Origin of the sequence: Streptomyces sp. NPDC002773 (assembly GCF_040295605.1) — a bacterium.
GTDB lineage: Bacteria > Actinomycetota > Actinomycetes > Streptomycetales > Streptomycetaceae > Streptomyces.
Map to the genome: position 1 here is coordinate 1 of NZ_JBEOVO010000019.1, position 112896 is coordinate 112896.

Annotated in this window: 108 protein-coding genes, 2 pseudogenes and 1 riboswitch (1 of these 111 only partly in view); of the genes and pseudogenes, 60 read left to right on the plus strand and 50 right to left on the minus strand. The window is 73.3% G+C overall.

Translation table 11 applies throughout. The features are described 5' to 3' along the window. Window positions 1-12 precede the first annotated feature (12 nt). Window positions 13-1227: an acyl-CoA dehydrogenase family protein gene (locus tag ABT034_RS22320; protein WP_351217813.1), complete on the minus strand. Its 1215-nt coding sequence runs from the start codon at window positions 1225-1227 to the stop codon at window positions 13-15. 161 nt (window positions 1228-1388) lie between these two features. Between ABT034_RS22320 and ABT034_RS22325 the strand changes: the two genes are divergently transcribed. Further along, window positions 1389-2036, plus strand: coding sequence for a TetR/AcrR family transcriptional regulator (locus ABT034_RS22325; protein ID WP_351217815.1), 648 nt, complete (start codon window positions 1389-1391; stop codon window positions 2034-2036). Here ABT034_RS22325 and def read toward each other — a convergent pair. Beyond that, window positions 2033-2593, minus strand: a complete 561-nt coding sequence (gene def / locus ABT034_RS22330) for a peptide deformylase (protein ID WP_351217817.1) — start codon at window positions 2591-2593, stop codon at window positions 2033-2035. The two genes, ABT034_RS22325 and def, sit on opposite strands and share 4 nt — an antisense overlap. Window positions 2594-2719: 126 nt before the next feature. Between def and ABT034_RS22335 the strand changes: the two genes are divergently transcribed. The 5 genes from ABT034_RS22335 to ABT034_RS22355 all read left to right on the plus strand — a co-directional run bounded on the left by ABT034_RS22335 (window position 2720) and on the right by ABT034_RS22355 (window position 7286). Beyond that, window positions 2720-3967: a Mur ligase family protein gene (locus ABT034_RS22335; protein ID WP_351217819.1), complete on the plus strand. Its 1248-nt coding sequence runs from the start codon at window positions 2720-2722 to the stop codon at window positions 3965-3967. Between the two features lie 19 nt (window positions 3968-3986). Further along, a complete protein-coding gene (locus tag ABT034_RS22340; RefSeq protein ID WP_351217821.1) occupies window positions 3987-4715 on the plus strand; it encodes a type 1 glutamine amidotransferase in 729 nt (242 codons plus the stop codon). Window positions 4716-4876: 161 nt separating this feature from the next. Then, complete coding sequence (locus ABT034_RS22345) at window positions 4877-5902, plus strand: 6-phosphofructokinase (RefSeq protein ID WP_351217823.1); 1026 nt, start codon at window positions 4877-4879, stop codon at window positions 5900-5902. 104 nt (window positions 5903-6006) lie between these two features. Next, window positions 6007-6957, plus strand: coding sequence for a cytochrome c oxidase assembly protein (locus ABT034_RS22350; RefSeq protein ID WP_351217825.1), 951 nt, complete (start codon window positions 6007-6009; stop codon window positions 6955-6957). A gap of 116 nt (window positions 6958-7073) precedes the next feature. Continuing rightward, window positions 7074-7286, plus strand: coding sequence for a hypothetical protein (locus ABT034_RS22355; RefSeq protein ID WP_351218051.1), 213 nt, complete (start codon window positions 7074-7076; stop codon window positions 7284-7286). Between the two features lie 52 nt (window positions 7287-7338). On the opposite strand, the gene ABT034_RS22360 is transcribed toward ABT034_RS22355, so the two are convergent. Next, the gene (locus ABT034_RS22360; RefSeq protein ID WP_351217827.1) at window positions 7339-8361 is read right to left on the minus strand and encodes a DUF3048 domain-containing protein; all 1023 of its coding nucleotides are present in this window, start codon (window positions 8359-8361) and stop codon (window positions 7339-7341) included. A 79-nt stretch (window positions 8362-8440) separates the two neighbouring features. Here ABT034_RS22360 and ABT034_RS22365 point away from each other — a divergent pair, with 79 nt between their 5' ends. Both ABT034_RS22365 and ABT034_RS22370 read left to right on the plus strand, forming a co-directional pair. Further along, window positions 8441-9157, plus strand: a complete 717-nt coding sequence (locus ABT034_RS22365) for a lysophospholipid acyltransferase family protein (RefSeq protein ID WP_351218041.1) — start codon at window positions 8441-8443, stop codon at window positions 9155-9157. A 64-nt stretch (window positions 9158-9221) separates the two neighbouring features. Then, the gene (locus tag ABT034_RS22370; protein WP_351217829.1) at window positions 9222-10256 is read left to right on the plus strand and encodes an NAD-dependent epimerase/dehydratase family protein; all 1035 of its coding nucleotides are present in this window, start codon (window positions 9222-9224) and stop codon (window positions 10254-10256) included. A gap of 55 nt (window positions 10257-10311) precedes the next feature. Here ABT034_RS22370 and ABT034_RS22375 read toward each other — a convergent pair whose 3' ends face one another. The 8 genes from ABT034_RS22375 to ABT034_RS22410 all read right to left on the minus strand — a co-directional run bounded on the left by ABT034_RS22375 (window position 10312) and on the right by ABT034_RS22410 (window position 16968). Further along, a complete protein-coding gene (locus ABT034_RS22375; RefSeq protein WP_351217831.1) occupies window positions 10312-11892 on the minus strand; it encodes an alpha/beta hydrolase in 1581 nt (526 codons plus the stop codon). 142 nt (window positions 11893-12034) lie between these two features. Then, window positions 12035-12778 carry an urease accessory protein UreD gene (locus ABT034_RS22380; RefSeq protein WP_351217833.1) on the minus strand — a complete coding sequence of 248 codons (744 nt, stop codon included), beginning with the start codon at window positions 12776-12778 and terminating at the stop codon, window positions 12035-12037. After that, complete coding sequence (gene ureG, locus ABT034_RS22385) at window positions 12775-13452, minus strand: urease accessory protein UreG (RefSeq protein WP_351217834.1); 678 nt, start codon at window positions 13450-13452, stop codon at window positions 12775-12777. The genes ABT034_RS22380 and ureG overlap by 4 nt, the downstream gene beginning before the upstream one ends. An 18-nt stretch (window positions 13453-13470) precedes the next feature. After that, window positions 13471-14136 (minus strand): urease accessory protein UreF, encoded by a 666-nt coding sequence (locus ABT034_RS22390; RefSeq protein WP_351217836.1) that lies wholly within the window; start codon window positions 14134-14136, stop codon window positions 13471-13473. Then, window positions 14136-15857, minus strand: coding sequence for an urease subunit alpha (locus tag ABT034_RS22395; RefSeq protein WP_351217838.1), 1722 nt, complete (start codon window positions 15855-15857; stop codon window positions 14136-14138). The genes ABT034_RS22390 and ABT034_RS22395 overlap by 1 nt, the downstream gene beginning before the upstream one ends. Continuing rightward, window positions 15850-16203 (minus strand): urease subunit beta, encoded by a 354-nt coding sequence (locus ABT034_RS22400; RefSeq protein WP_351217840.1) that lies wholly within the window; start codon window positions 16201-16203, stop codon window positions 15850-15852. Before ABT034_RS22400 ends, ABT034_RS22395 begins: the two co-directional genes overlap by 8 nt. Window positions 16204-16216: 13 nt before the next feature. Continuing rightward, a complete protein-coding gene (locus tag ABT034_RS22405; protein WP_351217842.1) occupies window positions 16217-16519 on the minus strand; it encodes an urease subunit gamma in 303 nt (100 codons plus the stop codon). A gap of 170 nt (window positions 16520-16689) precedes the next feature. Then, window positions 16690-16968 carry a type II toxin-antitoxin system Phd/YefM family antitoxin gene (locus ABT034_RS22410; RefSeq protein WP_351217844.1) on the minus strand — a complete coding sequence of 93 codons (279 nt, stop codon included), beginning with the start codon at window positions 16966-16968 and terminating at the stop codon, window positions 16690-16692. Between the two features lie 58 nt (window positions 16969-17026). On the opposite strand from ABT034_RS22410, the gene ABT034_RS22415 reads away from it, so the two are divergent. The 3 genes from ABT034_RS22415 (at window position 17027) to ABT034_RS22425 (ending at window position 18964) form a co-directional block, all read left to right on the plus strand. Then, a complete protein-coding gene (locus tag ABT034_RS22415; RefSeq protein WP_351217846.1) occupies window positions 17027-17650 on the plus strand; it encodes an ATP-dependent Clp protease proteolytic subunit in 624 nt (207 codons plus the stop codon). Window positions 17651-17657: 7 nt separating this feature from the next. Continuing rightward, the gene (locus tag ABT034_RS22420; RefSeq protein WP_351217848.1) at window positions 17658-17963 is read left to right on the plus strand and encodes a hypothetical protein; all 306 of its coding nucleotides are present in this window, start codon (window positions 17658-17660) and stop codon (window positions 17961-17963) included. 390 nt (window positions 17964-18353) lie between these two features. Next, window positions 18354-18484, plus strand: a riboswitch (cyclic di-AMP (ydaO/yuaA leader). A 3-nt stretch (window positions 18485-18487) separates the two neighbouring features. Further along, window positions 18488-18964 (plus strand): C40 family peptidase, encoded by a 477-nt coding sequence (locus ABT034_RS22425; protein ID WP_351217850.1) that lies wholly within the window; start codon window positions 18488-18490, stop codon window positions 18962-18964. 15 nt (window positions 18965-18979) lie between these two features. Here ABT034_RS22425 and ABT034_RS22430 read toward each other — a convergent pair whose 3' ends face one another. Together ABT034_RS22430 and ABT034_RS22435 are read right to left on the minus strand one after the other, a co-directional pair. Next, entirely contained in the window at window positions 18980-19417 is a 438-nt protein-coding gene (locus tag ABT034_RS22430) for an ATP-binding protein (protein ID WP_351217852.1), read from the minus strand. A 162-nt stretch (window positions 19418-19579) separates the two neighbouring features. After that, on the minus strand, window positions 19580-20767 hold the full coding sequence (locus tag ABT034_RS22435) for an 8-amino-7-oxononanoate synthase (protein ID WP_351217854.1): 1188 nt from the start codon (window positions 20765-20767) through the stop codon (window positions 19580-19582). A gap of 143 nt (window positions 20768-20910) precedes the next feature. Between ABT034_RS22435 and bioB the strand changes: the two genes are divergently transcribed. From bioB to mug, 11 genes are all read left to right on the plus strand, one after another. Further along, window positions 20911-22173, plus strand: coding sequence for a biotin synthase BioB (bioB, locus tag ABT034_RS22440; RefSeq protein WP_351217856.1), 1263 nt, complete (start codon window positions 20911-20913; stop codon window positions 22171-22173). 65 nt (window positions 22174-22238) lie between these two features. Beyond that, complete coding sequence (locus ABT034_RS22445) at window positions 22239-23459, plus strand: adenosylmethionine--8-amino-7-oxononanoate transaminase (RefSeq protein ID WP_351218043.1); 1221 nt, start codon at window positions 22239-22241, stop codon at window positions 23457-23459. Between the two features lie 38 nt (window positions 23460-23497). After that, on the plus strand, window positions 23498-24259 hold the full coding sequence (bioD, locus tag ABT034_RS22450) for a dethiobiotin synthase (RefSeq protein ID WP_351217858.1): 762 nt from the start codon (window positions 23498-23500) through the stop codon (window positions 24257-24259). 17 nt (window positions 24260-24276) lie between these two features. Next, complete coding sequence (locus ABT034_RS22455; protein ID WP_351217860.1) at window positions 24277-24621, plus strand: VOC family protein; 345 nt, start codon at window positions 24277-24279, stop codon at window positions 24619-24621. Window positions 24622-24683: 62 nt separating this feature from the next. Then, window positions 24684-25355, plus strand: a complete 672-nt coding sequence (locus ABT034_RS22460; protein ID WP_351217862.1) for a class I SAM-dependent methyltransferase — start codon at window positions 24684-24686, stop codon at window positions 25353-25355. A gap of 74 nt (window positions 25356-25429) precedes the next feature. Then, window positions 25430-25927, plus strand: coding sequence for a GNAT family N-acetyltransferase (locus ABT034_RS22465; protein ID WP_351217864.1), 498 nt, complete (start codon window positions 25430-25432; stop codon window positions 25925-25927). 176 nt (window positions 25928-26103) lie between these two features. Further along, a complete protein-coding gene (locus ABT034_RS22470; RefSeq protein WP_351217866.1) occupies window positions 26104-27447 on the plus strand; it encodes a hemolysin family protein in 1344 nt (447 codons plus the stop codon). Next, window positions 27444-28463, plus strand: a complete 1020-nt coding sequence (locus tag ABT034_RS22475) for a hemolysin family protein (RefSeq protein WP_351217867.1) — start codon at window positions 27444-27446, stop codon at window positions 28461-28463. The genes ABT034_RS22470 and ABT034_RS22475 overlap by 4 nt, the downstream gene beginning before the upstream one ends. A 114-nt stretch (window positions 28464-28577) precedes the next feature. Continuing rightward, the gene (locus tag ABT034_RS22480; RefSeq protein ID WP_351217869.1) at window positions 28578-29360 is read left to right on the plus strand and encodes an SGNH/GDSL hydrolase family protein; all 783 of its coding nucleotides are present in this window, start codon (window positions 28578-28580) and stop codon (window positions 29358-29360) included. A gap of 100 nt (window positions 29361-29460) precedes the next feature. Beyond that, a complete protein-coding gene (gene purB / locus ABT034_RS22485) occupies window positions 29461-30903 on the plus strand; it encodes an adenylosuccinate lyase (RefSeq protein WP_351217871.1) in 1443 nt (480 codons plus the stop codon). Between the two features lie 53 nt (window positions 30904-30956). Continuing rightward, a complete protein-coding gene (gene mug, locus ABT034_RS22490) occupies window positions 30957-31448 on the plus strand; it encodes a G/U mismatch-specific DNA glycosylase (RefSeq protein ID WP_351217873.1) in 492 nt (163 codons plus the stop codon). A gap of 34 nt (window positions 31449-31482) precedes the next feature. On the opposite strand, the gene ABT034_RS22495 is transcribed toward mug, so the two are convergent. Then, window positions 31483-31920: a hypothetical protein gene (locus tag ABT034_RS22495; protein ID WP_351217875.1), complete on the minus strand. Its 438-nt coding sequence runs from the start codon at window positions 31918-31920 to the stop codon at window positions 31483-31485. A 152-nt stretch (window positions 31921-32072) separates the two neighbouring features. On the opposite strand from ABT034_RS22495, the gene ABT034_RS22500 reads away from it, so the two are divergent. Continuing rightward, window positions 32073-33230: an ROK family transcriptional regulator gene (locus tag ABT034_RS22500; RefSeq protein WP_351217877.1), complete on the plus strand. Its 1158-nt coding sequence runs from the start codon at window positions 32073-32075 to the stop codon at window positions 33228-33230. Window positions 33231-33418: 188 nt separating this feature from the next. On the opposite strand, the gene ABT034_RS22505 is transcribed toward ABT034_RS22500, so the two are convergent. Together ABT034_RS22505 and ABT034_RS22510 are read right to left on the minus strand one after the other, a co-directional pair. Continuing rightward, on the minus strand, window positions 33419-34159 hold the full coding sequence (locus ABT034_RS22505) for a GntR family transcriptional regulator (RefSeq protein ID WP_351217879.1): 741 nt from the start codon (window positions 34157-34159) through the stop codon (window positions 33419-33421). A gap of 245 nt (window positions 34160-34404) precedes the next feature. Further along, window positions 34405-35298 carry an RNA polymerase sigma-70 factor gene (locus ABT034_RS22510; RefSeq protein WP_351218045.1) on the minus strand — a complete coding sequence of 298 codons (894 nt, stop codon included), beginning with the start codon at window positions 35296-35298 and terminating at the stop codon, window positions 34405-34407. Between the two features lie 147 nt (window positions 35299-35445). Between ABT034_RS22510 and ABT034_RS22515 the strand changes: the two genes are divergently transcribed. Further along, window positions 35446-36276 (plus strand): alpha/beta fold hydrolase, encoded by an 831-nt coding sequence (locus tag ABT034_RS22515; protein WP_351217881.1) that lies wholly within the window; start codon window positions 35446-35448, stop codon window positions 36274-36276. Between the two features lie 39 nt (window positions 36277-36315). On the opposite strand, the pseudogene ABT034_RS22520 reads toward ABT034_RS22515, so the two are convergent. Next, window positions 36316-37359, minus strand: a pseudogene (locus ABT034_RS22520) (DMT family transporter); the annotation flags it as partial. Then, a complete protein-coding gene (locus ABT034_RS22525; RefSeq protein ID WP_351217883.1) occupies window positions 37292-37618 on the minus strand; it encodes an EthD family reductase in 327 nt (108 codons plus the stop codon). The gene ABT034_RS22525 and the pseudogene ABT034_RS22520, both read right to left, overlap by 68 nt. A 197-nt stretch (window positions 37619-37815) precedes the next feature. Between ABT034_RS22525 and ABT034_RS22530 the strand changes: the two genes are divergently transcribed. Continuing rightward, window positions 37816-38112, plus strand: coding sequence for a winged helix-turn-helix transcriptional regulator (locus ABT034_RS22530; RefSeq protein WP_351218047.1), 297 nt, complete (start codon window positions 37816-37818; stop codon window positions 38110-38112). Here ABT034_RS22530 and ABT034_RS22535 read toward each other — a convergent pair. Then, window positions 38112-38396: pseudogene (locus tag ABT034_RS22535) on the minus strand (transcriptional regulator); the annotation flags it as partial. The gene ABT034_RS22530 and the pseudogene ABT034_RS22535 overlap by 1 nt on opposite strands. Window positions 38397-38428: 32 nt before the next feature. On the opposite strand from ABT034_RS22535, the gene pdxR reads away from it, so the two are divergent. From pdxR to ABT034_RS22560, 5 genes are all read left to right on the plus strand, one after another. Continuing rightward, window positions 38429-39838 carry a MocR-like pyridoxine biosynthesis transcription factor PdxR gene (gene pdxR, locus ABT034_RS22540; RefSeq protein WP_351217885.1) on the plus strand — a complete coding sequence of 470 codons (1410 nt, stop codon included), beginning with the start codon at window positions 38429-38431 and terminating at the stop codon, window positions 39836-39838. A 149-nt stretch (window positions 39839-39987) separates the two neighbouring features. Next, window positions 39988-41580, plus strand: coding sequence for an alkaline phosphatase D family protein (locus tag ABT034_RS22545; protein WP_351217887.1), 1593 nt, complete (start codon window positions 39988-39990; stop codon window positions 41578-41580). A gap of 70 nt (window positions 41581-41650) precedes the next feature. Beyond that, window positions 41651-43087, plus strand: a complete 1437-nt coding sequence (locus ABT034_RS22550; protein ID WP_351217889.1) for an SWIM zinc finger family protein — start codon at window positions 41651-41653, stop codon at window positions 43085-43087. Window positions 43088-43122: 35 nt separating this feature from the next. Then, the gene (locus ABT034_RS22555; RefSeq protein ID WP_351217891.1) at window positions 43123-45858 is read left to right on the plus strand and encodes a DUF7824 domain-containing protein; all 2736 of its coding nucleotides are present in this window, start codon (window positions 43123-43125) and stop codon (window positions 45856-45858) included. An 88-nt stretch (window positions 45859-45946) separates the two neighbouring features. Continuing rightward, window positions 45947-47431 carry a GNAT family N-acetyltransferase gene (locus ABT034_RS22560; protein WP_351217893.1) on the plus strand — a complete coding sequence of 495 codons (1485 nt, stop codon included), beginning with the start codon at window positions 45947-45949 and terminating at the stop codon, window positions 47429-47431. On the opposite strand, the gene ABT034_RS22565 is transcribed toward ABT034_RS22560, so the two are convergent. Next, on the minus strand, window positions 47328-48569 hold the full coding sequence (locus ABT034_RS22565; protein ID WP_502973016.1) for a trans-sulfuration enzyme family protein: 1242 nt from the start codon (window positions 48567-48569) through the stop codon (window positions 47328-47330). The two genes, ABT034_RS22560 and ABT034_RS22565, sit on opposite strands and share 104 nt — an antisense overlap. Before the next feature lie 59 nt (window positions 48570-48628). Here ABT034_RS22565 and ABT034_RS22570 point away from each other — a divergent pair, with 59 nt between their 5' ends. From ABT034_RS22570 to ABT034_RS22580, 3 genes are all read left to right on the plus strand, one after another. Continuing rightward, window positions 48629-49126 (plus strand): Lrp/AsnC family transcriptional regulator, encoded by a 498-nt coding sequence (locus ABT034_RS22570; RefSeq protein WP_030209403.1) that lies wholly within the window; start codon window positions 48629-48631, stop codon window positions 49124-49126. A 49-nt stretch (window positions 49127-49175) separates the two neighbouring features. Next, window positions 49176-50879 (plus strand): DUF885 domain-containing protein, encoded by a 1704-nt coding sequence (locus ABT034_RS22575; RefSeq protein ID WP_351217895.1) that lies wholly within the window; start codon window positions 49176-49178, stop codon window positions 50877-50879. A gap of 68 nt (window positions 50880-50947) precedes the next feature. Next, on the plus strand, window positions 50948-51397 hold the full coding sequence (locus ABT034_RS22580) for an Lrp/AsnC family transcriptional regulator (protein WP_351217897.1): 450 nt from the start codon (window positions 50948-50950) through the stop codon (window positions 51395-51397). On the opposite strand, the gene ABT034_RS22585 is transcribed toward ABT034_RS22580, so the two are convergent. The 4 genes from ABT034_RS22585 to ABT034_RS22600 form a co-directional block, all read right to left on the minus strand. Next, complete coding sequence (locus ABT034_RS22585) at window positions 51387-54428, minus strand: AAA family ATPase (RefSeq protein ID WP_351217899.1); 3042 nt, start codon at window positions 54426-54428, stop codon at window positions 51387-51389. The two genes, ABT034_RS22580 and ABT034_RS22585, sit on opposite strands and share 11 nt — an antisense overlap. Next, entirely contained in the window at window positions 54425-55621 is a 1197-nt protein-coding gene (locus ABT034_RS22590; RefSeq protein ID WP_351217901.1) for an exonuclease SbcCD subunit D, read from the minus strand. The genes ABT034_RS22585 and ABT034_RS22590 overlap by 4 nt, the downstream gene beginning before the upstream one ends. A gap of 128 nt (window positions 55622-55749) precedes the next feature. Next, window positions 55750-56376: a YigZ family protein gene (locus ABT034_RS22595; protein WP_351217903.1), complete on the minus strand. Its 627-nt coding sequence runs from the start codon at window positions 56374-56376 to the stop codon at window positions 55750-55752. 55 nt (window positions 56377-56431) lie between these two features. Beyond that, window positions 56432-57829 carry a PucR family transcriptional regulator gene (locus ABT034_RS22600; protein ID WP_351217905.1) on the minus strand — a complete coding sequence of 466 codons (1398 nt, stop codon included), beginning with the start codon at window positions 57827-57829 and terminating at the stop codon, window positions 56432-56434. A gap of 186 nt (window positions 57830-58015) precedes the next feature. On the opposite strand from ABT034_RS22600, the gene ABT034_RS22605 reads away from it, so the two are divergent. The 3 genes from ABT034_RS22605 (at window position 58016) to ABT034_RS22615 (ending at window position 61535) form a co-directional block, all read left to right on the plus strand. Further along, a complete protein-coding gene (locus tag ABT034_RS22605) occupies window positions 58016-59545 on the plus strand; it encodes a long-chain-fatty-acid--CoA ligase (protein ID WP_351217907.1) in 1530 nt (509 codons plus the stop codon). Next, a complete protein-coding gene (locus tag ABT034_RS22610; RefSeq protein WP_351217909.1) occupies window positions 59526-61013 on the plus strand; it encodes a carboxylesterase/lipase family protein in 1488 nt (495 codons plus the stop codon). The genes ABT034_RS22605 and ABT034_RS22610 overlap by 20 nt, the downstream gene beginning before the upstream one ends. An 81-nt stretch (window positions 61014-61094) precedes the next feature. After that, window positions 61095-61535 (plus strand): CoA-binding protein, encoded by a 441-nt coding sequence (locus ABT034_RS22615; protein ID WP_351217911.1) that lies wholly within the window; start codon window positions 61095-61097, stop codon window positions 61533-61535. 6 nt (window positions 61536-61541) lie between these two features. On the opposite strand, the gene ABT034_RS22620 is transcribed toward ABT034_RS22615, so the two are convergent. Beyond that, a complete protein-coding gene (locus ABT034_RS22620; protein WP_351217913.1) occupies window positions 61542-62105 on the minus strand; it encodes a YbaK/EbsC family protein in 564 nt (187 codons plus the stop codon). Window positions 62106-62149: 44 nt separating this feature from the next. Continuing rightward, window positions 62150-62722, minus strand: a complete 573-nt coding sequence (locus ABT034_RS22625; protein ID WP_351217915.1) for a helix-turn-helix domain-containing protein — start codon at window positions 62720-62722, stop codon at window positions 62150-62152. A gap of 104 nt (window positions 62723-62826) precedes the next feature. Here ABT034_RS22625 and ABT034_RS22630 point away from each other — a divergent pair, with 104 nt between their 5' ends. Continuing rightward, complete coding sequence (locus tag ABT034_RS22630) at window positions 62827-63690, plus strand: EamA family transporter (protein ID WP_351217917.1); 864 nt, start codon at window positions 62827-62829, stop codon at window positions 63688-63690. Window positions 63691-63741: 51 nt separating this feature from the next. Here ABT034_RS22630 and ABT034_RS22635 read toward each other — a convergent pair whose 3' ends face one another. Continuing rightward, the gene (locus tag ABT034_RS22635; RefSeq protein ID WP_351217919.1) at window positions 63742-64509 is read right to left on the minus strand and encodes an acyltransferase; all 768 of its coding nucleotides are present in this window, start codon (window positions 64507-64509) and stop codon (window positions 63742-63744) included. Between the two features lie 131 nt (window positions 64510-64640). On the opposite strand from ABT034_RS22635, the gene ABT034_RS22640 reads away from it, so the two are divergent. Beyond that, a complete protein-coding gene (locus ABT034_RS22640; RefSeq protein WP_351217921.1) occupies window positions 64641-65168 on the plus strand; it encodes a gamma carbonic anhydrase family protein in 528 nt (175 codons plus the stop codon). A 104-nt stretch (window positions 65169-65272) separates the two neighbouring features. On the opposite strand, the gene ABT034_RS22645 is transcribed toward ABT034_RS22640, so the two are convergent. Both ABT034_RS22645 and ABT034_RS22650 read right to left on the minus strand, forming a co-directional pair. Continuing rightward, window positions 65273-65938, minus strand: a complete 666-nt coding sequence (locus ABT034_RS22645; protein ID WP_351217923.1) for a DedA family protein — start codon at window positions 65936-65938, stop codon at window positions 65273-65275. Window positions 65939-66131: 193 nt separating this feature from the next. Then, entirely contained in the window at window positions 66132-66584 is a 453-nt protein-coding gene (locus tag ABT034_RS22650) for a DUF4442 domain-containing protein (protein ID WP_351217925.1), read from the minus strand. Window positions 66585-66690: 106 nt separating this feature from the next. Between ABT034_RS22650 and ABT034_RS22655 the strand changes: the two genes are divergently transcribed. Next, the gene (locus ABT034_RS22655) at window positions 66691-67830 is read left to right on the plus strand and encodes a DUF8017 domain-containing protein (protein ID WP_351217927.1); all 1140 of its coding nucleotides are present in this window, start codon (window positions 66691-66693) and stop codon (window positions 67828-67830) included. 223 nt (window positions 67831-68053) lie between these two features. Further along, window positions 68054-69427, plus strand: coding sequence for an MFS transporter (locus ABT034_RS22660; protein ID WP_351217929.1), 1374 nt, complete (start codon window positions 68054-68056; stop codon window positions 69425-69427). Here ABT034_RS22660 and ABT034_RS22665 read toward each other — a convergent pair. Next, a complete protein-coding gene (locus tag ABT034_RS22665; protein ID WP_351217931.1) occupies window positions 69389-70234 on the minus strand; it encodes a spermidine synthase in 846 nt (281 codons plus the stop codon). The genes ABT034_RS22660 and ABT034_RS22665 overlap by 39 nt on opposite strands. Before the next feature lie 49 nt (window positions 70235-70283). After that, a complete protein-coding gene (locus ABT034_RS22670) occupies window positions 70284-71009 on the minus strand; it encodes a DNA alkylation repair protein (RefSeq protein ID WP_351217933.1) in 726 nt (241 codons plus the stop codon). 168 nt (window positions 71010-71177) lie between these two features. Between ABT034_RS22670 and ABT034_RS22675 the strand changes: the two genes are divergently transcribed. Beyond that, entirely contained in the window at window positions 71178-71963 is a 786-nt protein-coding gene (locus ABT034_RS22675; RefSeq protein ID WP_351217934.1) for a TVP38/TMEM64 family protein, read from the plus strand. 49 nt (window positions 71964-72012) lie between these two features. Here the strand turns inward: ABT034_RS22675 and ABT034_RS22680 are convergent, their stop codons facing one another. Further along, window positions 72013-73182, minus strand: a complete 1170-nt coding sequence (locus ABT034_RS22680; RefSeq protein WP_351217936.1) for a thiolase family protein — start codon at window positions 73180-73182, stop codon at window positions 72013-72015. Window positions 73183-73286: 104 nt separating this feature from the next. Here ABT034_RS22680 and ABT034_RS22685 point away from each other — a divergent pair, with 104 nt between their 5' ends. Then, window positions 73287-73757 carry a winged helix-turn-helix transcriptional regulator gene (locus ABT034_RS22685; RefSeq protein ID WP_351217938.1) on the plus strand — a complete coding sequence of 157 codons (471 nt, stop codon included), beginning with the start codon at window positions 73287-73289 and terminating at the stop codon, window positions 73755-73757. An 81-nt stretch (window positions 73758-73838) separates the two neighbouring features. Beyond that, window positions 73839-74714, plus strand: coding sequence for an undecaprenyl-diphosphate phosphatase (locus ABT034_RS22690; protein ID WP_351217940.1), 876 nt, complete (start codon window positions 73839-73841; stop codon window positions 74712-74714). 132 nt (window positions 74715-74846) lie between these two features. On the opposite strand, the gene ABT034_RS22695 is transcribed toward ABT034_RS22690, so the two are convergent. Next, the gene (locus tag ABT034_RS22695; RefSeq protein ID WP_351217942.1) at window positions 74847-75350 is read right to left on the minus strand and encodes a GNAT family N-acetyltransferase; all 504 of its coding nucleotides are present in this window, start codon (window positions 75348-75350) and stop codon (window positions 74847-74849) included. 487 nt (window positions 75351-75837) lie between these two features. Between ABT034_RS22695 and ABT034_RS22700 the strand changes: the two genes are divergently transcribed. From ABT034_RS22700 to lnt, 5 genes are all read left to right on the plus strand, one after another. Beyond that, window positions 75838-77646: an ATP-binding SpoIIE family protein phosphatase gene (locus ABT034_RS22700; protein ID WP_351217944.1), complete on the plus strand. Its 1809-nt coding sequence runs from the start codon at window positions 75838-75840 to the stop codon at window positions 77644-77646. Window positions 77647-77762: 116 nt separating this feature from the next. After that, window positions 77763-78392, plus strand: coding sequence for a hypothetical protein (locus ABT034_RS22705; protein WP_351217946.1), 630 nt, complete (start codon window positions 77763-77765; stop codon window positions 78390-78392). Between the two features lie 239 nt (window positions 78393-78631). Next, complete coding sequence (locus ABT034_RS22710) at window positions 78632-79231, plus strand: hypothetical protein (RefSeq protein ID WP_351217948.1); 600 nt, start codon at window positions 78632-78634, stop codon at window positions 79229-79231. 145 nt (window positions 79232-79376) lie between these two features. After that, entirely contained in the window at window positions 79377-79823 is a 447-nt protein-coding gene (locus ABT034_RS22715) for a nuclear transport factor 2 family protein (protein WP_351217950.1), read from the plus strand. Between the two features lie 624 nt (window positions 79824-80447). Beyond that, window positions 80448-81941, plus strand: coding sequence for an apolipoprotein N-acyltransferase (lnt, locus tag ABT034_RS22720; protein ID WP_502973017.1), 1494 nt, complete (start codon window positions 80448-80450; stop codon window positions 81939-81941). Here the strand turns inward: lnt and ABT034_RS22725 are convergent. Further along, window positions 81886-82791, minus strand: a complete 906-nt coding sequence (locus ABT034_RS22725; RefSeq protein ID WP_351217954.1) for a Gfo/Idh/MocA family protein — start codon at window positions 82789-82791, stop codon at window positions 81886-81888. The two genes, lnt and ABT034_RS22725, sit on opposite strands and share 56 nt — an antisense overlap. A gap of 53 nt (window positions 82792-82844) precedes the next feature. Continuing rightward, the gene (locus ABT034_RS22730) at window positions 82845-84035 is read right to left on the minus strand and encodes an FAD-dependent monooxygenase (protein WP_351217956.1); all 1191 of its coding nucleotides are present in this window, start codon (window positions 84033-84035) and stop codon (window positions 82845-82847) included. 90 nt (window positions 84036-84125) lie between these two features. Here ABT034_RS22730 and ABT034_RS22735 point away from each other — a divergent pair, with 90 nt between their 5' ends. The 3 genes from ABT034_RS22735 (at window position 84126) to ABT034_RS22745 (ending at window position 86036) form a co-directional block, all read left to right on the plus strand. Continuing rightward, entirely contained in the window at window positions 84126-84860 is a 735-nt protein-coding gene (locus ABT034_RS22735; protein WP_351217958.1) for a TetR/AcrR family transcriptional regulator, read from the plus strand. Window positions 84861-84895: 35 nt separating this feature from the next. Next, window positions 84896-85432, plus strand: a complete 537-nt coding sequence (locus tag ABT034_RS22740) for a DinB family protein (RefSeq protein ID WP_502973018.1) — start codon at window positions 84896-84898, stop codon at window positions 85430-85432. A 94-nt stretch (window positions 85433-85526) separates the two neighbouring features. Beyond that, window positions 85527-86036, plus strand: coding sequence for a hypothetical protein (locus ABT034_RS22745; RefSeq protein ID WP_351217962.1), 510 nt, complete (start codon window positions 85527-85529; stop codon window positions 86034-86036). 25 nt (window positions 86037-86061) lie between these two features. Here the strand turns inward: ABT034_RS22745 and ABT034_RS22750 are convergent, their stop codons facing one another. The 9 genes from ABT034_RS22750 to ABT034_RS22790 all read right to left on the minus strand — a co-directional run bounded on the left by ABT034_RS22750 (window position 86062) and on the right by ABT034_RS22790 (window position 95471). Next, a complete protein-coding gene (locus ABT034_RS22750) occupies window positions 86062-86535 on the minus strand; it encodes a hypothetical protein (protein WP_351217964.1) in 474 nt (157 codons plus the stop codon). Window positions 86536-86603: 68 nt separating this feature from the next. Further along, window positions 86604-87287 (minus strand): uracil-DNA glycosylase, encoded by a 684-nt coding sequence (gene ung, locus ABT034_RS22755; protein WP_351217965.1) that lies wholly within the window; start codon window positions 87285-87287, stop codon window positions 86604-86606. 103 nt (window positions 87288-87390) lie between these two features. Beyond that, window positions 87391-88968, minus strand: coding sequence for an ABC transporter substrate-binding protein (locus ABT034_RS22760; protein ID WP_351217967.1), 1578 nt, complete (start codon window positions 88966-88968; stop codon window positions 87391-87393). Window positions 88969-89116: 148 nt separating this feature from the next. Next, window positions 89117-89884 carry an SDR family oxidoreductase gene (locus ABT034_RS22765; RefSeq protein ID WP_351217969.1) on the minus strand — a complete coding sequence of 256 codons (768 nt, stop codon included), beginning with the start codon at window positions 89882-89884 and terminating at the stop codon, window positions 89117-89119. Between the two features lie 29 nt (window positions 89885-89913). Beyond that, window positions 89914-90675, minus strand: coding sequence for a 3-oxoacyl-ACP reductase FabG (gene fabG, locus ABT034_RS22770; protein ID WP_030316526.1), 762 nt, complete (start codon window positions 90673-90675; stop codon window positions 89914-89916). Between the two features lie 193 nt (window positions 90676-90868). Further along, window positions 90869-91252: a DUF3037 domain-containing protein gene (locus ABT034_RS22775; protein ID WP_351217971.1), complete on the minus strand. Its 384-nt coding sequence runs from the start codon at window positions 91250-91252 to the stop codon at window positions 90869-90871. Beyond that, the gene (locus ABT034_RS22780; protein ID WP_351217973.1) at window positions 91249-92094 is read right to left on the minus strand and encodes a HipA family kinase; all 846 of its coding nucleotides are present in this window, start codon (window positions 92092-92094) and stop codon (window positions 91249-91251) included. The genes ABT034_RS22775 and ABT034_RS22780 overlap by 4 nt, the downstream gene beginning before the upstream one ends. Window positions 92095-92228: 134 nt before the next feature. Next, a complete protein-coding gene (locus tag ABT034_RS22785) occupies window positions 92229-94694 on the minus strand; it encodes an MFS transporter (protein WP_351217975.1) in 2466 nt (821 codons plus the stop codon). Window positions 94695-94778: 84 nt separating this feature from the next. Then, window positions 94779-95471 (minus strand): 4'-phosphopantetheinyl transferase family protein, encoded by a 693-nt coding sequence (locus ABT034_RS22790; RefSeq protein WP_351217977.1) that lies wholly within the window; start codon window positions 95469-95471, stop codon window positions 94779-94781. A 562-nt stretch (window positions 95472-96033) separates the two neighbouring features. On the opposite strand from ABT034_RS22790, the gene ABT034_RS22795 reads away from it, so the two are divergent. After that, window positions 96034-96888 (plus strand): streptomycin biosynthesis protein, encoded by an 855-nt coding sequence (locus tag ABT034_RS22795; RefSeq protein ID WP_502973021.1) that lies wholly within the window; start codon window positions 96034-96036, stop codon window positions 96886-96888. A 326-nt stretch (window positions 96889-97214) separates the two neighbouring features. Then, window positions 97215-98690 carry a glycoside hydrolase family 3 protein gene (locus ABT034_RS22800; RefSeq protein ID WP_351217981.1) on the plus strand — a complete coding sequence of 492 codons (1476 nt, stop codon included), beginning with the start codon at window positions 97215-97217 and terminating at the stop codon, window positions 98688-98690. A gap of 285 nt (window positions 98691-98975) precedes the next feature. Here the strand turns inward: ABT034_RS22800 and ABT034_RS22805 are convergent, their stop codons facing one another. After that, entirely contained in the window at window positions 98976-99860 is an 885-nt protein-coding gene (locus tag ABT034_RS22805; RefSeq protein WP_351217983.1) for an arylamine N-acetyltransferase family protein, read from the minus strand. Between the two features lie 133 nt (window positions 99861-99993). Between ABT034_RS22805 and pgl the strand changes: the two genes are divergently transcribed. The 7 genes from pgl to ABT034_RS22840 all read left to right on the plus strand — a co-directional run bounded on the left by pgl (window position 99994) and on the right by ABT034_RS22840 (window position 106744). Next, the gene (pgl, locus tag ABT034_RS22810) at window positions 99994-100692 is read left to right on the plus strand and encodes a 6-phosphogluconolactonase (protein WP_351217985.1); all 699 of its coding nucleotides are present in this window, start codon (window positions 99994-99996) and stop codon (window positions 100690-100692) included. Further along, on the plus strand, window positions 100689-101846 hold the full coding sequence (locus tag ABT034_RS22815) for an ROK family protein (RefSeq protein ID WP_351217987.1): 1158 nt from the start codon (window positions 100689-100691) through the stop codon (window positions 101844-101846). Before pgl ends, ABT034_RS22815 begins: the two co-directional genes overlap by 4 nt. Beyond that, window positions 101843-102985 (plus strand): sedoheptulose 7-phosphate cyclase, encoded by a 1143-nt coding sequence (locus tag ABT034_RS22820; RefSeq protein WP_351217989.1) that lies wholly within the window; start codon window positions 101843-101845, stop codon window positions 102983-102985. Before ABT034_RS22815 ends, ABT034_RS22820 begins: the two co-directional genes overlap by 4 nt. Continuing rightward, window positions 102982-104097 (plus strand): dehydrogenase, encoded by a 1116-nt coding sequence (locus ABT034_RS22825; protein ID WP_351217991.1) that lies wholly within the window; start codon window positions 102982-102984, stop codon window positions 104095-104097. Before ABT034_RS22820 ends, ABT034_RS22825 begins: the two co-directional genes overlap by 4 nt. An 83-nt stretch (window positions 104098-104180) precedes the next feature. Continuing rightward, window positions 104181-105275 carry a DegT/DnrJ/EryC1/StrS family aminotransferase gene (locus tag ABT034_RS22830; RefSeq protein WP_351217993.1) on the plus strand — a complete coding sequence of 365 codons (1095 nt, stop codon included), beginning with the start codon at window positions 104181-104183 and terminating at the stop codon, window positions 105273-105275. A gap of 45 nt (window positions 105276-105320) precedes the next feature. Continuing rightward, window positions 105321-105995 carry a ribulose-phosphate 3-epimerase gene (locus ABT034_RS22835; RefSeq protein WP_351217995.1) on the plus strand — a complete coding sequence of 225 codons (675 nt, stop codon included), beginning with the start codon at window positions 105321-105323 and terminating at the stop codon, window positions 105993-105995. Continuing rightward, entirely contained in the window at window positions 105992-106744 is a 753-nt protein-coding gene (locus ABT034_RS22840; RefSeq protein ID WP_351217997.1) for an HAD-IA family hydrolase, read from the plus strand. The genes ABT034_RS22835 and ABT034_RS22840 overlap by 4 nt, the downstream gene beginning before the upstream one ends. A 196-nt stretch (window positions 106745-106940) precedes the next feature. On the opposite strand, the gene ABT034_RS22845 is transcribed toward ABT034_RS22840, so the two are convergent. The 5 genes from ABT034_RS22845 to ABT034_RS22865 all read right to left on the minus strand — a co-directional run. Next, window positions 106941-108341, minus strand: a complete 1401-nt coding sequence (locus ABT034_RS22845) for a condensation domain-containing protein (protein WP_351217999.1) — start codon at window positions 108339-108341, stop codon at window positions 106941-106943. After that, window positions 108338-108595, minus strand: a complete 258-nt coding sequence (locus ABT034_RS22850; protein WP_351218001.1) for a phosphopantetheine-binding protein — start codon at window positions 108593-108595, stop codon at window positions 108338-108340. The genes ABT034_RS22845 and ABT034_RS22850 overlap by 4 nt, the downstream gene beginning before the upstream one ends. A 73-nt stretch (window positions 108596-108668) precedes the next feature. Next, a complete protein-coding gene (locus ABT034_RS22855; protein ID WP_351218003.1) occupies window positions 108669-111089 on the minus strand; it encodes an acyl-CoA dehydrogenase family protein in 2421 nt (806 codons plus the stop codon). Next, window positions 111086-112588: a class I adenylate-forming enzyme family protein gene (locus ABT034_RS22860; RefSeq protein WP_351218005.1), complete on the minus strand. Its 1503-nt coding sequence runs from the start codon at window positions 112586-112588 to the stop codon at window positions 111086-111088. Before ABT034_RS22860 ends, ABT034_RS22855 begins: the two co-directional genes overlap by 4 nt. Before the next feature lie 208 nt (window positions 112589-112796). Continuing rightward, window positions 112797-112896, minus strand: the final stretch of a protein-coding gene (locus ABT034_RS22865) for an ABC transporter ATP-binding protein (protein WP_351218007.1). The gene runs 1733 nt beyond the window's last position; 100 of the gene's 1833 nt are visible here — the last part of the coding sequence; its start codon lies beyond the right edge, outside the window; its stop codon occupies window positions 112797-112799.

Consider the following 112896-nt stretch of genomic DNA (forward strand, 5'->3'; position numbering starts at 1 on the left):
CGACGGGGCCCGCTACTTCGCGAGCGCGCGGCTGATCACCATGCGCTGGATCTCGCTGGTGCCCTCGAAGATGGTGTAGATCGCGGCGTCGCGGTGCATCCGCTCGACCGGGTACTCGCGGGTGTAGCCGTTGCCGCCGAGGATCTGGATGGCCTGGGCGGTGACCTGCTTGGCGACCTCGCTGGCGTACAGCTTGGACATGGAGCCCTCGGCCGCCGTGAAGGGCTTGCCCGCCGTGGCCATCCAGGAGGCGCGCCAGACGAGGAGGCGGGCCGCGTCGATCTGCGTGGCCATGTCGGCGAGCTGGAAGGCGACACCCTGGTTCTCGATGATCGGCCGGCCGAACTGCACGCGGGTCTTCGCGTAGTCGAGGGCCACCTCGTACGCGGCGCGGGCGGTGCCGACGGCCATGGCGCCGACCGCGGGGCGGGAGGCCTCGAAGGTGGCCATGGCGGCGTTCTTCACACGCTCGCCACCCGTCTTGGCCTTCTCGCGGGCCCGGGCGAGGCGCTCGTCCAGCTTCTCCTTGCCGCCGAGGAGGCAGTGCCCGGGGACGCGGACGTCCTCCAGGACGACCTCGGCGGTGTGGGAGGCGCGGATGCCGTGCTTCTGGAACTTCTGGCCCTGGGACAGGCCGGGGGTGTTCGGCGGGACGATGAAGGAGGCGTGGCCCTTGGAGCCCAGTTCGGCGTCGACGACGGCGACGACGACGTGGACGTTGGCGATGCCGCCGTTGGTCGCCCAGGTCTTGGTGCCGTTGAGCACCCACTCGTCCTTGGCCTCGTCGTACACGGCCCGGGTCCGCATGGAGGCGACGTCCGAGCCGGCGTCGGGCTCGGAGGAGCAGAACGCCGCTACCTTGACGTCGGTGGCGTCGCCGTACATCTGCGGGACCCAGGTGCCGATCTGCTCCTCGGTGCCGTTGGCGAGGACGCCGACGGCGGCGAGGCCCGTACCGACGATGGAGAGGGCGATGCCGGCGTCGCCCCAGAAGAACTCCTCCATCGCCATCGGGATGCCGAGGCCGGTGGGGTCGAAGAACTGCTGGGCGTAGAAGTCGAGCGAGTAGATGCCGAGCTTGGCCGCTTCCTGGATGATCGGCCAGGGAGTCTCCTCACGCTCGTCCCATTCGGCGGCCGCGGGGCGCATCACATCGGCGGCGAAGCCGTGGAGCCAGTCGCGGACCTGCTTCTGGTCCTCGTTGAGTTCGAGCGTGAACTCGCCCATGTTCCCTCCACGGAGTACGTTACTTGCGGTAACAACAGTCTGTTACCGGTGGGTATGGGCTGTCAACCAGCAGCGGAGCCCTCGGCCCGGCCAGCACCGGAGACCGAGCGGGTGTTACGTTGCGACAGCCTCACGGAATCGCACGGGCGGGGAGACACGCTATGGACATCGCACACCGGACCACCGGCCAGCAGACGCCCGCCGAGCAGCGGCGCCGCGAGCTGCTGGAGGCGGCGGACCGGGTGGTGCTCCGGGACGGCCCCAAGGCCTCCATGAACGCGATCGCGGCCGAGGCCGGCATCACCAAGCCGATCCTCTACCGCCACTTCGGCGACAAGGGCGGCCTGTACCGCGCCCTCGCCATCCGGCACACGGACGCCCTCCTCTCCGCCCTGCGGGCCGCGCTCGACGCGCCCGCCGACCGGCGCCGCCGCGTCGAGGCCACCCTCGACACCTATCTCGCGTCGATCGAGGCGATGCCCCAGGTCTACCGCTTCCTCATGCACCCGGCGGAGGAGACGCACCAGACCGAGCAGGGCTTCGACGTCGGCCGCCACTCCGCCCCGCTGCTCCGCCGCATGGGCGAGGAGCTCGGCCAGGTCATCGCCGAGCGCGTCGACCTGGGCCCCGCAGCCGAGGCCCAGGCCCGGATCTGGGGTCACGGCATCGTCGGCATGATGCACGCGGCCGGCGACTGGTGGCTCGGCGAGCGGCCCTGCGACCGCGCCGAACTCGTCCGCAGCCTCGCGGACCTCCTCTGGGGCCGCCTCGCCCAGGCCGACGACCGCCCCGGCGGACCCGGGTTCTAGGACTCCAGGACGCCCGCTCCGGCCCCCCACGGCTCCTTGCGGATCGACCTGAGGAGACGTGACTTGCGCCACCCCGTGACCCGGTCCGCGTAGACCCGGCCCTCCAGGTGGTCCGTCTCGTGCTGGAGGCAGCGGGCGAAGAAACCCGTGCCCTCGACCCGTACCGGCGTCCCGTCCGCCCGTACGCCCTCGACCACCGCGCGGTCGTGACGGGGCGTCGGGGCTTCGAGGCCCGGCAGCGAGAGGCAGCCCTCCGGGCCCCGGATCACGTCGCCGTCCGCCTCCACCAGGCGCGGGTTCACCACATGGCCCAGATGGCGGTTCTCCTCGTCGTCGGGGCAGTCGTAGACGAAGACGCGCAGGCCCACGCCCACCTGGTTCGCCGCGAGGCCCACGCCGTTCGCCGCGTACATCGTGGCGAACAAGTCCTCGACGAGCCGGGCCAGTTCGGGCCCGAACTCGGTGACGGGCGCACAGGGACGGTGCAGCACGGGATCGCCGAGCAGGGTCATCGCGCGGACGCGGCCGGAACTGCCGGGGATGGGGCGGTTTCGCATGGCGGTAAGGGTACGGTCCGCCGTGACCTGGCTGTTTCGCACGGTCGCTCGGCGGTGCCGCTGTTCGGGCTGCTGGCCGGATCTCGATAGGCTGAGCCCGGACCGACGCGAGGAGGAACAAGAACGATGTCAGGACACCCCGGTAATCCAGAGCCGCTGTCGCCGCGCGCCAAGCTGGCCGTGACGGCGGGCAGGGCCGCGGCCGCGGTGTCGCGTGCGGCGGGGCGCGGCAGCGGATCGGTGATCGGCGGCAAGGTCGCGCTGAGGCTCGACCCCGACCTCCTGGGCCGGCTCGCGCAGCATCTGGACGTCGTCCTGGTGTCGGCGACCAACGGCAAGACGACGACGACCCGGCTGATCGCGGAGGCCCTGCGCGCCGCCGGCCCCGTCGTCTCGAACGCCCTCGGCGCCAACATGCCCGCCGGCATCACCTCGGCGCTGGCCGGCGGCTCGGACTCGAAGTACGGCGTGATCGAGGTCGACGAGAAGTACCTCGCCGGAGTCGCCCGCGACACCACGCCGAAGGTCATCGCGCTGCTCAACCTCTCCCGCGACCAGCTCGACCGCGCCGCCGAGACCCGGATGCTCGCCGAGAAGTGGCGCGAGGGTCTCAGCGGCACCAAGGCCGTCGTCGTCGCCAACGCCGACGACCCGCTCATCGTGTGGGCCGCCTCCTCCTCCCCCAACGTGGTGTGGGTGGCCGCGGGCCAGGAGTGGAAGGACGACGCCTGGTCGTGCCCCGCCTGCGGCGGTGTGATGCAGCGCCCGGGCGACGACTGGTTCTGCGGCGAGTGCGGCTTCCGCCGTCCTGCCCCGAGCTGGGCGCTCAGCGGCGACCACGTGCTCGACCCGCACGGTTCGGCCTGGCCGATCCGGCTCCAGCTGCCCGGCCGCGCCAACAAGGCGAACGCCACCAGCTCGGCCGCCGTCGCCGCCGTCTTCGGGGTGCCGCCGCAGGTGGCCCTGGAGCGCATGTACCAGGTGCAGGCCGTCGCCGGACGCTACGACGTGGTCTCCTTCCAGGGCCGCGACCTGCGTCTGCTGCTCGCGAAGAACCCGGCCGGCTGGCTCGAGACGTTCTCCCTCATCGACGGGCCGCCCGCGCCGGTGATCCTCTCCGTCAACGCGCGCGGCGCCGACGGGACGGACACCTCCTGGCTGTGGGACGTGGACTACGGCCGGCTCGCCGGCCACCCGATCATGGTGATCGGCGACCGGAAGCTGGACCTCGCGGTCCGCCTGGAGGTCGCGGGCGTGGACTTCCGCGTCTGCGAGACCCTCGACGAGGCCGTCGCGATGGCCCCGCCCGGGCAGATCGAGCTGATCGCCAACTACACCGCCTTCCAGGACGTCCGCCGCCGCGTCGGCAACTGACCCGTAGAGGACTTGCAGCATGAGTGACAGCAGCCTGCGCCTGGTCTGGGTCTACCCGGACCTGCTCAGCACCTACGGCGACCAGGGCAACGTCCTGGTCGTCCAGCGCCGGGCCGAACAGCGCGGCCTCAGCGTCGAGCGCGTCGACGTCCGCAGCGACCAGCCGGTGCCGACCTCGGGCGACATCTACCTGATCGGCGGCGGCGAGGACCGACCGCAGCGGCTCGCGGCCGAGCGGCTGCGGCGGGACGGCGGCCTGAGCCGGGCCGCCTCCAACGGCGCGATCATCTTCTCGGTCTGCGCCGGCTACCAGATCCTGGGCCACGAGTTCATCAACGACATCGGCGAGCGGGAGGCCGGTCTCGGTCTCATCGACGTGATCTCGACCCGCGGCGAGGGCCAGCGGTGCGTCGGCGACGTCCTCGCGGACATCGACCCGCGCCTCGGCCTCCCCCAGCTGACGGGCTTCGAGAACCACCAGGGCATCACCCATCTCGGCCCGACGGCCCGGCCGTTCGCCCGGACCGTCTTCGGCAACGGCAACGGGACCGGCGACGGCACCGAGGGCGCGTACAACGACACCGTCTTCGGTACGTACATGCACGGCCCCGTCATGGCCCGCAACCCGCAGATCGCGGACCTGCTCCTGAAGCTGGCCCTCGACGTGAACGCGCTGCCGCCGACCGACGACCGCTGGTACGAGGCGCTGCGCGCCGAGCGCATCGCGGCGGCCACGCAGCCCGCCTGAGCCGTCCCGGGCGCCGCCGCCGTCCTTCTCTCGTACGAACGTACGTTGTCCACTGTGCGGACATCCGGTTCGGCCCCGCCACCCTGCGGCGATAGGGTGGCGGGAATCCAGCCGGACGACGTGGTCCGGGAGTCGGCCCACGTTGCAAAGGTTTATGGGCTATGCGCATTGGTGTGCTCACCTCCGGCGGAGACTGCCCCGGTCTGAACGCTGTCATCCGTTCCGTCGTGCACCGCGCCGTCGTCGACCACGGCGACGAGGTCATCGGCTTCCTCGACGGGTGGAAGGGCCTCCTGGAGGCCGACTACCGCAAGCTCGACCTCGAAGCGGTGGGCGGCATCCTGGCCCGCGGCGGCACCATCCTCGGCTCCTCGCGGGTCCAGCCCGCGCACCTGGTCGACGGCGTCGAGCGCGCCCGCGGCCACGTCGCCGACCTGGGGCTCGACGCGATCATCCCGATCGGCGGCGAGGGCACCCTGAAGGCGGCGAACCTGCTGTCCGAGGCGGGCCTCCCGATCGTCGGCGTCCCGAAGACCATCGACAACGACATCGCCTCCACCGACGTCACCTTCGGCTTCGACACGGCCGTGACCGTCGCCACCGAGGCCCTCGACCGGCTGAAGACCACCGCCGAGTCCCACCAGCGGGTCCTCGTCGTCGAGGTCATGGGCCGTCACACCGGCTGGATAGCGCTGCACTCCGGCATGGCCGCCGGCGCGCACGCCGTCGTCGTCCCCGAGCGCCCCTTCGACATGGACGAGCTGACCGCCCGGGTCGGCGCCCGCTTCGCCGACGGCAAGCGCTTCGCGATCGTCGTCGTCGCCGAGGGCGCGAAGCCGCGTGAGGGCTCGATGGAGTTCAAGACCGCCGGCACCGACATCTACGGCCACGAGCGGTTCACCGGCGTCGCCAACCAGCTCTCCGTGGAGCTGGAGCGGCGGCTCGGCAAGGAGGCCCGCCCGGTGATCCTCGGGCACGTCCAGCGCGGCGGCACCCCGACCGCGTACGACCGCGTCCTCGCGACCCGCTTCGGATGGCACGCGGTCGAGGCGGCGCACCGCGGCGAGTTCGGCATGCTGACCGCGCTGCGCGGCACGGAGATCGAGATGGTTCCGCTGGCCCAGGCCGTGGAGACCCTCAAGACGGTCCCGGCCGACCGCTACGCCGAGGCGGAGTGCGTGCTCTGACCGTCACCCTCAGGTGACATCCGCCCCCGGTCGCGGTCGCGGCCGGGGGCGGTTCTAGTCTGGTGCGGACAACAAGCGCGAATCGGGCTCCAGGAGTGCACACGATGGATCACAGCGGGCACGGCATGATGACGGATCTGCCGCCGTTCACGCTGGGACGGGGCCTGGAGTTCTCTCCCGACCCCTTCTTCCTGATCGGCTGCCTCGCGGCGCTCGGTCTGTACGGGTGGGGCGTGGCGCGGCTGCGGCGGCGCGGGGACGCGTGGCCCCTGAGCCGGACGGTGTTCTTCACGGTCGGTGTGCTGAGCGTCGCCCTCGTCATGTGCACCAAGCTCAACGACTACGGCATGGTCATGTTCAGCGTGCACATGGTGCAGCACATGGTGATCTCCATGCTGTCGCCGATCCTGCTGCTCCTCGGCGCGCCGGTGACGCTCGCGCTGCGGGCGCTGCCGGTGGCGGGCCGCGGTTCGACGGGGCCGCGCGAGCTGCTCCTGAAGCTGCTGCACAGCCGGTACATCAAGGTGATCACGCACCCCGGCTTCACGATCCCGATGTTCATCGCGAGCCTGTACGCGCTGTACTTCACGCCGCTCTTCGACTTCCTGATGGGCTCGAAGCCCGGCCACATCGGGATGATGGTCCACTTCCTGATGGTGGGCGTGGTCTTCTTCTGGCCGATCATGGGCGTGGACCCGGGTCCGCACCGGCCGGGTTACGTGATGCGGATGCTGGAGCTGTTCGCGGGCATGCCGTTCCACGCCTTCTTCGGCATCGCGCTGATGATGGCGTCGGAGCCGATGGTCAAGGCGTACGCGAGTCCGCCGGCCTCCCTGGGGATCGACGCGCTCGCCGACCAGAACGCGGCGGGCGGCATCGCCTGGGCGTTCAGCGAGATCCCGTCGGTGCTCGTGCTGATCGCGCTCGTCTACCAGTGGTACCACTCCGAGCAGCGGCAGGCGGTCCGCCAGGACCGGGCGGCCGACCGGGACGGGGACAAGGAGCTGGAGGCGTACAACGCGTACCTGGCCTCGCTCCAGGCGCGCGGGCGCTGACCGGAATCCGCTTTCCGGCGCACGCCGGAGCGTCCGGGGAGTAGCGCGCGCCCCTCTCGGGGGGTCACGATGGTCGGGACGGCCTGCGTGGCCTCGGTCGGGAGGAGGGCGGACTGATGTCCGGTCCCACGAAGACGATGGCGGTGCTCACCTGCGCCGCGTTGGTGCTGACGACGGCGTACACGGTGGCGCTGGGCAGCAGCGGCTGGCTCTGGTTCGGCTGGGTGGTGCTCGGAGTGGCCACGATCGGGATGGCCGCGTCGGACAGCGCGGGCCCGGCCGGCCCCCGCCGCCGCCCGCCGACGGGCCCGGGGCCCGCGGGTCCTTGAGCTTGTCGGCCTGCGGGCCTTGGTCCGGCGGGCCCTTGAGCTTTCCGGCCCTTCAGCCCTTGGGGGCGAGGACCACCCAGACCTGTCCCGGCGCGAAGGCGAGGGGCGCGCCGCCCGGGGTGGTGAAGGTGGTGCCCGCCGACGCCGAGGGCCGGGACCAGCGGGCCTCGTGGGCGCGTCCGTCGCGCAGGACGAGCGCGGTGCCGCTGCCGACGGTCTCGGTGTACGGGGAGACCGCGCCGGACCGGTCGTGGTAGTCGGAGGCGCGGACGGCGACCCGCTGGACGACGACCGTGGACGGGTTCAGCGGTCCGGTGTCGGTGGTACGGGCCGCCCGGCCGTCCATCGCCACCCGCCAGCTCCGGTCGGCGGCGGACCAGGTGAAGGTGTAGCGGGCCGCCGGGAAGCGGACGGTCTCGGAGTCGACCGTGGAGCCGCCCGGGGCGGGCCCGAAGCGGAAGCCGATGTCCTGCGCGTTCGGGGCTCCCGGGTCGGTGGCGAGGGCCCGCTCGGGCCGCAGGTAGAGGTTGTGCGGGGCGGGCCGGTCCGGGGAGCGCCGGAAGGCACCGGGGGCGGTGGACTCGGTGATCGGGTGGAGGGGTGCGGCGGCGATCACCGGATTCAGCGCGGACTGCGCGCCCGAGTAGGCGAGGACCGGCCGGCCGAAGGTCCTGAGCAGCTCGATGTCGGATTCGCGGGCGCTGCGGACGGGTCCCGCGAGGTCGGGGAGGCGGGAGGAGTACACGGCGAGGAGCCGGGTGGCTCCGCCCTCGACCTGTTCGACGTAGACGAGGTCGGCCGCGCCGAGTCCGGTGTGGGGGCGGGCCGCGGCCACGTTGTCGATCTTGACGGCGAGGACCGGCGCGGGCCGCGCGGGCAGTCCGGTGAAGGGCGATCGGCCGGTGGGCGCGGGTGTCGTGGGCGCGGGCGCCGTCGTGGCGGGCGAGGGAGTCGGTACCGGGGTGGGTTTGGATCCGCCCGAGTCGGAGCAGCCGTACAGCCCGGCCGCCGTCAGCGCGCAGAGGAACGCGGTGAGGACGCGGCCGGGGCGTCTGGTTCCACGCTCGCCGGTCATGGTGACGCTCCCCCACCAGTGGACCACGGGGCCGCACGTGTATACAACGGGCTTGACGGACGACGAACGGGGGTTGCGGGTGTTCTACCACCTGTTGAAGTACGTACTGCTCGGGCCGTTTCTGAGGCTGCTGTTCCGGCCGCGGATCGAGGGGCTCGAACACGTCCCGGAGGACGGCGCGGCGATCGTCGCGGGCAACCACCTCTCCTTCTCCGATCACTTCCTGATGCCGGTGGTGCTCGATCGGCGGATCACCTTCCTCGCGAAGCAGGAGTACTTCACGGGGCCGGGGATCAAGGGCCGGCTCACGGCCGCGTTCTTCCGGGCGGCCGGGCAGATCCCGGTCGACCGGTCGGGGAAGGAGGCCGGGAAGGCGGCGATCCGTGAGGGGCTCGGCGTGCTCGACCGCGGCGAGCTGCTCGGTATCTATCCGGAGGGGACGCGTTCGCACGACGGGCGGCTGTACAAGGGGAAGGTGGGCGTGGCGGTGATGGCGCTGACGGCCGGGGTGCCGGTGGTGCCCTGCGCGATGGTGGGGACGTTCGAGATCCAGCCGCCGGGGAAGGTCGTGCCTCGGATCCGCCGGGTCACCATCCGGTTCGGGGAGCCGCTGGACTTCTCGCGGTTCGCCGGGTCCGCGGGTGAGCGGGCGGTGGTCCGCGCGGTGACCGACGAGATCATGTACGAGATTCTCCGTCTGTCCGGCCAGGAGTACGTGGACGACTACGCGGCGGTGGTGAAGGCCGAGGAGGCGGACGGGGAGCCCCCGCGAAAGTTCCCCCGGGAGGAACGCTGAGGGCGGATCCGCGCACGGCGCAATGACCTGGGCCGCGGGGCCTGGCGCCCGTAGCGTCGCCTCCATGATCAAGGGAAACGCGTTCGTGCTGGGTGCGTCGGGACAGGTGGGGCGGGCGGCCGTGCGGGCCCTCGTCGCGGACGGCTGGGAGGTGACGGCCGCCTCGCGGGGCGGCGCCAGGGACGAGAGGTGGCCGGACGAGGTCCGGTCGGTGCGGCTCGACCGTACCGAGGAGGGCGCACTCGCGGCGGGGCTCGGCGACGGCTGTGACGTGCTCGTCGACATCGTCGCGTACGACGGCGGACACGGCAGGCAGCTGGCCGGGCTCGCCGACCGGATCGGTTCGGCGGTGGTGGTGTCGAGCGGCGCCGTCTACGAGGACGAGAGGGGCCGCAGCTTCGACACGCAGGACGAGCCGGACGGCTTCCCGGCCTACCCGGTGCCGGTCGCGGAGGACTGGCGGACGGTCGCGCCGGGCGACACCTCGTACAGCACGCGGAAGGTGGCCCTGGAGCGGGAGCTCCTCGCCATGGGCGACGCGCTGCCGACGACGCTGCTGCGAGCGGGCGCCGTCCACGGGCCGTACTGCCCGGGGCCGCGCGAGCTGTGGTTCGTGAAGCGGGTGCTCGACGGGCGGCCGTGGCGGCCCCTCGCGTACGGCGGCACGTCACGGTTCCACCCGGCCCACGTGGACAACCTGGCAGAGCTGGTCCGGCTCGCGGCGGCGAAGCCGGGCAGCCGGGTGCTCAACGGCGCCGACCCGGAGGCGCCGACGGTGGCGGAGATCGGGGCGGCGATCGACGCGGTCATGGGCGCCACGAGCGAGACGGTGCTGATCGAGGGGGAGCCGGAGGGACCCGTGGGGCTCACGCCGTGGGCCTCACCGCATCCGATCGTCTACGACATGGCGGCGGCCCAGCGGGAGTTGGGATACCGGCCGGTGGTGTCGTACGCGGATTCGCTGCCGGAGACGGTCGAGTGGCTGGCCGGACACCTGGCGGGGCGGGAGTGGCGGGAGGCCTTCCCCGGGCTCGCGAAGTACGGGGTGGACTTCTTCGACTACGCGACGGAGGACGCCTGGCTGGCGGCCCGGCGGTGAACGCGGGTCGGGGGGAGGGACGGCCGCCCCTCCCCCCGACCGGTGGTGCGGGCCGTTACGGCTGCGGGGTGGCGTGCGGAGCGCAGGTCTGGTCCCTGGCGTCCAGCTTCCCGGTCAGCAGGTAGGCCTCGACCTTGGTGTTGAGGCACGGGTTGACCAGGTTGGTGATGCCGTGCGAGCCGGCGTCCTTCTCCGTGATCAGGCGCGAGCCCTTGAAGCGCTTGTGCAGTTCGACGGCGCCGCCGTACGGGGTGGCGGCGTCGCGCTCGGCCTGGGTGATGAGCACCGGCGGCAGGCCCTTGCCGGTCTTCACCTCGGTCGGCCGCTGGCGCGGGGTGGACCAGGTGGCGCAGGGCAGGTTCATCCACGCGTTGGCCCAGGTCATGAAGGGGTACTCCTTGTGGAGCCGGCTGTTGTCCCGGTCCCACTTCTTCCAGCTGGTGGGCCAGGGCGCGTCGGCGCACTCGACGGCGGTGTAGACGGCGTTGCCGTTCTCCGCCGCGGCGTTGCCCGCGGTGTCGGTGAGGTCGGCCGCGGCCGACTCGATGAGCGGCTGGGGGTCACCGGCGGCGTACGCGCTCCAGGCCTCGGCCACCGGGGCCCACATGGAGTCGTAGTAGGGCGCGTTCTGGAAGAAGGCGATGAGTTCGGCGGGGCCGACCTTGCCGCCGAGGGGCGCCTTCTTGGCGGCGGCGCGCAGGGTGTCCCACTGCTGCCGGACCTCCGCGTGGGTGTCGCCGAGGTGGTAGGTGGCGTCGTGCTGGGCGACCCAGGTCATCCAGTCCTTGAGGCGGCCCTCGAAGGCGATGTCCTGGTCGAGGTTGGCCTCGTACCAGATCTTGCGCGTCGACGGGTTGACGACGCTGTCGAGGACCATGCGGCGGACGTGGGTCGGGAAGAGCGTGCCGTAGACCGCGCCGAGGTAGGTGCCGTAGGAGACGCCGACGAAGTTGAGCTTCTTCTCGCCGAGGGCGGCGCGGACGACGTCGAGGTCGCGGGCGGTGTTGAGGGTGTTGATGTGCGGCAGGAGGTCGCCGTTCTTCTCCGCGCACCCCTCGGCGTACCCGGCGGCGAGCTTGCGCTGCGCGCGCTTGTCGGCCTCGCTGTCGGGGACCGGGTCGAGCTTGGGGCCCTTGACGAACTCGGTCGGGTCGACGCAGGAGATGGGGGCCGACTTGCCGACGCCGCGCGGGTCGAAGCCGACGAAGTCGTAGGCCTTGGCGGTGTTCGCCCAGATCGCGTTCTTGGTGGTGACCCGGCGCGGGAAGCGCAGGCCTGAGCCGCCGGGGCCGCCGGGGTTGTAGAGGAGCGCGCCCTGGCGCTCGGCGGGCGTGCCGGTGGCGCCGATCCGGTCGACCGCGATCTTGATCTTCTTGCCGTTCGGCTTCGCGTAGTCGACGGGGACGGTGACCCAGCCGCACTGGATCGGCTTCTCCAGGCCCCAGTCGGCCGGGCAGTCCTGCCAGTCGATGCCCGCCTGGGCGGCCCGCGCCGCGGCGACGGCGACACCGATCGCCTCGGCGTCCCGCAGATGGCGGTTGCTTTCGGCGTTGGCCGCCGGGGCCGTGAGCGCGCCCACGACGAGCGTGCCCGCTATCAGAGTGCCGGCCGAACCGAGTGCTGCCGTACGTCGCACAAGTACTCCCCCTGTAGGTGTCGTTCTGTCCGGGTGATCCTTTCGTCCGTGGGCAGCACGACGTAAGCCCGTACGGGTGTTTCTTTGCCGAACCCATAACCGGTGACGGTGTTCCGCTGAGCGGTGAGCCGCCTTGTCCGGCTCAGGCGGGCGCGAGCAGCTCCAGGGCCTCGTCGAGGAGGCGGCGCAGGGCCAGGGCGTCGGGGGCGACGGCGGTGGCGAGGGCGGCGGGTCCCGCGAGCGGGGTGATCGCGGCGTGCTCGCCGAGGAGCCGGGGCGCGACCGGCTTCTCCGCGAAGTCGGGCTCGACGACGAGGAGTTGTCCGGTGGCCCGGTGGCCGCCGAGGACGGCGCCGCCGTCCCAGCCGCCGGGGGCACCGGGGCCGTACGCCAGCTCCTGGTCGAGGAGGGGGCGTCCGGCGCGGCGGACGGTGAGGCGGCTGACGAGGGTGCCGGGCGGTTCTCCGTGGCGGCCGAGGATCTGCTCCTCCCGCAGGACGAGCCGTGCCGTGGCGGCGAGTTCGACGACGGTACGCAGCCGCAGGTCCGAGCCGTCGACGGAGACCAGCTGTTCGGGCAGCCAGCGCAGGACGCCCTCCTCGCCGACGGTGAGCCGGACGTCGTACGCGGCGGGCTCGGCGGTCCGGCCCGGCAGGGCGAGGGTCGCGGCGGCCGCGTCGACCAGGAGCCGGGCCCCGTCCCGTACCTCGGTCTCGACGGCCAGCCGGTCACCGCCGAGCGGGGCGCTCATCGCCCCGACGACGGTGACCCGGTTGTACGGTCCGGCCGCTCTGGTACGGCGCAGGGCGAGCGGCCCGTCGCTCACGAGGAGCGGCAGCCCGCCGTCGGCGTCGGCGGCGATCCGGGCCGTGGCGCGCAGGCTCACGCGGTCCAGGCCACGAGCTGGGCGCGGACCCAGTCGGCGACGGGGGCGACGCCGTTCTCGGCGCGCAGCGAGGTGAAGGCGACGGGCAGTTCGCCGCGCTGTTCCTTGGCGTCGCGGGCCATCCGCTCCAGGTCGGAGCCGACGTGGGGGGCGAGGTCGGTCTTGTTGACGACGAGGAGGTCGGCGGTGGTGACGCCGGGGCCGCCCTTGCGGGGAATGTCGTCGCCGCCGGCCACGTCGATGACGAAGATCTGGGCGTCGACGAGGCCCTTGGAGAAGGTGGCGGTGAGGTTGTCGCCGCCGGACTCGACGAGGATGAGGTCGAGCGGGCCCACGGCCTCCTCCAGTTCCTCGACGGCTTCGAGGTTGGCGGAGATGTCGTCGCGGATGGCGGTGTGCGGGCAGGCGCCGGTCTCCACTGCCTGGATCCGCTCGGGCGGCAGGACGGCGTTGCGGAGGAGGAAGTCGGCGTCCTCGCGGGTGTAGATGTCGTTGGTGACGACGGCGAGGGAGAGGGTGTCGCGCAGTTCCCGGCAGAGGGCGGCGACGGTGGCGGTCTTGCCGGAGCCGACGGGGCCGCCGAGTCCGATGCGCAGGGCGCGGCGGGTGCCGTCGGGGCGGTGGGCGTCGGCGGAGACGGCGCCGTGGTGGGTGTGTCCGTGGTCGAGGTGCATGGTTCTCCTGTCGGAGCGTTACGAGGCGAACAGGCGGACGGGCCAGGCCGCGTGCTGATCGGCGGTGAGGTCGAGGAGGGGGGCGGAGGCGGCGGGCAGCGCGTCGACGCCCTCGCGGGCGGCGGCGGTGGCGCGCTCGGCGACCTCGTCCATCTCGGGGGCGAGGCGGGCCAGGACGGCGGTGGCCTGGTAGGGGTCGAGGCTGAGGAGGCGTACGGCGGCGGTGGTGGGGCCGCCGACCGTCTCGTACACGGCGCAGTACGCGGCGTCCTCGGGTCCGAGCCCGGCGGCCAGGGCGGTGGTGCCGAGGACGACGGGCTGGTGGGCGCCGCGGGGGAACGCAGCCGCGAGCGCGTCGAGTCCGGGGCTGGGCCAGGTGGCGCGGGCGGCCCGCATCAGCTGGCGGCCGAGCCTGCGGGCGGTGGCGCGTAGGGCGGGTGAGGGGGTGCGGGCGTCGGCCGCCGCGTCGAGTGCGAGCGGGTCGAGTCCGTGCGCGGCTCCGGCGGCGAGGGCGGCCGTGGTGAGGCCTGTGGTGTGGAGCCGGCCCCTGCAGAAGGACTCCAGGTCGCCCGCGTCCTTGATGCGGCCGGCCTTGACGGCGGCCTCGGCGCCGCCGGAGTGGGCGTGCCCGCCGGCGGGGAACCGTCCGTCGGCGAGCACGAGGAGCGCTGATCGAGACCCCATCAGAAGAGGAAGTAACGCTGGGCCATGGGCAGTTCGGCGGCGGGCGCGGGTTCGACCGCTTCGCCGTCGATGGTCACCGTGAAGGTGTCGGCGTCGACCTCGACCCGGGGCAGGGCGTCGTTCTCGCGCATGTCGGCCTTCGTGACCCGCCGGGTGGAGCCGATGGCGGCGAACTCCTTGTGGAGCCCGAGCCTGCGCGGCAGGTCGTCCTCGATGGCCGCCTGGGCGACGAAGTTGACCGAGCCGGCCGCCGCGGCTTTGCCGAGCGCGCCGAACATGGGGCGGGGCAGGACCGGCTGGGGTGTGGGGATGGAGGCGTTGGCGTCGCCCATCTGCGCGTACGCGATCTGGCCGCCCTTGACGACGACGAGCGGTTTGACGCCGAAGAAGGCGGGCTCCCAGAGGACCAGGTCGGCGAGCTTGCCGGGCTCGACCGAGCCGATGAGGTGGTCCATGCCCTGGGCGACGGCCGGGTTGATCGTGTATTTGGCGACGTAACGGCGGACCCGGTGGTTGTCGGCGCGGCCGTCCCCCGGCAGGGATCCGCGCCGCTTCTTCATGACGTGGGCGGTCTGCCAGGTCCGCATGACCACCTCGCCGATCCGGCCCATGGCCTGGGAGTCGGAGGAGATGATCGAGATCGCGCCCAGGTCGTGGAGGACGTCCTCGGCGGCGATGGTGGAGGGCCGGATCCGGGACTCCGCGAAGGCGAGGTCCTCGGGGACGGCCGGGTTGAGGTGGTGGCAGACCATCAGCATGTCGAGGTGTTCCTCGATGGTGTTGACGGTGTGCGGCCGGGTCGGGTTGGTGGAGCTGGGCAGGACGTACGGCTCGGAGACGACCGTGATGATGTCGGGGGCGTGCCCGCCGCCGGCGCCCTCGGTGTGGTACGCGTGGACGGTGCGTCCGGCGATGGCGGCGAGGGTGTCGCCGACGAAGCCCCCCTCGTTCAGGGTGTCGGTGTGGATGGCGAGCTGGGCGCCGGTCTCCTCGCAGACGGACAGGCAGGCGTCGATGACGGCCGGGGTGGCGCCCCAGTCCTCGTGGATCTTGAACCCCAGGGCTCCGCCGCGCAGTTGGGAGTGCATGGCCTCCCGGGACATGGTGTTGCCCTTGCCGAGCAGTCCGATGTTCACGGGGAAGGTGTCGAGGGCCTCGAACATCCGGGCCGTGTGCCAGGGGCCGGGGGTGACCGTGGTCGCCTTGGTGCCCTCGGCCGGCCCTGTGCCGCCGCCGACGAGGGTGGTGACGCCGGTGGCGAGGGCCTGCTCGACGACGGTGGGCGAGATGAAGTGGACGTGGGCGTCGACGGCGCCGGCGGTGACGATCCTGCCGTTGCCGACGATGATCTCGGTCTCGGGGCCGATGACGAGGTCGGGGTGGACGCCGTCCATGGTGTCGGGGTTGCCGGCCTTGCCGAGGGCGGTGATCCGGCCGTCCCTGATGCCGATGTCGGCCTTGACGATCCCCCAGTGGTCGATGATCAGGGCGCCGGTGATCACGGTGTCGGGGGCGCCTTCGGCGCGGGTGGTGCGGGCCTGGCCCATGGACTCGCGGATGACCTTGCCGCCGCCGAAGACGGCCTCGTCGCCGGCGCGGCCGGGGCCGCCGCTGCGGTCCTCCTCGATCTCGACGAGGAGGTCGGTGTCGGCGAGCCGGACGCGGTCGCCGGTGGTGGGGCCGAACAGGTCGGCGTACACGGCGCGGTGGAGGTCAGGCATGGTCGCCGCCGTCCCGCTGCCGGTCGGCGGCCTTGGGCGGGGCTAGGGGGCCCGCCGTCTCGCCGCGCAGGCCGGGCACGATCCGGCGGCCTGCCAGGGGGACGAGTTCGACCTCGACGGGGATGCCGGGTTCGAAGCGGACGGCGGTGCCGGCGGCGATGTGCAGCCGCTGCCCGTGCGCGGCGGCCCGGTCGAACTCCAGGCCGGGGTTGACCTCGGCGAAGTGGTAGTGGGAGCCGACCTGGACGGGCCGGTCGGCGGCGTTCAGCACGGTCAGGCGGGTGACGGGGCGCCCCTCGTTGAGGGCGACGGGGCCGTCCGCGTACAGGATCTCTCCGGGGATCATCGGCGGCGCCCGTTCAGACGATGGGGTCGTGGACGGTGACGAGCTTGGTGCCGTCGGGGAAGGTGGCCTCGACCTGGACGTCGTGGATCATCTCGGGGATGCCGTCCATGACCTCCGCGCGGGAGAGCACCTTGCGCCCGGAGGCCATCAGCTCGGCGACGGTCCGGCCGTCGCGGGCGCCCTCCAGGATGTGGGAGGTGAGGAGCGCGACGGCCTCGGGGTGGTTGAGCCGCACTCCCCTGGCCCGGCGCTTCTCGGCCACGTCCGCCGCCACATGGATGAGCAGGCGTTCCTGCTCGTGCGGGCTCAGTTGCACTCTTCCACCTCACAGTCGTCGACCGGGAACACCCGGACAGCTGCGGACCCTACCGACCGTCAACACGCTGTTGAGCTGCCGAGACGCGGCAGGTGGTCAGACATTGCACGTTAGGGCGGAAGTTTTTCCGGCTCGTTAACTGCGGCTTTGCGTTTTCATGATCGTCGGAGCTACGGGGCGCCGGGCTCGCGGTGGTGTGCGGCGATACCGAAGCGGCCCTGTTCGCCGGCAGCGGAGTCCAGCGGGTGGAAGCGGGAGACCGCGCTGACCACCTGCTCGTCGGCGGGCTTCTCGGCCGCTTCGAGTTCCTCCAGGTCAGCGGCGGAGACCAGGGCGACGAGCGGCTTCCCGTGGCGGGTCACGACGACCCGCTCGCCGCCGTATACGACGCGGTTGATGAGGTCGGCGAGCTCGGCTCGCGCTTGCGTCACCGGGATCTCGTAGGTCATGCTCCCCATCTTACGGCCTGTACGTCCTGTACATTTTTTACAGATGGAGGTGCCCGTCATGCACGCTCGCCACGTCCTGCCCGAGTTCACGGAGCGGACCAGCTACGGAACCCGGACCCTCGACCCCTACTCCCGGCTCCTCGAGTCCCGGATCGTCTTCCTCGGGGCACCCATCGACGAGACCTCGGCCAACGACGTCATCGCCCAGCTCCTGTATCTGGACCACGCGGCGCCGGGCCAGGACGTCTCGCTCTACATCAACTCCCCCGGCGGCTCCATCACCGCGACGACCGCGGTCTACGACACGATGCGCTCGCTCCACTGCGACGTGGAGACCACCTGCCTGGGCCAGGCCGCCTCCACCGCCGCGCTCCTGCTCGCCGCGGGCACCCCGGGCAAGCGGCTGATGCTCCCCGGCGCCCGGGTCACGCTCCGTCAGCCCGCCCTGGACGAGCCGATGCAGGGGCAGCCGAGCGACCTCGACCTCCACGCGCGCGAACTGCTCAGGCAGCGCGCCCTGGTGGCCGGGGCGTTCGCCGAGCACACGGGACAGCCCCGGGAGCGGATCGACGCCGACCTGGACCGTCTGACCGTCCTGGACGCGCCCGCTGCGGTCGCGTACGGCCTGGTGGATCATGTGATCACCAGCCGGCGCGCGACCGGCGGCGGCGCGGCGCGGTGAGCCGGCCGTGGTCCCCGAGCTGCCGCCGCTGCCGGCCCTGACCCGGGCCGAGGGTGAACTCGTCGACGCGTACCTCGAAGTCGTCGACCTCCTGGGGAAGATCAATCCATCCAGAGGTACGCATACCTATGGAGCGCTACGGGCGGCACAGGCCCTGGTGGGGCGGGCCGAGGCGCTGCGCGAAGCGCTGACGCTGATGCACGCACGGGGTGAGAGCGAGGTGCACGCGGACACATTGGCGCGTGCTCTGCGGGTGTTGGACGGGGATCGCAGGACCGGTCGGGTCACCGTCCCGGGACCACGCGCGAGTTGACATTTCGTCGTGTCGTGTCGAGGTCCGTACGGCCGACATGTGCCGCAGAAACACTCCCTCGTTCGGCGTAGTCGATGAGTCGACAAATAGCTTGGGTGACTTGCGCACCACGTGTACACATCTGGCGGAATGGGGCGTTCCACCCCTGGTGCGGGGCTCGTTGGCCAAACCTCCGAAGATTACGAATGCGTCCTGTCCACCCGAACGGATCAGTCGTGAGGAGCCTCACATATCGCCGTTTCAGCTCGGATTTCACCCTGGGTGTGGGTCAAGATCCCTGTCGACGACAAGCCCCCGCCGCCGCGGCGGGGCGGTCCGGGCGGACGCCGAGTCCTGCCGCTGTCCCGGACGTCTGGTCGACAGGAGTGGATCGGCAGGAGTGGAGGACCCGATTTTTACGGGGCGTACGCGCTGTTTCGGCAGCGGGGCCGTCCCTTGGGGTGAAGCCGCGACCGCGGCCGGGCATCTTCGCCAGCCCGAACCCGACAGGTCATCCTTCGCAGGCGGCTGACGAAGGGTTGCGCATGACTGCGCAGATGCACGTCCCGTCCCTGCTGTCCCGGGCCGGAGCCGTCTCGGCTCTCACCCTCGCCGCCGTCGGCGGCACGCTGCTCGCACCAGGTGCGGCATCGGAGGCCCAGGCAGCCACCACGCACGCGAACAAGGCACTGAGCGTCGCCGCGTCCAAGAAGGGAGCCCCGTACGGCTACGGGAGCGCCGGACCCTCCAGGTTCGACTGCTCCGGTCTGACGCTCTACGCGTACAAGAAGGCGGGCAAGTCGCTGCCCCGTACCGCGCAGCAGCAGTACAACAAGACCCAGCACATCTCCGCCTCCACCAGGCAGAAGGGGGACCTGGTCTTCTTCCACTCCGGCGGGAGGGTGTACCACGTGGGGATCTACGCCGGCAGCGGCAAGATCTGGCACTCGCCCAAGTCGGGATCCTGGGTGAAGCTCGACAAGATCTGGTCGTCGAAGGTCTACTACGGCCGCGTCCGATGACCCGGAGGACAGGCGCTAGCAGCTCGCCAGGGGGGCCGCGGTCCACGGGATCGTGATCCAGACCGTCTTGCCGCCGTCCTCGGTCGGAGTGACCGAGAGACGGCCGCCCGCCTCCGCCGCCAGGACACGGATGATGACCATGCCCCGGCCGTTGTCCTGCTGGACCGCCGCCGGGAGGCGGCGGGGCCGGCGGGGGTGGCTGTCGGTGACGCCGATGTGAAGCCGCTCCTCCCGCTCGAGGCGGACCTCCACCGTGAAGGTGGGCGACTGGCCGAGGGTGTGGAGGACGGCGTTGGTGGCCAGTTCGGAGACGATCAGACGGATCGAGTCCGCGACGTCCGCGGCGCCGTCGAGGCCCCAGCCGGCGAGGACGTCCGCGACGTACCGCCGGGCCGTGGGGACCGAGGCGGGGTCGCTCGGCAGCGTGAGAGATGCTTCCTGGTGATCTGCCATGGCGACGCTGTCCCTTTCCCGCCGGGGCCGCTGCCCCGGATCGCGCTTCGCGTCAGAGTGCCACCGATCGTGCCGCGCCGGGCGGCGTTCCACCAAGATATGTCCCCATCTGTCGCCCGAAGCGGTGAACTATGGTGCCCGGGAACGCCCTTGGGCCGACGTTCACCCCTGCCGGGCGGCGGGCGCGGTCCTCAGGATCGTCTCCACCGCGCGCCCGATCTGCGCGTCCGTCAGATCGGCGCGTGCCGTGAGGCGCAGCCGCGAGATGCCGTCGGGTACGGACGGGGGCCGGAAGCAGCCGACCGCGAGGCCCTGCTCGCGGCAGTCCGCCGCCCAACGCAGGGCAGCCTCGGGGGAGGGGGCGCGCACCGACACCACGGCCGCGTCGGGCCGGGCCGCCGTGAGGCCCGCCTCGGTGAGCAGCCCGTACAGCGTGGTGGCGACGGTACGGGCCCGCCCGGCGAGGCCCGGCTCGGCCGCCAGCAGCCGGAGGCTCGCCAGCGCGCCGCCCGCGGCGGCCGGGGCGAGCCCGGTGTCGAAGATGAAGGTGCGGGCCGCGTTCACCAGGTGCTCGATCACCCGGGCCGGGCCGAGGACGGCGCCGCCCTGGCTGCCGAGGGACTTGGAGAGGGTCAGCGTGGCCACGACGTCCTCGTCGCCCGCGAGCCCGGCTTCGTGGAGGGCGCCCCGGCCCCCAACGCCGAGGACGCCGAGGCCGTGGGCGTCGTCCACCACGAGCCCGGCGCCGTGCGCGCGGCAGGCCGAGGCGAGCTCCGGCAGCGGGGCCTTGTCGCCGTCGACGGAGAAGACGGAGTCGCTGACGACCAGGGCCCGCCGCCCCGGATGCGCGTCGAGGGTCTTGGCCACGGCCTCGGGGTCGGTGTGCGGGACGACGGCCGTCTCGGCGCGCGCGAGGCGGCAGCCGTCGACGATCGAGGCGTGGTTGGACGCGTCGGAGATGATCAGCGAGTCCCGGCCGCCGAGCGCCGTCAGGGCGGCGAGGTTGGCGGTGTAGCCGGAGGAGAAGACGAGGGCCGCCTCGAAACCGCAGAAATCGGCGAGTTCGCGCTCCAGGCGGGTGTGCAGCCGGGTGGTGCCGGTGACGAGCCGGGAGCCGGTGGAGCCCGCGCCCCAGCGCCTCGCGGCCTCGGCCGCCGCCTCAGTGACCTCCGCGCGGCGGGTGAGCCCGAGGTAGTCGTTGCTCGCCAGGTCCAGCAGCTCCGACTCGGCCGGCCGGGGCCGCAGCACCCGGACGAGACCGGCCTCCGCCCGGCGGCGCGCCTCGCCGTCGGTCCAGTCGAACGCGGTACGGCGCGGGCCCGCGGCCCGTGCGTCGTCGGCCTGTGACATGCGGCGATCCTTTTGTAGGCAGCGCACAGACCCTAACCGGAGGGTGCCGAGGTCGGGATGTGGTCATCCACACACCTCTATCGGGGGCGTTTGTTCGGTTCCTCCTTGGCCCCGGGGTGGGCGGTAGGCAAGGATCAGCGGTTATGGACCTCCTGAACACGCTGGTGGAGAAGGGGCTGCGGCGCGAGCTGCCGACCCGTGAAGAAGCGCTCGCCGTCCTGGCGACCTCCGACGACGAACTGCTCGATGTGGTGGCGGCGGCCGGCAAGGTGCGCCGCCAGTGGTTCGGGCGCCGGGTGAAGCTCAACTACCTGGTGAACCTGAAGTCCGGGCTGTGCCCCGAGGACTGCTCGTACTGCTCCCAGCGGCTCGGCTCCAAGGCCGAGATCCTCAAGTACACCTGGCTGAAGCCCGACGAGGCCTCCCAGGCCGCCGCGGCGGGTGTCGCGGGCGGCGCCAAGCGGGTGTGTCTGGTGGCGAGCGGCCGCGGTCCGACGGACCGGGACGTGGAGCGGGTGGGCCGGACCATCGAGGCCATCAAGGAGCAGAACGAGGGCGTCGAGGTGTGCGCCTGCCTCGGTCTCCTCTCGGACGGGCAGGCGGAGCGGCTGAAGGACGCCGGCGCCGACGCGTACAACCACAACCTGAACACCTCCGAGGCGACGTACGGGGGAATCACCAAGACGCACACCTACGCGGACCGCGTGGACACCGTGCAGAAGGCGCACGCCGCCGGTCTGTCGGCCTGCTCGGGTCTGATCGCGGGCATGGGCGAGAGCGACGAGGACCTCGTCGACGTCGTGTACGCGCTGCGCGAGCTGGACTCGGACTCGGTGCCGGTCAACTTCCTCATCCCCTTCGAGGGCACCCCGCTCGCCAAGGAGTGGAACCTCACCCCGCAGCGCTGTCTGCGGATCCTCGCGATGGTGCGGTTCGTCTGCCCCGACGTCGAGGTCCGGATCGCGGGCGGCCGCGAGGTGCACCTGCGCTCGATGCAGCCGCTGGCCCTGAACATCGCGAACTCGATCTTCCTCGGCGACTACCTGACGAGCGAGGGCCAGGCCGGCCAGGCCGACCTGGACATGATCGCGGACGCGGGCTTCGAGGTGGAGGGCGCGGGCACGACCACGCTGCCCCGGCACCGTGCGGACGCGCTCGCCGCCGCCGGTGCGGCGGGCGGCGGCTGCGGCTCCGCCGCGTCGGCGGGTTGCGGTTCGTCCGCGTCGGCCGAGGGCGCGGGTGCGGGTTGCGGTTCGCACGCGGAGGCGGGCGGTGGCTGCGGTCCCTGCGGCGGTCACGCGGTGCCCGCTCCCGCGGAGGCGGAGACCGTCACGGGCAACGCCCGGACCGACCTGGTGGCGGTACGGCGCCGGGGCGCCGGCACGGACCTCGCGCCGAACGCGTGACGGCCGTGCGCAACGACGAACTCCTCACCCTGGACCGGGCGCACGTCTGGCATCCGTACGGCCCCATGCCGGGACGTACGGACCCGCTGGTCGTCGAGTCCGCCTCCGGTGTACGGCTCCGGCTCGCCGAACCCGCCGAGGGCCAGGCCGAGTTGGTCGACGGCATGTCGTCCTGGTGGTCGGCGGTCCACGGCTACAACCACCCCGTGCTCAACGAGGCGGTACGCGGCCAGCTGGAGCGGATGAGCCACGTCATGTTCGGCGGGCTCACCCACGAGCCGGCCGTGCGGCTCGCCGCCCGGCTCGTCGAGATCACCCCCGGGCCGCTGCAACACGTCTTCCTCAGCGACTCGGGCTCCGTGTCCGTCGAGGTCGCGGTCAAGATGTGCCTCCAGTACTGGCGCTCCCTCGGCCGCCCCGAGAAGCAGCGGCTGCTCACCTGGCGCGGCGGCTACCACGGGGACACCTGGCAGCCGATGTCCGTGTGCGACCCCGAGGGGGGGATGCACGAGCTGTGGACGGGGGTGCTCCAGCGGCAGGTGTTCGTGGACGCCCCTCCGGCCGCGTACGAGGAGTCGTACGCCGAGCTGCTGCGCGCCGAGATCGGGAAGCACGCGCACGAACTGGCCGCTGTGGTCGTGGAGCCGGTGGTGCAGGGCGCGGGCGGCATGCGCTTCCACGACCCGGCGTATCTGCGGGTGCTCCGCGAGGCCTGCGACGCACACGACGTGCTGCTCGTCCTCGACGAGATCGCCACCGGGTTCGGGCGGACGGGCACGCTGTTCGCCGCGGACCAGGCGGGCGTCTCCCCCGATGTGATGTGTCTGGGCAAGGCGCTGACCGGCGGCTATCTGTCGATGGCGGCGACGCTCTGCACGAGCCGGGTGGCCGACGGGATCTCACGGGGCGAGGTACCGGTGCTCGCGCACGGGCCGACGTTCATGGGGAACCCGCTGGCGTCGGCGGTGGCCCTGGCCTCGATCGACCTGCTCCTCTCCCAGGACTGGGAGGTCGAGGTCAAGCGGATCGAGGCCGGACTGCGGGAGGGGCTCGCGCCCGCGGCCGACCTCCCCGGGGTGCGCGAGGTACGGGTGCTCGGTGCGATCGGCGTCGTCCAGCTCGACCACCCGGTCGACATGGCGGCGGCGACGCGCGCGGCGGTCCGGGAGGGCGTGTGGCTGCGCCCGTTCCGGGACCTGATCTACACGATGCCGCCGTACGTGACGGGCGACGAGGACCTGGCCCGGATCTGCGCCGCCGTGCGCGCGGCGGCGGCAGCGGGCTGAACGGCGAGAACAGGAACAACGGGACAACGGGAGCAGCAGTGGGAATCGTCGTCGTCAGCGGTACGGGTACGGAGATCGGCAAGACGGTCGTGACCGCGGCGGTGGCCGCCGTGGCCACGGCCGCCGGCCGGTCGGTCGCCGTCCTGAAGCCCGCGCAGACGGGTGTCGGGCCGGAGGAGCGCGGCGACGCGGACGAGGTCGTCCGGCTCTCGGGCGCCGCGGGCTCCGCCGAGCTGGGCCGCTTCCCGGAGCCGCTCGCTCCGGGCACGGCGGCCCGGCGGGCCGGACTCGCCCCCGTGGGGCCCCGTCAGGTCGCCGACGCCGCCCGGAAGCTGGCGGCCGAGCACGACCTGGTCCTCGTGGAGGGCGCGGGCGGGCTGCTCGTGCGCTTCGACGAGGAGGGCGGCACGCTCGCGGACGCGGCCGCGCTGCTCGGCGCGCCGGTCCTGGTGGTGGCCCCGGCCGGTCTGGGGACGCTCAACTCGACGGCCCTGACGGCGGAGGCACTGCGGGCGCGCGGGATCGAGCAGCTGGGTGTCGTGGTCGGCAGCTGGCCGGCCGCGCCGGACCTGGCGGCGCGGTGCAACCTGGCGGACCTGCCGGAGGCGGCGGGCGCGCCGCTCGTCGGAGCCGTACCGGAGGGGTCGGGGTCGCTCGACCCGGCGGAGTTCCGGGCGGCGGCGGGCGGCTGGCTCGGCCCCGCCCTGGGGGGCACCTGGGACGCGGAGGAGTTCGGGGAGCGGTTCGCCGCCGCCTTCGGGGACGTCTCCTCGTCCGATGAGCAGCCCTCGGGGCGGTGACTCCGTAGGCTGGAGGCATGCGTGCTTCCGTGCAGGAGATCGTGTTCGACTGTGCCGACCCGGCTGCCCTCGTCCGCTTCTGGACGGAACTCCTCGGTGGTGATCCGGTGGACCGGGGTGTCGACTGGTCGTACGTGGACCCGCCGGGGTTCGTCCGGCTCGCCTTCCAGAGGGTGCCGGAGGGCAAGACGGTGAAGAACCGGGTCCATCTCGACCTTCAGGTGGAGGATGTCGAGCGGGCCGCCGATGAGGCGCTGCCGCTGGGCGCGGCCCGGGTAGGCGGCCTGGTGAAGGACGAGTACGGCGCCTTCCAGGTGATGCGGGACCCGGAGGGCAACGAGTTCTGCTTCGTTTCGGGCTGAGGTGGTCCGGATGACGCAGCCGAGGTGGTTCGGATGAGCGTGACGCCGCTGAGGTGGTTCGCATGACGCCGCCGCGACCGGCACGGCCGGAATCCCCGTCGCCCCGCGTCCATCATCCGCTGTTCGCCCGCTTCTACGCCCGCTTCAGCGTGTCCGCCGACTCCAGGGGCGGTGTCGGCGACCTGCGTGCGGAGCTGCTCGCTGGGCTCTCCGGCCGGGTCCTGGAGATCGGGGCCGGGAACGGGCTGAACTTCGCGCACTATCCGGCCAAGGTCTCCGAGGTGGTGGCCCTCGAACCGGAGGCCAGGCTGCGCAGGCTCGCCCAGGAAAGCGCGCGGCGGGCCGCCGTACCGGTGACCGTGCTGCCGGACACGGCCGAGGCGCTGCCGCTGGAGGACGCCTCCTTCGACGCGGCGGTGGCCTCGCTCGTCCTGTGCACGGTACGGAGCGTGCCGCAGGTCCTCGCGGAGCTGCACCGGGTCCTGCGACCCGGCGGTGAGCTCCGCTTCTTCGAGCACGGCCTGGCGGAGACGGCCGGCCTCGCGCGCGTGCAGCGGGGCCTCGACCGGACGGTCTGGCCGATGCTCTTCGGTGGCTGCCACACCTCCCGCGCCCCGCTCGCGGCCGTCGAGGCGGCCGGGTTCGTCCTCGGGCCATACCGCTCCTTCGACCTCCCGGGCAAGGGGCCGAGGCTGCCGACCTCCCCGTGCGTGCTGGGAACGGCACGCCGGTAGCCCCGTCCCGCCGGGGCGTTCCGCCACCCGGAACCGTGTGGCACCGGCCCGGCCGCCCGTGATGGGATCGGGCCATGATCGATCTCCGGATACGTGCCGCCACCCCTGCCGACGCCGAGGCCGTCCTGGCCTTCTGGAGCGAGTCCGCCGAGGGGACGTCCGTCTCGGACGACGTGCACGGCGTGACCCGGCTCGTCGAGCGGGACCCCGAGGCGCTCATCCTCGCCGTGGCCGACGGGGTGATCGTGGGGTCCGTGATCGCGGGCTGGGACGGCTGGCGCGCCTCCCTGTACCGGCTCGCGGTGCTCCCCTCGTACCGTCGGCGCGGTATCTCCACCGCGCTCCTGCGGGCGGCCGAGGAACGTTTCCTCTCCCTCGGCGGGCGGCGGATGGACGCCATGGTCCTGGAGGTGAACGAGACCGGGCGGAGTCTGTGGGCGGCCGCCGGGTACGAGCGCCAGGACCACTGGCGCCGGTGGGTGAAGCCGCTCACGGAGGGAGAACGCACGCGTGGGGAACGCTCGGCGGAGGAACGGCACGGGACCGGGGGCGGTGCGCGGCACCAGGGCTGATCATCCGCACCCTTTGCCCGTCCTTTACCATGGTTGCTCATCCCCACGACCGAAAGGTGTGAGCGTCCGCCCATGGGCGAGCCTCCCAGTAGCACTGGTTCCGACAGCACCCGCTTCGACGACCGACATCGAGCGATCCTCCCCGCCCTGGCCGATCATGGGACGGAGGTGAACCGATGACCGAAGTGCTTCTGCTCCTCCTGGCGCTCCTCCTCTCCGTCACCTGCGGTGCCTTCGTCGCGGCCGAGTTCTCCCTGACCACGGTCGAGCGCGGCGAACTCGAAGCCGCCGCGGCCCGCGGCGAGCGCGGGGCGCCCGGGGCGCTCAAGGCCGTCAGGTCGCTGACCTTCCAGCTCTCCGGCGCCCAGCTGGGCATCACCGTCACCAACCTGGTGGTCGGCATGCTCGCCGAGCCCTCGGTCGCCAAGCTGATCAAGGGCCCGGCCGAGGCCGCCGGCCTCTCCCCCACGGTCGCCTCCTCCGTGGCCCTCGTCATCGGCACCGCCCTGTCGACCGTCGTCCTGATGGTGGTCGGCGAGCTGGTCCCCAAGAACTGGGCGATCTCCTCGCCGCTCGCCGTCGCCAAGGTGGTGGCCACCCCCCAGCGCGTCTTCACCGCCGCGTTCAAGCCGCTGATCGGTCACCTCAACAACACCGCGAACCGGATCCTGCGCCGCCTGGGCATGGAGCCCACCGAGGAGCTGGCGTCCGCGCGCTCCCCGCAGGAACTGGTGGCGCTCGCCCGCCACTCCGCGAAGCAGGGCGCCCTCGAGGCGGACACGGCCGAGCTGTTCGTCCGCACCCTCAACCTGGGTGAGCTGACCGCCGAGAACGTGATGACGCCCCGCGTCCAGGTCACCGCCCTCGACGTGCAGGCCACCGCCGAGGACGTCGCCAACGCCACCCGCGCGACCGGTCTGTCCCGCTTCCCCGTCTACCGGGGCAGCCTCGACTCGGTCGTCGGCATCGCCCACATCAAGGACGTGCTCGCCATACCGGCCGAGGAGCGCCCGCGCCGCCGCATCGGCGAGATGCTCCGCGAACCGCTGCTCGTCCCCGAGACGCTCACGGTGGACCGGCTGCTCGACCGGCTGTCCGGGAAGCAGACGATGGCGGTCGTCATCGACGAGTACGGCGGTACGGCCGGGGTCGCCACCCTGGAGGACATCGTCGAGGAGGTCGTCGGCGAGGTCCGCGACGAGCACGACCCGCACGAGACGGCCGATCTGGCGCGCGCCGGTGAGGACGCGGACGGGCGCGAGCTGTGGTCCGCCGACGGCGCGGCCCGTACGGACCAGGTGGGGGCCATCGGCCTCCGGGTGCCGGACGGCCCGTACGAGACGCTCGCGGGCGTCGTCGCGACCGAGCTGGGCCGTATCCCGGCCGTCGGCGACAGCGTGGAGCTGGGCGGTTGGCGGCTCGACGTCGTCGACGCCTCCGGCCGCCGCGCCGCGCGCGTGCTGCTGCACGCGCCCGTGGCGGACGGCACCGAGGACGAGACCGGGGAGGCCGGCCGATGATCGCCATCCAGCTGTTGATCGGTCTGCTGACCCTGGTCGTCAACGCCTTCTTCGTCGGCGCCGAGTTCGCCCTGATCTCGGTCCGCCGCAGCCAGATCGAACCCCTCGCGGAGTCCGGGGACCGGCGGGCGCGCAGCGTCATCTGGGGCCTGGAGCACGTCTCCGCGCTGCTCGCCGCGGCGCAGCTCGGCATCACGCTCTGCACCCTGGTGCTCGGAATCGTCGCCGAGCCCGCCATCGCCCACCTGCTCGAACCGGTCTTCGACGCGGTCGGTGTGCCGCACGGTCTGGTGCACCCGATCTCGTTCGTGATCGCGCTGAGCGTGGCCACGTACCTGCACATGCTCCTCGGCGAGATGGTGCCGAAGAACATCGCGCTCGCCGAGCCGACGCGCACCGCGCTGCTCCTCGGCCCGCCGCTCGTGGCCCTCGCGCGGGCGCTGCGGCCGGTGATCTTCGCGATCAACGCCTTCGCCAACGCGCTGCTCAAGCTGTTGCGGGTGGAGGTCAAGGACGAGGTCGCGGCGACGTTCTCGGACGACGAGCTGGCCCGGATGGTCACCGACGCGGGCGACGCCGGGCTCCTGGACGACCGGGCGGCCGAGCGGCTGCACGACGCCCTTGAGCTGGGCCGGCGTCCCGTACGGGATGTCGTGATGCCGGCGGAGAAGGTGGTGTACGCGCAGCTCGGCACCACTCCCGAGGAGCTGGAGGCGCTGTCGGCGCTGACCGGGTTCTCGCGTTTCCCCGTCGTCGACGCGGAGCGCCGGATCCTCGGCTACCTGCACGTCAAGGACGCCCTGGACGTCATCCCGCGTGACCTGCCCTTCCCGGTGGCCGCGCTGCGGCCGATCGCCCGGGTCCGGGCGGCCACGCCGCTGGACGACGTCCTGACCGCGATGCGCCGCAGCCGGACGCACCTGGCGGCGGTGCTCGACGAGGACGACAAGCCGGCCGGCCTGGTGGCGATGGAGGACGTGCTGCGGGAGCTGGTGGGGCGCCCGGCGGCGTCGTGACGGATCTGACAACGCGTACGGCACGGAGGGCCCCGGGATGTCCCGGGGCCCTCCCGCGTCGCGCACCTGCGGCGTGCACCCGCGTCGCATACCGTTCGGTATGATCGCTTCGCCATGGAGATCAATGCCACGTACAACAGTTTCGTCGCCCTGGGCGACAGTTTCACCGAAGGCATGTCGGACCTGAGGCCCGACGGGACCTACCGGGGCTGGGCCGACGTCCTCGCGGACCGCCTCGCCGCCCGCGCCCCCGGCTTCCGATACGCCAATCTCGCCGTACGCGGCAAGCTCATCGGCCAGATCGTCGAGGAGCAGGTCGAGACGGCCGCCGCCATGAAGGCGGACGTCGTGACGCTCGTCGGCGGGCTCAACGACACCCTGCGGCCCAAGGTCGACATGGGCAGGGTGCGCGGGCTGCTCACCGAGGCGGTCGAGCGGCTCGCGCCCTCCTGCGGCCGGCTGGTCCTGATGCGCAGCCCCGGCCGGAACGGCCCGGTCCTGCAGCGCTTCCGCCCCCGCATGGAGGAGCTCTTCACGCACATCGACGAGCTGGCCGCCCGGCACGGCGCCCTCGTCGTCGACCTGTACAGCGCCCCCTCGCTCGCCGACCCCCGGCTGTGGGACGTGGACCGGCTCCACCTCACCGCCGACGGGCACCGGCGGGTCGCCGAGGCCGTCTGGCAGGCGCTCGGGCTCGCGCCCGAGGAGGACTGGCGGACACCGCTGGGCCCGACCGCCCCGCCCCGCTGGGCGAGCCGCCGGGCCGCCGACGCCCGCTTCGCCAGGGAGCACCTCGGCCCGTGGATCGGCCGGCGCCTCACCGGCCGCTCGTCGGGCGACGGCCGCGCGCCGAAGCGCCCGGAGCTGCTGCCGTACGAGCCGCCGGCGGGACCGTAGCCGTCGGGGGGGGGCGCCCGCGCGTGAGCTGCGTCTCGTAGCAAGCTCCACACCGGACCGTGGCGCTGGCCTGCAGAAACCACCAGTAGAATTCATCCACGTGACAGCTGTGACTGCGAAGCCCCGCATCCCCAACGTTCTGGCCGGCCGCTACGCCTCCGCGGAGCTCGCCGTCCTCTGGTCCCCCGAGCAGAAGGTGAAGCTGGAGCGTCAGCTGTGGCTCGCCGTGCTGCGTGCGCAGAAGGACCTCGGGATCGAGGTTCCCGAGGCGGCGCTCGCCGACTACGAGCGCGTGCTCGACCAGGTCGACCTCGGTTCCATCGCCGAGCGCGAGAAGGTCACCCGGCACGACGTGAAGGCCCGCATCGAGGAGTTCAACGCCCTCGCCGGCCACGAGCACGTCCACAAGGGCATGACCTCGCGCGACCTCACCGAGAACGTCGAGCAGCTGCAGATCCGGCTCTCCCTGGAGCTGATGCGGGACCGTACGGTCGCCGTCCTCGGCCGCCTCGGCAAGCTCTCCGCCGAGTACGCCGAGCTGGTCATGGCGGGCCGCTCGCACAACGTGGCCGCCCAGGCCACCACCCTCGGCAAGCGTTTCGCCACGGCCGCCGACGAGCTGCTCGTCGCGTACGGCCGCCTGGAGGAGCTGATCGCGCGCTACCCGCTGCGCGGCATCAAGGGCCCGGTCGGCACCGCGCAGGACATGCTGGACCTGCTCGGCGGCGACGCCGGCAAGCTCGCCGACCTGGAGCAGCGGATCGCCGGTCACCTCGGCTTCGCGCACGCGTTCACCTCGGTCGGCCAGGTCTACCCGCGCTCGCTCGACTACGACGTGGTCACCTCGCTCGTGCAGCTGGCGGCGGCCCCGTCGTCGATCGCCAAGACGATCCGCCTGATGGCGGGCCACGAGCTGGTCACCGAGGGCTTCAAGCCCGGCCAGGTCGGCTCCTCCGCGATGCCGCACAAGATGAACACCCGCTCCTGCGAGCGCGTCAACGGCCTCATGGTCATCCTGCGCGGCTACGCGTCGATGACCGGTGAGCTGGCGGGCGACCAGTGGAACGAGGGCGACGTGTCCTGCTCCGTGGTCCGCCGGGTCGCGCTGCCCGACGCCTTCTTCGCGCTCGACGGTCTCCTGGAGACCTTCCTCACCGTGCTCGACGAGTTCGGCGCCTTCCCGGCCGTCGTCGCCCGCGAGCTCGACCGCTACCTGCCCTTCCTGGCGACCACCAAGGTCCTCATGGGCGCCGTGCGCGCCGGGGTGGGCCGCGAGGTCGCCCACGAGGCGATCAAGGAGAACGCCGTCGCCTCCGCCCTCGCCATGCGCGAGCAGGGTGCCGAGCGCAACGAGCTGCTCGACAAGCTGGCCGCCGACGAGCGCATCCCGCTGGACCGGGCGCAGCTCGACGAACTGATGGCGGACAAGCTGTCCTTCACGGGCGCCGCCGCCGACCAGGTCGCCTCCGTGGTCTCCCGTATCGAGGAGATCCTCAAGCAGCACCCGGAGGCCGCCGCCTACGCGCCCGGGGCGATCCTCTGACCCGGTTCACCCCGGAGCAGCTGGAGGCCGCTCGCGACCGTGTCGTTCCCGACGTGGTGGCGGGCGGCCTCTCCGTGCTGTTCTGCGGGATCAACCCGGGTCTCGTGTCGGCGGCGACGGGCCACCACTTCGCCCGGCCGGGCAACCGGTTCTGGCCGGTGCTCCATCTGTCCGGGTTCACGCCGAGGCAGCTGCGGCCGGAGGAGCAGGGGGAGCTCCTCTCGTACGGCCTCGGCATCACGAACGTGGTGGCGCGGGCGAGCGCGCGGGCCGACGAGCTGAGCCGCGAGGAGTACCGGGAGGGCGGGCGGCTGCTCGTCGAGAAGGTGGAGCGGCTGGCGCCGCGCTGGCTCGCGGTCGTCGGCGTCACCGCGTACCGCACGGCTTTCGGTGAGCCGAAGGCCGCGATCGGGCCGCAGGAGCGCGTGATCGGCTCCACCCGGGTCTGGGCGCTGCCCAACCCGAGCGGGCTGAACGCGCACTGGACGGCGGCGACGATGGCGGAGGAGTACGCCCGTCTCCGCGAGGCGGCCGAGATCCCGTAGCGGGCTGTCCGGCGGGCTGTCCCCAGCCGGCTCTTCAGGGCGGATCGACCTCGGTGACCACGGCGAGGAGCTGGAACGGCAGCTCCTTGTCCCACTGGGAGACGCCGACGCCTATCCACCGCCCGCCGTCCCGCCACAGCGTCAGGCGCGGGGTGTGGGAGCTGAGGGTGGACCACGGCTCCGGCAACTCCTCGCCTTCCATGCCCCGCTCGAGGACGGACCACAGACTCAGCTCGTCCGGCGGGCCCCAGCGGGCGGTGAGCAGGGCGGTGAGTCCGTCCCGCTCCGCCTCGTACTGCTCCTCGGCGAGCACGCGGCGGGTGCCGTCGTCCTCCCAGAAGTCCTCGCTCGTCGCGAGCTCCCCGACGTGGAAGCCCGGACCGCTGTCGACGGGGCCGGAACGCTCCGGCCGGGCCGGGAAGGCGCGGGAGCGGAGTAAGTCGATCGTCGCCAGGTGCCGTGCCGTGGTCATGGGACCAGTAAAGCCGCAGCCACTGACAGTTGGCGTTCCGTCAGAAGGCCCGGCGCGAGCGGTGGGGGTCCGGCGCGGGGGCGGCGCTCGCCGCGACCTGGCCCATTGAGTACCATCCGCCGGAAGAGGTGCACGAGCTGGGAGGACACACTGTGGGGCGGCTGACCGGCGGGGATCCGTCTCTGCTGCGGCGGATCAACTCCGCGGTGGTACTCCATGCGCTGCGAGGCGCCGACGCGCCCACGCTCACCGATCTGACCCGGATCACGGGCCTCTCGCGGCCCACGGTCGAGGGCGTCGTCGAAGGGCTCATGGAGGGCGGTCTCGTCGTCGAGGCGGCCCCCGAGGAGGGCGAGGCACGTCGGCAGGGGCGTCCGGCGCGGAGGTTCCGCTTCCGCGCGGAGGCCGGTCATCTGCTCGGCATCGAGATCGGCCCGCACCGCGTGGCCGCGCTGCTCTCCGGTCTTGACGGGCGGATCATCGGCGCCGGATCGCGCGAGGTGTCGGAGACGGCGCCCGAGGACGAGCGGCTCGACCGGGTGCGTACGGTCGTCGCCGACGTGCTGCGCAGGGCCGGGGTCGCCCGCTCCAACCTGCGGGCCGTCGGCGTCGGCACCCCCGGCATCGTGGAGGCCGACGGGACCGTCCGGCTCGGCACGGCCCTGCCCGGCTGGACGGGTCTCGCGCTCGGCGAGCGGCTGCGGCGCTCCTTCCGGTGCCCGGTGATCGTGGAGAACGACGCGAACGCGGCGGCGGTCGCCGAGCACTGGAAGGGCGCCGCAACCGACTCCGACGACATCGTCTTCGTCCTGGCCGGGCTGAGCCCGGGGGCCGGTTCGCTGATCGGCGGCCGGCTGCACCGGGGCTTCGGCGGCGCGGCCGGGGAGATCGGCGCGCTGCACCTCCTGGGCCGCGGCGTCACCCCCGAGCATCTGCTCTCGACCACGGACGAGCCGCTGCACCCGCTGGACGAGCAGGCGGTCGCGAAGGTCTTCGCGCTGGCGCGCGAGGGCGACGCGCGCGCGCAGGCGGCGGTGGAGCGGTTCATCCAGCGGCTCGTGCACGACGTGGCGGCGCTGGTGCTCGCGATCGACCCCGAGCTGGTGGTCGTCGGCGGCTGGGCGGCCGGCCTCGACGGTGTGCTCCAGCCGCTCCGGGAGGAGCTGGCACGGTTCTGCCTGCGGCCGCCGCGGGTCGTGCTCTCCCTGCTCGGCGAGGCCGCGGTCGGCACGGGCGCGCTGCGGCTCGCCCTCGACCACGTCGAGGAACAGCTGTTCGCGGTCGAGGGCACGGCGACGGGCCGCCGCTAGACGGTGGCTGCGGCACGGTGACGGCCGCCGCACTGGAGTCGGCCCGCCGCTGGATCGGGTCGCGGCACCGGTCGGCCGCCGCTGGCCCGTGCTGCGGCACGGCGACGGCCCGCCGCTGGACCCGCCGGGGGGCGGTTCTGCGGCGGGCCGGTGGCCGTCGGAGCGCGGGGCGCTTCCGGTGTGCGGCCTTACGAGGCCATGACCAGGTCGCCGGAGTCGCCGAAGGTCAGGCGGCAGGTGTCGGCCCGGTAGGTGGCCACGGAGACGGCGGCGGTACGCCCTCCGGAGAGGTAACGGGTCGTCACGACGAGCACGGGCGCGCCCGGCAGCCGGTCGAGCTCCTTGGCGTCGTCGGCGCGGGCGGAGCCGAGCTCCACGGAGCGGTCCTGGCCGTCGAGGGCGAGGTGCTGGAGTTCCCGCAGCACCACGCGCGCGTGGGCCGGGCCGGCGGGGGCGTCGATGGCGCCGAGGCCCGGGACGGAACCCGCGGGCACGTACAGCAGCTCGGCGGCGACGGGCTGCCCCTGGCTGACGCGGAGGCGGCGGACGACGTGCACCCGGTCCTCGGCGCCGGTCTCCAGGACGCGCGCGACGGCGGCGGGTGCCACGTCGGAGGCGGAGTCCAGGGACTGCCAGGCCTCGTCGCCGACACCCGGCCAGGCGTGCTGGGTGGTGGAGACGTCGACGCCGACGCGCGGCGGCGCGACCGTGGTGCCGACGCCGCGGCGGCGCTGCAGCCGGCCTTCCAGCTCCAGCTGCTCCAGGGCCTGGCGGAGCGTGGCACGGGCGACGCCGAAGCGTGCCGCGAGATCCCGCTCGTTGGGAAGGATCTCCCCGACCGCGAAGTCCGAGTCGAGCGCTTCACCGATCACTGTCTTGAGGTGCTGGTACTTCGGCTCCGGTACCGATGCCAGCTGCGTGGTCCCCACCCTGATCCTCCGCAATTCGCCGTGTCCCGCGGCGTTTCCGCGCCCTTGTTTATTAAAGGTTCCTGCACTAACTCTGCGACCATAAGGCGAGCCACCCCCTTGGTCAAGACCAATCCTCTGCCGATCGCCCCCGAATGTGACCCTCTGACCTAGATCGTTCACAGGACGTTCGTGCCCCCGTGAGCCCCGCGCAGCACAAGGCCCCGCCTCCGGGAACGGAGGCGGGGCCTTTCGTGCGGGCGGGCTCAGAGAGCGTCGGGAGCGGCGAGGCCCTGGAGCTTGTCGGGGTTGCGGATGATGTAGACGCACTGGACGCGCCCGTCGCGCACCTCGATCTGGACCAGGCTGTCGGGCCGCCCGTCGGCGAGGACGAGGACGGCGGGAGCGCCGTTGATCTCGACGAAGCGCAGCTCGTACAGCTCGGCCGCGCCGATGGACGTGGCGGCGAGGAAGCGGCCGACCTTGTCGGAGCCCTCGATGATCCGCCGCGGCGTCCTGGCCTTGCCGCCGCTGTCGCCGACGAGACGGACGTCCGGGGCGAGCAGGGCGAGGAGCCCACCGAGATCGCCGCCCGACGCCGCGGAGAGGAAACGTTCGGTGAGGTCGCGGCGCTCGGCCGGGTCGACGTCGTAGCGCGGCTTGCCCTCGTCGACGTGGCGCCGCGCGCGCCCGGCGAGCTGGCGTACCGCCGCCTCGGAGCGGTCGAGGGCGGTGGCGATCTCCCCGTACGGGAAGCCGAAGGCCTCCCGCAGCACGAAGACGGCCCGCTCCAGCGGGGAGAGGGACTCGAGGACGACCAGGACGGCGAGCGAGACGGAGTCGGCGAGCAGGGCGCGCTCCGCGGTGTCGGGGACGGCCGGGCCGAAGTCGGTGACGACGGGCTCGGGCAGCCACGGGCCGACGTAGGCCTCACGGCGCGCCTGGGCCTGCCGGAGCCGGTCGAGGGCGAGCCGCGTCGTGATGCGTACGAGGAAGGCGCGGGGCTCGCGGACGTCGTCCCGGTCCTCGGCGGTCCAGCGCAGCCAGGCCTCCTGGACGACGTCCTCGGCGTCGGCGGCGCGGCCGAGCATCCGGTAGGCGACGCCGAGGAGCATCGAGCGGTGCTCCTCGAAGAGTTCGGTCAGGGTGTCGGTCGGGATCTCGGTCGGAATGTCGGTGGGCACTCGCCCATCCCAGCCCACCTTTCCCCCTCTGTCCAGTTTCGGACAGGGTCTTGAACTCTGGGCTACTGATCGGTAATTCTCACTGACAGGACGTCTGACAAGCTTTCGGGACGGGGAGTCCGCATGCCCGCACGGATCACGTACACGGTCGAGACCCCGGCGGGTCCGCGCACGGCGTCCCTCACGTACGAACGCCGGGGCACGGGTGAACCTCTGCTGCTCCTGCACGGCATCGGGCACCACTGGCAGGCCTGGGAACCCGTCCTGGACATCCTCGCCGCCGAGCGGGACGTGATCGCCGTCGACCTGCCGGGCTTCGGCGCCTCCGACGATCTCCCCGAAGGCTGCCCGTACGACCTGGCCACCGTCGGCCGCGTGCTCGACGCCTTCTGCGCGGCCCTCGGCGTCGAACGCCCCCATGTGGCGGGGAACTCGCTCGGCGGACTCCTCGCCCTGGAGCTCGGCCGGGAGAAGCGGGTGCGCTCGGTCACCGCGCTGTCCCCCGCCGGTTTCTGGTCGGAGGGCGAGCGGCGCTACGCCTTCGTGACGCTCCGGGCGATGCGGGGCGCGGCCCGGTCGATGCCGGTGCCGTTGATCGAGCGCCTCTCCCGTACGCCCTCCGGGCGCGCCGCGCTCACCAGCAGCATCTACGCGCGCCCCGGCCGCCGTTCACCCGAGGCGGTCTACGCCGAGACGCTCGCGCTGCGCGAGGCCACCGGCTTCCGGCAGACCCTGGCGGCCGGCGGGGCCGTGCGCTTCCGCGACGACGTCCCCGAGGTCCCCGTCACCGTCGCCTGGGGCACCCGTGACCGGCTGCTCCTTCCCCGCCAGGGCGTGCGCGCCAAGCGGACCCTGCCCGGCGCGCGGCTCGTCCGGCTGCCCGGCTGCGGCCATGTGCCCATGAGCGACGACCCGGCTCTCGTCGCCCGCGTCGTCCTGGACGGCAGCCGGTGACGTCCGGCGGGTGAACAGGCCGGTGCCCACGGCGGCGCCGGCCCCCACGAGCAGGCTGCCGGCCGCCTGCGGGAGGCCGAAGGAGGCGCCCGCGACCAGCACGGCGCTCAGTGCGGCGGCGACCGGGATCGCGCCGGTGAAGAGGGTGGCGCGTTCCATGCCGACGCGCTGGACACCCATGTAGAAGAGGACGAAGCCGACGACCGTGGCCAGGACCGCCTGCCAGATCAGGGCGCCCGTCTCCACCCCCGTCGGCACGCGGACGAAGGCGGCCCCGTCCACCACGAGTCCCACCACCGCCGCCTCGGCCGCGCCGATCCCGCAGACGGCGGCCGTGAGCAGCTTCGGGCCGAGCAGCCGGAGCACCGGGACGGCGAGGATCGTGAACCCCACCTCGCCCGCGAGCGCCGCCACCGACCAGCCGATCCCGGCGAGGTCCGTCCGCCCCCAGCCCTGCACGGTGAAGGCTCCGGCGGCGACGAGCAGCGCCCCGTACAGTACGGCGGGGGCGGGCCTGCGGCCCTCGGTCAGCGGGATCAGGACGGCGACGACGACGGGGGCGCAGCCGACCAGGACACCGGGGACGGCCGGCTCAGCCGTCCGCTCGGCGGCGAGGATCGCCAGGTTGAAGCCGACCATGCCGACCCCCGCGAGGGCGGCGAGCCGCAGCCAGTGACGAGGGGTCAGGGTGCAGAGCGGGGCGAGCCCGCCGCGGCCGAGCAGTGGGAGGAGGAGCAGACAGGCGGCTCCGTAACGCAGCGCCTGACCGCCCGCGTACGGGTAGGCGCCGAGGAGGCTGTTGGCGGTGAAGGAGGCGCCGACGAGGGCGTAGGCGAGGGTCACCAGGAGGACCCCGCGCAGGACGTTCGCGTTCATGACTCCGACGCTAGAAACCCGCGGGGCCCCCGTTAAGGTCCACTTCCGACACGCCATCGGGGACCACTCGGGGAATCGCCGAGACCCTGATCGGCCTTGAGCCGCCGACCGAACCCGTCCCGGGGCGCACCGGCCTGCCTCAGCCGGTGCCGTCCAGTACCGGGTAGTGGATGATGACCGCACCGCCGGTGGCGTAGTTGGCGACATCGGCGGCCAGCCGCTCGCCGTGCGGCGACGTCCGCGCCGCGTCCATGGCTGCGGCGTCGGCGAATTCGGCTTCGAAGACCGCGAAATACGGCGCTTCTCCCTCGGTCGCCGCTCCCTCGATCGCCGCCACGTCGAAGCTGTAGCGCCACGCGAGCGGGCCGGGCCAATTCTTGACCAGCGGCAGGTGGTTGGTCACGTAGTAGTCGCGGAAGTGGTCAGGGTCGGCGGGCTTGGGATACAGGACAACAAGCTTATGCATGAGGATCTCCGTCCAGAGACGTCAGCCGGCCCCACTCGTAGCGGCCCCGCATCGGCTCTCCTGTCGAGTTCGTTTCGGAATCCGAAACACCGAGTGGATGCTAATGTTTCGAAAAACGAAACGCAAGGACGAGGAGAGGCATGCCGACACCGCGCCCAGGAACGCCGGTTCGCGGATCGACGACCGGCCGTCCCCTCATGGCCGCGATGGACCTGTTCGGCCGTCGGTGGGCGCTGCGGATTCTCTGGGAACTGCGTGAGGGTCCGCTCGGCGCCCGCGCGCTGCTGGCACGGTGCGAAGGGCTGTCGTCCAGCGTCCTCTACCAGCGCCTCCGTGAACTCACATCGAGCGGGATCGTCGCCCCCTCGGCCGATGGCTACGAGCTCACCCGGCTGGGGACAGCACTCAGGCACGCCCTCGGTCCGCTCGACGAATGGGCGACCACCTGGGCGCAGGAGCAAGAGCACGAGGACCAGGAGCCCACGGAGACGTGAAGGCCGCGCCCGACCAGGTCGAGCACCTCACGTTCCCGGTGGGTGATGCGCTCGAGCTCTGTCCGTCGTGGCGGCGCCGCTGGAGGGCGGTCGGCGAACTCCTTGATCAGTCTGCGGGTGACGCTCGGTGCGATGAGGGCGTCCCCGGCGGCCACGACACGGACTGCGGCAAGGATGTCGTCCAGGGCCATGTCCTTGACCAGGAATCCGGATGCGCCGGCACGCAGCGCTCCATAGACGTAGTCGTCCTCGTCGAAGGTCGTCAGCACGACAACGCGATCGGCCGGACGGTGGGGGAGAAGGGACGGCACACGGCATGAGCAACCACGGACAGGCGGCCTGGGAGCTGCTCCTTCCGGCCGTCGGGGCCCCGGCGCGGCGGCGCGGCCGGGCCCTTCAGGAGGCGCTGCGCGAGGCGGTGCGCTCGGGGCGCCTCGTGGCCGGCACCCGGCTGCCGTCGACACGCGAGCTCGCCGCCGACCTGGGCGTCTCCCGGGGCCTCGTCACCGAGGCGTACGAGCAGCTCACCGCCGAGGGGTATCTGCGCAGCGACCGGGGCGCGGGCACCTGGGTGGGCGAGGCGGCCAGGGCGGCCGTGCGCGGTGGCCACGACCTGGCCCCCGGGACGTCCCGCGTCCAGGTGGACTTCCGTCCCGGGACCCCTGACCTGTCGCTGTTCCCGAGGGCCGGGTGGGCGGCGGCCCAGCGCGCCGTCCTGGCGCGGCTCCCCCACCCCGCCCTCGGGTATCCGGACCCGCGCGGGCTGCCCGAACTGCGGGAGACGCTGGCCGGGATGCTGACCAGGCGCCGGGGCGTGGTGGCCGATCCGGAACGGCTCGTGGTCTGCTCGGGCGTGGCGCAGGCGTCGTCCCTGCTCGGATTCGTCCTGCGGGCGCGGGGGTTGGACGCGGTCGGCATCGAGGATCCCGGCAGCCCTGAGCACGGGCGGCTGTTCGCCTCGACCGGTCTGGACACGCTGTGGCTGCCCCTGGACGAGGAGGGGCTGCGGACGGAACCGCTCGCCGCCTCGGGTGTCAGGGCCGTGGTCGTGACGCCCTCGCACCAGTTCCCGTCCGGGATCAGCTGGTCGGCCGAGCGCCGTGCCGAGCTCCTCGGCTGGGCGCGGGCGGTCGACGGGTACGTCCTGGAGGACGACTACGACGGTGACTTCCGGTACGACCGGGCGCCCGTCGGCGCGCTTCAGGGGCTCGATCCGGAGCGGGTCGTCTACGCGGGCTCGGTCAGCAAGTCGCTCGCGCCCGGCCTGCGGCTCGGCTGGATGCTCGTCCCCGAGGCGCTGCTCGGCGAGGTCGTCGAACGCAAGCGGACGATGGACCTCGGCAACCCCGTACTCGACCAGGCGGTGCTCGCGGAGTTCGTGGCGCGGGGCGGGTACGACCGTCAGCTGCGCCGCTGCCAACGCGCCTACCGGGAGCGGCGGGACACCCTGCTCGCCGCGCTCTCGGAGTATCTGCCGGGCACCCGGGTGAGCGGCATCGCGGCCGGACTGCACGTCATCGCGCGCGTACCGGCTGTTTTCGGGCCGCCGGAACGGTTCCTGGCACGGGCGGCGGAGGCCGGGGTGGCGCTGCGGCCCCTGGAGGAGTACGGCACCGCCCGGCCCACCGACGGGGACGTACGGCTCGTCATCGGGTACGCGCATCTGGCGCCGTCGGCCGTGACGACCGGGATACGGATGGCGGCGGAGGCGGTCGGCCGGGGGTGAGGGGGGGGAGGCGATCGCGGCGTTCGCCGGGTCCGGGCGGGTGGGGCCCGATGATCTGTTCACGCGGGGTTCGTGTGGGCGCCGTCCCCGGCCGTTAGGCATGGGGCGACGCACCGCCCCCGCCCGGACACCGCCTCGGAGGCCCTTCCATGTCCCAGTCCGTACCCGGAACTTCCCCCTCCCCCGCCCGCCGCAGCGTGCTGCGCGGTTCGCTGGCCGCCTCGGCGGCGCTCACCCTCGGCGGCGCCGGTCTGGCCGCGCCGGCGTTCGCGCTTTCGGGACGCCCCCGCGCCGAGTGGGGGGTCCAGACCGGCGACATCACGACCTCCTCCGGTCTCGTGTGGGTGCGGTCGGACCGGCCGGCGCGGATGCTCGTGGAGACCTCGGCGAGCGAGTCGTTCCGGCGGGTACGCCGGCACCGGGGGCCCCTGATCGGCTCGGGCACGGACTTCACCGGCACCACCGCCCTGCGCGGTCTGCCGGCGGGCGAGCAGATCCACTACCGGGTGACCCTCGCCGACCCCGACGATCCGCGCCGGACCGGCGAGCCCCTGACCGGCACCTTCCGTACGGCCCCCGACCGGCGCCGGGACGGCGTCCGCTTCCTGTGGTCGGGCGACATCGCCGGGCAGGGCTGGGGCATCAACCCGGACATCGGCGGCTTCCGCGCGTACGAGGAGATGCGCCGCCTCGACCCGGACTTCTTCCTGTGCAGCGGCGACTCGATCTACGCCGACGGGCCGCTCCAGCCCAGCGTGACGCTCCCCGACGGGCGGATCTGGCGGAACGTCACCACGCCCGAGAAGTCGAAGGTCGCGGAGACGCTCGACGAGTACCGGGGCAACTTCCGCTACAACCTGCTCGACCGCAACGTCCGGGCGTTCAACGCGCAGGTGCCGTCGGTGATGCAGTGGGACGACCACGAGGTGCGCAACAACTGGTACCCGGGCCAGATCCTGGACGACGCGCGCTACACGGAGAAGGACGTGGACGTCCTCGCCGCGCGTGCCCTGCGCGCCTTCGGCGAGTACACACCGGTTTCCACCCTCCACGCGCGCGGGGACGGCCGCGAACGCCGGATGCACCGCGTCGTGCGGTACGGGCCGCTACTCGACGTGTTCGTCCTCGACATGCGCTCCCACCGGAACGCCAACTCCCCCGGCCGGCAGGCCGACGACACCACCGGCATCCTCGGCGCCGAGCAGCTGGCCTGGCTGAAGCGGGAGCTGGCCGCCTCCACCGCGGTGTGGAAGGTGCTCGCGGCCGACATGCCGCTCGGTCTGGTCGTACCGGACGGCGCGGCGAACTTCGAGGCGATCGCGCAGGGCGACCCGGGCGCGCCGCTGGGGCGCGAGCTCCAGATCGCGGAGCTGCTGCGGTTCGTGAAGCACCGGCGGATCACCGGCACGCTGTGGCTGACGGCGGACGTGCACTACACCTCGGCGCAGCACTACGCGCCGGAGCGGGCCGCGTTCCAGGACTTCGCGCCGTTCTGGGAGTTCGTGTCCGGGCCGCTCGCGGCGGGCGGGTTCCCGGCGAACGCCCTCGACGCGACCTTCGGCCCTGAGCGGGTGTTCGTCCGGGCGCCGGAGCGGGCCAACCTGTCGCCGATGGAGAGCCCGCAGTACTTCGGTGAGGTCGACATCGACGGCCACAGCGGGGACTTGACGGTGCGTCTGCGGGCCGAGGGCGGGTCCGTACTGTTCAGCAAGGTGCTGCGGCCGGGTCGCGTCGGCCAGTAACGCCTGGTCAGAGGCGGTGAGGCGGCTGCTGTCCGGGTGATTGTCAGTGCCGGGTCCTAACGTCGTATCCATGACGCGATCCGTACAGGCACTCGCCTACGTCCGCCCGTCCGCGCTGGAGTCCACGGGCTCCGGCCGGCTGCTCGGTCTGGAGACGGCGGGGGGTCTCACGCCCCGGGGGGCCGAGGCCCATCCCCGCTTCTTCGCCGGCTTCCTTGCCTCGCCGCAGGTCGCCGCCCGTGGGCTGCTCGCGGTCGCCGACGTGGCCGCGGCCCGCTACCACCAGCGGATACGGCCCGGGTCGCTGGATCCGGTGGTGACGGGGAACGGGGACCGGCTGCGGTTCGAGTCCTTCTCCGGCTGCGGCGGGGTGTACGCGCGTCTGGACGTCCTCGACGAGGGGCTCGGCGGTACGGAGACGGGGCACGGCACGACCAACGTGGACGTCAACAATCCGCTGCGGGAGGCGCTGTCGCGGATGACGGGGGACGATCCGCTGCATCTGCGGGTGGGCCCGGAGGAGATGGCGGTGACCACGCTCGCGGGGGCGGTCGTGGAGAAGAAGGTTCCGCTGCCGGACCGCTGGCTGCGGGGCTTCGCCGAGGCGCAGGTCGCCTCGGCCCGGTTCGACCTGCGGGCCGAGCTGAGCGGGGCGGAGGCCGTCCGTTTCCTCCGGTCCCTGCCGCGGAACCAGGCCCGTGGGCGCGGTCCGCTGTGGATCACGCAGTCCGGCCGGACCCTGCGGCCGACGACCCGGCCGGGCGCGGGCGCCGTGTGCCTGCCGGGGCCCGACCGGCTCGTCGCCCTGGAGCGGGTGCTGCGGCACGCGACGGGGCTCCGGGTGTACGGGCCTGTGCCGGACGGCACCCTGCCCACGGCGAGCGCCTGGGAGGTGACCCTTCCCGGCATGCGGCTGACGCTGACGCTGTCGCCCGACTCCGCGCGGGGTTTCTCCGGGGAGGGCGGAGTCCTGGAGGCCCTCGCGACGGAGGAGGCGGCGCAGGACGCCGAGCTGGTCGCGGTCCTGCTCGCCTGGGAGCCGCGGATCGACCTGGCCGACCTGGCGGCGCAGGCCGGGCTGACGGTCGACCGGGTGCGCGCGGCGCTGACCCGGCTCGGCACGGCCGGCCGGGTGGGGTACGACGTGGCGGACGCGGCCTACTTCCACCGGGAGCTGCCGTACGACGCGGACCGGGCCGAGCGGCACAACCCGCGTCTGGTGAGCGCGCGCCGGCTGGTCGCGGACGGCGCGGTAGTCCTGGAGGGCGATCTGGCGACGGTGGCCTCGGGCGAACGGCGCTATCGGGTACGGGAGTCGGACGGGGTGCTGAGCTGCACCTGCCAGTGGTGGGCCGACTACCGGGGGCGGCGGGGCCCGTGCAAGCACGCGCTGGCGGTGCGGATGGTCCGGCGGGGCGCGACGGCCGACGCCGTGCCGGGCGCGGGGGCGGGCGTCGCGACGGACGCCGGAACGGGCGCCTCGGCAGGCGTCGGGGCCGCGCGATGACGGCGAACAGTGGGGTGATCGGGAGGGAAAGCACCGTGGTGACCGGGGTGGGGGACGACGACATGGGGGACGACGTGAGGGACATGAACGGCGTGGCCGAGGGGCCGGTGCGCACGGACGGTACGGGACACGGCGACGCGGCGGTCGAGAAGCTGATGGAGGTGGTGCGCTCCGGTCGCGCCCACGAGGTGCCGGCGCTCCTGGAGCCGCTGGACGCCGCCGCCCGGAAGGCCGCGCTCGGACAGCTGAAGTCCCTGCGCTCCGAGGTGCGCGGCTGGGACTGGAAGCGGTGGAACGAGGCGAGGGCCGTCCGGCGCGCGCTGTACGTGGCGGGCGCCGGCTGCCAGACCGGCGCGGCCGCGGCGGCCACCTGGCTCGGCGGGCGCGACCTGCTGAGCCGGCAGGGCGAGGACGGCACTCTGGTCCTCTCGGTGCTCGCCGACCGGGACCCGGCGTGGACGGCGGACGTGGCGCAGCGGCTCGCGGCGCGGCCGGCCGTGGCGGGGAACAGCTACGGGCTGATCCGCGGACTCGTGGAGCGCTCCGGGTGCGCGGTGCCCGCGACCGACGGCTATGCCCTCGCGTGGGCGTGGGAGGTCAACGACCCGCGCCTTCTGGAGCGGCTCCGGGAGGACTCGCACACACGGGTGCTCGTGCCGCACGCGCTGGCCATGGCCGAGACGCCCGCCCCGCTGACCTGGTCGGTCGGTCCCGAGGCGCCGACCCGTTGGCCGACGGCGCTCGCGACGCTCGTCACGGAGGGCGTGCTCGACCGGGCCCGGGTCGTGGACCTGTGCGTCTCCCGGCTGCTGCGCGGCGGGCGGGCCCGGGACCTGCGGTTCCCGTTGGAGGTGTTGCGGCTGGTCGGGCCGAGCGCGGCCGAGCGCCGGGAGCGGGTCCCTGACTGGATCGGGATGACGGCGGACGCTCCGTCCCCGGTCGCGGGGTACGCGCAGGAGATCCTCGCGGGTCTCGCCACCGAGGGGGCGCTGTCGACGGGTGCGCTCGCCGAGATGACGGGCGGGGTGCTGTTCCGCACCGAGAAGAAGCTGGTGCGGGCCCAGTTGACGCTGGTCGGGAAGGTGCTCGCGCGGGAGCCTGGCGCGGCGGACGAGCTGCTGCCCGCCGTGGCCGAGGCCTTCGGGCACGAGGACACGTCGATCCAGGAGCGGGCCCTGAAGCTGGTGGGCTGTCACGCGGCCGCGGTGGACGCCTCCGTACGCCGTGAGCTGGCGGAGCAGGCGGGTCTGCTGAGCCCGGCACACCGGCCGGCCGCCTCCGCGCTCTTCGGGGCGGACCTGGAGGAGGAGTCCGGGGCGCCGTACGAGGAGATCCTGCCGCCGGTGCCCGAGCGGCAGCTGGTCGCGCCCCCGGCCACGGCGGTCGAGGCGCTGGTGGAGGAGCTGGTGGTGAAGGGGCTCACCGAGGAGCCCGTGGCGCTCGAGCGGGCGCTCGACGGACTGGTGCGGCTCGCACACCGGGACCGGGCGGCCGTGGTGGACGCAGTGCGAGAGGCGTTTCCCCGGACCGAGTGGCAGGAGGGCTACTACTTCACGCACCACACCCATGGGATGGAGGTGGTGCTCGCGGGACTGCTCGGTCTGCTGAACCCGACGCGGGTCGAACTCGGCCGGCGAAACGGGCGCGGCCCGACCTGCTGTCTCCAGCAGTCACTGTCCGGGATCCTCGACGCCCGCCTGTGGGAGGCCGCCGATCTGATCGGCACGGACGCGCTGCCGTTCCTCCTCGCCACGCCGACCTGGCACACCGGCGCCGTCGACCCGCTGGTCCTGGTGGAGCGGCTGCGGGCCTACCGGGACGCGGGCGCCGAGCCCGCTCCGGCCGACTTCGCCCAGGCGCTGCTCCGGGTCCCTCGGACCGACCCGTCGGCGGGGCGGGCGGCCGAGGAGGCGGCGGCGCTCGGTACCTCGGCCGGGCGGCGGCTCGCCGTCTGGCTGCGGGAGGAGGCGGCCGTGGGCGCGACCGTGCGGCTCCTCCCCCGGGGCGAGGGACGGTCCTCGCTGAAGTGGTGGCTGATCGACCGGATCGTGGTCGAGACCGGTGTGCGACCCGTGGTGCGCGAGGAGATGCCGCCCGCCTTCCAGTGGCTGGGCAGCGCCCTGGGGGCGACCCCGCGCCGCTGCTACCACTGGGACAACAGCCGGGCGCAGTGGCCCCTGGTGCTGCCGGCGGACCGTGAGGTGCTCGCTGCCTGTCTCCTGCCGACCCTCGCGGGCTGCGTCGACGGGGACTCGCGCGGGTTGACCGAACCCCTGACGGCGCTGGCCGAGGCCGAGGGCCCGGTCGGCCGGGCGGTCCATCTGGCCCTGGCGTTCGGTCTCGGCTGTATCGACGCGGACGACCGGCTGCGCGCGGTGGACGCGGTGCTCGTCCTGGCCTCGCGGGGCGAGTTGGACGCCCGGCAGCTCGGCGGGGAGCTGGTGTGGCTGGTCGCGGAGGGCTCGGTCAAGCCGAACCGGCTGGCGGACGCGGTCCGGACGGCGGCGGCCACCGGGGCGTACGGGACGGTGTGGGCGGTCCTCGCGGCGATGCTGCCGGGCCTGCTCGGCGCGGGGAAGCCGGTGCGGGGGCTCGGTGAGGTCCTCGCGGTCGCGGCGGACTGTGCGGAGCGGTGCGGGGGCCGCGGTGAGGTGGCCGGGCTCGACGCGGTGGCCTCGGGGCGGGGTTCCTCGCAGCTGGTGGCGCAGGCCAAGCGGCTGTTGAACGCACTCCGTCAAGGGGTCGATCAGAGCCTGACAGAAACGGCCTGAATCAGACTTTAAGCCGCCAGATGGGCGCTTAACCCGTCAGTCACAAAGCGTTCGTGATCACGCAACACCACTGGGTCACAGTGAGGTCATGACCGATGTGACGTCTTCGAAGAGCGCCCGCCGCCCCCACCACTGGCGGCACGACCTGATCGAACTCGCCGCCCTGTTCACCGCCGTGGTGGTCGCCGACACGATCGCCAAGACCATCGCCAAGGGCCCCGACGGCCACTACCTGCTGGTGTTCTCGGCGATCGCGCTGGTCGCCACCGCCGGCTTCCACACCTGGTGGGCACGGAGGCACAGCCATGCGAGCCATGCCCCGCCCGCCGGTCCCGCCGGCGGGCACTCCCCCGCGACCCGCCCGGCCGCGACGGCCCACACGGCGAGGACGGCGGAGACGGGGGCGCACCGGGCGGAGGAGCACGCGGAGGGGGTGCCCGTCGAGACCGCGCTGTGGCGGATGCGTACCACCGTCGCGGACACCCCGGGCAGCCTCGCCGCCCTGTGCACGGTCCTCGCCCGGCTTGGCGTGGACATCCTCACCCTCCAGACGCATCCGCTCGCCGACGGCACGGTCGACGAGTTCCTGCTGCGTGCCCCCGCCGACCTCTCCGCCCACGCCCTCAGCCGCGAGACCGCCGCGGCGGGCGGCCGTGACACCTGGACCGAGCGGGCCGACGCCCATGACCTGGTGGACACCCCCACCCGGGTCCTCGGCCTCGCCACCCGCACCGCGCTCGACGCGGCCGAACTGCCGCTCGCGCTGCGCCAGCTCCTCGGCCGCTGCACCCTCCACTCCGTGCCCGCCGTCTCGCTCACCGGCCGCCCCACCGGCGAACACGCCCCGGTCGAAGGCGTCCTGGAGGAGACGGTGATGCGGCTGCGCGACCCCCACGGCGGCACGCTCATCGTGGAGCGGCCCTATCTCCCCTTCACCCCGACCGAGTTCGCCCGGGCCCGCGCCCTGGTCGAACTCGACGCCCGGCTCGGCCCGCGCGTCCCGCGCAGCCAGGACGTGCTGACCCTGCCCGAGGGCAACGAGATCACCGTCCGCCGCGCCGACCAGCGCGACCTGTCCGCCGCGCGGGCCATGCACGACCGCTGCTCGGCCCGCACCCTCAGCCTGCGCTACCACGGCCCGGTCGGTGACGCCGACCGCTACCTCGACCATCTGCTCAGCCCCCGCTTCGGGCGCACCCTCGCCGTGCAGACGACCTCCGGCCGGCTCGTCGCCCTCGGGCATCTGCTCTGGGACGGCGACGAGACGGAGGTCGCGCTGATGGTGGAGGACGACTGGCAGCGGCGCGGCATCGGCTCCGAGCTCCTCGGCCGGCTCGTGGCGATGGCCGAGGAGGCCGGCTGCGCGAGCGTGTACGCGGTGACCCAGTCGTCCAACACGGGGATGGTGGCCGCGATGCGGGCGCTGAACCTTCCCCTCGACTACCAGATCGAGGAGGGCACCCTGGTGATCACAGCCCGGCTGGCCTCGGCACCGCGACCGGCCGGCCGCCCGCAGACGCAGGAACAGCAGCAGGAGCAGCGGTCGGAGGGGCCTCGGCGCGCGGAGCGCTGAGCGCCTCGGTCAGGTCCCGCCACAGGTCCTCGACGTCCTCGAGACCGACCGACATCCTCAGCAGCCGGTCGCTCACTCCCGCCGAGCGCCGGTCGCCCTCGGCCACGATCCGGTGGCTGATGGAGGCCGGGTGCTGGATGAGGGTGTCGACGCTGCCGAGGCTTACGGCGGGGGTGATGAGCCGTACGCTCGCGATGACGTCGTGCGGGTCGCCGTACACCTCGAAGGCGATCATCGCGCCGCCGATCCGGGGGTAGTGGACCCGCGCGATCCGGGGGTCGGTGGCCAGCCGCCGTACGAGCTCCGCGGCCGTCGCGGACGCCGCCCGTACCCGTACCGGCAGGGTGGCGAGACCGCGCAGCAGCAGATAGCCGGCGAGCGGGTGCAGCACACCGCCGGTGGCGAAGCGCACCTGGCGGAGGGTACGGGCGAACTCCTCGTCGCAGGCGACGACTCCGCCCATGACGTCGCCGTGGCCGCCCAGGTACTTGGTGGCGCTGTGCAGCACGAGGCGCGCGCCCTGCTCGACGGGCCGCTGGAGCACCGGCGTGGCGAAGGTGTTGTCGACCAGGAGCGGCACGGAGCCGCAGGAGTGCGCGAGGGCGCGGATGTCCGCCTCGGCGAGGGTCGGGTTGGCGGGTGACTCCACCATGACCAAGCCGGTGTCGGGCCGGATCGCCTCCGCTATGCCCGCGGGATCGGTCCAGGTCACCTCGGTGCCGAGCAGTCCCGCGTCGAGGAGGTGGTCGCTGCAGCCGTACAGCGGGCGGACCGCCACGACGTGCCGCAGGCCCTGGCTCGCCCGGGCGAGGAGCACGGCGGTGAGGGCCGCCATGCCGCTGGCGAAGGCGACGGCCGACTCGGTCCCCTCGAGGCGGGCGAGGGCCTCCTCGAAGCGGGCCACGGTGGGGTTGTCGAGCCGGGCGTAGACGGGCGGCCCGTCGAGCCGGGCGCCGGTGGTGGCGAACTCGTCGATCCGCGCGGCCTCGGCCCGCGCGTCGTACGAGGGGTAGGTGGTGGACAGGTCGATCGGCGGGGCGTGCAGACCGAGCGAGGCGAGGTCTTCGCGGCCGGCGTGCACGGCTTCGGTGGCGAGGGCCCTCGGGGTGGCCGAGAGGCCGTAGTCCATGGCGTCCATGGCGGCACTGTGAACGGATACCGGGAAGTAGCGGGAAAACGCCGTGCTACGTTCGACCGATGGCCGATTCTGTCGTACTGGACGCGGTCGATCTGCACATTCTTCGCCTTCTGCAGAACGACGCCCGGACCACCTACCGTGAACTCGCCGCCGAGGTCGGGGTGGCGCCCTCCACCTGCCTGGACCGGGTGGCGCGGCTCCGTCGCACGGGCGTGATCCTCGGTCATCAGCTACGACTAGATCCGGCCAAACTCGGCCGTGGGCTCGAAGCGCTCCTTCTCGTGCAGGTCCGCCCGCACCGGCGGGAACTGATCGGTCCGTTCGTCGACCGGATCCGGGCCCTCCCGGAGTCCCGTGCCCTGTTCCATCTGACGGGGCCCGACGACTACCTGGTGCACGTGGCCGTCGCGGACCCCTCCGACCTGCAACGACTCGTCCTCGACGAGTTCACCTCGCGCCGCGAGGTGGCCCGCGTCGAGACCCGGTTGATCTTCCAGGAGTGGGAGTGCGGCCCGCTCCTGCCGCCCTCGGCGGGCCCTTCCTTGTCAGCCGACTGAGGCCGGACACGGGTGACGGGGGCTTGCGGAAGAGGCCAGGATGGCCCCCATGCCAGAGACTTCCAGCAGCACGCTGCCCCGCCAGGTCGCCGACGACCACGTCGACGCACTCATCGCCCTCGACCCGATCACCGGTACGTACCTGGGAGTCAAGGAGAGCGCCGGACTGCTGCCCGACTTCTCGCCCGCCGGCCAGCGGGCGGTGGCCGACCTCGCCCGCCGGACGCTCGCCCGGCTCGACGAGGCCGAGCGCGCGCCGGGCGCGGACAGCGAGGCCGAGCGGCGGTGCGCCCGGCTGCTGCGGGAGCGTCTGACGGCGGAACTCGCCATGCACGAGGCCGAGGAGGGCCTGTGCGCGGTCAGCAACATGCGCTCGCCGGCGCACAGCGTCCGGATCGCCTTCACCGTGATGGCGACGGAGACCGAGGAGGACTGGGCGGCGGTCGCGTCCCGGCTGCGCGCGGTCCCGGCGGCCCTCGAGGGCTACCGTTCCTCACTCGCGCTCGGTCTCGAACGCAAGCTGTTCGGCGGGCCGCGGCCCACCGCCACCTTCGTCGACCAGCTCACCGAGTGGTCCGGCACGGAGAGCGGAAGGCCGGGCTGGTTCGAGGAGTTCGCCGCCGCGCGGCCCGACACCCTGCCCGAGGAGCTGCGCGCCGAACTCGCGCGGGCCGGGCGGGGCGCCACCGCATCCGTCACGGCACTGCGGGACTGGATGCGGGACGTGTACGCCCCCGCCGTGGCGGACGCCCCCGACACGGTGGGCCGCGAGCGGTACCAGCGCTGGACCCGCTACTTCAACGGCACCGACCTGGACCTCGACCAGGCGTACGCGTACGGCTGGACCGAGTACCACCGGCTGCTCGGCGAGATGCGGACCGAGGCCGAACGGATCCTGCCGGGCGCCGACCCCTGGGAGGCACTCGCCCACCTCGACGAGCACGGCACGCACATCGAGGGGGTGGAGGAGGTCAGGGGCTGGCTGCAGCAGCTCATGGACGAGGCCATCGAGGCCCTCGACGGCACCCACTTCGAACTGGCCGACCCGGTCCGCCGCGTGGAGTCCCGCATCGCCCCGCCGGGCGGCGCCGCCGCGCCGTACTACACCGGCCCGTCCGAGGACTTCTCGCGGCCCGGCCGCACCTGGCTGCCGGTGGACGGCACGGCCCGCTTCCCGGTGTACGACCTGGTGTCGACCTGGTACCACGAGGGCGTGCCCGGCCATCACCTCCAGATCGCGCAGTGGGTGCACGTCGCCGACCGGCTCTCCCGCTACCAGGCGACCATCGGCAAGGTCAGCGCCAACATGGAGGGCTGGGCGCTGTACGCGGAGCGCCTGATGGACGAGCTCGGTTTCCTGCCCGACGCGGAGCGGCGGCTCGGCTACCTGGACGGCCAGATGATGCGCGCGTGCCGGGTCATCGTGGACATCGGCATGCACCTGGGCCTGGAGATCCCGGCGGACTCGCCGTTCCGCCCGGGCGAGCGGTGGACCCCGGAGCTCGCCCAGGAGTTCTTCCAGCGGCACAGCAGCCGTCCGCCGTCGTTCGTGGAGAGCGAGATGACCCGCTACCTGTCGATGCCGGGACAGGCCATCGGCTACAAGCTGGGCGAGCGCGCCTGGCTGCTCGGCCGTGCCAACGCGCGGGCGGCGCGCGGTGACGCGTTCGACGCGAAGGCCTGGCACATGGCGGCCCTCTCGCAAGGGCCGCTCGGCCTCGACGACCTGGTCGAGGAACTCTCGCGCCTGTAGCCCGTCACCGACGGGATTCCCCGGCCGATCACTTGATCGACCGGGGAATCCCCTGCTATTCCTCGTCCATGACCACCGACTACACCCCCGACGCCACCGACTGGCGCATCCTCGAAGCCCTCCAGACCGAGGGCCGCGCAAGCTTCGCCGAGCTCGCCCGTACGGTGTCGATGTCGCCGTCCGCGGTGACCGAGCGGGTACGGCGCCTGGAGGAGGCGGGGGTGATCACCGGGTACACGGCGATCGTCGACCAGGACCGGCTCGGCCTTCCCATCCTCGCCTTCGTACGGCTGCGCTACCCGCACGGCAACTACAAGCCGTTCCACGATCTGCTCGGCAGCACGCCGGAGGTCCTGGAGGCCCACCACGTCACCGGCGACGACTGCTTCGTCCTCAAGGTCGCCGCCCGTTCCATGAAGCACCTGGAGGAGACCACCGGGAAGGTCTCCACGCTCGGCGCGGTGACCACCAGCATCGTCTACTCCTCGCCGCTGCCCCGGCGTTCGCTCAGCCGCTGAGCGCGTCCCCTCCGGTGCGCAGCCGCACGGCGGAGCCCTGCCGTGCCTTGACGACCTCCAGCTGGGCCGGGATCCGACGGCGCAGATCGCCGACGTGGCTGACGATGCCGACGCTGCGGTCCCGCTCGCGCAGGGAGTCGAGGACGTCGAGGACCTCGTCGAGGGTCTGCTCGTCGAGGCTGCCGAAGCCCTCGTCGATGAAGAGGGTGTCGAGCCGTACGCCGCCCGCCTCGTCCGTGACGACGTCGGCGAGGCCGAGGGCCAGGGCGAGCGAGGCGAAGAAGGTCTCGCCGCCGGAGAGCGTGGCCGTGTCGCGTTCGTTGCCGGTCCAGGAGTCGACGACGTGCAGCCCGAGCCCGGCCCGCTTGCCGCCGGAGCGGGCGTCGGAGTGGACGAGGGTGTAGCGGCCGGAGGACATCCGCTGGAGGCGGGCGGTCGCGGCGGCGGCGACCTGTTCGAGACGGGCCGCGAGGACGTACGACTCCAGGCGCATCCGGCGTTCGTTCTCGGCCGAGGTGCCGGCGGTGAGGGCCGCGAGACGGGCGACGCGGTCGTACTCCTCGCGGAGCGGCCCCAGGCGGCGCACCTCGGTCGCGGCCTTGCGGGACAGGCCGGCGAGGTCCGCCACCCGCTCGCGGGCGGCGGCCAGGGCGGACGCGGCCTCGCGGAGCGCGCGTTCGGCCGCCGTGTGGGCGGCCCCGGCGGCCGCGGGGTCGGCGGGCGGGAGGGCCGCGGCGGCCGCGGTGCCGGGCTCGGCGAGCCGGTCCGCGACGGCGGCCGCCTCGGCCTGCCAGGCGTCCACGCGGTGCTGGTGGTCCCGGCGCTCGCCCTCGCGCAGGAGCGCGGCGGCGGCCTCGGCCGGGGTGGCGAAGCCCGCGCGGTAGGCGGCGTCGGCGAGCCGGTCGTCGGCCTCCTTGAGTCGCTGGGCGGCGAGTTCGGCGGAGCGTACGGCTCCGGTGGCGTCGACCAGGAGGGCGATCCGCCGCTCCAGGCGGGTGGCGTGCTCGGCCACCGTGCCGAACGCTCCACGCCCCAGGGCGAGTTCCTCGTCGAGCGCGGTCTGTTCGCGTTCCAGGGCCTCGCGCCGCGAGGTCCTGGCGGCGACCCGCCGCTCGGCCTCCCGCTGCGCGCCGACCCGCTCCTCGTACTCCCGCTCGGCCCGCGCGAGCGTCTCCCGTGCGCTGTGGCTCTGCCCGGCGAGCGCATGGGCCTCGGCGTGCAGGAGCGTCAACTCCTCCACCTCGTGGGCGAGTTCACGGACGGAGGGGTCGTCCGCGTCGGAAGGTGCGGCGCCCGCGAGGGCCTCCGTGCGGGCCGTGGACCAGGACTCGCGGGTGACGGCCAGTTCGCGTTCGGCGGCCGTACGGGTCTCCTCGGCGCGGGTGTAGGACGCGTAGGCGGCGTCCTCGGTGGCCCGGTCGACGTGGTCGGCGGTGGTGCGGGCGGGGGCCGGGTGGGCGGTGGAGCCGCAGACCTGGCAGGGGTCGCCGTCGGCGAGGGTGACGGCGAGTTCGGCCGCGATGCCCTCCAGGCGGCGGGACTTGACGTCGAGCCAGCTCTCGTGGGCGGTGTTCCGGCGCTCGCGGGCGTCCGCGAGGCGGCTCTCGGCGGTCCGGGTGTCCTCGGCGAGGGCGTCGCGGCGGCGGGCCGCGGCGAGCCTGCGGCGGGCGGGTTCCAGGCGGCCCGCGAGGTGTTCGGCACGGGCGGCGGCGTCCCGTGCCGCCTCGACGCGTTCGGTGAGCGCGGCGCGTCGCGGTTCCCAGTCGGCGAGCCAGTCGGCCGCGTCCCGCAGGACGTCGTCGTCGGCGCGTGCCTCGCGGGCGAGGGCGGTGTGCTCCTCGGCGATCGTGGCCGCGCGGCGCTCGGCGCGGCGGGCGGCCTCCAGGCCGCCGAGCTCCTCGCGGAGCCGGTGTTCGAGCGCGGAGAGGTGGTCGGCCCCGGCGTCGGCGAGGTCGGGGGGCAGCTGGGCGCGGGAGCGTTCGCGGGCGATGTGCGCGGTGGCGTGCTCGCGCTCGGCGTCCTGGCGCAGTCCGAGGGCGGGCGCCACCCGGTCCGCCTTGAGGCTGCGGTCGAGGGCGGCCTGGAGCCGGTCGCGCTCGGGGGCGCGGGCGGTGAGCCGCTCCTGCCGGAGGAGCGCGTCAGCGTGCCGGGCCTGGCGGGCGGCGAGGTCGTTCTCGGCGTCGAGGGCGGCGCGCGCGGCGCCCTGCCCGGCCTCGGCGGCGGCCAGCCGTACACCCGCGATGTCGAGGGCTTCCCGCGCCTCGGTGCGGGCGACGGCGGCCCAGGTGAGGACCGCGTCGGCGAGCCCGGGGTCGCCGGGGCGGCCGTCGACGGAGGTACGGGCGACGGCGAGGCCGCCGGCGGCCTGGCCCATGCGGTGGGCGAGGGCGAGGAGCCGCTCGTCCCCCTCCTCGACCTGCTGCTGCGCGGCGCGCCGGAGGTCGGCGAGGCGCTCCTCGACGGCGGCGAAGCGGCGGGTGTCGAAGAGGCGGCCGAGGAGCCTGCCGCGGGCCTCGGCGTCGGCGCGCAGGAAGCGGGCGAAGTCGCCCTGCGGGAGGAGGACGACCTGGCAGAACTGCTCGCGGCTCATGCCGACGAGCTGGGTGACCTCCTCCCCTATCTCCTGGTGGGAGCGGCTGAGACCGGCCCAGGTGCCGGTGGCGGGGTCGTACTCGCGCAGCCAGGTCTGGGCCTTCTCGGTGGTGAAGCCCTCGCCGCGCTTCTTGGGGCGCTGCTGGGCGGGGCGCCGGGTGATCTCCAGGCGCCGCTCCCCCACGGTCAGTTCGAGGACGACCTCGGTGGACGTGCCGACGGCGGCGTGGTCGCTGCGCAGGGAGGTGCCGGGGTTCTGGCGGACGCCGGGCACGCTCCCGTACAGGGCGAAGCAGACGGCGTCGAGGACGGAGGTCTTCCCGGCGCCGGTCGGCCCGTGGAGGAGGAAGAGGCCGGCGGAGGACAGGGCGTCGAAGTCGACGGTCTGCGTGCCGCCGAAGGGGCCGAACGCGGTGATCTCCAGGCGGTGCAGCCTCACCGGCCCACCTCGCGCTCGGCCGTGTCGACCCGCACGTCGTCGAAGGCCCCGTACAGGACCGTCCGCTCGGCCCCGTCGAGGGCCGCGCCGCCGCGCACGTGGGCCACGAAGTCCTCCGCGATCTGCTGGTCGGTGCGGTCCCGGAGCCGCTGGGCGTAGGAGGCGGCGGGGTCGTCGCCGGTCCGGTCGGGGTCGAAGACCAGGTTCAGGGTGTGCGGGAAGCGCCCGGTGAGCCGGGCCATCGGTTCGGCGGGGCGCACCGGGTCGGTGAGCGTGGCCTCGACCCAGGACTGTTCGTGGGGCGTGAGCGCGGGGTCGTCGAGGAGGTCGTCGAGCCGGCCCCTGATCCGGGCGAGGGGGCGGGGGACGGGGCAGTCGAGGCGTTCGGCGGCGAGGACGGCGCCGCCTGGGCCGTCGGAGCTGTCGGGGCCGCCGGGGCCCAGGTCGATCAGCCACATCGTCTTGCGGTGGTCGGCCTCGGAGAAGGAGTACGCGAGGGGGGAGCCGGAGTAGCGCACGCGCGGGGTGAGGGTCTGGCTGCCGTGGAGGTGGCCGAGGGCGACGTAGTCGACACCGTCGAAGACCCCGGTGGGGACGGCGGCGACGCCGCCGACGGTGATGTCCCGCTCGCTGTCGCTGGGCGCGCCGCCGGCGACGAAGGCGTGGGCGAGGACGACGGAGCGGGTTCCGGCGGGCCGGCCGGCGAGGTCGGCGCGGACCCGGTCCATGGCGACGCGGAGCACGGCCTCGTGGCCGGCCTTCTCGGCGCCGAGCTGGTCCCTGACGAGGGCGGGTTCGAGGTAGGGCAGGCCGTAGAGGGCGATCTCGCCGTGGTCGTCGGTGAGGACGACGGGGGTGCCGATGCCGGCGGGGTCGGTACGGAGGTGGATGCCGGCCCGCTGGATGAGTCCGGCGCCGACGCCGAGGCGGCGGGCCGAGTCGTGGTTGCCGGAGATCATGACGGTGGGCACGCCGGCCTCGGCGAGGCGGTGCAGCGCGGTGTCGAACAGCTCGACGGCGGGCAGCGGGGGCACGGCACGGTCGTAGACGTCACCGGCGACGAGGACGGCGTCGACGCGGTGCTCGTGGACGGTCGCGACGAGGTGGTCGAGGAAGGCGGCCTGGGCGCCGAGGAGGCCGACGCGGTGGAAGGACCGGCCGAGGTGCCAGTCCGAGGTGTGCAGGAGCCTCACGATGCCGTCCCACCCCGCATGTGCGCCGCTCCTCGCCGCTGGTTCCCGTCGTGTGCGGCCTCCACGCTATCCCGCCGGGGGGTGTGGTCGGGGCCGCTCGGGGGTCCTCGCGCCTGACGTCTCACGTCTCACACGGTGCCGTACGCCTCGCCGCCCGGTTCGAACGAGGCCGTGCCCGCGGTGGCGTCGGCGAGCCAGGCGCGGAAGGCGGGGACGTCACTGTCCGGGAGGCCGATCTCGATGGTGACGGCGTCGGCGTACCGTACGTCGCGGACGGCCCGCCCGGTCGCCCGCAGGTCGTTCTCCAGCTTGCCCGCCCGCTGGTGGTCGACGGTGACGGTGGCGAGCCGGAATCGCTGCCGGGTCACCGTGCCGACCGCGTCGAGCGCCTCCCCGACCACGCCGCCGTACGCGCGGATCAGACCGCCCGCGCCGAGCTTCACGCCGCCGTAGTAGCGGGTGACGACGGCGGCGACGTACCGCATCTCGCGGCGCAGGAGCATCTGGAGCATGGGGACGCCCGCCGTGCCGCCGGGCTCGCCGTCGTCGCTCGCCTTCTGGACGGAGGCGTCGGCGCCGAGCACGTACGCGAAGCAGTTGTGGCTGGCGGTCGGGTGCTCCTTGCGGATGCGTGCGACGAACTCCTGCGCCTCCCGCTCGTCGGCGACGGGCGCGAGCGCGCAGAGGAAGCGCGAGCGGTTGATCTCGGTCTCGTGCATACCCTCGTGGGCCACCGTGCGGTACTGCTCCTGCATCCGGCCAGCCTACGTTCCGGCGGCGTCGCGCTCTCGGGCGGCCGGTTCGGGCGGGCTACGGGCCGTCGGGCTCGCGCTCCCCCGCGGCCGGTTCGGGGGTGGTCGCGAGGCCGGCGTACGGGAGGGCGCGCAGGGCCAGGGCCCAGCCGAGACGGGCCTCGCCGGACTCGCTGGAGCGGCCGGTGAGCTCGGCGACGCGGCCGATGCGGTTGAGGACGGTGTTGCGGTGGCAGTAGAGCTGGTCCGCGGCCCGGGAGGCCGAGCAGCCGTGGTCGAGCCAGGCCCGGAGCGTGGAGAGGAGCGCGGTCCTCTCACCGCCGGTGGCGAGCACGGGACCGAGGTGGACGGTGACGATCCGCTCGGCGATGTCGGCGCGCCCGCTGAGCAGCACCTGGGCGAGCCGGTCGTCGAAGACGGCGATCTCGCCGCTGCCCGCCCGGAGGGTACGGAGGGTCTGCTCGGCGAGCCGCAGGGCGCGGCCCGCCTGGGAGAGGCGCTCGAACTCCGGGGAGACCCCCGCGGTGGCCCCGGTCCGTTCGCGCAGGGCGGCGAGGAGCGCGCGCGTGGCGGGGTCGGTTCCCCGGCCCGCCGCCGCGGGCCTGCCGGCGGGCGCGTCGCGCCGGGGCAGCCGGACGATGCCGGCGTACCGGCCGGAGCGGGGCCGCCAGAAGGACCACATGCCCTGGGCCTCCAGGACGGGCGAGGGGTGCGGCGGCGCGGCCGGGTCCTGGGCGGCGACCACGACGACGTACCGGTCGACCGCGGGGACTCCGAGCGCGGCCGCGGCGGCGGAGGCGACGGCGGGGTCGTCGGCGCGGCCGTCGAGCAGCGCCTCGAAGAGGGCGACGCGCCGGGTGTCCTGGCGGCTCTGGAGTTCCAGCTGGGCGATCCGGTACGCGTCGGCCATCGCGACCGAGTAGCGGTCGATGGTCTCCCAGACACCGCTCGCCATGTCGAGTTCGACGTCCCGGCTGTCGGCGTCCCGACCGGCCCTGGCCCTGAGGTGTTCGGCCATGACCTGCCAGAGCACGCGGCCGCCGCGCCGGTAGGCCTGGAGCACGGTGTCGAGCGGCACGCCCTGTTCGGCGCGGCGGCGGCCGGTCTCGCGGGCCGCCCACTCGAAGTCGCCGCCGGTCGCGGTGAGGCCGCCGAAGTCCTCCAGGGCGCGCAGCAGGTTGTCGCGGCAGATCTCCCAGAGGTCCTCGCGGGTGACGGGGGCGTCGGAGGCGTACGTACCGGAGTGGGCGCGGATGTCGTCGACGGCGCGGTCGGTGAGCCGGTCGACGTCGGCGAGCATCGCCGTGGCGAGGGAACGCCGGAGCGCGCCGGAGCCGATGAGGGGGGTGTGGGCTCCGCCGGAGCCGCCGGAGCCGCCGCTGGCGCTCGTGGTGGTGCGGTGTGCGCCGGGGCGCGCGCCCGTGGGGTCGCGGGGTGCGGCCGAGCTGTGCGTCATGGCTGGCACCGTAGCGCCGGGATTTGGCGAATGCCACGGCCGGCGTCGGGCGGCGGGGCCGCTGCCCAGTCGGGCGCGCCGCATGATGGGCGATTGCACATGGCGTCCGGGCGGTGCCCCGACGGATTCTGTGCGGTGTCACCGATCGTCAACAGAGCTGTTGACTCCGCGTCTCTGGAGCGTGTCATGTCACTGAGCGTCGCCGGCGTGCTTGGCGAGTCCGCACGCCATTTCCCCGACCGGATCGCGGTCGTCGAGGGCGCGACCCGCCTCACCTACGGGGAGCTGTGGACGGACGCCCTGCGCTGCGCCGCCGGGCTCCGCGAGGCCGGGGTGAAGCCGGGCGACCGGCTGGCCGTCCTGCTGCCGAACACGACCGAGTTCCTCCGGGTGTACTACGGCGCGCTCGCCGCGGGGGCGACGGTCGTTCCGGTGCACGCGCTGCTCGTCGCCGACGAGGTGCGGTACGTCCTGGAGCACAGCGGCGCGGTCGGGATCGTGAGCGGGGGGCCGCTGTGGGCGGTCGCCGACGAGGCGGCGCGGGCGGCCGGGGTGCGCGCGTTCCCGGGGGCGCCCGGCGCGGCGGAGCCGCTGGCCGCGCCCGAGCCGGCCGAGCCGTCGGACATCGCCGTGATCCTTTACACGAGCGGGACGACGGGCCGCCCCAAGGGCGCGCTGCTCACCCACCTCAACATCGTCATGAACGCGTCCGTGACCTCGCAGGACCTGCTCGGGCTCGGGGCCGGTGACGTGGTCCTCGGCTGTCTGCCGCTCTTCCACAGCTACGGCCAGACCTGCGCGATGAACGGGACGCTCCGGCAGGGCGCGACGCTCGTCCTGATGCCCCGGTTCAGCGGCCCGGCGGCCCTGCGGGTGCTCGCGGACGAGGGCGTCACGGTCTTCATGGGCGTACCGACGATGTACCACGCGCTCGTGGAGGCGGCGGCCGGGTCCGAGGTGCGTCCGGCGGCCCTGCGTGCCGCCGTGTCGGGCGGGGCGGCCCTTCCGGTCGCCGTCCTGGAGCGCTTCGAGGCGACGTTCGACACCCAGGTCCTCGAGGGCTACGGCCTGACGGAGACCTCGCCGGTCGCGACGTTCAACCAGCCGCACCTCGGCCGGAGGCCCGGGACGGTCGGGCACCCGGTCTGGGGCGTCGAGGTGGGCATCGCGGACGCGGCCGTCGACCGTGAGGTCGTGCTGCTCGCGGACGGCGCGACCGGGGAGGTCGTGGTGCGCGGGCACAACGTCTTCGCCGGATACCTCGACGACCCGGAGGCGACGGCCGCGGCGGTCGTGGACGGCTGGTTCCGGACGGGTGACCTGGGCGTACGGGACGAGGACGGCTTCCTGCGGATCGTCGACCGGAAGAAGGACCTGGTCATCCGGGGCGGGTTCAACATCTACCCGCGCGAGGTCGAGGAGGTGCTCGTGCGCCATCCCTCGCTCTCGGAGGTCGCCGTGATCGGCGTCCCGGACGAGGCGAAGGGCGAGGAGGTGTGCGCGGTGGTGGTGCGCCGGGAGGGCGCCGCGCCGCTCTCCGAGGAGGAGCTCGTGGACTGGTCGCGGGAGCGTCTCGGCCGGCACAAGTACCCGCGGATCGTGCGCTTCGTCGACGAACTGCCGCTCGGCCCGACGGGCAAGGTCCTGAAGCGGGCGCTGGTCCGGCACTCCGACGGTGAGCGGGAGGTGCGGGTCGGTGGCGGAGCGGGGGCCTGAGGTCCGTACCCGGTGCGGGGCGCTGCGGGGTGTCCTGGAGGACGGCGTGGCCGCCTTCCTCGGCGTGCCCTACGCGCGGGCGCCGGTGGGCCCGCTGCGGTTCCGGGCGCCGGAGCCGGCCGCGCCCTGGGAGGCCGTACGGGAGGCCACGGCCTTCGGTCCGACGGCGCCGAAGCGTCCGTACGCCCCGCCGCTCGACGCGCTCCTCCCCGACCCGGGCATCGCGGGTGACGACTGCCTGAACCTGAACGTCTGGGCGCCGTGGGGCGGTTCGGCACCGCCGGACCCGCGGGGCGGAGGGCCGGGGGACGGACGGCCGGTCATGGTCTGGATCCATGGTGGTTCGCTGATCCACGGCTCCTCCGCTGTTCCCGTCTACGACGGCACCGCCTTCGCCAGGGACGGGGTGGTGCTCGTCTCGGTCAACTACCGGCTCGGCGTCGAGGGTTTCGGGGTCTTCCCCGACGCTCCGGCGAACCTCGGCCTCCGTGACCAGATCGCCGCAATGACCTGGGTACGGGAGAACATCTCGGCCTTCGGCGGAGACCCGGAGCGGGTGACGGTCTTCGGCGAGTCGGCGGGCGCGATCTGCATCGCCGCGCTGCTCGCCTCGCCGCGGGCGAAGGGCCTGTTCCGGCGGGCGGTGGTGCAGAGCGGGGCCCCGGTCGCGCGCACGCTCGCCACGGCCCGAAGGACCACCGAGGCGGTGGCCGCGCGCCTGAAGGTGCCGGCCACGGCGGAGGCGTTCGCGCGCGTGGACAGGGAACGGCTGCTCGCGGCGCAGACGGAGGTGACCGGGAAGGGCTCGCCGTTGACCGGCGGGCACTCGTTCCAGATCGTCGTGGACGGCGAGGTGGTGCCACGCGATCCGGCGGAGGCGCTCGCGGACGGGGCCTCGGCCGAGGTGGAGCTGCTGATGGGCACGACCACCGAGGAGTACCGGCTCTGGTTCGTGCCGGGCGGGGTCGTCGACCGGGTGGGGCCCTTGACCCAACGGCTCCTGCTGCGGAAGACGAAGGTGCCGTCCCGTACGGCCAGGGTGTACCGCGCGGGCCGCCCGGACGAGAAGCCGGGCGAGGTCCTGGGCGCGCTCGCCACGGACAAGCTGCTGCGGATCCCGCTGAACGCCCTCGCGGACGCCCGGCTGCGCCACGGCGCGCCCGCCGGAACGTATCTGTACGAGTTCGGCTGGCGCTCCCCCGTGCTCGGCCTCGGCGCCTGCCACGCGCTCGAACTCGGCTTCGTCTTCGACACCCTCGACCTGCCGGAGACCCGTGCCCTGACGGGCCCGGACGCGCCCCGGGACCTGGCGGCTGCGATGCACGCGGCCTGGGTGGCCTTCGCGGCGACGGGCGACCCGGGCTGGCGCCGGTGGGACCCGGCCCGCCCGGTGATGACGTTCGGCCCGGGCCGCCCGTCCGTGGTCGAGGCCCCCCGCGAGGCCGAACGGCGGGCGTGGGAGAGCTGAACCCGCCATGCGGGGAATCCCGGCTCGGCCCGGCTCGTTGACCGGGGAGACAGGCCGCGCCGAGGAAAGGCAGCAGAAACGATGAGCGTCGACACCACGTCCACGGAACCCACCGAGTACTCCGCGTCGGAGACGGTTCGGCGGATCCTCACGTCCACAGGCGACACCTGGGCGGTGGTGGGACTCTCCTCGAACCAGGGGCGGGCGGCGTACGGCGTGGCGGCGGTCCTCCAGCGCTTCGGGAAGCGGATCGTGCCGGTCCACCCGAAGGCGGAGACGGTCCACGGCGAGCAGGGCTACGCCTCACTCGCCGACATCCCCTTCCCGGTCGACGTCGTCGACGTGTTCGTCAACAGCGAGCACGCGGGCGGGATCGCCGACGAGGCCGTCGCGATCGGCGCCAAGGCGGTCTGGTTCCAGCTGGACGTGATCGACGAGTCCGCTTTCGCCCGCACCCGCGCGGCGGGCCTCGACATGGTCATGGACCGCTGCCCCGCCATCGAAATCCCCCGCCTGCCCTGACACGGCCTAGCCGACGGGGACGCCCAGCCCCTCCAGGACGACGGCGCCCGGCAGTTGGGCGAAGGCCTTGCCCGGCAGGATGAGCTTGCCGCGGCGGCGGCCGCTGCCGATCAGGACCCACTCGGTGTCCACCACGGCGGCGTCCACGAGGAGGGGCCAGGCGACGGGGAGGCCGACGGGGGTGATGCCGCCGTACTCCATGCCGGTCTCGCCGGTCGCGGTGTCCATCGGCGCGAACGAGGCCTTGCGGGCGCCGAGATGCTTGCGTACGACCCCGTTGACGTCGACCCGGTCCGCCGACTTCACGACGCACGCGGCCAGGGTCGTCGTGTCGCCGCGCCTGCCCGCGACGATCACGCAGTTGGCGGACCGGTCGAGCAACTCGGGCCCGTGGTGCTCCACGAAGACGGCGGTGTCGGCGATGGCCGGGTCGGTGTCCACGTACAGCAGTTGATCGGCCGGTACGGGCCCGGTCCAGGCGCGGACCGCGGCGGCGACGGGGCCGGTCAGCAGGTCGAGGCGGTCCGGGGCGGGCGTGGCGTCGTCGAAGTCTCCGATGGGTGCGCGCATGCCTCGCACGCTAGCAACGGGAGCCGGGCGGGCGGCCGCCCGTCTCAGCGTACGGGCGGGATGGAGACGGCCATCGTCATCTCGGCGGGCTCGGTGCCGTCGTTGCGGTAGGCGTGCGCCGTGTTGGCCTCGAAGACGGCGGAGGTGCCGGCCGGCAGGGTGTGTTCCTCCCCGTCGACGACGAGGGTGAGGACGCCGGAGGTGACGTTCAGCAGCTCGACCGTGCCGTCGGGATGCGGGTCGGAGGCGCTGCCGTCGCCCGGCATGAGGGTCCAGGACCAGAGCTCCAGGGGGCCGCGGGCCTCGGTGCCGACGAGGAGCGTGGTGTGGCTGCCGGTGGAGGTGGACCACATGCGGACGGCCTGGTCGGGCGGGACGAGCCGAACCTGGGGGCCCTGCTCGTAGTCGAGGAGGGTCGTGATGGAGACGCCGAGGGCGTCGGCGAGCTTCACGGTGGTGCCGACGCTGGGGTTGGTGCGCGCCTGCTCGATCTGGATGATCATGCCGCGGCTGACGCCCGCCCGTGCGGCGAGGGCGTCCAGGGTGAGGCTCCGCTCCTTGCGCCAGCGCTTCAGGTTCCGGGCGAGCGACTGCGTGAGCTGATCGAGGTCCGACACATTCCGTCCAATATTTTGGATGACAGAGTTCAATGGACTGAACTACGGTGGGGTGCACCCGATTGTTCACTGCACTGTACTGCCGTCCGTGACTGCGAGGACCCATGACCGCCCTGTTCGCCCTGGCCACCAGCCTCCTGTGGGGCCTCGCCGACTTCGGCGGCGGGCTGCTCACCCGCCGGATCCCCGCGCTCACGGTCGTCGTGGTCTCCCAGGTCCTCGCGGTCCTCGTCCTCGGCACCGTCGTCCTCGCGACCGGCGCCTGGACGGAGGCGAGCCCGCAGCTCTGGTACGCCGTCGGGGCGGGCGTGGTCGGCCCCGCGGCCATGCTCGCCTTCTACAAGGCACTCGCGCTCGGCCCCATGGGCGTGGTCTCCCCGCTCGGCTCGCTCGGCGTCGTCGTCCCCGTCTCGGTCGGCCTCCTCGTCGGCGACCGGCCGGGGCTGCTCCAGTTCGCCGGGATCGCGGTGGCGGTCGTCGGCGTGCTCCTCGCCGGCGGACCGGAGCTGCGCGGGGCGCCCGTCCAGCGCCAGGCGGTCCTGCTGACGCTGGTCGCGGCCTTCGGCTTCGGGTCGGTGATGGCGCTCATCGCCGAGGCGTCCACGACGATCACCGGCCTCTTCCTCGCCCTGTTCGTCCAGCGGGTCACCAACGTCCTGGTGGGCGGCGGAGCCCTGTACGCCTCGGTGAGGCGCGGCGGCCGGGCCCTCCCCGAGGGCGGCCCCCAGGTGATCCGCGCGGCCCTGCCCGCGCTCGCCTTCGTCGGCCTCGCGGACGTCGCCGCCAACGGTACGTACGCGATCGCCGCCCAGCAGGGCCCGGTCACCGTCGCCGCCGTCCTCGCCAGCCTCTACCCGGTGGTGACGGCCCTCGCGGCCCGTGGCGTCCTGAAGGAACGGCTCCGCGCGATCCAGGCGGCGGGCGCGGGTCTCGCCCTGGTGGGCACGGTCCTGCTCGCGACCGGGTAGCGTCGGGGCCGGCGTCTCAGCTCGCGACCGGCCGGCGCCGCTGCCAGGGCCTCACGAGGGGACGGTCTCGGAGCTGCCGGCGCGCCCGGCCTCCCAGACCGAGAGGGCCTCCAGCTGCGCGGCGGTGACGTGTTCCGGGATCGGGACCGGGGCCGGGGTGCGCAGTGGCGGCTGCCAGCCCTTCTCCGGGTCCCAGCCGCGGACGACCCTGGCCGGGGCGCCCGCCACGACCGAGTGGTCCGGCACCTCTCCCCGTACCACCGCGCCCGCCGCGACGACCACGTTCCGGCCGAGCCGTGCGCCGGGCAGGATCACCGCGCCCGTGCCGAGCCAGCAGCCGGGGCCTATGGTGACCGGCTCGGACCGGGGCCACTGGCGGCCGACGGGCTCGTCCGGGTCGTCGTAGCTGTGGTTGGTCGAGGTGATGTAGACGTACGGGCCGCAGTACGTGTCGGAGCCGATGCTCACCTTCGCGTCGGCGATGACATGGCTGCCCCGGCCGAGGACGACCCCGTCGCCGAGCGTCAGTACGGTCTCCGTCCCGAGGTCGAGGCCCGGCAGCATCCCGGCCGTCAGCGTGACCTGTTCGGCGACGATGCAGCACTCGCCTATCTCGATCCACCGCTCGCCGAAGACCGTGCCCTGCGGGAAGGCGAGCCGGGTGCCCGCGCCGAGACGGCGGAAGCGCAGCTTCCCGGGGTGCTCGGCGGTGACGGAGCCGGCCTCCTGCACCCAGCGCCAGCCGCCCTGCACGGCACGCGCGAGGACCCGGCGCCGCCAGACGGCGAGGGATGAGAACGTGTTTCTGTTCCTGGGCACCCGGACACCGTAGTCGGCACCGTCGCACCTGATCGGCGCGGTGCCCTGTGATGTCCGTCATGAGCACGGCATAGGGTGCGGCCGGGGGAACCCCCGGGCGTGACACGACGGCTGACGATCAGGAGCGAACCATGACAGAGGCGTTGATCAAGGGTGTGGGCGGCAAGGAGCCGCAGATCGATCCGACCGCCTTCACCGCCCCGACCTCCGTGATCCTCGGCGAGGTGACGCTCGGTCCGCGCGCCAACATCTGGTACCACGCGGTGCTGCGGGCGGACTGCGGCCCCATCGAGATCGGCGAGGACGCCAATGTCCAGGACAACTGCACGGTCCACGTCGACCCCGGCTTTCCCGTCTCGATCGGGGCCCGTGTGACCGTCGGTCACAACGCGACCGTGCACGGCTGCGTCATCGAGGACGACGTCCTCGTCGGCATGGGGGCGACCGTCCTCAACGGGGCGCGGATCGGCGCCGGCTCGCTCGTCGCCGCGCAGGCGCTCGTCCCGCAGGGGATGGTGGTCCCGCCGGGTTCGCTGGTCGCCGGCGTGCCGGCGAAGGTGCGCCGTCCGCTGAGCGAGGAGGAGCAGGCGGGCATCAGGCTCAACGCCGAGATGTACCTGCACCTCGCCAAGGCCCACGCCGAGGTCTTCGAGGACTGAGCCGCAAGCCGTACGACTGAACCGTAAGCCGTGCGTCCGGGGACACGGAGGAGGGCGGCACCCGTCGGCGGGTGCCGCCCTCCTCCCCGTACGACCGGGGGCCGTCAGTCCGCGACGCCGACCGGCTCCGGCGCGGGGGCGGGCTCGACGGCCTCCGCGTGCTCCGCCGCGGCCTTCTTGGCGCGGTTCTTGATGATCAGCATCGAGGCGACACCGATCAGGACCGCGAGGACGAGACCGAGCCACGAGAAGCGCTTCAGCCACGCCTCGGCGACGATCCCGACCGAGTAGATGACGGCCGTCGTGCCGCCGGCCCAGAGGATGCCGCCGAAGACGTTGGCGATGAGGAACTTCCAGTACGGCATCTGGAGCACGCCCGCGAGCGGCCCGGCGAAGATGCGGAGCAGGGCGACGAAACGGCCGAAGAAGACCGCCCACATGCCCCACTTCTGGAACGAGCGCTCCGCGAGGGCGATGTTCGCCGCGCTGAAGTGCTTGGGGAACTTCCCGCCGAGCCAGGCGAGCAGGGGCCGCCCGCCCTTGCGGCCGATCGCGTAGCCGATCGAGTCGCCGATGATCGCGCCGGCGATGGCGCAGCCGCCGAGCACCCACGGGTTGATGTCGCCGTGCTGCGAGGCGAGCAGGGCCGAGCTCACGAGCACGATCTCGCCCGGCAGCGGGATGCCCAGGCTCTCCAGCCCGATCACCACCCCCACAAGGACGTAGACGGCGACCGCGGGGATCGTCTCCAGCCACTCCTGGACGTGCAACGCGGCTTCCTCCCGTTTCGACTGCCGTGCCGCGCCGGCCCGTGGTCGGGGGCCCTGGCGCCGGCGCGCGCCGCGGCGGCACGCCGGGGCAGCCTACCCGGTCGCGGAGGGGTGGCCGGTCCGGTCCCGGGCGGTCCGGAACGCGGCCGCCCCCGTACCCAGGGGGTACGGGGGCGGCGCGCGGCGTCCGGGGTCAGGCGTTCGGGCGCAGGGTCCAGACGACGGTCATCTCGCCGGTCACGGCGCCGTCCTCGCGCGTGATGTCGATCCGTACCGGGAACTCGGGCCGCTCACCCGCGTCGAGCTCGGCGACGACCTCGGCGGCGGGGCGCCCCAGGGTGGCGGTGGCGGTGACGACGCCCTTGGCGAGCTTCTTGTAGCCGATCTCGGCCTTGACGGCGAGCGGCACGGCGCGGCCCAGCTGGTCGCCGAAGGCGGCGAGCACGATGGCGCCGCTGGCGGACTCGGCGAGCGTGAACATCGCTCCGGCGTGCGGGCCGCCGAGGTGGTTGTGGTAGGCGGGCTGGTCCGGCAGGCGCACGACGGCGCGCTCGGCGGTGGTCTCCAGGAACTCCAGGTTCAGGGTTCCGGCCATGGGGACCGTGGCGGCGAGCATCTCGCCGACGGACATCTGGTCTGCGCTCATGGCCGTGATGTTACCCACCAGTAGCAGCCTTGGCCATACCCTCGCGGAGCCGCGGTGCGGGGCCGGGCGTGGTCGAAGGGCCCGCGCACCTCTATGGTTACTGGCCATGTGGCCAGGACAGCAGCCGCCCGGGGGCGAGCAGAACCCGCAGGACCAGAGTCAGAACCCTTACCAGCAGCCGGGGTACCAGCAGCCGAACCAGCAGCCGAACCCGTATCAGCAGCAGCCGACCCAGCCCGGGTACCCGCAGCAGCAGCCGGCCCAGCCCGGCTATCCGCAGCAGCCACCGGCCACCCAGCCCGGCTACCCGCAGCAGGGGTACGGCCAGCAGCCCGGTTACGGCCAGCCGAACCCGTACCAGCAGCCGACCGTGCCGCAGCAGTACGCGGTGCCGGGCCCGGGTCTGCCCGGCGGCCCCGACGGCGGGAAGAAGAAGCAGACGACGCTGGTGGCGATCGTCGCCGCCGTCGCCGTGGTCGTCGCCGCCGGTGTCACCGGCTACCTCGTGCTCGGCAACGACAAGGGGGAGCAGCCCACCGCCGGCGGCAAGAACTCCGCCGCGCCGGCGACCCCGTCGGCCCCGACGGCCTCGTCGACGGACCCGAGCACTTCCCCGTCCCTCGCCAACCCGCGCGACGGCGCCGCCCATCAGCCGACGATCCCCGGCTGGAAGGTCGTCTACAACCCGAAGTACAACACCCTCTTCGACGTACCGCCGGAGTGGGAGGTCCTGAAGCCCGGGATGATCACCGCCTTCGAGGACGAGAAGAAGAACGACGGCAGCCCCCTGATGACGATGACGTCGCCGGGACGCCTCAAGGGCGAGTGGTGCACGTACGACGTCGACAAGAACGGCACCAACGAGACCTGGGGCCTGAGCACCGCCGGCACCAAGGGCGGCCAGGGCGCCAAGAACACCGGGGACGCCGCGTACGGCGAGGCCGGCTCGTGGGTGTGGGGCGGCTACGCGCAGCACATGCCCAAGGGCACCATCAAGATCACCAAGGCCGTGCCCTACAAGACGACGTCCGGGCTCACCGGCAGCATGTCGACCGCCACAGCGCCGGGCGTGAAGAAGCGCAACAAGTGCGAGACGGACGGCAAGTCGATCGCGTTCACCTTCAAGAACGCCGTGGGCGACTTCACGACCTGGGTGCTCTACGCGGCCGACGGCGTCGCGGACGAGCTGCCGGACGCCACCATCCGTCAGATCCTCTCGACGGTCCGCCTGGCACCGGACTCCTGAGCCGCCGCGGGGTCGGCGACCCGCCCGCCGGGTCGGCGGACGGGTCGAGGGGCCGGCGGACCGGTCGAGGGGCCGGTTCGCCGACCGGAAACGGCTGGCGGCCGGTCCACCGTCCGGACAGTGGCTCGCGGGGCGGTCCGCCGTCCGTATACCGGCTCGCGGGGCGGTCCGCCGTCCGGATAACGGCTTGGCATCGGGGCGGGTCGGCAGGGATAGTCCCGGGGTGAACAGACCCGCCGCCTCCCCCCGCCGTACCCCGCTCGGCTCCCGCCGACCCGAGTGGGCCGGCCGCAACTACGTCCTCCTCACCGCCGCCACGATCGTGACCAACCTCGGCACGCACGGCGCCCTGATCGCCACGACCTGGGCGGTCTTCGAGTCCGGAGGCGACGCGGGCGACGTGGGGCTGGTGGCGATGGCGCGCTTCCTGCCGCTCGTCCTCTTCCTGCTGATCGGCGGCGCCGTCGCCGACCGGGTGCCCCGGCACCGGGTGATGGTCGCGGCCAACGCCCTCAACTGCGTCTCGCAGGCCGTCTTCGCCGCCCTCGTCCTCGCCGGCGACGCCCGCATCTGGCAGATGATGGTGCTCACCGCGCTCTGCGGCACCGGCCAGGCCTTCTTCAACCCCGCGGCCGAGGGCATGCTGCTGTCGAGCGTCAGCGGCGAGCAGGCGAGCCGCGCCTTCGCCGTCTACCGGATGGCCATGCACAGCGCGACCATCGGCGGCGCCGCGCTCGGTGGCGCCCTCGTCGCCTTCGTCGGACCCGGCTGGGTGCTGCTGATCGACGCGGTCGCCTTCGCCGTAGCGGCGGGGCTGCGCGCCTTCCTGGACGTGAGCGGCATCCCCGAGCGCGCTCCGAGCGGCGGCCTCTTCGCCGATCTGCGGGAGGGCTGGCACGAGTTCGTCGGCCGGCCCTGGCTCTGGTCGATCGTCGCCCAGTTCTCCGTGGTGGTCGGCCTGATCGGAGCGGTCGAGTCGGTGTACGGGCCGCTGGTCGCGCGGGCCGAACTCGGCGGCGCGCGGCCCTGGGGCATCGCGCTCGCCGCGTACGGCGTGGGGACGCTCGCGGGCGCCGTCCTGATGTCCCGGTGGAAGCCGCGGCGGATGCTGTTCGTCGGGACGCTGTGCGTGTTCCCGATCGCCCTGCCGTCGGCGGCGCTCGCCGTACCCCTCGACGCGGTGGGTCTGACGGCCGCGATGTTCGTGAGCGGCGTGGCCATCGAGGTCTTCGGCGTCTCGTGGATGACGGCCCTGCACCAGGAGATCCCGGAGGAGAAGCTGTCCCGGGTCTCGGCCTACGACTGGTTCGGCTCGACGGCCCTGCTGCCGCTGACGACGGCGCTCGCGGGCCCGGCGGAGAGCGCGTTCGGCCGGAGCGAGGCGCTGTGGGGCGCGGCGGCGCTCATGGTGCTCGTCACGGCCCTGGTCCTGGTGGTGCCGGACGTACGGAACCTGACCCGGCGTCCGCACACGAAGGAGATCCCGGGTCCGGTGCTGTCTCCGGCACCTGCCCCCGCCTCCGCGTCGGTCACCCCTGCCTCGGCCGCCCCTCCCGCCTCAGCCGATGCCGAAGGCGCCGTCCGGCGGGACGGGTGAGGGCACGGCCCCAGCGTCGAGGACCGGTTCCGCGCCTCCGGTGAACCGGGCGAGGGTCTCGCCGTGCTCCACGCGCGCGGGGAAGGCGTCCGCCGCCGCCCGTCGCGCGAGGTGGGCGGTGTCGATCTCCCGGCCGGAGGCGACCAGGACCGCGTTCCCGAAGCGGCGGCCGCGCAGTACGGCCGGTTCGGCGACCAGGGCGAGCTCGGGGAAGACGGCGGCGAAGGTGGCGAGCTGGGAGCGGAGGAAGGCGAAGGGCGCCCCGTCGGCGAGGTTGGCGGCGTAGATCCCGTCGGCCCGCAGGACGCGCCGGACCTCGCGCGCGTACTCGACGGAAGTGAGGTGGGCGGGGACGCGCGAGCCGCCGAACACGTCCCCCACGATCAGATCGGCCGAGGCGGCGGGGGCGTCCGCCAGCCACCGCCTGGCGTCCGCGGCGTGCACGGTGATCCCGGAGTCCGCGGGCAGCGGCAGGTGTTCCGCGACGAGGGCGAGCAGCCCCCGGTCCGCCTCCACCACGTCCTGGCGCGAGCCGGGCCGGGTGGCGGCGACGTACCGGGGCAGGGAGAGCGCCCCGCCGCCCAGGTGCAGGACGTCGAGCGGTGCGCCGTCGTCGTCGGCGCCGTCGACGACGTGCGCGAGCCGGCGCGCGTACTCGAACTCCAGGTACGCCGGGTCGTCGAGGTCGACGTACGACTGGGGCGCGCCGTCGACCGTCAGGAGCCAGGCCCGCTCCCGGTCCACGTCGGGCATGAGGCGCGCGGTGCCCTGGTCGACCTCGCGGATGACGGGGATGTGCTCGTTCACGTGCTCATTGTGCCGGGGGCCCGGTCACGGGCGGTACAGGCGGTGGGGCTCAGAGGTGCTTGAGGGCCTCGCGGACGGAGAGCGGGGAGAGACGGCCGGTGTGCGCGGCGACGAAGGCGCGGACCTCGCCGGGTGCGGTCTTCGCGTATTCGCGCAGGGCCCAGCCGATGGCCTTGCGGAGGAAGAAGTCGGTGTCGGGGGCCCGGCGCAGGCAGTGGGCGAAGAGCCGGTCGGCGTCCGTGGCCCCTTTGAAGCGGAGCTGGTGGAGGAGCGCGGTGCGGGCCACCCACACGTCCTCTTCCTCGATCCACTCGTCCATGCGGGCACCGAGGGAGGGGTCGGCCGCGACGAGGCCGCCGACGACGTGGGCGGCGAGGTGGTCGACGGTGTCCCACCACGAAACGGTGGTCACGAGCCGGCGGGCCACGGGCAGGAAGTCGGAGGAGCAGCGCTTCACATGACGGCGGAGGTAGTCGACGGCGAAGTAGTGGTACTCGCGCTCCGGCAGCGCGAAGCAGCGCAGGGCGACGGCGACGCAGTCGGCCTCGTCGGGGCGCGGTGTGCCGTCGAGGACGGTACGGGACAGGGCCCGGCGCTCGGGGGTGCGTACGCCGAGGAACGGGGCGACGCCTTGCATGTACGCCGCCATCTCCTGCGCCCGGAAAGGGTTTCCGGCGGCGGGGTAGAGGGTGGTGAGCCGGTCGAGGACGGTGTCGGCGAGGGCGCTGCGGGGCACGTCTCCGAGGCCGGCGTCCGGCGGCGTGGTGTCGGTCATGGGTCTCCCTGCCCTGGGGTCGTCCGGGCTGGGGCCCGTCGGCCCTCACGCACAAGCGCCGGACCTCACGCGCGGACGTCACGCGTGTCCGCCCGGCCGTCACGCGCATCCGCCCGGACATGACGCACATTACGGCGATCATACGGACGCGTCCGTTACTCTCCCCGAATGCTCGCTCCCGTGCCCCGGCCGCCGGGCTCCCTCGCCGTCCGCTGCTCCCGGGCCCTGCTCTCGCCCCGCGCGCGGCTCTCCCTTCTCGCTCTGCTGCTGCTCACGGCGGCGGCCCTGGTGCTGCTGTACGAGCCGCAGCGGCTCCTCGCCTCGGGCTGGCCGCCGCGGACGAGCGGCGCGGGGGCGGTGCTCCTCTTCGGCCTGGCGTACGGGGTGTGCACGGCGGCTTTCGTACCGCGGCCGGTGCTCAATCTGGCGGCGGGCGCGCTGTTCGGTTCCGCCGCGGGTCTGACGGCGGCGGTCGCGGGGACGGTCCTGGGCGCAGGGATCGCGTTCACCCTCGGCCGGTTCCTCGGGCAGGACGCGCTGCGGCCGCTGCTGCGGGGTCGCTGGCTGACGGCGGCGGACGGGCAGTTGAGCCGGCACGGGTTCCGTTCGATGCTGGCGATCCGGCTGTTCCCGGGGGTGCCGTTCGCGGCGGCCAACTACTGCGCCGCCGTCTCCCGGATGGGGTACGCGCCGTTCCTCCTGGCGACGGCGCTCGGCACCGTGCCCAACACGGCGGCGTATGTCGTGGCGGGCGCACAGGCCGGTTCGCCTGGCTCCCCGGCCTTCCTCTTCTCCGCGGGCTTCATCGTCCTGTCGGGGCTGGCGGCCGCGGTGGTGGCCTGGCGCAAGCGGCACGCGCTGCGGGCACCGGCAACAGCTCCCGCTCCGGCCCTGGGCGGTGCTCCGGTCCCGGGCGGGGCCCCGGAGCCGGAGCCGGTGGGCGGCGCGCGCTAGCGCGCGCCGCCGCCCGCCGCCGCCCGCCGCCGCCCGGCTGACGACCGGGTCAGAGCGCCTCGACGATCATCGCGTTGGCGAGGCCGCCCGCCTCGCACATCGCCTGCAGCCCGTACCGGGCGCCCCTGGCCCGCAGTGCGTGGACGAGGGTGGTGGTGAGGCGGGTGCCGCTGGCGCCGAGGGGGTGACCGAGGGCGATGGCACCGCCGTGGACGTTGACCTTGGCCGGATCGGCTCCGGTCTCCTGCTGCCAGGCGAGGACGACGCTCGCGAAGGCCTCGTTGATCTCGAAGAGGTCGATGTCGTCGAGGGCGAGGCCGGCCCGGCGCAGGACCTTCTCGGTGGCCGGGATGACGCCGGTGAGCATGAGCAGCGGGTCGGATCCGGTGACGGCGAAGCTGTGCAGCCGGGCGAGGGGCCGCAGGCCGAGGCTCCTCGCGGTGTCGGCCGCCATGACGAGGACGGCGGACGCGCCGTCGTTGATCGGGCTGCTGTTCCCGGCGGTGACGGACCAGTCGATCTGGGGGAAGCGGGCGGCGAAGCCAGGGTCCTCGAAGGAGGGCCGGAGCCCGGCGAGGATCTCGGGGGTGGTGGTGGGGCGCACCGACTCGTCGCGGCGGACGTCCTCGTACGGGGCGACCTCGGCGTCGAAGAGTCCGGCGGCCCAGGTGCGGGCGGCCTTGGTGTGCGAGGCGGCGGCGAAGGCGTCCATGGCCTCGCGGCCGATCGACCACTTGGCGGCGATGAGTTCGGCACTGACGCCCTGCGGTACGAGGCCTTCGGGGTAGCGCTCGGCGACACCGGGACCGAAGGGGTCGGCGCCGGGCGGGACGTTGGACCACATGGGGACGCGGCTCATGGACTCGACCCCGCAGGCGACGGCGATGTCGTACGCGCCGGAGAGCACGCCCTGGGCGGCGAAGTGGACGGCCTGCTGGGAGGAGCCGCACTGCCGGTCGACGGTGGTGGCGGGCACGGACTCGGGGAACCCGGCGCCGAGCCAGGCGTACCGGGTGGTGTTCATGGCCTGCTCGCCGACCTGGTCGACGGTGCCGCCGATCACGTCGTCGACGAGGGCGGGGTCGATGCCGCTGCGTTCCACGAGGGCGCGGAGGGTGTGGGAGAGGAGGGCGACGGGGTGGACGTGGGACAGGGCTCCGCCCGCCTTGCCCTTCCCTATCGGGGTCCGGACGGCTTCGACGATGACGGCGTCGCGCATGACAGGCTCCTGAGTTGGAGAAGTGGACCGACACTCGTCGGTAACATATCCCTGTGAGTTGGATTTTCAAACCCACTTCTCGGGCGCTGCCCTACGCTTGCCCCATGAAGGCCGCTCCCCGCCCCTGCTCGATCGCCGACACCCTCGCTCTCGTCGGCGAGAAGTACGCACTCCTCGTACTCCGCGAGGTCTCGCTCGGGGTACGCCGCTTCGACCGGATCGCCCGCAACACCGGCGCCCCCCGCGACATCCTCACCGCCCGCCTCAAGCGGCTCGTCGAGGCCGGGGTCCTGGAGAAGGTGCCGTACAGCGAACGCCCCCAGCGCTTCGAGTACCGGGCCACCGCGGCGGGCGAGGAACTCCAGCCGGTGCTCGTCTCACTGATGGCCTGGGGCGACCGCCACCTCAACGCGGAAGCGCGTCCCATCGTCCTGGAGCACGAGTGCGGCGAGGTCCTCAGCCCCCGGCTCGTGTGCGCCCACTGCGGCGGCGAGGCCGACCGCGAGACCCTCGTCGCCCACGTCCGGGCACCCGGCTGGACGAGGACGGGCCCGACGGACCCTCAGGAGGCCTGAGCACGGGCGATTCACCTCGGGACGGTACGCTGCGCACGACCTTCTGACCGCACACGTACATAACGGGACGGCCCTAGCCCCATGAGTTGGTTCGAATCGTTCATCCTCGGACTCGTCCAGGGGCTGACGGAGTTCCTTCCCATCTCCTCCAGCGCGCACCTCCGACTCACCGCGGCGTTCGCCGGCTGGCACGACCCGGGCGCGGCCTTCACCGCGATCACCCAGATCGGCACGGAGGCCGCGGTCCTGATCTACTTCCGCAAGGACATCGCCCGGATCATCTCGGCCTGGTTCCGCTCCCTCAAGGACAAGTCGATGCGCTCCGACCACGACGCCCAGATGGGCTGGCTGGTGATCGTGGGCTCGATCCCGATCGGTGTCCTCGGCGTCACGTTCAAGGACCAGATCGAGGGCCCCTTCCGCGATCTCCGGCTGATCGCCACCACGCTGATCGTCATGGGCATCGTCCTCGGCATCGCGGACCGGCTGGCCGCACGCGACGAGGCCGGCGGCCGCCACCGAGTGGTCCGCGAGCGCAAGACGCTCAAGGAACTCGGCGTGAAGGACGGCCTGATCTTCGGCTTCTGCCAGGCGATGGCCCTCATCCCGGGCGTCTCCCGCTCGGGCGCGACGATCTCCGGCGGCCTGCTGATGGGCTACACCCGCGAGGCGGCCGCCCGCTACTCCTTCCTCCTCGCGATCCCGGCGGTCCTCGCCTCCGGCGTCTTCGAACTGAAGGACGCGGGCGAGGGCGGCCACGTCTCCTGGGGCCCGACGATCTTCGCCACGATCATCGCCTTCGTCGTCGGCTACGCGGTGATCGCCTGGTTCATGAAGTTCATCACCACGAAGTCCTTCATGCCGTTCGTGATCTACCGGATCCTGCTGGGCATCCTGCTCTTCATCCTGGTCGGCACGGACGTCCTGAGCCCACACGCGGGCGAATCCGCCGGCTGACGAAGCGCACCACCCGGGGGACGGGAGACGCCTGACCGAGGGGTGCCGCAGGAAGGGCCCGTACGGCACCAGCCGTGCGGGCCCATCGCGATGACGTCGCTCTACTCCTTCTCGACGTCCTGCCGCAACCACTTACTTGTCGGGATGCTGCGGCAGGGCGAGCCAGTCCGGCCAGGAGATGTCACGGCCGAGGAAGCGCGGCTGCTCGAAGGGCCAGTCGGCGGCGATCCACCGCGGCACCAGCGCGTCGAGGGCCTGCTCGACCTTGCCGCCCACCAGCTCGTCCACCACCCACCAGGCGATCTCGCCGTCCGCGCCTGCCCTCTCCGGCGGGTCGATGTAGACACAGCCGAGCAGAACGGTCTCCGCCGCGTCGAACAGCGCGTAGTTGAAGGACTGGTGCGCGGCGATCTCCTTCTCGTGCCGCACAAGGTCGGCCCGGTCGGCCTCGTAGGTCATGGTGGCCGCGGGCCAGCCCCAGGCCGGGCCGAAAATGCTCCACAGCCGCTCGCGCGAACCCATCACAGCCGGATAGTCGAGCGGGGTGTCCGCCTCCCGGATCGGCCGCAGGTGATGACCTCCGCCCGGCAGCGGTACCAGGACGGGGTGGACGAAGTCATCGGGAAGCCAGCTCATGGCGCCCGACCGTAGCAGCGCACGGCCGTCCGCTCCCCTGGATTCGCTCCGTAGACCGCAGGCTCTGCTCTCGACAGAGGGCGGCGCGTGGCGAGAGCGGCAAACAGACCGTACGGGATGAACAGAGAACAGCCTGGCACGTGGGAAGACGTCCGCCCTGGCGCACGCTGCGCCAGGGCGAGAAGATCACGCAGAGTGGTAGTTGATCAAGAAAGCCCCACACGCTGGCCGATATCATGTGTTGATCGTCCTGTAGAGCTCGTTGTGCGATCAGGTTCGGGCTTCTCCAGCAGATGAGGTTGTGGGGGAGCTAGGCGAAGGCATGGAAGGTTCAGCGCGGCGGCCACGGCTCCGACGCCGAGGGGCCGGCCCGCCCGCTTCCGGATGCCGTATCGGTCGAGTCCTGGGGCTGAAACGAGCCGATCCGTCGGCAAGAGGTGCATGCTGGCCTCAACACCGATCGAGTTCCTGTCTGGAGGTCGAAGAAGTGAACGGCGGCAAGGGGAGACGGCGCCTGCCCAGCCGCGCCGTGGTGCGCCGGTCGGCCGGTGCCCGCAGACGGCTCGGGCCGGGCGGCGGTGAGGTTCCCCTCGGCCGGATCACCACACGCGGTCGGCTGGCCTGGCTGAACTCCGCGGGATCCAGGATCGGCACCACCCTCGACCTGGAGCGCACCGCCCAGGAGCTGGCCGAGTTCACCGTGCCCGGCTTCGCCGACGGCGCCGCCGTCGACATCCTGGAGAGCGTCCTGCGCGGAGACGAAGGCGCACGCTGGACGGGTACGGGCGTTCCGCCCATGCGGGCCACCGCGCTCTCCGCCGTCGAGGAGCTGTCCTCCCTGGAACCCACGCCGGTGGGCGAGGCCTCCGCCCGGGCCGAGCAGCCGCACGAGACGCTGCTCCACCGCCACTGCCTGGGGCAGGGCCGCCCGGTGCTGGTGAGCCGCATCAGGAACGACGACTTCATCAAGATCGCGCCCACGGAGAGCGCCGCGGCGAAGATGCGGGCCGCCGGAGTGCACAGCTATCTCGCGGTGCCGCTGATCGCCCGCGGGCTGCTGCTCGGCAGCGCGGACTTCGTCCGCGGCCCCGGACGGCCGCCGTTCTCCCCCACCGACCTCGCCCTGGCGGAACAGCTGGCCTCCCAGGCCGCCGTCTACATCGACAACGCGCGGCTGTACGGGCGCGAGCGCGAGCACGTCATCTCGCTCCAGCGCACTCTGCTGCCGCGCGCGACCCCGGTGACGCCCGGGCTGCGCGTACGGGCGGAGTACGCGCCCTCCAGGGCCCGCCACGGCGTGGGCGGGGACTGGTACGACGTCATGGCCCTGCCCGGCGGCCGCACGGCCCTCATGGTGGGCGACGTCATGGGCCACGGGCTGCCCGCCGCCGCCACCATGGGGCGCCTGCGGACCGTGGCCCGCACCCTGATGACCCTGGACATGGCTCCGGAGCGCGTCCTGGCCCGGCTCGACCTCGCCACGCGTGACCTGGAGGACGAGCAGGTCGCCACCTTCCTCTGCGCCGTGTTCGACCCGGCCGACTCCACCTACACGCTGGCCAGCGCCGGGCATCTGCCCCCGTTGCTCCTCGACGGGCAGGGCTCCGCCGAGTTCGCGGACGTACCCGTCGGCGCGCCGCTCGGCGCGGGAGTGATTCCGTACGACCCGATCCGTCTGAAAGTACCCGCGGGCGGAAACCTGGTCATGTACACGGACGGCCTCGTCAAGTCCCGGCACGCGGACCTGGACCACCAGCTGGACCGGCTGCGCTCGGCGGTACGCGGCCTGGCGCCCGGGGCCCTCGAAGGCGGCGGCCTGATCGCGTGCGCCCCTGCCGGCGCCGCCCGCTTCGACGAGGCCGTGCTCCTCGTCGCGACGCACGCCTCGAACGCCTCAGACGTCTCGGACGCCCCGGACGGCCCCGCGGATCTGCGCGAGTGGCAGTTGCCGCAGGAAGGGCGTGCGGCGTCCGTCGCCCGAGGCCTCGTCAAGGACCAGCTCGCCGCGTGGGACCTGACGGAACTCGCCGACGCGTGCGAACTCGTCGTCTCGGAACTCGTGGGCAACGCCCTTCGGTACGGCAACGGTCCGGGCCGACTCCGGCTGCTGCGCGGTGAGCGCCTCGTCGTGGAGGTCTCGGACACGGGCCCCGACCTGCCTCAGATCCAGCACGCCGATCTCAGCGACGAGGGCGGCCGGGGGCTGCAGCTCATCAACATGCTGTGCCGCCGGTGGGGGTCCTGCCGCACGGTCACCGGCAAGGTGGTCTGGGCGGAACAGAACCTGCCCTCCTGAGGACGGCCGGGAACACGGTCAGGTTTGACCGGGCGACAAGCGGCAAGGCGAATTCACAGGCGCCCAGCAAACACTGACGAACAGCCAGCCAGGAGTCACCGTCCAGGAAGGCAGTCATGTCGACCCTGACCATAGTTCTCATCCTCGTGGTGCTGGTGGCCGTGGTCGTGGGAGCCGCTCTGCTGCTACGGGCCCGCAAGGGCGCGGGCAGCGGCGCGCGGTCCCTCCGACGACGCTTCGGCCCCGAGTACGACCGCACCCTCGCACAGCACGACGGCGACAGCGAGGCCGCCCACCGCGACCTGCTCGATCGGGTCGAGCGGCACGGCGGCATCCGCCCTCTGCCGCTGGAGCCGTCGGTCCGCGAGCAGTACGCCGCTCGATGGACCATGCTCCAGGAGCGCTTCGTCGACACGCCGCGGCAGGCCGTCGCCGACGCCGACGAGCTCCTCGCGCACACCGCCGCGAGCCGGGGTTTCCCGGATCCCCAGCGGCGTGAAGAACAGCTCGACGCCCTGTCGGTGCACCACCCGCACCATGTGGAGGGCCTGCGCACGGTACGCCGTGCGGCGCACTCCACGTCCGCCTCCACCGAGGAGTTGCGGGAGGCACTGGTGCACGCACGGGCCCTGTTCGAGGACCTGACAGGGGCCGGAAGTCCGGCCGTCACCAAGGCCGCCAGGACGCGCACGTCGTCCGGGCGTGGCCGCGGGCATCTCCTCAAGCCGAAGGGAAGTGGCGCGTGATGGAACGCCAGAGCCGGGATCCGCGGGCAGCGGGCGGGGCCGAGGGAGACGGGCGGCGCGCATCCACGCCGCCCGGGCCCCAGGCCGCCGCGGGTGGCGCCGGTGCACCGGCGCCCGCCGGTAACGGGGGTGTCCCTTCCCCGGCCGCGTTCGCCCGGCGCGCCGGCTCTCCGGCGGAACCCCCGCCCGCACCTCCGGCGGACGCGCCCCGGCCGCCCGCCCCGCTCACCTCGCCTCCGGTGGCGCTGTCGCAGGCGCCGCAGTCCGCCGTCCCGTCCGAGGACCCCGGTGCCACGGGCCGGAGCGGTGGGAGCCGCACCCACGCTCCCGCCCCGACCCCCGCCGCGCCGCGCGGACGGGACACGACGGACCGGCAGGGCGTCGGCCACGCTTCCGGCGACGGCCGCGGCCCGGGGCGCGGTGACGGAAACGGGCAGGTCGGCGGTGTGCACGGCCAGCAGGTCAGCGGTGTGCACGGCAACGAGCAGGCCGGCGGGGTGAGCAGCCCCGCGTCCGGTACGGGGCAGGCGCCCGCCACCGGCGGCGACGGCCCCGGAACGCAGCTCCTCGGCGACGTCGAACGCGACCGTCTCGGCCAGCGTCTGCATCACGCGCTCGCCGGGTTCGTCGACTCGCCGCACGACTCGGTCGCCGAGGCGGCCGAGATCCTCGCCGAGGCGGAGCAGCAGCTCATCGCCGCGCTGAAGGACCGTCGTACCGCGTTGCGAGCGGGCTGGCAGTCCGCCGGCGACGCGGGTGGCCGGGGCGCCGACACCGAGCAGCTCCGGCTCACCCTGCGGACCTACCGTGAGGTGACGGAACGGCTGCTCCGGGCGTGACCGGTACCACCGCTCGCACAGGGCAGGAGCCCCCAGGATCCCCTGGGGGCTCCTGGCTTGTGCGCCTCCGAGCCGGCGACCCCGGCGACGGCTCGGGCCGCGCACGCCTCTTGGCCCCGGGCGCCGGCTGCCCGACACTGAGCCGATGACGCAGCGCGTGGACCTCGCGACCGTGATGGACCGAATCGCCGTCGACGACCTGATCACCGGGTACGCGGCAGCCGTGGACGACGCCGACTGGACCGCCTACCGGGCCCTGTTCGCCCCGGACGGCCGGGCCGACTACCGGGGGTCGGGCGGGATCGAGGGCCCGGCCGCCGAGGTCGCCGACTGGCTCGCCGGGACGATGACGCTCTTCCCCGTACGCCAGCACCTCATCGTGAACCGGCGGGTCCTCTTCCGACAGCCGCCGGGGTATCCGGAAACGGGCGACGCGGCCGACGTCCGAGCCGACTACGTCAACCCGATGCGGTTCACGTCCGGCGAGGACTTCGTCTGCGGGGGCCGCTACGCGTTCGCGGCCCTGCGGACCGCCGAGGGCTGGCGGCTGCGCTCGGTCGTCGTCGACGAACGCTGGCGCCGACACGAATGAAGCCGGGCGGGGGCCGCGCCCGCGCCGGGGTGGCGCTGTACCGCCGGTCCGGCCGTGCCCCGTTGGGCCGGGGCCGTCCCGGGCGGCGACGTACCGCCCGTCCGGCCGTACCCCGCCGCGCCGGGGCCGCACCCGCGCCGGGCGGCGACGTACCCGCCGGTCCGGCCCGTGCCCCTGCGGGCGGCGCCCGGCGCGGGTTCCCTCCAGGCCGCGCCCGGCCCCGTCACGCCCGACACTGAAGGCAAGGGCGGGAGGCATGCCATGCGAATTCCCCTCGGCGGCCGGGAGCGGCGCCGGGCCGAGGCTCAGGGTTCCGGGCCGGTCCGGGGCTGGGCACGGCTGCGCCGGGGTGGCCGGGCGCCCGGTTCGGGCCGGGGGTCGGCGCTGCGAGGTGAAGGGGCCACGGCTTCCGGGGCGGGTCGGTTCCGCTGGGGTGGCCCGGCGTCCGGCTCGGGCCAGGGGTCGGCGCTGCGGCGTGAAGGCGCCACCGCTTCCGGAGCGGGCCGCAGGGGCGGACGCGCCACCGCGTCCGGGGCAGGCCAGCAGGGCGGGCGCGCCGCCGCGTCCGGGGCGGGGCGGTGGCGTGGCGGGGGGCGCGGGGTGCTCGCCGTCGCTTGTGGGGCGTTGCCCGCGTTTGCCTTTCCCGCGCCGGGGCTTTGGTGGTGGGCCTATCTCGCGCTCGTCCCGTGGCTGCTGCTCATCCGGACGGCGCCGGGGGCGCGTCGTGCCGGCCTCGACGGCTGGCTGGGCGGGGTCGGTTTCGTGCTTGCCGTCCATCACTGGCTGCTGCCCAGCCTGCACGTCTTCCTCCTGCCGCTCGCCGCGCTGCTCGGGCTGCTGTGGGTGCCGTGGGGTTGGCTCGTGCGGTCCCTGCTCGGTGGTGTGCCGTCTCCGGCGCGGGCCGCCGCGGCGCTGCTCGCGGTGCCGTCCGGCTGGCTGCTGATCGAGCTGGTCCGTTCCTGGGAGGGGCTGGGTGGCCCGTGGGGGCTGCTCGGGGCGAGCCAGTGGGAGGTTCCGGCGGCGCTGCGGCTCGCATCGGTCGGCGGGATCTGGCTGGTGAGCCTGCTCGTGGTGGCGGTGAACACCGCCGTGGTGCTGCTCGTGGCGGCGCCCGGGCCGCGTACCGCCGGGGTCGCGGGGTTCGCGGCCTGCGCGCTGGTCGCGGGCACCGCCGCCTGGGGCGTCGGGGCGCCGGCCGAGAGCGGGACGGTACGGGTGGCCCTCGTACAGCCGGGGGTGTTCGGCGGTCCTGACGGGCCCGAGCGGCGGTTGGCCCGTGCCGAGGAGCTGACGCGTACGCTCGCGGGGCAGCGGCTCGACCTGGTGGTCTGGGGCGAGAGCGGCGTGGGCGTCGACCCGGCCGGCCGGCCCGAACTCGCCGCCCGGCTCACCGCCCTGGCCCGCACGGTCGACGCGCCGCTCCTGGTGAACGTCGACGCCCGCCGCGCCGACCGCCCCGGCATCTTCAAGAGCGCCGTCCTGGTCACCCCCACGGGACTCACGGGAGAGCGTTACGACAAGATGCGGCTCGTGCCCTTCGGCGAGTACGTCCCGGCCCGCGAGGTCCTGGGCTGGGTGACCTCGGTCGGCAAGGCGGCCCAGGAGGACCGGCGGCGGGGTACGGCTCCGGTGGTGATGACGCTGCCCGGCCCCGACGGCACCCGGGGCCTGCGGGTCGGGCCGCTGATCTGTTTCGAGTCGGCCTTCCCCGACATGAGCAGGCGTCTCGTCAAGGACGGGGCCGGGCTCCTGGTCGTCCAGTCGGCGACCAGCACCTTCCAGGAGAGCTGGGCGCCCGCCCAGCACGCCTCCCTGGCCGCGCTGCGGGCGGCGGAGACGGGCCGGCCTGTCGTGCACGCGACGCTCACCGGTGTCAGTGCCGCGTACGGCCCCGACGGACGCCGGATCGGACCCGTCCTCGGTACGGACGCGAGCGCCGTCGCCGTCCGGGAGCTGCCGCTCTCGGGGACGGCGACGGGCTATGTCCGGTGGGGCGACTGGCCGTTGTACGGGGCGCTCGTCGTGGTGGGGGCGGTGTGCGCCGCCGAGGGCGCCGGGGCCTTCAGGAGGCCTGGGCCAGCGCCTCGCGTACGACGCGCTCGCACAGCTCGTGGGTGAGCAGGGCGTCCCGCGCGTCGAGGACCCGCCCGTCGCGCACGGCGTCGAGGAAGGCGAGGACGGCCTGCTCGATGCCGCGCTGGCGGGCCACCGGCACCCAGTCGCCGCGCCGCCGCAGGGTCGGCTGCCCCTTGTGGTCGACGACGTCGGAGAGGTTGAGGACCTGGCGCTTGGTGTCCTGGCCGGAGACCTCCAGGATCTCCTCGGTGGAGCCGTTCATCCGGTTCATCATGCCGATGGCGGTGAAGCCGTCGCCGGAGAGCTGGAGCACGACGTGGTGCATGAGGCCGCCGCGGATCCGGGCCCGTACGTCGACGTGGTCGACCTCGCCGGGGAGCAGGAACCGCAGGGTGTCGACGACGTGGATGAAGTCGTCGAGGACGAGCGTGCGGGGGTCCTCGGGCAGACCGACGCGGTTCTTCTGCAGGAGGATCAGCTCGCGCGGGTGCTCGACGCACTGGGCGTAGGAGGGCGCGAGGCGCCGGTTGAAGCCGACGGCGAGGGAGACCGAACGCTTCTCGGCGAGTTCCACGAGCCGTTCGGATTCGGCGTACTCGTACGCGAGGGGCTTGTCGACGTACGTGGGGACGCCCGCTTCGACGAGACGGCCGACGATCTCCGCGTGGACGTCGGTCGGCGCGTGGACGAAGGCCGCGTCGAGCCCGGCGGCGAGCAGCGAGTCGAGGTCGCGGTGGCGCTGGGCGGCCGGCAGGTGAAGGGTGTCGGCGACCCGGTCGAGGGTGGCGGCGGTGCGGGTCTGGAGGTGGAGTTCGACCCCGGGGAGGGTGGCGAGGACGGGCAGGTACGCCTTCTGCGCGATGTCGCCGAGTCCGATGCAGCCAACCTTCACGGGGTCTCCCTTGTCGTGTCCACCGGCCCGCTCGCGCGGGTCGTTCGCGCCGGTCAGCTTACGCGGGGGGCGTGGGCGACCGGCGGGTGCCAGTCGGCGATGCCGTCGAAGCCGCGCAGGACGAGGCCGGGCCCGAAACGGGAGACGGCGCCGACGACGGTGGAGCGCAGGGCGACGGCGGGGCGGGCGGAGAGCATCGTGAGGGCGCCGGTGCGGGCGGCCTTGCGGACGATGGCGGTGGTGCGCGGCAGACGGTCGGCGGTGTAGGTGGCGAGCGCGCGGTCCGGGACGAACTCGGCTGCGGTACGGGCGTGGTGGGCGAGGACGACGGCGTCCTCGATCGCCTGGTTCCCGCCCTGGCCGAGGCTCGGCATCATCGCGTGCGCGGCGTCGCCGAGGAGCGTGACGCGGCCGCGGTGGAAGGCGGGCAGCGGGTCGGGCAGGTGGTGGACGTCGTGGCGCAGCACCTGGGCGGGTTCGGAGGCGGCGAGGATCTCGGGGACGGGGTGGTGCCAGTCGCCGAAGAGGCGCAGGAGCTCGGCCTTCTCGTTGTCGGGGGCACGGCCGCCGGCGGGGGCGGTGGCCATGGCGTACGCGTAGATCCGGCCGTCCTTGAGGGGCTGGGTGCCCCAGAGCCGTCCCGCTCCCCAGGTCTCGTGCGGGGCGAAGGGCCGCTCGGGGGCGGGGACGACGACCCGCCAGGTGGTGCAGCCGGAGTAGCGGGTGCCGGGGTGCTCGGGGAAGAGCGCGTGCCGCATCGCGGAGCGGATGCCGTCGGCGCCGACGACGAGTTCGGCCTCGATCTCGCCCTGCGGGGTGGCGAGGCGGGCGGGGCGGCGGGGGTCGCCGGGGTCGACGAGCGTGGCGGGCGCTCCGGTGCGGACGGTGCCGTCGGGGAGGGCCGAGGTCAGGATCTCGACGAGGGTGGCGCGGTGCAGGAGGACGAGCGGTCCGCCGAAGCGCGCGGCGGCGGCCTTGGCGTTCGTACGGGCGAGCCAGCGGCCGTCGGGGGCGCGCATGCCGCCGTCGCCCTGCCAGGCGGCGAGGTCGCGGACGCGGTCGCCGAGGCCGATGACGTCCAGGGCGCGCTGTGCGTTGGGGGCGAGGCCGATGCCGGCGCCGACGGGGGCGAGGTCGGCGGCGCGTTCCAGGACGGTGACCTGCCAGCCGTTCCGGTGGAGGGCGACGGCGGCGGTGAGGCCGCCGACTCCCGCTCCGACGATGACGGCGCGGTGCTGTTCCATGAGGGCTCCTCGGAAGGGGTACTACATCTGTAGTGCGTCCACTCCGTGACCGTACTACAGATGTAGTCGCTCGGGTAGTAGGTTGTTCCCATGAGCACCTCCGCCGCCTCCCCCGCAGCCGACGCCGACGGCGCCCCCACCGACGTCCCCGCCGCCTCCCGCGCGGAGCGGATCGGGGACGCGGCCCTCGACCTCCTCGTGGAGCGCGGTATGCGCGGCCTGACGCACCGCGCCGTGGACGAGCGGGCGGGCCTTCCGCAGGGCTCGACGTCCAACCACGCGCGCACCCGGCAGGCCCTCCTGGAGACGGCCCTACGACGTCAGGTGCAGTTGGAGGCGCAGCTTCTGACCCCCGACGAGCTGCCGGGCGCGGGCGGCGGCAACCCTCTCGCGGACACCGACACACGCACGGACACCGACGCCCTCGCAGACCCCGCCGCCCCCGTGGACATGGACGCCCCCGTGGACATGGACGTCCTCGTGGACGTACTCGCCCTCGCCCTGCACCGCTACCTCACCGACCACCGCGCCCTGCTCGTCTCCCGCTACGAGCTGGCCCTCGAAGCCACCCGACGCCCCGAACTCCGGGCCTTCTTCGACTCCGCGGGGTCCGTCTTCCGCGGGCCCCTGGTCGCGATGGCGGCCGCGGCCGGATCGGCGGAGCCCGAGCGGCACGCGCTCTCGCTCATCGCCTGGGCGGAGGGGTTGATGTTCTCCTGCGCCGTCGGCTCCTTCCATTCCGCCGTGCCCAGCCGTGCTGAACTGCGGCTCAGCATCGGCGAGTTGCTGCGGGGGATGCTGGGCGGCCGCCCCGCCCGGGGGTGACAATGCACTGGCACGAGCGGTGCACATGGGAGACGATGCCGCGCATGACCATCGAACGCACCGAATCCGTCCGCCGTGTCGACCCGTCCACCACCTCGGGCGAGCGCGAGGCGCTGGAGCAGTGGCTCGACTTCCATCGCGCGACCCTCGCGAGGAAGTGCGAGGGGCTCGACGACGCCCAGCTGCGCACCCTCTCCGCCCCGCCCTCCGACCTCAACCTCCTCGGGCTCGTCCGGCACATGGCCGAGGTCGAGCGCGGCTGGTTCCGCCGCACCCTGGCCGGCGAGGAGACGCAGTGGATCTACTCGACGGACGAGGACAACGACCGGGACATCCACACCACCGATGAGGACACCTACGAGGAGGCCTACGCCACTTGGCAGGCCGAGATCGACCACGCGCGCAGCGTGGCGGCCGACCGAGGTCTCGACGACCTGGGCGACGGCAAGCACCGCAGCGGGCGGCCCTACAACCTCCGGTGGATCTACCTCCACATGATCGAGGAGTACGCCCGCCACAACGGCCACGCGGACCTCATCCGGGAGCGGATCGACGGCGTGACCGGCGACTGAGCGGTCAAGTCCGGTCCCGCGGCGGCTCACCCGTGCGGGGCATTCCCCGCCGGTAGGGGCGCGAAGATCACCACGGGACAGCAGAGTGGCGCGGGTGCATGGAACCCGAACCACAGCGAAGATCCTGGTCGGGGCGGCCGTGGCCGCCCTCGCGGGCTGCGTCTCGGTGGACGCCCCACCGACGGCGCCCGCTCCCGCCCCCGCCGCCGCGGAGACCGTACGCTCCGGCCAGGACGTGGCCCCGCAGATGATCGAGGGCCCGGCCCGCGAGGCCCTCGAAGCGGCGCTGCCCGCTCCCCCGCCGCCCGCCGCGCCCCGCACGGCACCCACCTCGGACGTACACGAGCGGGCGGCGCCCGCGCCCCGGGCCGAGGCGCAGCCACCCGAGGCCGTACCGCGCCAGCGCGAACGTGAGCACCCGCGCCCGACGGCCCGGCCGACCCTCCCCGAACTGCCGGAAGTGCCGGGAGTACCGGACCTGACCGGACTGCCGAGAGAACGGCCGGCGTCCCGGGCGGACGTCTGCGAACTGGGCGAGCGGTACGGGGGCTGGGCCCCCGGCAGCGATCAGTCGAGGATCTGCCACGGCACGTACGGCCGCTGAACCGCCCCCGGGCCGCTCACCCCCCTCACTCCGCGCAGAGTCGTCGCTCCAGGCGGTCGATGGCGGCCCGCACCCCGTTCCCGTAGCCGTCGTCGTCCAGGTGGTCCGAGGCCACGCGGGCCCGGTCGAGATGGACGCGGGCGGCGTCGAGCTGCTGGAGCTTCACGTAGTCGGCGGCCAGGTTGAGGTGGAGCGAGGGGTACAGCGCCCGGAGCGCGACGGCCGAGTCGTGCGCGGCGAGCCGCTCCTCCGCGAGCCCCTCGGCCGCGCTCAGGGCCCGGAGGTCCCAGGCCAGCTCCGTGTCGGGGTCGTCCTGGGCGTCCGCCATGTAGTGCGCGAGGGTGCAGCGGTGCAGGGGGTCCCCGTCGGGGCCGATCTGCTGCCAGAGGAGACCGAAGCGGTTGCGGGCCTCCTCGCGGTCCCCGCCGTGGAGCAGCATCATGGCCTGCCCGATCCTGGTCATGACCCCGTCGTCCGACACCTGCTGCTGCTCGGTCACCGCGACCTCCACCGCTCACCACTGGGAGGGTCGACGCTAGCCGTACCGGGCCCCGATCGGGCCGAGGCTCAGCCGAGGTCCGGGATGCGCCAGTCGATCGGCTCGTGCCCCTGGGCGGCGACGGCCGCGTCGATCTGGGTGAAGGGCTGCGATCCGAAGAACTTCTTCGCCGAGAGCGGCGAGGGGTGGGCGCCCTTCACGACCACGTGCCGCTCCTCGTCGATGAGCGGCAGCTTCTTCTGCGCGTAGTTGCCCCAGAGGACGAAGACGGCGGGGTCGGGCCTCGATGCGACGGCGGTGATGACCGCGTCCGTGAACTTCTCCCAGCCCTTGCCCTTGTGCGAGTTCGCCTCGCCGGAGCGGACCGTCAGTACGGCGTTGAGCAGGAGGACGCCCTGCTCGGCCCACGGCATCAGATAGCCGTTGTCCGGGACGGGGTGTCCGAGCTCGGCCTGCATCTCCTTGTAGATGTTCCGCAGGGAGGGCGGGGTCCTCACTCCGGGCCGGACCGAGAAGCAGAGGCCGTGCCCCTGCCCCTCGCCGTGGTAGGGGTCTTGACCGAGGATCAGGACCTTCACCTTGTCGTACGGCGTGGCGTCGAGGGCGGCGAAGACCTCGTCCTTCGGCGGGAAGACCGGCCCCTGGGCGCGCTCCTGCTCGACGAACTCGGTGAGCTGCGCGAAGTACGGCTTCCGCAGCTCCTCGCCGAGAACGTCCCGCCAGGACTCGGGCAGCATGCTGGTGTCGGTCACGGTCTACAACCTCCGGTGGACGTTCCTGCTTCTCGTCCAGAACCTACCGGGGGCCACTGACAGTGGCCCCCGCAGGCTCCCGCAGGCCGTCTTCCGCCGGCTTCTACCAGCTGGCCCGGCGGTGCAGCTGCCAGAGCTGCATGACCGTCTGGGGGTCGAGGGCGACCTCGCCGCCGCCGATGTCCTCACGGGCCGCGATGTACAGCTTGCCCTGCCACAGCGGCAGCAGCCGGACGTCCTGGACCATGATCTCCTGGGCCTCGACGAACTCGTCCGTGACGGTCCCGCGGTCGCTCTCGCGGCGGGACTTCGGCAGCAGTTCGCCGGTGATCCTCGGGCTCACGTAGGGCGTGCCGAGGACGTTCTCCGCGCCGATGAAGGGGGCGACGAAGTTGTCCGGGTCCGGGAAGTCGGGGAACCAGCCGCGGCCGAAGACCGGGTAGTCGCCCTTCTGGTAGCCCGCCTGGAACTCCTTCCAGGGCTTGCCCTGCACGGTGACCTTGAAGAGGCCGGACTCCTCCAGCTGGCGCTTGAGCTCGTTGAACTCGGCGGCCGTGGAGGAGCCGTACCGGTCCGTCGTGTACCAGAAGGTCAGCTCGACGGGCTCGGTGATGTCCGCGTCGCGCAGGAGCTTCTTGGCCTTCGCGGCGCTCGGCGAACCGAAGCGGTCGTAGAACTTGGTGGTGTGAGCCGCGATGCCCTTGGGCACCATCGAGTACAGGGGCTCGGCGGTGCCCTGGTAGACCTTGTTGACCAGTTCGTCGCGGTCGACGAGCTGGGCGATGGCCTTGCGGACGGCGGGCTTGGCGACCGAGGGGTCCTGCGTGTTGAAGACGAGGTAGCGGATGTCGGCGCCGGTCGACTCGACGAGCTGCAGGCCCTTGTTCTCGGGCTTGTCCTCCTGGAGCGCGATGACCTCCTCGGCGGTGAGGCCGCGGTAGGTGGCGTCGATCTCCTTCTTCTTCAGCGCGGCGACCATCGCGTCGGACTGGTCGTAGTACCGGATGGTCACGCCGCCGTTCTTACGGTCGGCGAACCCCTTGTACGTCGGGTTCTTGGTGAGCTCCGCCGTCTTGCGCTCGCTGTACGAGTCGAGGACGTACGGTCCCGATCCCGTGAGCTTGCCGTCCTTGCGGAGGCTGTCGGCCGGGTACTCGGCCGGGTCCACGAGGGACATGGCCGGCGTGGCGAGGACGAACGGGAAGGTGGCGTCCGACTTGTTGAGCCGGAAGACGATGGTCCTGTCGCCGACGGTCTCGATCTTGTCGAGCGAGCCGAGCATCCCGTTGGGGCCGCCCTTGTGGTTGATCGTGCGGATGCGCTCGATCGAGTACTGCACGGCCTTGGCGTCCAGCTTGTGCCCGTTGGAGAACGTGAGGCCGTCGATGAGTTTGCACTCGAAGACCCGGCTGGCGGTGTCGGTGAACTTGCAATCAGCGGCGTCGGATGCCGGGGTGGTACTTCCCGTCGGGAAACTCACCAGGGTCTGGTAGACATTCCGGAAGAGCTCCCAGGAATTGTCCCAGGCGGCGGCCGGATCAAGCGTGGTGGGAGAACTCGTCGTACCGATGACGAGCCTCTGATCCCCGGCGGAGTCACTGTCCGAGAAGACACTGCATCCGGACACCAGGGATATGGACACAAGGGCTGCAGCGGCCTGCAGACTGGTCCGGTTGAACACGTGCACGCTCCTCGTTCAGCCAGGGGTCGGCCGACGATACCGCAGCACCCCGCCAGGTCAATCGTCGAGTCTGGCGGGGCACTTGAGGCATTCATTACCCAATCGGGCGCAATCCGGACAGCAAATCCGGAAAGTGTCCGATTATCGGTCAGCCGACTCCGGCGTTCAGGAAAATCCCGCCGTCGACGACGAGCGTCTGGCCGGTGATCCACTCCGACTGGGAGGAGGTCAGGAAGGCGGCGGCGCCGCCGATGTCCTCGGGCTCGCCGAGCCGGCCGAGCGGATAGGCGGCGGCTGCCTCCGTCTCACGGCCCTCGTACAAAGCCTGCGCGAATTTCGTCTTCACGACGGCCGGGGCAATGGCGTTGACCCGCACGAGCGGGGCGAATTCATGGGCCAGCTGAATGGTCAGATTGATCATCGCGGCCTTGCTGATTCCGTACGCGCCGATAAAGGGCGAGGCCGAGACGCCGGCGACCGACGCGATGTTCACGATCGCTCCGCCGTGGTCCTTCTGCCAGGCGTGCCAGGTCCGCTGGGCGAAGCCGAGCGCGGAGACCACGTTGGTCTCGAAGACCTTGCGGGCCACCCCGAGGTCGAGGTCGGCGATCGGGCCGAAGACCGGATTCGTACCGGCGTTGTTGATCAGGAAGTCCACCCGGCCGAAACCGTCCATCGCGGCCTCGACGGCGGCGGCCTGGTGGGCCTCGTCGTGGGCCTTGCCGGGGACCCCGATCGCCCGGTCGGCGCCGAGCCGCTCGACGGCCTCCTTGAGGGCCTCCTCGCCCCGCCCGGTGATGACGACCCGGTCGCCGCGGGCGACGAGCGCCTCGGCGATCCCGTACCCGATGCCCCGGCTCGCGCCGGTGACGAGGGCGACCTTGCCGGACAGTTCCGGCCGTACCTGTGCGGTCATGTGCGTCCTGCTCCTCTCGCTGCCGGTCGTCAGTTGAGCGGGCCGCCGGCCACGTACATGACCTGGCCCGAGACGAAGCCGGCGTCGTCACCGGCGAAGAAGGCGATCGCGTTGGCGACGTCCTCGGGGCGGCCGACCCGCTGCACCGGGATCATGGACGCGGCGGCCGCCTGGAAGTCCTCGAAGCCCATGCCGACGCGCTCGGCGGTCTGCGCGGTCATCTCGGTGACGATGAAGCCCGGGGCGACGGCGTTGGCCGTGATGCCGAACTTGCCGAGCTCCTTGGCGAGGGTCTTGGTGAGGCCCTGGAGACCGGCCTTCACGGCCGAGTAGTTGGCCTGGCCGCGGTTGCCGAGCGCCGAGGAGGAGGAGAGCGAGACGATCCGGCCGAAGCCCGCGTCCACCATGTGCTTCTGACAGGCCTTCGCCATCAGGAAGGCACCCTTGAGGTGCACGTTCATGACGAGGTCCCAGTCCGACTCGGACATCTTGAACAGCAGGTTGTCGCGGAGCACACCCGCGTTGTTGACGAGGATCGTCGGCGCGCCGAGCTCGGCGGCGACACGCGCGACGGCGGCCTCCACCTGCGCGCTGTCGGAGACGTCGCAGCCGACCGCGAGGGCGGTGCCGCCCGCGGCGGTGATCTTCTCGACGGTGTCCTTGCAGGCCGCCTCGTCGAGGTCGAGTACGGCGACGGCGCGGCCCTCGGCCGCGAGGCGGAGCGCCGTGGCGGCGCCGATTCCCCGTGCGGCACCGGTGACGACGGCTACGCGCTGCTCGGTGGTGGACATGCTTGGTTCTCCTCGCCCTTGGTTCGTCCCTGGTCGCGGTCGAACCGGTCACCCGCTCCTGCGTCCCGCACATGAGCGACCGCTTAGTATCGTCCGCAGACGTGACGCTAGAAGCCCTGGCACCCGGTGTCAACGGCCCATCGGGTGCACCGGGTCACTCCAGGTCCCGGGACGCGGGAGCGGGCGCGCGCGCTCAGCGCACGAGCAGGTCGAGCAGCCGCTCCACCTCGGCCTCGGGGTCGGCGGTGAGGCCCGTGTGCACGGGGCCCGGCTGGACGACGGTGGAGCGTGGCGCGATCAGCCAGCGGAAGCGGCGCCCCGCGTCGTCCGGCGCGGCCTGTCCCGCGGCGTCACCCCCCATGCAGACCCCCTCCACGGCACGGAGCGCCGCCCGGACGCCGGTGACGTCCGCCGCCGGGTCGAGCACCGACAGCTTCGCCTCGTCCAGATGCGTACGGGCGGCGACGAAGGAGCGGGCTCGGCAGTAGACGACCACCCCGGCGTTGAAGCACTCGCCGCGCTCGACCCGTGGCACCACGCGCAGCAGCGCGTACTCGAAGACATCGCGGTCGGTCACGGGGTGGCGTCCTTCTCGGTGGGGTGCGGCCGGGGCGCGAGACGTTCGGCGAGCCAGCCGGGCGGCTGCTGCGGCCGGTTCTCATGGCGCGGGCCGAGCGTGATCCGCTCGTGGATGGTGGCGGCGCGGGGCAGCAGTGCCTCGACGTAGGCGGCGCGCACCTCGTCCGTACTGCCGAAGCCCGGTTCGTCGACGAGCCACTCGTCGGGTACGTCGGCGGCGACCGCTTCGAGCAGTTCGCGGGTGACGAGCGGGGCGAGCTCGGCGGCCGCGGCGGCGATGTCCGGCGCGAAGGGGGCGAGGGCGTGGTCGGAGGCGTCGTACGGCTTCGCGGCGGAGGCCTGGGCGCCCGGCCAGTTGTGGTGCCAGATCATGGTGGCGCCGTGGTCGATGAGCCACAGGTCGCCGTGCCAGACGAGCATGTTCGGGTTCCGCCAGGACCGGTCGACGTTGTTGATGACCGCGTCGAACCAGACGACCTTGCCCGCCTCCACGGGGTCCACCTCGTACGCCAGCGGGTCGAAGCCCAGCGACCCCGGGAGGAAGTCCATCCCCAGGTTGAGCCCGCCGCTCGCCTTCAGCAGCTCCTGCACCTCCTGGTCGGGCTCGGAGAGCCCGATGACCGGGTCGAGCTGTATGGCGACGAGCTCCGGCACCCGCAGCCCGAGCCCGCGGGCGAGCTGCCCGCAGACGACCTCGGCGACCAGGGTCTTGCGCCCCTGACCGGCGCCGGTGAACTTCATGACGTACGTACCGAGATCGTCGGCCTCGACGATCCCGGGGAGCGAGCCGCCCTCACGCAGGGGCGTGACATAGCGGGTCGCTACGACCTCTTCCAACACTTTCCCAGCCCATCCATCTCTTCAGCCTGCCGGCCTCCGGCATGAAGTGAGCATAGGCATCGGACGTGAGCGCGGCGGCACCTCGGCGACAGCGGCGTCCTCGTGCCCGGGCCGCCCAGCCCCCTTCGGGCCGGTCAGGAGTAGAGGTAGACCACCTCGCGGCGGCTGCGGCTCGCGACCAGGGCGGCCACGACCAGGAACGCCGCCGCGCCCCACCAGACCGCGGCCGGAACCTCTCCGGCATGCCCGACCCACGCGTAGCCGCCCCCGAGCAGAAGAGTGGGCAGCGTCATGCCCACCACGGTCCCCGCCTGCAGCACGGCGTGGACCGTTCCGGCCATGCCGCCGGTGTCCTCGGCCATGACGTCGGTGGCCGCGCCGAGCAGCGTTCCGCTGGACAGGCCGAGCCCGACGGCGCAGAGGGCCAGCCCGCCCCCGATGGTGGCGAAGTACAGCTCGTAGTCGGCGAAGCTGAGCAGCACCAGGCCACCGGCCGTCAGGAGCAGCCCGCCGGACAGGCGGGCGACTCCGCTGAGGCGGGGGGCGAGCAGCCGGGCGCTGATGAGGAAGACGATCAGGGCCGCGAGTCCCACGGCGAAGACCTCGTTCCAGCCGTTCATGAGGGAGAAGGTCATCTGCCCCTGCGTCAGTACGGCCAGCGGGGCCGCGATCAGGCCGAGTGCGATGACGGCGCCTCTGCGGCTGGGGTCCTGCCATACGTACGGCGGGAGGATCGGCGTGGGTGTCCTGGTCTGCGACCAGAGGAAGGCGGCGATGAGCAGCACACCTGCGGCGAACGAGCCGATCGTGACCGGCACGTTCCAGTGCAATGCGGCGGCCTGGACCATGGAGTACGCGAGCGCGACGAGACCGAGGGAGCCGAGCGCGGCACCCAAGGGGTCGAAGAAGGCCGGGGAGCGGCGCGCCCGGTCGCGCACGACAGCGGCGGCGGCGATGAGGACGAGCAGCGTCAGGGCGGCGAGGATGTAGAAGCAGGCCCGCCACGCCACGTACTGGTCGAGCTCCCTGGCCAAGGGGAGCGCGAACAGCGGGCCGCCGATGCCGGCCAGGGCATACGTTCCGAACGCCCTTGTGCGGGCCGGGCCCTCAGCGGCCGTGACGGTCAGGCCGAGCGCGGCCGGGGTCACCAAGGCCGCGCCGGCGCCCTGCAGGACCCTGGCCCACAGCAGCACGTCGACGCTGGGTGACGCACCGCTGGCGACACCGGCTGCCACACAGGCGGTCAGTCCGATCAGCAGGGTCGCTCTGCGGCCGATGAGATCGCACAGGTGGCCGCCGATCAGGAGCAGACCGCCGAAGGCCAGGAAGTAGCCCGAGTACACCCATGCCATGTCGCCGGTCGAGAGTGCGCTGTCCATGACGACGTGTTCGAGGAGGACGTTCGAGCCGAGTGCCGCGTCCAGCACCACGAGCAGCTGCGCGAGGAACGCGAGGAACAGGGTCCCTCGGCTCCTGGGGGGCGGGGCCGCGGGGGCGGACGGGTGCGCGGGTGTGGTCGGGACGTAGCCGGGCACGGGCGGGGACGGTGTGCGCGGAGCGTACGCGGGGGGTGCCGCGTCCGTGGGCCGTGCGTGCGCGGGGGATGCCGCGTCCGTGGGCTGTGCGTGCGGGGCGACGGCCGCCGGAGTGGCGGATGCCGCCTGCGCGGGGATCCGCGGGTCGGCGACCGGAGCCCGCGTCTCCGGGGCGAAGTCCAGCAACCGCGCCGCATGACGGCCCAGCTGAGCGAGCACGGCCCCCGGCAGCCACTCCCCCGCACTCGGGGAAGCCGTCCGCCCGGCGATCTCCGCGGGCGTCGGCCGCTGCGCCGGATCCTTGTGCAGACAGGCCCGTACGAGATCCAGCAGTCCTTCCGGTACGCCGACGAGATCCGGCTCCTCCTCCGCGATCCGGAACAGATGGGCGTTCAGGCCGGTCGTGCCCGCGCCGAAGAGCAGCCTCCCCGTGGCCGCGTACACGAGAACAGCGCCCAGGCAGAACACATCGCTCGCCGGGGTGAGTTCGAGACCCCGCACCTGCTCGGGCGACATGAATCCGGGCGAACCGATCAGCATCCCGGTGTGCGTGAGCAGGCTGTCGGAGGTCAGGCTGTCCATGGCGCGTGCGATGCCGAAGTCGATGACGCGCGGACCGTCGACGGTCACCAGGACGTTGGACGGCTTGAGGTCCCGGTGGATCAGACCCGCGCCGTGCACGGCCGCCAGGGCCTCGGCGAGGCGGTTGGCCAGGACCTGTACCGACTGCTCGGGCAGCGGGCCGAAGTCCTTGGCGACCACGGTCGTCAGGTCGGGCCCGGGGATGTACTGCGTAGCCACCCACGGCACCTGGGCGTCCGTATCGGCGTCGAGCACCGCGGCCGTCCACGCCCCGCCGACCCGCCTCGCCGCCGCCACCTCCCGCGCGAACCGCTTGCGGAACTCGGGGTGCGCCGCGTGTTCGGCCTGGACGACCTTCACCGCGACGGTCCGGCCGGCTTCCGAACGGCCCAGATAGACCAGTCCCATGCCGCCGGCGCCGAGGCGGGCGATCAGGCGGTACGGGCCTATCCGGGTCGGGTCTTCCGTGATCAGCTGGTCCACACGAGGACGGTAGACCACAGGGCCACGTCAAGGGCACCTATTCCGGGGACAGTTCCAGATATCTCACCGGGGAGAATCCGGGGACTACGGGTGGTTCCGGGGAGGGTCCGGGGGGTCCGGGGAGGATCGACCACAGGCGTCGTCCGCCCCCGGCCGGCCGTGCACGCGCACGGTGAAGGGGGTGTCGCCCCGGAGGGCGAGGGCCGCGCGGTACGGAGCGGGTGCGCTCACGTCGGACAGCCACCATCGCTGACCGCGGAGCGGCCCGTCCTCGCAACGCAGCGGTCCCTGCCGCAGGACCGGCAGCCGCAGCCCGTCGACGAAGGTCGCTCCCACCGCCTTGACGCACGCCTCCTTGCGCGCCCAGAGCCGGGGGAAGCTCTCGCCCGCCGCGACGGCCCCGGCCTCCTCGGGGGTGAAGAACCGGGCCGCCAGGGCCGCTTCGCGCCCTGCCGGCCCCGGCCCCGCCAGGTCCACACCGACGCCGCGCCGCCGGCTGACCGCGATCGCGGCCAGGTCCCCGGCGTGGCTGAGGCTGCTGTGGGGCGCGTCCGGGAGCCCGTCGAGAAACGGCTTTCCCTGGGCCGTACGCCGCCAGCGGATGGCGTGCGGCGAAACGCCGCAGTAGCGGGCCAGGGTCGTCCGGTAGGCGGCGTGGGAGACGGTGTAGCGGATGCGCCCCAGCCCCGGCGGAATGCGCTCGCATTCCGCGCGCTCACGGCTGTCGAGGAGATGGGCCAACGACCCCGTGCCGTCCGGCGGAGACACGAGGGGCACGTACCAGACATCTACGGTGTCCCCGTTGCCGCCCTCGTCGTACATATCCGCCGATCAGCCAATGCGAATGCTCCGCGATATCGAAAGCGAGAGCATTTCCAATTTTATCGAATTGCCCTTCAGAAACTACCAACCAGCATCTTCAATGTCTAGACCAATGCGCTAATTCAAGGCTCCTTCATAACGTGACGCACCCTCACACAGGCACATCACAGCAGGTCAGAGGCGATACGGAATACATGGCTCCAATTCGTTCAACTGCCGTCATTCGCCCATCCCGTCTCACCCTATGGGCACCGCCCGAATTCCTGTTGCACCCTTACCGACCACGTGTAATCCTTCCGATCATGCAGCTCAGGAAATACCGGAAAAGGGGAAACTAATGGGCGGCCGCTTCACCATGGGAGCGCCAGGCCTTGACACGAACGACATGAGGGGAATCGCGGTCGAATCCGTACCGATCGCGTCCCTCATCACCAGAGAATCTCCGAGACTTCAGGCGGAATTGCCGGAGCACGTCCGATTGCTCGCGGAATCGGACAAACCCTTTCCGCCGATCGTGGTGCACCGCCCCACCCTGCGGGTGGTCGACGGGACGCACCGCGTCCGCGCCTCCCTGCTCCGCGGCGCGGAGCGCATCGACGCACGGTTCGTCGACGGCGACGAGCGGGACCTCTTCCTGCTCGCCGTACGTCTCAACATCACCCACGGCCTCCCCCTCTCACGGGCCGACCGCCGGGCGGCGGCCGCCCGGATCCTGCGGACGCACCCCCAGTGGTCCGACCGGGCCATCGCCGAGGCGACCGGACTCGCCGCCAAGTCGATCAGCACCATCCGCCGGGAGAACGTCGCCGAGAACACCACCACGCTGAACGTGCGGATCGGGCGGGACGGCAAACGCCGGCCCCTGAGCAGCATCGAGGGACGCAGGTCCGCCGGTGAGCTCATCAAGGCCCAACCCCACACCCCGCTGCGCCAGATCGCCAAGGAAGCGGGCATCTCCCTGGGCACGGCCGCGGACGTACGGTCCCGGGTGCTGCGCGGCGAGGACCCGGTGCCGCAGGGCAGGACGCGCGCGCCGCTGGCGGCGGCCGCCCGCCGGCCCGTCACCACCGTCACCGCCGAGCTGCCGGCCGCGCCCTCGGCGGCCCGGGCCGCCGAGCCGCAGGCCCAGCGAGACGTGGCCGCGATGATGCGGATCCTGCTGTCCGACCCGTCCCTGCGCTTCAACGAGAGCGGGCGCGGTCTCCTGCGGTGGCTGACCGGCCACGTACTCGAGCCCCGGGAGGCCCGGGCCGTCGCCGACGAGGCGCCGAGCCACTGCGTCGGCACCATCGCCGACCTGGCCCGCAGATGCGGCGAGTCCTGGCTGGAGCTCGCCGAACAGCTCGACCGGCGACAGCGGATGACGGGCTGAGCCCCGCGCTCACCCCACGCGGCCTCGTGTGTACGCGGCCCTCCCGCACGGGCCGGGTGCGCATGGGCTGCGTGGGCACGGGCCGGGTGCGCACGAGGGCCCTCCCGTACGGCCGCCGCCGCCGCACCATGGCTCTCCCGTGCGGCCGCTGCCGCACCACGGCTCTCCCGTGCGGCCGCCGCCGCCGCACGACGGCGCTCCCGTGCGGCCGCCGGCGCTGTACGACAGCTCTTCCGTGCGGCCGCTGCCGCTGCACGACGGCTCTTCCGGCGCAGACGCGTCCGCGCCGCGGACGGCCGCGCCCCACAGCAACCGAGGGGAACGCGATGGACCACCTGACCCGACTGGTCAACTCCTGCCTGCTGCCCGCCTACGGCGGAGCGGCGCCACCCGACTGGCTGAAGCGGGCTCTGGACGACTCGCTCGCCGGCATCGTGCTGTACGGGGCCAACCTGGGGCTCCTCGACGGGCGGATACGCGAGGACGTGACCGCCCCACTGCGGGCGCTGCGCCCCGACCTCGTCGTCGCCCTGGACGAGGAAGGCGGCGACATCACCCGGGCCGAGTACCACCGGGGCAGCAACTACCCGGGCAACCTCGCCCTCGGGATCGTGGACGACACGGCGCTCACCGCCGAGGTGGCCTCGGCCATCGCGGCGGACCTCAGGGACCTGGGCGTCACGGTGAACCTCGCGCCGTCGGCGGACGTCTGCCCCGGCTTCCACCTGCCCGTCTTCGGCACCCGGTCGTTCGGCCCGGACGCCGGGCGGGTGGCCGCGCACACCCGGGCCTTCGTCGAGGCGACCCAGCGGCACCGGGTGGCCGCCACGGCCAAGCACTTCCCCGGACTCGGGGCCACCCGCGTCGACTCGCACTACGCGCTCCCGGTCGTCGACGCGCCGGAGGAGCTGTTCCGCGCCCGCGACCTCGCGCCGTTCGCGAGCGCCGTCCAAGCCGGCGTCCAGGCGGTGATGACCGGCCATGTCGTGGTCGAGGCGCTCGACTCCGTACCCGCCACGTTCAGCGAGCGGCTCCTGCGCGGCGTCCTGCGCGGCGAGCTCGGCTTCGAGGGCGTGGTGATCAGCGACGCGCTCGACATGAAGGCCGCGCAGGCCGGGGCCGGCATCGGCGGCGCGGCCGTACGGGCCTTGCGGGCCGGCGTGGACCTGGTGATCACCGGCCCGCAGGACGGCGAGAAGGACTGCGCGGAGATCCTGGAGGGCGTCCGCGTGGCCGTCGCCGACGGTTCGCTGCCGCTCGCGCGGCTTGAGGAGGCCGCCGAGCGGGTCGCCCGGCTGCGGGCCTGGACGAGCGGCCCCGCCGAACCGGCCGCCGACGGCGGCACGGCCGGACTGGCCGCGGCCCGCCGGGCGGTGGCGCTGCGCGGGCCCCGCCCCACGCCGTCCCCCCGCTTCGTCGTGGAGCTCCGCCCGGAGCCGAGCATCTCCTGCGGGACCGTGCCGTGGGGCCTCACCGGGCCCCTCGATCGGCTCGGCGGGCTCGCCGGGCAGCTCACCGCCGAGCCGGGAACGCCGCCGGACGAGCTGCGCGTACCGGACGGGGTGGCGACGGCCGTCGTCGTGCGGGCCGAGGCGGCCGACGCCTGGCAGACGGCGGTGCTCGCCGCGCTGACGGCGGCCCGCCCCGACACGGTCGTGGTCGACATGGGCTTCCACGACCTGCCCGTACCGGAGGGGACGACGGTCCTGAAGACGTACGGGGCGGGTCTCGTCAACGCGTTGGCAGCCGCCGAGATCCTCACCGGCCGGCGGGCGCCGGGCCCGCCGAGGGACACGTGGTGAGGTGACGACCCGGCCGCGGCGGCGGCCCGCGGTGACCATGGTTGGTTCCGGTTCACGGGGTGGAGCGCGACGGCGAAACCGGGACGGGTCACAGCGCGAGCGCCACGGCGGCCCGGCCGCTTCACGGCGTGAGCGCGGCGGCCTCCTGGACCGGTCACGGCGTGGTGCCGCGGCGGCCCGTCCGGTTCACGGCGTGAGCGCGGAGGCCTCCCGGACCGGTCACGGCGTGGTGCCGCGGCGGCCGGTCCGGTTCACGGCGTGAGCGCCACGGCGGCCCGGGGCGGGTTACGGCGTGAGCGCGGCGGCTTCTATTGACCGCCGCCACTCCTCGTGGCCGGCCCGGACCGTCCGCCACAGCCGGTCGCGGCCTTCAACCCCGAACTCGTCCGGGCGGATGCCGAAGGTCGAGGACAGCGCGTCGAACCAGTCGGTGGTGGTGCCGAGTTCGGTGCGCTCGTCCCCGGCCGCCGTGATCCGCGTCAAGACGCACCCGAGCAGCAGATCGGTGCCGTCGGCGTCCCTGCGCTGGACGCGGGCGAGCCGGACGAAGTCGGAGTCCGGCGCGGTGGACAGCCGGGCGTGCTCCTCCGCGAAGTCCGCGGGGCGGGCCGGTACGAGGGAGATGTCCGCCCCGGCGAAGCCCCGCAGCGGGTGGTGGTCCAGGCGCCAGGCGCCGGCCTCGAAGGGCGACGGGCCCAGTTCGTAGCCGAACGGCCCCTGTTCGGTGCGCCCGGGGCGCAGCGGCAGGGGCTCGTGGAGGGCGAACCCCAGGCCGACGTCGACCAGCAGGCTCTCCTCGGGGCCGTCCGGCGCCGGCAGGCCGGCGACCGTCACGGCCATGTGGTTGCCGTTGATGCCGGGCGGCACGGGCTCGTCCACCTTCTGGACCCCGACGCGATGCGTCCGCACCTGGTAGCCGAGTGCGGCGAGCAGCCACGCGAACGCGCCGTTCAGATGAAAGCAGTAGCCGCCCCTGCTGCTGTTCGCCAGACGGTCGGAGGATTCCCCGGGATCGATTCCGGGTGCCCGGCCGAGCTGAAAGTCGAGAGTCTCGTAGGGAATTCTCTCCACATGCGCTCTGTGCAGTCGCCGTAGATTTTCGACGGTGGGTGCCAGATCGCCGTCGACACCCAGGCGGTCCAGGTATTTCCGCATTCTCACGTCCGTCATGACCTGCAAGTTAGCAGGTGCTTGCCGGGTTCAACAGAGGATGCCGTTCAACTGAGTTAATGCCCGGAACCGGCCTTCGGCAGTACTGTCGGGGCCGATTGGAGAACTCCGCACCCAGCCTCGGGAGGCTGAATTGACCACCTCGTCCCTACGCTGTTTCGCCACGGCCGAAGCAGCTTCCGAGAATGCGGCCTCGGCCGTCGCGGACGCCATTCGGAAGGTCGTCTCCCGACGCGGTGAGTGTGTTCTCGCGCTCACCGGCGGGAACACCCCGGTGGACACGTACCGGCTGCTCGCCGCCATGGACGTCCCCTGGGGCTCGGTCCAGGTCGTGCAGACCGACGACCGGGTGCTGCCGCACACGGAGACCGGCTCGAACTGGCGGATGATCTGCCAGACGCTGCTCGACCCGGCGTCGGTGCCGGAGGACCGCCGCCACCCCATGCCCGTACGCGCCGCCGACCCCGGGGCCGCCGCGGCCGAGTACGCCAAGCTGCTGCGGACGCTGACACCGGACGGCAGCGCGGACGTGGTCCTGCTCCAGCTGGGCCCCGACGGGCACCTGGCATCGCTGTTCCACGACCGTTACGACCCGCAGGACACGTCCGGCACGCAGGTCACGACCACCGCCGACGGCGCCGTCCGCATGACGCAGACGCTCCGGTCGCTCAGCGGCGCGGAGACCCGCGTGCTGCTCGCGACCGGCGGGTCGAAGACCGAGGCGGTGGAGAAGGTCCGGTCCGGCACGGCCGACACCTTCGCCACCCGCACCTTCCTCGGCTCCGACGGCCTGCTCCTGCTGGACGAAGCCGCCGCTGGCCAGGGCCGGTGACCGCTCGGCCGCTCTCCGCCTCCCGGGTGCCGGTGACCGCTCGGCCGCTCTCCGCCTCCCGGGTGCCGGTGACCGCTCGACGGTTCTCCGTCTCCCGGGCGCGGGCGAGCGACCGGCCGGTCGCCGTCCTCGACCTGGGCGGCACGTGGTTCAGAGCCGGCGTGCTGACCGGCGGCGACACCGTCGAGGGACTCCGCAGGCGGCCGGCCGTCACCACCCGCGGCACCGGCGGGCCCGCGGCGGACGTCCAGCGGCTGACGACCGACTGGATCGTGGACACCCTGGACGAGCTGCGCGCCGAGTGGCCCGCGCCGATCGACCTCTGCGCGGTCTCCCTGGGCGCCGCCATGGACGACCGCACCGGCCGGGTCATCGGCGGCGCCCCCCTCTTCGGGGCCGAGACCACCGACTGGCACCCCGCCGGCGAGTTGGCCGCCCGCCGCCCGGAGGTGACCTGGGCGGTCCTGAACGACGTCTCCGCTCTCGCGTACGCCCTGCTGAAGGACGACACCCTGGACCAGAGCCGGACGGCGGCCGCGCTCACCGTGAGCACCGGCATCGCCTACCGGACCATCGACCTCGCCACCGGCCGCATCCCGAGGGACCGGCGGTACGGCCTCCAGGGAGAGGTGGGGCACCTGCCCTCCCGCATGGAGTGGGACGGCGCGCAGGTGGCCGCCGACTGCGACTGCGGGGCACCGGGCCACGTCAGCGCGTTCGCCTCGGGGCGCGGGATCGAGGGCGTCCTGCACCGGGTGCCCGCCTCCGACTGGGGCGGGGACCCGGACACGGCGGCGACGGCGGGGGTGATCGCCGCGTTCGGACGTGCGGTGGCCGCCGGGCACGACGGCGCCCGACGGCTCCTCGACGCCGTGACCGCGCCACTCGCTGAGGTGCTGCTCGCCCAGACCTGCCTCAACCCGCAGGTCGAGTACACGGTGCTGACCGGCGGAGTGGTGGACGGGCTCGGCGACCCGTACCTGGCCAGTCTCCGGGGCAACCTCGGCCGGCTGGGCCTGTACGGCATCTCGGACCGGGACCCGGACTACTTCGCCCCCCGGATCCGCCGGGGGCCTTCGGACGGACTGTGCGCGCTGCGCGGGGTGGGAATCCACGCACGAGGACTTGTCGACGGGAGTGAACACACACCATGAGTGACGGGACTTGGACGGTCCGCGCCAGTCTTGACGTCTCCTACCGCGTGGCGGAGACGGAGGACGTGCTGTCGCCGGAGAACGACGCGCTCGCCCGCGCCGCCCGGACGGCTCCGGGCGACCGGCGCCTGATCGTCGTCGACGAGACGGTCCTCGCGGACCGGGCCGGGGAGATCGAGGGCTACTTCCGCGCCTGGGGGGTGACCCCGACGGTCCTCGCCCTTCCCGGCGGCGAGCGGACGAAGGTGCTCGCCTCGGTCGAGCGGATCGCCGAGGCGGCCGATTCCGTGGCCCTCTCCCGCCGCGACCCGATCGTGGCCGTCGGCGGCGGGGTGCTGACCGACCTGGTGGGCCTCGCGGCCGGTCTGTACCGGCGCGGGACCCCGTACGTCCGGATACCCACCACACTGATCGGGCTGGTCGACGCGGCGGTCGGCGTCAAGACCGCGGTCAACTTCCACGGGCACAAGAACCGCCTCGGCTCCTTCCACGCGGCCTCCGACACCCTGCTCGACCGGGGATTCCTCCGGACCCTGAGCACCCGTCACCTCAGCAACGGCCTCGCGGAGATCGTCAAGATGGGGGTGATCGCCGACGCCGAGCTGTTCGACCTGCTCGACGCGCGCGCCGAGCGCCTGGTGGACGGCAGGCTGGACGGCCCCGAGGGGCGGCGGGTGATACGGCTCGCGGTCGGCAGCATGCTGGCCGAGCTCGAACCGAACCTGTGGGAGCACGACCTGCGGCGGGCGGTCGACTTCGGGCACACCTTCAGCCCGGCCCTCGAGATGGCGGCGCAGCCCGGGCTGCTGCACGGCGAGGCGGTGTCGGTCGACATGGCCCTGTCCTGCGCGCTCGCCGTCGGCCAGGGCCTCCAGACCGCGGACGAGGCGCTCCGGACCCTGGCGCTGCTGCGCCGCGTGGGGCTGCCGGTACGGCACGAGCTCTGCGAGGTACCGTTCCTCCTCGACGCCCTCCAGGAGTCGACGCGGCACCGCGGCGGGGAGCAGAACCTGCCGCTGCCCATCGGCATCGGAAAGTGCTCCTTCGCCGTGGGCGTGACCGAGGCCGAACTACGGCGCGCCTGCGCCCTGTTGGACCGGCTGCACCGGCTGCTCGACGAGACGGGGGCGGCGGCATGAGCCTGCTCACCGACCTGTCGTGGACCCGCACCGGGGACGGCGGTCTGCGCCTGCACCGGGAACGGATCGGCGCCCGGGGCTCGCTGCGCGTCCTGCGGGCGGGGATCTGCGGCACGGACCTCCAGATCCAGCGCGGTGTCCGGCCCGACGGCGCCTCCGTGCTCGGCCACGAGGGGCTGGCCGAACACTGCGCGCCGGACGGCCCCGTACGCGGGGTGTTCAACCCGGTGGACTCCGCCGACCAGGACCGGATCCTCGGTCACTCGTACGACGGCGTCTTCCGGCGGCGCTACCCGGAAGCCCCCGGCGACCTGGTGCGGCGCAGTCTGGTCCCGGCCCGTCCGGACCTGGTCGCCGACCTCACCGTGCTCGCCGAGCCCCTGGGCGCCGTCCTCTACGGCTGGGACCTGCTCGGCGCCGACGGGCCGGCAGGCACCGTGGGCGTGTGGGGCAGCGGGACGACGGCCGTCCTGGCCGCGCTGGTCGGCGAGATCCGCGGCGTGTCCACCGTGCTCGTCCATCCCCGGCGGGAGCGGCTCGAGTACCTGAGGCGCCGTGAGGTCCTCGCGACCACCCGCCTCACCGGCGAGGCACCCGGCGGCGGCCTCACGGCCGCCTTCGTCTGCCTGCCGAGGGAGGCCGCGGGCGAGGCGTTCACGCAGGCCGCCCTGGCGGTGGAGGAGGACGCCCCCGTGGACCTGTTCGGCGGCTTCGGCACGGGAACGCGGCACGAACTCACCGGCGACCTGGACCTCAACTCCGTACGCCGGTCCAACGTGTGCGGAGTGCCCCGCTCCGGCGGGGCGCGGCCGGTCTCCCTGTCCTCGGGCAAGCGCATCCGCCTCACCGGTCACCGCGGCACCTCCCCCGAGCATCTGCTGCGGGCGCAGGACCTGCTCGCCGCGTGCCCGGAGCGCTTCGGCCGGGTGCTCAGCCATGTGCTCTCCCTGGAAGCGGCCGGCCCCGCGCTGCGGTCGATGGCGGCCGACCGGCCCGGCCGGCGGCTGACGGGCGAGCACCTGAAGGTCCTCATCGACCCGACGATGCCGGCCGGCACCACCCGGGCCCCCGACCTCCTCACCACCGTGGCCGACATCCCCCACCACTGCTGACCCCCGCAACGGCCCGCACGCACGCACGTACACACGCCCGTACGTACGTACGTCAGTGCACACGCACGCATCGAAAGGACACCATGCTGGTTCACCGCTATGGCTATCCGGACCAGTTCGACGACATCGACGCGCTCAGCCGGCAGATCTCCGAGGTCCTCCTCTCCGGCGACTGCATCCTCGGCAAACCGGTGGAACGGTTCGAGGCGGCCTTCGCCGCGTACGTCGAGGCCGAGCACGCCGTCGGACTCAACTCGGGGACGGACGCCCTGGTCCTCGCCCTCCACGCGCTGGGGGTGGGGCCTGGCGACGAGGTCGTCACCGTCGCCAACACCTTCCACTCCACCGTGCTCGCCATCGCCCGCGTGGGCGCCACCCCCGTCCTCGTGGACTGCACCGGCGGCGACTTCATGATGGACCTCGACCGGGTCGAGGCCGCGATCACCCCGCGGACGAAGGCCCTCATCGCCGTCCATATGTTCGGCGAGGTCCTCGACATGGACCGGATCACCGCCCTCGTACGGGACCGGGGCCTGCGGCTCGTCGAGGACTGCGCCCAGGCGGTCGGCGCACGCTGGAAGGGCCGGCCCGTCGGCACCTTCGGCGAGATCGGCTGCTTCAGCTTCCACCCGTCGAAGAACCTCGCCGCCGCCGGGGACGCGGGCGCCGCGGTGACCGACTCCGCGGAACTCGCCGAGCGGCTGCGCGTCCTGCGCGGTCTCGGCCAGCAGGCGCAGAACCACCACGTCGAAATCGGCTACAGCAGCCGGATGGACTCGGTGCAGGCGCTGGTCCTCGACCACAAGCTGCCCCGCCTCGACGCCTGGAACCAGGCGCGGCGCGCGCTCGCCGCCCAGTACATCGCCGGGCTCGCGGAGAGCTCCGCCGTACGGGTGCCGGCGGCCGGCCCCGACCACGTCTTCCACATGTACCAGCTGCTGGTGCCGGACCGGGACGCCACCCTGGCCGCGCTGCGCGCCTCGGGGATCGACGCCGTGGTGCGCTACCCGGTGCCGATCGCCCGGCAGCCGGCGTTCGCCGCGTACGCCTTCGACGCCGGCGCGTTCCCGCACGCGGACCTGCTCGCGGAGAACGCGCTCTGTCTGCCGCTGCGACCCGACATGAGCGAGGGTGACGTCGATCTCGTCGTCTCCCGGGTGCTCGCGGTCACCGGCTGACCGCGTCCGCCCCCACCTCCGTCCCCGAGAACGAGGAGAACCCCCATGGCTGTACCGCACCACGCGTCCGTCGTGCCCGGTCTGTTCGGCGCCGACCCGCTCGCCTACGGGCAGGCCGTCGCCGACGTCGCCCGGACCGACGCCGACCTGCTGCACCTGGACGTGATGGACGGGACGTTCGTCTCCGACATCAGCTTCGGCCTGAAGGCGGTCGGCGCCGTACGCAAGGCCTTCGACCGGCGACTCGACGTGCACCTCCAGGTCGACCGGCCCGACCGGCACATCGACGCGCTGGTGCGGGAGGGCGTCGACCTCGTGTCGGTGCACGTCGAGGGCACCCCGCACATCGGGCGGCTGCTGCGGGACCTGGAGACCGCGGGCGTCGCGAGCGGCGTCGTACTCAACCCGGGCACGCCGCTGTCGGCCGTCGAGGAGGTCGCCCACCAGGTCGAGCAGGTCGTCGTGATGGCGGTCAACCCCGGCACCAGCGACTTCCTTCCGCGTTCGGTGGAGAAGATCCGCCGGCTCCGCGCCGCGCTCGACGGGCGCGGGCTCGGACACATCCGGATCGCGGCGGACGGCGGCGTGACCGCCGAGCGTGCCGCGGCCCTGCGAGAGGCCGGCGCCGACCGGCTGATCGTCGCCTCCGCGCTGTTCCGCGACCCCGACGGCGTCGAGGCGGCGTACCGCCGCCTGAGCGCGCTCGCGGCGGACGCGTGAGCGCGCGCGGCCTGCCCCACGGCGTGGACGACGGGGATGGCGGGGTCGGCGGGGGCACAGCGGTCGGGCCCGCCGGGGGCCCGGCGGAGGGGGCGACGACGGAGGGGCCGTACTTCCTCTTCGACATCGACGGCACGCTCGTCGATTCCAGCGGCCTCATCGTCAGCGTGTGGCGTCGCGTGGCCGCCGAGTTCGGCGCGGACGCGGAGGCCATCCTGGCGGTGTGCCACGGGCGTCGGGACAGCGAGGTCGTCCCGTTGTTCTTCCGCCCCGAGGACATCTCCCGCGTCACCGTACGGATCCAGGAACTGGAGGCCGAGGGGGTCGGGCTGCTGCGTCCCGTACCGCGGGCACCCGAGCTGCTCGGCAGCCTTCCGGCCGGCCGCTGGGCGGCCGTCACCTCCGGCCCGAGCCGGCTCATGACCGGCCGGCTGAGCGCCGTCGGCCTGCCCGTGCCGGAGGTCCTGGTCGCCGCCGACCACGTCCGGCGCGGCAAGCCCGATCCGGAGGGCTATCTCGCCGCGGCCGTGGCACTGGGCGCGGACCCGGGGGCGTGCGTCGTCGTGGAGGACGCGCCGGCCGGTGTCACGGCGGGTCGCGAGGCCGGGATGTTCGTCATCGGACTGACCACCACCCACACCGCCGCCCAACTGGCCGACGCCGACGCGGTGGTGGCGTCCCTGGCCGAGGTCCCGGGGATCGCCGCCGCGCGACCCGACCGGGCCGGACGACCGGAGCCCGTCTCGTAGCGGGGACGGGAAACGTAGACGCCGCCGGTCCGCCCAGGGGGGCGGGCCGGCGGCGTGCGTTGGTGGTGGTACGGGGCAGGTGGTGGCGGTACGGATCAGGCATCGGCGGTACGGATGAGGGGGCGCGGCTCCCGGCCCGACGGACAGCCCGACGGACGACCCGACGGACAGCCCGGCGGACAGCGTCGCGCTCCGGTCATCCGGGCGCGCCCTCCCCCGCACCCTCACCCGCCGCCTCCACCACCATCCGCTCCACGCTCCGCAGCAGTTCCTCGGTGCGTTCCCTCGGGAGGTACCAGAGGTCGACCAGGGCGTGGTGGACGTCGGTGCCGTCCACCTCGTTCACCCAGTACCAGAGGGTGACCTCCTGGCGGGGCCGGTTGCCGTCCCAGGTGAAGCGGGTCGGGGCCGGCGGGCCGGCGGGAGTGCTGCCGTCCGCGTCGTGGGCGCCGAGCGGCGGCCGGGTGGCCCGCAGGTCGTTGAAGCCGCAGGCCAGGTCGATGCGCGGCACTCCGCGCCCCGCGGCCACCTCCGCGCGCAGGGCCGTCAGCAGGACCGTGTCGCACGGCACCTTGCGGTAGGCGCGCAGGGCCGCGTGCCCGGTGTCCCGGACGACCTCCGCGAAGCTTCTGCCCCCGGTGGGCACCAGCGTCACACAGCTGGCGATGGTGATGCCGACCATGGTGCGCAGCTCGGCCGGGCCCCGGTTCGACGCGATGAGTTTGAGCGGGACCTGCTCGCGGCCGGTGAGCCGGCCGAGGACGGCGTTGAGCGCGGCCATCACGACGGTGGTGCCGCTGACGCCGAGCCGGTCCGCGACGGTGCGGCAGGCGCGGGTGAGGGCGGGTGAGCTCATGCTGACCTGGCCGAAGCGGAGCGGGTCGTCGAGCGGCGGCGGCGCCCCGCCGGGCGGGTCGAAGGTGGTGGCCGGCGCGGCGCGGAGGATCTCGGCCCAGTAGTCGAGCGCGGCGGCGGAACGGCGGACGTTCACCGCCCCCGCCTCCTCTGCGGCTTGTTCGAAGGGCCGGCGGCCGACGGGCGGCAGCTCCGGCGGGGTGGTGCGGCGGGCGAGCAGCGACTCCAGCTCGTCGGTCAGCAGGCCGATCCCCGTGTGGTCGATGGCCACGTGGGAGACGACCAGGACCAGGTGCCGGGGGCTGCCGTCGTGTTCCAGGACCGCGCAGCGCAGGGGCGGTTCGCGGGTGAGGTCGAAGCGGAGGCCGCGCAGCCGCGCGGCCAGCTCGCTCGCCGCAGCCGCGGGGTCCCGGTCGGGATCGGCGGCCCGGTAGACGGGCACGGCGAGTTCGTCGGTGGCGAGGAGCCGCTGCCGGGGGGTTCCGTCGGCGTCCAGCGGGAACCTGGTGCGCAGGCTCTCGTGCCGGCTCACCACCACTCGTAGGAAGTCCAGGAGTTCGGGCAGTCCGCAGTCCTCGGGGACGGCCAGTATCCGGTACTGGTTGTAGTAGTGGTCGTGCGGCTTCAGCCACTCGGTGTCGTCCCACTGGAGGCGCTGCGCCCAGGTGAGCGGCGCCTGTCCGTCGCGGGCGGAGGTGACGGGGATCCGGTGCTCCCCGGTGCGGGTGAGGGTGTCGTTCACGGCTGCGGCGCCAGCAGTCCTCCGACCGCCGTCCAGAGCGCGGCGGGGGTGGCGAAGTTCTCCGGGGTGAGGAGCTCGTCGGGGATGAGTACGTCGAGCGCGTCCTCCATGCCGACGAGGAGCTGCACCGTGGCCAGCGAGTCGAGGCCGAGGGTGGCCAGCCGGGCGTGGGGCGCCAGGTCCTGCTCCGCGGGGAGCAGGGGGAGGTGCGCGCGCAGCGCCTCCTCGAACTGCGGTGTCCAGGGGGTGCTCACGATCGCTCTCCGCTCTTTCGGGGGTGCTGTGGTCGGGGTACCGCCGGTGGGCCGCCGGTGGGCCGTCGGGCGCTCACGCCGGGGACGGGTCGCCGAGGAGCCGTACGGAGCGGTCGGCGAGGGTCAGCGTCCCGGTGGCCGTCAGGAGGCGGTCGTTGGAGTAGTTGAGGCTCGCCGAGCGCAGGTCGCGCAGGTGCCGCTCCAGCGGTACGGGCGAGTCGGACCGGTAGCCGAGCGCGAGGCCGGCGAGTTCGACGCACCGGTCGGCGGACCGGTGGCTGAGCTCCGATGCCAGCACCTTCAGGGTGTTCAGATGGATCTGTACGGAGGTGGCGGCGAGGTCCCGGCCGTCCGCGCGGCACCGGGTGACCTCCTCCTGGCACTGCCGCAGGTAGGCGCTGACCGTCTCGTTGTCCATGCGGATGCGGGCGAGCCGCTCGGCGAACAGGTCCGAGGTCAGGTCGACGGAGGACGGCCGGCGCGGTGACCGGAACACGGCGACGAGTTCGGCGAGCGCCTGCCGGGAGGCGCCGAGCCAGCAGGAGGCCCAGCCGATGTGGCCGAGCGGGATGAAGCCGTCGACGGCGATCCGCGCGAACTCACCGCGTTCGCCGATGACCTGGTGCGGGGGGACGGTCCCGCGCAGCCGCAGGGCGACGCTGTGCGTCCCGCGCATGCCGAGCGGGTTCCAGTCGCCGCTGACCGTCACGTCGAGCTGGTCGCGGTCGGCGTACACCAGGGTGACGCGCCGGGCTTCGGCGTCCTCGGCGTCGCGCATGGTGAGGAGGAAGCCGTCGGCGACCGCGCCGCCGGTGCAGATGGGGGCGTCCCGTTCGACGACGAGTCCGTCCGGGCTCTCGCGGAGCGCGCCGGCGCTGGTGAGGAGGTGTCCGCCGGTCTGCTTCTCCGAGGTGATCGAGCCGAGGTAGACCTCGCCGGCCGCGATCCGGGGCAGCAGGGTGCTCTTCAGGCGGGGTGTGGCGAACCGTACGACGGCGTCGGTCTGCTGGCAGTGCATCGCCCAGATCATCGCGGTGGACAGACAGCCGGAGGCGAGGATCTGGGCGACCTCGGACAGGTCGGCGAGGCCGCCGCCGAGTCCGCCGTACTCCTCCGGTACGAGCAGGCCCATCAGGCCGCTGCCGCGGAGGGCTTCGAGGGACTCGGCCGGGAACCTCGCCTCGGCGTCGACCTCGCGCGCGCTGCCGGTGACCACGGGCAGGATCCGCCGCGCGCGGTCCGCCGGGGAACCGGGCCGGGGGCCGGTGGCCCGCGCGGGCGTGCGGCGCAGCTCCACCCGTGTGGCGGAGACGACGCTGTCCCCGAGGACGGCGACCTCCACCGGTGCGAGCCGCGACAGGAAGCCGACGAGGCTCGCGGTCAGCCCGTACGCACCGGTGTTGGGGACCGAGAGCAGCGCGCCGGGGGCGGGCAGGGGCAGGGTGGTCTCGATGGCGAGGGTGTCGCTCGGTGTGCACAGCGGGCCGACGAGGGTCAGCCGGGTGGTGTCCGCGGGGTCGGGGGCCGTGTCGTCCGCCGGGAGTACCTCCGCGCGGACCGGCGGGAGGCGGCGGAGTCCGGCGAGGCCGCCGAGGGTGTTCACACCGGCGTCGAGTACGACGAAGGTGCGGCCCTTGCTCCGCTTGACGTCGGTGACGCCGGTCAGCAGCCGTCCGCAGGAACCGCTGAGGTAGCGGCCGGATTCGAAGGCGATCTCCAGGGCGTCGCCCCGCCAGTCGGGCAGGTGCGTGTCGAGCGTTTCTTCCAGGGCGGCCCGCAGCGCCGGGTAGGCGGGTCGGTCGCCGGGCACCGCGTAGGGGTGTCCGAAGCCGCCGCCGAGGTCCAGGAGGCGTACGGGCAGGCCGTGTTCGGCCCGGAGGAGGGCGGCGGTGCGCACGCTTCCCGTCAGCTCCTGGATGAGGCCCTCCTCGTCGGCGGCGTTGCTCATCGAGAAGAAGTGCAGGCCGGTGAGTTCGACGCCGTCGACCTCGGTGGCGCGGGCCGCCCAGTCTTCGACGGTGTCGAGGTCGAAGCCGAACTGCGAGGCGGCTCCGGTCATGCGGAGGCCCACCGGTCCGGCGCCGGTGACGCCGTTGACGCGGAGCAGGGACCGGACGGTGGTGCCGGCGGCCCGCGCGGTCGCGCCGATGCGCCGCAGGTCGTCGAGGGACTCGGCGGAGAAGGCGCACCCGGCCCGTACGGCGCGGTCGAGTTCGTCGTCGGTCTTGCCCGGTCCGGTGTAGAGGCAGTCCGGGCCCGCGTGGCCGGCGAGCAGGGCGGCGTCGAGTTCGCCCACCGAGCTCACCTCGGCCCGGCAGCCGGCCTCGCGCAGCGCGCGGACGACGTCCGGGTGGGGGTTGGCCTTGAGCGAGTAGAAGACGGTGGCCTCGGGAGGCAGCCACTCCCGCAGCGCGTCGGCCGCCTCGGCGGCCCGGGCGAGGTCGTAGACGTACAGCGGGCTGCCGAACTGCTTGACCAGGGTGGTCGGCTTCATTGCTGGGTTTCCCTCACTGTCTCGGACAGCCTCTGGTAGTCCGTCTTGCCGTTGGGGGTGAGCGGCAGCGCGTCGAACAGCAGGCACCGGTCGGGGAGCTTGGCCGGTTCGAGCCGCTCGGCCAGGCCCTCGACGACCGGGACGGTGCTGGCCGTGTCCGCGACGACGCAGAGGGTCAGCGCGTCCTCTCCGAGGGCGAGCACGGCGGCGGCCCGGACCCCGGGGACGTCGAGGGCGGCGGCCTCGATCTCCAGCACGCTGACCCGGGTGCCGCGGTGCTTGACGATGTCGTCTCTGCGGCCGCTGAAGTACAGGTGCCCGTCCTCGTCCAGGTGCCCGTGGTCACCCGTGTGCAGGACGGTCTCGCCGGTCCGGGGGTCCTTCCGGAAGCGGCGCTCCGTCAGCTCGGGCGCGTTCCAGTACCCCGCCATCACATGGGGCCCGCGCACCACGAACTCCCCTTCGCGGCCCGCCGGCAGGGGCGTGCCGTCCTCGTCCACGACGTCGACCGCCGTGCCCGGGATCGGCCGGCCCACCGAGCCGGGCCGGGTCAGGTCGCCGTCCGGTTCCAGGATGGAGACGCGCTTGCACTCCGTGGTGCCGAACATGAGGGCCACGCGCGCGGAGGGGAAGGCGGTGCGCAGCGCCGTGCGGCTGCCTTCGGTGAGCGCCGCGCCGGTGTTGGTGAAGAGGCGGACGGCCGTGGGTGCGGGGTCCCTCGTGGCGAGGTGCGTGAGCAGTTGGGCGAGGGCGGGCACCACGGGGACGACGGTGGCGCCCGCGGCCCGCAGGCGGCGCAGCAGTGTCAGGTCGCCGCCCGCCTCGGCGAGCACCACCCGTGCGCCGCTGAGCGCGGCGAGGAAGAGCTGGTGGAGCCCGTAGTCGAAGGAGAGCGGCAGGCGCAGGAAGACGACGTCGTCCGCGCGGTAGTGGAGGACCCGGTCGATGGAGCGCGCGGCGAAGACCGTCTGCCGGTGGGGGCAGACGACGCCCTTGGGCACTGAGGTGCTGCCCGAGGTGTGGATGAGCAGGGCCACGTCGTGCGCGGTACGGGGGCCGGTGCCGTCCGGCGGGGCGGGTGCGGTCCCGCCGTCGTGCCACACGTCGTGGACGTCGGCGACGGGCGCCGGGGTCAGGGCCGCGATCCCGTCGCCGTGCGGGGCCTCGGTGACCACCAGGGCCGGCGCGGTGTCCGCGAGGACGGACCGCAGGTGGAACGGCTTCATCTCCGGGGTTACGGGCACCAGGACGGCGCCGACGCGGGAGGCGCCGTAGAGCAGGGCGACGAGTTCCTTCCGGTTGGACATCCGGGTGAGGACGCGCTGTCCGCCGCGCACGCCCCGCTGCCACAGCCCGCGGGCCATGCGCTGGCTGGCCGCTTCGAGGTCCGCCCAGGTCCAGTCGCCGGAGGCGTCGGAGAGAGCCGTCGCGGTCGGATTCCGCCGCACCGCGCCGTCGAGCAGGTCGTGGACGAATTCGTATTCCGATACGTACGGCATGCCACCCTCTGGGAATTGATCGGGGTGCCGCCTCAAACCCCGGGAAAGAATCGGTGGCGACAGTAGCAAGAGCGCGACCTGTTCAACTGATTACCCGTCGCATTACGTTGGGCAATTCGGTCGGTACGGACTATCGACTTCGGCGACCGGACCGGCTGTTCAACCGCGCACGTTCCCCGGTTGAACGTGCTTTTCCCGTCTCCGCCGCTCAGCGGTACACCCGGGCCTGGAGGTCGAAGAGTTCGGCATAGACACCGCGTCGTTCCATGAGTTCCGCGTGGCTTCCGGATTCCTGGACCCTGCCTTCG

Bases quoted from the DNA above. Each gene is read 5' to 3' on its own strand.
- fabG (WP_030316526.1), bottom strand. From the start codon at position 90,675: ATGTCCACCACCGAGCAGCGCGTAGCCGTCGTCACCGGTGCCGCACGG.
- ABT034_RS22390 (WP_351217836.1), bottom strand. From the start codon at position 14,136: ATGGGGTCTCGATCAGCGCTCCTCGTGCTCGCCGACGGACGGTTCCCC.
- ABT034_RS22765 (WP_351217969.1), bottom strand. From the start codon at position 89,884: ATGACCGCACAGGTACGGCCGGAACTGTCCGGCAAGGTCGCCCTCGTC.
- ABT034_RS22460 (WP_351217862.1), top strand. From the start codon at position 24,684: ATGACGCCGCCGCGACCGGCACGGCCGGAATCCCCGTCGCCCCGCGTC.
- ABT034_RS22320 (WP_351217813.1), bottom strand. From the start codon at position 1,227: ATGGGCGAGTTCACGCTCGAACTCAACGAGGACCAGAAGCAGGTCCGC.
- ABT034_RS22445 (WP_351218043.1), top strand. From the start codon at position 22,239: ATGCCGGGACGTACGGACCCGCTGGTCGTCGAGTCCGCCTCCGGTGTA.
- ABT034_RS22370 (WP_351217829.1), top strand. From the start codon at position 9,222: ATGATCAAGGGAAACGCGTTCGTGCTGGGTGCGTCGGGACAGGTGGGG.
- ABT034_RS22680 (WP_351217936.1), bottom strand. From the start codon at position 73,182: ATGCGCGACGCCGTCATCGTCGAAGCCGTCCGGACCCCGATAGGGAAG.
- ABT034_RS22470 (WP_351217866.1), top strand. From the start codon at position 26,104: ATGACCGAAGTGCTTCTGCTCCTCCTGGCGCTCCTCCTCTCCGTCACC.
- bioB (WP_351217856.1), top strand. From the start codon at position 20,911: ATGGACCTCCTGAACACGCTGGTGGAGAAGGGGCTGCGGCGCGAGCTG.
- ABT034_RS22685 (WP_351217938.1), top strand. From the start codon at position 73,287: ATGAAGGCCGCTCCCCGCCCCTGCTCGATCGCCGACACCCTCGCTCTC.
- ABT034_RS22705 (WP_351217946.1), top strand. From the start codon at position 77,763: ATGTCGACCCTGACCATAGTTCTCATCCTCGTGGTGCTGGTGGCCGTG.
- ABT034_RS22435 (WP_351217854.1), bottom strand. From the start codon at position 20,767: ATGTCACAGGCCGACGACGCACGGGCCGCGGGCCCGCGCCGTACCGCG.
- ABT034_RS22355 (WP_351218051.1), top strand. From the start codon at position 7,074: ATGTCCGGTCCCACGAAGACGATGGCGGTGCTCACCTGCGCCGCGTTG.
- ABT034_RS22465 (WP_351217864.1), top strand. From the start codon at position 25,430: ATGATCGATCTCCGGATACGTGCCGCCACCCCTGCCGACGCCGAGGCC.
- ABT034_RS22740 (WP_502973018.1), top strand. From the start codon at position 84,896: ATGCCGCGCATGACCATCGAACGCACCGAATCCGTCCGCCGTGTCGAC.
- ABT034_RS22545 (WP_351217887.1), top strand. From the start codon at position 39,988: ATGTCCCAGTCCGTACCCGGAACTTCCCCCTCCCCCGCCCGCCGCAGC.
- ureG (WP_351217834.1), bottom strand. From the start codon at position 13,452: ATGCACCTCGACCACGGACACACCCACCACGGCGCCGTCTCCGCCGAC.
- ABT034_RS22820 (WP_351217989.1), top strand. From the start codon at position 101,843: ATGAGTGACGGGACTTGGACGGTCCGCGCCAGTCTTGACGTCTCCTAC.
- ABT034_RS22530 (WP_351218047.1), top strand. From the start codon at position 37,816: ATGGCCGCGATGGACCTGTTCGGCCGTCGGTGGGCGCTGCGGATTCTC.
- ABT034_RS22560 (WP_351217893.1), top strand. From the start codon at position 45,947: ATGACCGATGTGACGTCTTCGAAGAGCGCCCGCCGCCCCCACCACTGG.
- ABT034_RS22595 (WP_351217903.1), bottom strand. From the start codon at position 56,376: ATGCAGGAGCAGTACCGCACGGTGGCCCACGAGGGTATGCACGAGACC.
- ABT034_RS22350 (WP_351217825.1), top strand. From the start codon at position 6,007: ATGGATCACAGCGGGCACGGCATGATGACGGATCTGCCGCCGTTCACG.
- ABT034_RS22575 (WP_351217895.1), top strand. From the start codon at position 49,176: ATGCCAGAGACTTCCAGCAGCACGCTGCCCCGCCAGGTCGCCGACGAC.
- ABT034_RS22475 (WP_351217867.1), top strand. From the start codon at position 27,444: ATGATCGCCATCCAGCTGTTGATCGGTCTGCTGACCCTGGTCGTCAAC.
- ABT034_RS22325 (WP_351217815.1), top strand. From the start codon at position 1,389: ATGGACATCGCACACCGGACCACCGGCCAGCAGACGCCCGCCGAGCAG.
- ABT034_RS22455 (WP_351217860.1), top strand. From the start codon at position 24,277: ATGCGTGCTTCCGTGCAGGAGATCGTGTTCGACTGTGCCGACCCGGCT.
- ABT034_RS22830 (WP_351217993.1), top strand. From the start codon at position 104,181: ATGCTGGTTCACCGCTATGGCTATCCGGACCAGTTCGACGACATCGAC.
- ABT034_RS22805 (WP_351217983.1), bottom strand. From the start codon at position 99,860: ATGACGGACGTGAGAATGCGGAAATACCTGGACCGCCTGGGTGTCGAC.
- ABT034_RS22690 (WP_351217940.1), top strand. From the start codon at position 73,839: ATGAGTTGGTTCGAATCGTTCATCCTCGGACTCGTCCAGGGGCTGACG.
- ABT034_RS22400 (WP_351217840.1), bottom strand. From the start codon at position 16,203: ATGATCCCCGGAGAGATCCTGTACGCGGACGGCCCCGTCGCCCTCAAC.
- ABT034_RS22655 (WP_351217927.1), top strand. From the start codon at position 66,691: ATGTGGCCAGGACAGCAGCCGCCCGGGGGCGAGCAGAACCCGCAGGAC.
- ABT034_RS22670 (WP_351217933.1), bottom strand. From the start codon at position 71,009: ATGACCGACACCACGCCGCCGGACGCCGGCCTCGGAGACGTGCCCCGC.
- ABT034_RS22650 (WP_351217925.1), bottom strand. From the start codon at position 66,584: ATGAGCGCAGACCAGATGTCCGTCGGCGAGATGCTCGCCGCCACGGTC.
- ABT034_RS22515 (WP_351217881.1), top strand. From the start codon at position 35,446: ATGCCCGCACGGATCACGTACACGGTCGAGACCCCGGCGGGTCCGCGC.
- ABT034_RS22800 (WP_351217981.1), top strand. From the start codon at position 97,215: ATGGACCACCTGACCCGACTGGTCAACTCCTGCCTGCTGCCCGCCTAC.
- ABT034_RS22730 (WP_351217956.1), bottom strand. From the start codon at position 84,035: ATGGAACAGCACCGCGCCGTCATCGTCGGAGCGGGAGTCGGCGGCCTC.
- ABT034_RS22715 (WP_351217950.1), top strand. From the start codon at position 79,377: ATGACGCAGCGCGTGGACCTCGCGACCGTGATGGACCGAATCGCCGTC.
- ABT034_RS22360 (WP_351217827.1), bottom strand. From the start codon at position 8,361: ATGACCGGCGAGCGTGGAACCAGACGCCCCGGCCGCGTCCTCACCGCG.
- ABT034_RS22335 (WP_351217819.1), top strand. From the start codon at position 2,720: ATGTCAGGACACCCCGGTAATCCAGAGCCGCTGTCGCCGCGCGCCAAG.
- ABT034_RS22825 (WP_351217991.1), top strand. From the start codon at position 102,982: ATGAGCCTGCTCACCGACCTGTCGTGGACCCGCACCGGGGACGGCGGT.
- ABT034_RS22605 (WP_351217907.1), top strand. From the start codon at position 58,016: ATGTCACTGAGCGTCGCCGGCGTGCTTGGCGAGTCCGCACGCCATTTC.
- ABT034_RS22415 (WP_351217846.1), top strand. From the start codon at position 17,027: ATGCACGCTCGCCACGTCCTGCCCGAGTTCACGGAGCGGACCAGCTAC.
- def (WP_351217817.1), bottom strand. From the start codon at position 2,593: ATGCGAAACCGCCCCATCCCCGGCAGTTCCGGCCGCGTCCGCGCGATG.
- ABT034_RS22550 (WP_351217889.1), top strand. From the start codon at position 41,651: ATGACGCGATCCGTACAGGCACTCGCCTACGTCCGCCCGTCCGCGCTG.
- ABT034_RS22480 (WP_351217869.1), top strand. From the start codon at position 28,578: ATGGAGATCAATGCCACGTACAACAGTTTCGTCGCCCTGGGCGACAGT.
- ABT034_RS22855 (WP_351218003.1), bottom strand. From the start codon at position 111,089: ATGAAGCCGACCACCCTGGTCAAGCAGTTCGGCAGCCCGCTGTACGTC.
- ABT034_RS22735 (WP_351217958.1), top strand. From the start codon at position 84,126: ATGAGCACCTCCGCCGCCTCCCCCGCAGCCGACGCCGACGGCGCCCCC.
- ABT034_RS22430 (WP_351217852.1), bottom strand. From the start codon at position 19,417: ATGGCAGATCACCAGGAAGCATCTCTCACGCTGCCGAGCGACCCCGCC.
- ABT034_RS22565 (WP_502973016.1), bottom strand. From the start codon at position 48,569: ATGGACGCCATGGACTACGGCCTCTCGGCCACCCCGAGGGCCCTCGCC.
- ABT034_RS22580 (WP_351217897.1), top strand. From the start codon at position 50,948: ATGACCACCGACTACACCCCCGACGCCACCGACTGGCGCATCCTCGAA.
- ABT034_RS22495 (WP_351217875.1), bottom strand. From the start codon at position 31,920: ATGACCACGGCACGGCACCTGGCGACGATCGACTTACTCCGCTCCCGC.
- ABT034_RS22630 (WP_351217917.1), top strand. From the start codon at position 62,827: ATGACCGCCCTGTTCGCCCTGGCCACCAGCCTCCTGTGGGGCCTCGCC.
- ABT034_RS22600 (WP_351217905.1), bottom strand. From the start codon at position 57,829: ATGACGCACAGCTCGGCCGCACCCCGCGACCCCACGGGCGCGCGCCCC.
- ABT034_RS22410 (WP_351217844.1), bottom strand. From the start codon at position 16,968: ATGACCTACGAGATCCCGGTGACGCAAGCGCGAGCCGAGCTCGCCGAC.
- ABT034_RS22345 (WP_351217823.1), top strand. From the start codon at position 4,877: ATGCGCATTGGTGTGCTCACCTCCGGCGGAGACTGCCCCGGTCTGAAC.
- ABT034_RS22615 (WP_351217911.1), top strand. From the start codon at position 61,095: ATGAGCGTCGACACCACGTCCACGGAACCCACCGAGTACTCCGCGTCG.
- ABT034_RS22835 (WP_351217995.1), top strand. From the start codon at position 105,321: ATGGCTGTACCGCACCACGCGTCCGTCGTGCCCGGTCTGTTCGGCGCC.
- ABT034_RS22395 (WP_351217838.1), bottom strand. From the start codon at position 15,857: ATGCCTGACCTCCACCGCGCCGTGTACGCCGACCTGTTCGGCCCCACC.
- ABT034_RS22675 (WP_351217934.1), top strand. From the start codon at position 71,178: ATGCTCGCTCCCGTGCCCCGGCCGCCGGGCTCCCTCGCCGTCCGCTGC.
- ABT034_RS22640 (WP_351217921.1), top strand. From the start codon at position 64,641: ATGACAGAGGCGTTGATCAAGGGTGTGGGCGGCAAGGAGCCGCAGATC.
- ABT034_RS22570 (WP_030209403.1), top strand. From the start codon at position 48,629: ATGGCCGATTCTGTCGTACTGGACGCGGTCGATCTGCACATTCTTCGC.
- ABT034_RS22860 (WP_351218005.1), bottom strand. From the start codon at position 112,588: ATGCCGTACGTATCGGAATACGAATTCGTCCACGACCTGCTCGACGGC.
- ABT034_RS22620 (WP_351217913.1), bottom strand. From the start codon at position 62,105: ATGCGCGCACCCATCGGAGACTTCGACGACGCCACGCCCGCCCCGGAC.
- ABT034_RS22425 (WP_351217850.1), top strand. From the start codon at position 18,488: ATGACTGCGCAGATGCACGTCCCGTCCCTGCTGTCCCGGGCCGGAGCC.
- pdxR (WP_351217885.1), top strand. From the start codon at position 38,429: ATGAGCAACCACGGACAGGCGGCCTGGGAGCTGCTCCTTCCGGCCGTC.
- ABT034_RS22695 (WP_351217942.1), bottom strand. From the start codon at position 75,350: ATGAGCTGGCTTCCCGATGACTTCGTCCACCCCGTCCTGGTACCGCTG.
- ABT034_RS22340 (WP_351217821.1), top strand. From the start codon at position 3,987: ATGAGTGACAGCAGCCTGCGCCTGGTCTGGGTCTACCCGGACCTGCTC.
- ABT034_RS22525 (WP_351217883.1), bottom strand. From the start codon at position 37,618: ATGCATAAGCTTGTTGTCCTGTATCCCAAGCCCGCCGACCCTGACCAC.